Annotated in this window: 106 protein-coding genes, 6 tRNA genes and 1 pseudogene (1 of these 113 only partly in view); 45 read left to right on the top strand and 68 right to left on the bottom strand. The window is 65.5% G+C overall.

The genetic code is table 11. The features are described 5' to 3' along the window. The 3 genes from A7V84_RS16405 to hmpA form a co-directional block, all read right to left on the bottom strand. A protein-coding gene (locus A7V84_RS16405) for a D-amino acid dehydrogenase (protein WP_025514789.1) crosses the window boundary here: on the bottom strand, nt 1-670 show its 5' portion. It extends 584 nt beyond the left edge of the window; 670 of the gene's 1254 nt are visible here — the first part of the coding sequence; it begins with the start codon at nt 668-670; the stop codon falls past the left edge of the window. An 89-nt stretch (nt 671-759) separates the two neighbouring features. Beyond that, nucleotides 760-1224: an RrF2 family transcriptional regulator gene (locus A7V84_RS16400; RefSeq protein WP_025514787.1), complete on the bottom strand. Its 465-nt coding sequence runs from the start codon at nt 1222-1224 to the stop codon at nt 760-762. A gap of 50 nt (nt 1225-1274) precedes the next feature. Then, nucleotides 1275-2501, bottom strand: a complete 1227-nt coding sequence (gene hmpA, locus A7V84_RS16395; RefSeq protein ID WP_033534854.1) for an NO-inducible flavohemoprotein — start codon at nt 2499-2501, stop codon at nt 1275-1277. Between the two features lie 135 nt (nt 2502-2636). Here hmpA and A7V84_RS16390 point away from each other — a divergent pair, with 135 nt between their 5' ends. Then, a complete protein-coding gene (locus tag A7V84_RS16390) occupies nt 2637-3098 on the top strand; it encodes a GatB/YqeY domain-containing protein (protein WP_025514783.1) in 462 nt (153 codons plus the stop codon). 13 nt (nt 3099-3111) lie between these two features. Here the strand turns inward: A7V84_RS16390 and dinB are convergent, their stop codons facing one another. Further along, a complete protein-coding gene (gene dinB / locus A7V84_RS16385; protein ID WP_063492339.1) occupies nt 3112-4200 on the bottom strand; it encodes a DNA polymerase IV in 1089 nt (362 codons plus the stop codon). Nucleotides 4201-4378: 178 nt separating this feature from the next. Between dinB and A7V84_RS16380 the strand changes: the two genes are divergently transcribed. Continuing rightward, nucleotides 4379-4807 (top strand): PaaI family thioesterase, encoded by a 429-nt coding sequence (locus tag A7V84_RS16380; protein ID WP_025514779.1) that lies wholly within the window; start codon nt 4379-4381, stop codon nt 4805-4807. A 3-nt stretch (nt 4808-4810) separates the two neighbouring features. On the opposite strand, the gene A7V84_RS16375 is transcribed toward A7V84_RS16380, so the two are convergent. Then, entirely contained in the window at nt 4811-5257 is a 447-nt protein-coding gene (locus A7V84_RS16375; RefSeq protein ID WP_025514777.1) for a BPTD_2524 family lipoprotein, read from the bottom strand. 158 nt (nt 5258-5415) lie between these two features. Here A7V84_RS16375 and A7V84_RS16370 point away from each other — a divergent pair, with 158 nt between their 5' ends. Both A7V84_RS16370 and A7V84_RS16365 read left to right on the top strand, forming a co-directional pair. Further along, nucleotides 5416-7329 (top strand): S9 family peptidase, encoded by a 1914-nt coding sequence (locus A7V84_RS16370; RefSeq protein ID WP_025514775.1) that lies wholly within the window; start codon nt 5416-5418, stop codon nt 7327-7329. 97 nt (nt 7330-7426) lie between these two features. Next, entirely contained in the window at nt 7427-9949 is a 2523-nt protein-coding gene (locus A7V84_RS16365) for a penicillin-binding protein 1A (RefSeq protein ID WP_025514773.1), read from the top strand. On the opposite strand, the gene A7V84_RS16360 is transcribed toward A7V84_RS16365, so the two are convergent. Beyond that, entirely contained in the window at nt 9946-10770 is an 825-nt protein-coding gene (locus A7V84_RS16360) for an aldo/keto reductase (RefSeq protein ID WP_063492340.1), read from the bottom strand. The two genes, A7V84_RS16365 and A7V84_RS16360, sit on opposite strands and share 4 nt — an antisense overlap. A gap of 105 nt (nt 10771-10875) precedes the next feature. On the opposite strand from A7V84_RS16360, the gene A7V84_RS16355 reads away from it, so the two are divergent. Continuing rightward, nucleotides 10876-11256 carry a Rieske (2Fe-2S) protein gene (locus A7V84_RS16355; protein ID WP_033534857.1) on the top strand — a complete coding sequence of 127 codons (381 nt, stop codon included), beginning with the start codon at nt 10876-10878 and terminating at the stop codon, nt 11254-11256. Here A7V84_RS16355 and A7V84_RS16350 read toward each other — a convergent pair. The 7 genes from A7V84_RS16350 to A7V84_RS16320 form a co-directional block, all read right to left on the bottom strand. Then, nucleotides 11247-11516 carry a hypothetical protein gene (locus tag A7V84_RS16350; RefSeq protein WP_025514765.1) on the bottom strand — a complete coding sequence of 90 codons (270 nt, stop codon included), beginning with the start codon at nt 11514-11516 and terminating at the stop codon, nt 11247-11249. The genes A7V84_RS16355 and A7V84_RS16350 overlap by 10 nt on opposite strands. Nucleotides 11517-11599: 83 nt before the next feature. Next, on the bottom strand, nt 11600-11815 hold the full coding sequence (locus tag A7V84_RS16345) for a hypothetical protein (RefSeq protein WP_025514763.1): 216 nt from the start codon (nt 11813-11815) through the stop codon (nt 11600-11602). 114 nt (nt 11816-11929) lie between these two features. Beyond that, nucleotides 11930-13018, bottom strand: a complete 1089-nt coding sequence (locus A7V84_RS16340) for an AGE family epimerase/isomerase (protein WP_063492341.1) — start codon at nt 13016-13018, stop codon at nt 11930-11932. Nucleotides 13019-13127: 109 nt separating this feature from the next. Then, the gene (locus A7V84_RS16335) at nt 13128-13340 is read right to left on the bottom strand and encodes a hypothetical protein (RefSeq protein WP_025514759.1); all 213 of its coding nucleotides are present in this window, start codon (nt 13338-13340) and stop codon (nt 13128-13130) included. Between the two features lie 151 nt (nt 13341-13491). Beyond that, nucleotides 13492-13704, bottom strand: coding sequence for a hypothetical protein (locus A7V84_RS16330; RefSeq protein WP_051348224.1), 213 nt, complete (start codon nt 13702-13704; stop codon nt 13492-13494). Nucleotides 13705-13774: 70 nt separating this feature from the next. Continuing rightward, complete coding sequence (locus A7V84_RS16325) at nt 13775-14059, bottom strand: CsbD family protein (RefSeq protein WP_025514754.1); 285 nt, start codon at nt 14057-14059, stop codon at nt 13775-13777. Nucleotides 14060-14120: 61 nt separating this feature from the next. Beyond that, nucleotides 14121-14714, bottom strand: a complete 594-nt coding sequence (locus A7V84_RS16320) for a BPSL1445 family SYLF domain-containing lipoprotein (RefSeq protein ID WP_063492342.1) — start codon at nt 14712-14714, stop codon at nt 14121-14123. A gap of 242 nt (nt 14715-14956) precedes the next feature. Between A7V84_RS16320 and A7V84_RS16315 the strand changes: the two genes are divergently transcribed. The 3 genes from A7V84_RS16315 (at nt 14957) to betT (ending at nt 17912) form a co-directional block, all read left to right on the top strand. Then, a complete protein-coding gene (locus A7V84_RS16315) occupies nt 14957-15427 on the top strand; it encodes an Lrp/AsnC family transcriptional regulator (protein WP_025514751.1) in 471 nt (156 codons plus the stop codon). An 87-nt stretch (nt 15428-15514) separates the two neighbouring features. Further along, nucleotides 15515-15793: a hypothetical protein gene (locus A7V84_RS16310; RefSeq protein ID WP_025514750.1), complete on the top strand. Its 279-nt coding sequence runs from the start codon at nt 15515-15517 to the stop codon at nt 15791-15793. 160 nt (nt 15794-15953) lie between these two features. Continuing rightward, nucleotides 15954-17912, top strand: coding sequence for a choline BCCT transporter BetT (betT, locus tag A7V84_RS16305; RefSeq protein ID WP_025514748.1), 1959 nt, complete (start codon nt 15954-15956; stop codon nt 17910-17912). Between the two features lie 70 nt (nt 17913-17982). On the opposite strand, the gene A7V84_RS16300 is transcribed toward betT, so the two are convergent. Beyond that, nucleotides 17983-18936, bottom strand: a complete 954-nt coding sequence (locus A7V84_RS16300; protein WP_033534859.1) for an XdhC family protein — start codon at nt 18934-18936, stop codon at nt 17983-17985. A 105-nt stretch (nt 18937-19041) separates the two neighbouring features. On the opposite strand from A7V84_RS16300, the gene A7V84_RS16295 reads away from it, so the two are divergent. From A7V84_RS16295 to A7V84_RS16280, 4 genes are all read left to right on the top strand, one after another. Next, a complete protein-coding gene (locus tag A7V84_RS16295) occupies nt 19042-19674 on the top strand; it encodes a nucleotidyltransferase family protein (RefSeq protein WP_025514746.1) in 633 nt (210 codons plus the stop codon). 206 nt (nt 19675-19880) lie between these two features. Beyond that, entirely contained in the window at nt 19881-22814 is a 2934-nt protein-coding gene (locus A7V84_RS16290) for a xanthine dehydrogenase family protein molybdopterin-binding subunit (protein WP_025514745.1), read from the top strand. Continuing rightward, nucleotides 22811-23356, top strand: a complete 546-nt coding sequence (locus tag A7V84_RS16285) for a (2Fe-2S)-binding protein (protein ID WP_025514744.1) — start codon at nt 22811-22813, stop codon at nt 23354-23356. The genes A7V84_RS16290 and A7V84_RS16285 overlap by 4 nt, the downstream gene beginning before the upstream one ends. Nucleotides 23357-23367: 11 nt before the next feature. After that, complete coding sequence (locus tag A7V84_RS16280) at nt 23368-24669, top strand: cytochrome c (protein WP_025514743.1); 1302 nt, start codon at nt 23368-23370, stop codon at nt 24667-24669. A gap of 42 nt (nt 24670-24711) precedes the next feature. On the opposite strand, the gene A7V84_RS16275 is transcribed toward A7V84_RS16280, so the two are convergent. Then, nucleotides 24712-25980: an MFS transporter gene (locus tag A7V84_RS16275; RefSeq protein WP_063940018.1), complete on the bottom strand. Its 1269-nt coding sequence runs from the start codon at nt 25978-25980 to the stop codon at nt 24712-24714. A 152-nt stretch (nt 25981-26132) separates the two neighbouring features. On the opposite strand from A7V84_RS16275, the gene A7V84_RS16270 reads away from it, so the two are divergent. From A7V84_RS16270 to A7V84_RS16250, 5 genes are all read left to right on the top strand, one after another. Then, nucleotides 26133-26852, top strand: coding sequence for an ArsR/SmtB family transcription factor (locus A7V84_RS16270; protein WP_033534860.1), 720 nt, complete (start codon nt 26133-26135; stop codon nt 26850-26852). 114 nt (nt 26853-26966) lie between these two features. Continuing rightward, nucleotides 26967-27260 (top strand): hypothetical protein, encoded by a 294-nt coding sequence (locus A7V84_RS16265; RefSeq protein ID WP_025514736.1) that lies wholly within the window; start codon nt 26967-26969, stop codon nt 27258-27260. 117 nt (nt 27261-27377) lie between these two features. Next, nucleotides 27378-27860, top strand: coding sequence for a nucleoside deaminase (locus tag A7V84_RS16260; RefSeq protein WP_025514733.1), 483 nt, complete (start codon nt 27378-27380; stop codon nt 27858-27860). A gap of 151 nt (nt 27861-28011) precedes the next feature. Then, nucleotides 28012-28251: a glycine zipper 2TM domain-containing protein gene (locus tag A7V84_RS16255; RefSeq protein WP_025514732.1), complete on the top strand. Its 240-nt coding sequence runs from the start codon at nt 28012-28014 to the stop codon at nt 28249-28251. A gap of 15 nt (nt 28252-28266) precedes the next feature. After that, nucleotides 28267-28635 (top strand): EF-hand domain-containing protein, encoded by a 369-nt coding sequence (locus A7V84_RS16250; RefSeq protein ID WP_033534862.1) that lies wholly within the window; start codon nt 28267-28269, stop codon nt 28633-28635. An 86-nt stretch (nt 28636-28721) separates the two neighbouring features. On the opposite strand, the gene A7V84_RS16245 is transcribed toward A7V84_RS16250, so the two are convergent. Beyond that, nucleotides 28722-29657: a LysR family transcriptional regulator gene (locus A7V84_RS16245; protein ID WP_082833035.1), complete on the bottom strand. Its 936-nt coding sequence runs from the start codon at nt 29655-29657 to the stop codon at nt 28722-28724. A 151-nt stretch (nt 29658-29808) separates the two neighbouring features. Between A7V84_RS16245 and A7V84_RS16240 the strand changes: the two genes are divergently transcribed. Then, nucleotides 29809-30690: a PhzF family phenazine biosynthesis protein gene (locus A7V84_RS16240; RefSeq protein WP_063492344.1), complete on the top strand. Its 882-nt coding sequence runs from the start codon at nt 29809-29811 to the stop codon at nt 30688-30690. Between the two features lie 19 nt (nt 30691-30709). Here the strand turns inward: A7V84_RS16240 and A7V84_RS16235 are convergent, their stop codons facing one another. The 5 genes from A7V84_RS16235 to A7V84_RS16215 form a co-directional block, all read right to left on the bottom strand. Beyond that, nucleotides 30710-31030 carry a hypothetical protein gene (locus A7V84_RS16235; RefSeq protein WP_063492345.1) on the bottom strand — a complete coding sequence of 107 codons (321 nt, stop codon included), beginning with the start codon at nt 31028-31030 and terminating at the stop codon, nt 30710-30712. Between the two features lie 101 nt (nt 31031-31131). Next, nucleotides 31132-31584, bottom strand: a complete 453-nt coding sequence (locus A7V84_RS16230) for a hypothetical protein (protein ID WP_025514721.1) — start codon at nt 31582-31584, stop codon at nt 31132-31134. A 186-nt stretch (nt 31585-31770) separates the two neighbouring features. Beyond that, a complete protein-coding gene (locus tag A7V84_RS20840) occupies nt 31771-32436 on the bottom strand; it encodes a carboxymuconolactone decarboxylase family protein (RefSeq protein WP_025514719.1) in 666 nt (221 codons plus the stop codon). 61 nt (nt 32437-32497) lie between these two features. Then, the gene (locus tag A7V84_RS16220; protein ID WP_101605279.1) at nt 32498-33466 is read right to left on the bottom strand and encodes a Bug family tripartite tricarboxylate transporter substrate binding protein; all 969 of its coding nucleotides are present in this window, start codon (nt 33464-33466) and stop codon (nt 32498-32500) included. A gap of 251 nt (nt 33467-33717) precedes the next feature. After that, nucleotides 33718-34056: a DUF6693 family protein gene (locus A7V84_RS16215; protein ID WP_025514716.1), complete on the bottom strand. Its 339-nt coding sequence runs from the start codon at nt 34054-34056 to the stop codon at nt 33718-33720. A 296-nt stretch (nt 34057-34352) separates the two neighbouring features. Between A7V84_RS16215 and A7V84_RS16210 the strand changes: the two genes are divergently transcribed. Next, complete coding sequence (locus A7V84_RS16210; RefSeq protein ID WP_063492347.1) at nt 34353-34703, top strand: hypothetical protein; 351 nt, start codon at nt 34353-34355, stop codon at nt 34701-34703. A 248-nt stretch (nt 34704-34951) separates the two neighbouring features. Here the strand turns inward: A7V84_RS16210 and A7V84_RS16205 are convergent. From A7V84_RS16205 to A7V84_RS16160, 10 genes are all read right to left on the bottom strand, one after another. Further along, nucleotides 34952-35028, bottom strand: a tRNA-Pro gene (locus A7V84_RS16205). 352 nt (nt 35029-35380) lie between these two features. Continuing rightward, entirely contained in the window at nt 35381-35779 is a 399-nt protein-coding gene (locus A7V84_RS16200) for a MerR family transcriptional regulator (RefSeq protein ID WP_063492348.1), read from the bottom strand. Nucleotides 35780-35826: 47 nt separating this feature from the next. Beyond that, the gene (locus tag A7V84_RS16195; protein ID WP_033534916.1) at nt 35827-36165 is read right to left on the bottom strand and encodes an integration host factor subunit alpha; all 339 of its coding nucleotides are present in this window, start codon (nt 36163-36165) and stop codon (nt 35827-35829) included. A gap of 13 nt (nt 36166-36178) precedes the next feature. After that, on the bottom strand, nt 36179-38596 hold the full coding sequence (gene pheT, locus A7V84_RS16190) for a phenylalanine--tRNA ligase subunit beta (protein ID WP_025514711.1): 2418 nt from the start codon (nt 38594-38596) through the stop codon (nt 36179-36181). 12 nt (nt 38597-38608) lie between these two features. Beyond that, nucleotides 38609-39631, bottom strand: a complete 1023-nt coding sequence (gene pheS / locus A7V84_RS16185; RefSeq protein ID WP_025514710.1) for a phenylalanine--tRNA ligase subunit alpha — start codon at nt 39629-39631, stop codon at nt 38609-38611. 73 nt (nt 39632-39704) lie between these two features. Continuing rightward, nucleotides 39705-40064: a 50S ribosomal protein L20 gene (gene rplT, locus A7V84_RS16180; RefSeq protein ID WP_025514708.1), complete on the bottom strand. Its 360-nt coding sequence runs from the start codon at nt 40062-40064 to the stop codon at nt 39705-39707. Between the two features lie 15 nt (nt 40065-40079). Then, nucleotides 40080-40277 carry a 50S ribosomal protein L35 gene (gene rpmI, locus A7V84_RS16175; protein ID WP_025514706.1) on the bottom strand — a complete coding sequence of 66 codons (198 nt, stop codon included), beginning with the start codon at nt 40275-40277 and terminating at the stop codon, nt 40080-40082. Between the two features lie 404 nt (nt 40278-40681). Further along, a complete protein-coding gene (locus tag A7V84_RS16170; protein ID WP_033534865.1) occupies nt 40682-42184 on the bottom strand; it encodes a YifB family Mg chelatase-like AAA ATPase in 1503 nt (500 codons plus the stop codon). Nucleotides 42185-42294: 110 nt separating this feature from the next. Next, nucleotides 42295-43881, bottom strand: coding sequence for a sulfatase family protein (locus A7V84_RS16165; protein WP_063492349.1), 1587 nt, complete (start codon nt 43879-43881; stop codon nt 42295-42297). Beyond that, complete coding sequence (locus A7V84_RS16160; RefSeq protein WP_025514700.1) at nt 43878-44837, bottom strand: Bug family tripartite tricarboxylate transporter substrate binding protein; 960 nt, start codon at nt 44835-44837, stop codon at nt 43878-43880. The genes A7V84_RS16165 and A7V84_RS16160 overlap by 4 nt, the downstream gene beginning before the upstream one ends. 111 nt (nt 44838-44948) lie before the next feature. Here A7V84_RS16160 and A7V84_RS16155 point away from each other — a divergent pair, with 111 nt between their 5' ends. Continuing rightward, a complete protein-coding gene (locus tag A7V84_RS16155) occupies nt 44949-45887 on the top strand; it encodes a LysR family transcriptional regulator (protein ID WP_063492635.1) in 939 nt (312 codons plus the stop codon). Nucleotides 45888-46002: 115 nt separating this feature from the next. On the opposite strand, the pseudogene A7V84_RS21780 reads toward A7V84_RS16155, so the two are convergent. Together A7V84_RS21780 and A7V84_RS16145 are read right to left on the bottom strand one after the other, a co-directional pair. Then, nucleotides 46003-46106 (bottom strand): annotated as a pseudogene (locus tag A7V84_RS21780) (CatB-related O-acetyltransferase); the annotation flags it as partial. A gap of 18 nt (nt 46107-46124) precedes the next feature. Continuing rightward, nucleotides 46125-46946, bottom strand: coding sequence for an IclR family transcriptional regulator (locus A7V84_RS16145; RefSeq protein ID WP_033534866.1), 822 nt, complete (start codon nt 46944-46946; stop codon nt 46125-46127). Between the two features lie 184 nt (nt 46947-47130). On the opposite strand from A7V84_RS16145, the gene A7V84_RS16140 reads away from it, so the two are divergent. Continuing rightward, the gene (locus tag A7V84_RS16140) at nt 47131-48120 is read left to right on the top strand and encodes a Bug family tripartite tricarboxylate transporter substrate binding protein (RefSeq protein ID WP_033534867.1); all 990 of its coding nucleotides are present in this window, start codon (nt 47131-47133) and stop codon (nt 48118-48120) included. A 39-nt stretch (nt 48121-48159) separates the two neighbouring features. Further along, entirely contained in the window at nt 48160-50499 is a 2340-nt protein-coding gene (locus A7V84_RS16135; RefSeq protein ID WP_025514690.1) for a cytochrome P450/oxidoreductase, read from the top strand. A gap of 45 nt (nt 50500-50544) precedes the next feature. Here the strand turns inward: A7V84_RS16135 and A7V84_RS16130 are convergent, their stop codons facing one another. Then, nucleotides 50545-50817 (bottom strand): accessory factor UbiK family protein, encoded by a 273-nt coding sequence (locus A7V84_RS16130; protein ID WP_025514688.1) that lies wholly within the window; start codon nt 50815-50817, stop codon nt 50545-50547. 602 nt (nt 50818-51419) lie between these two features. Here A7V84_RS16130 and A7V84_RS16125 point away from each other — a divergent pair. Both A7V84_RS16125 and A7V84_RS16120 read left to right on the top strand, forming a co-directional pair. Beyond that, entirely contained in the window at nt 51420-51758 is a 339-nt protein-coding gene (locus A7V84_RS16125; protein WP_025514686.1) for a P-II family nitrogen regulator, read from the top strand. A 27-nt stretch (nt 51759-51785) separates the two neighbouring features. After that, complete coding sequence (locus tag A7V84_RS16120; protein ID WP_025514683.1) at nt 51786-53024, top strand: ammonium transporter; 1239 nt, start codon at nt 51786-51788, stop codon at nt 53022-53024. Nucleotides 53025-53076: 52 nt separating this feature from the next. On the opposite strand, the gene A7V84_RS16115 is transcribed toward A7V84_RS16120, so the two are convergent. The 7 genes from A7V84_RS16115 to clpS all read right to left on the bottom strand — a co-directional run bounded on the left by A7V84_RS16115 (nt 53077) and on the right by clpS (nt 66839). Next, nucleotides 53077-53721: a PqiC family protein gene (locus A7V84_RS16115; RefSeq protein WP_025514682.1), complete on the bottom strand. Its 645-nt coding sequence runs from the start codon at nt 53719-53721 to the stop codon at nt 53077-53079. Nucleotides 53722-53724: 3 nt separating this feature from the next. Further along, nucleotides 53725-55392 carry a PqiB family protein gene (locus A7V84_RS16110; protein WP_025514681.1) on the bottom strand — a complete coding sequence of 556 codons (1668 nt, stop codon included), beginning with the start codon at nt 55390-55392 and terminating at the stop codon, nt 53725-53727. 13 nt (nt 55393-55405) lie between these two features. Next, on the bottom strand, nt 55406-56725 hold the full coding sequence (locus A7V84_RS16105) for a paraquat-inducible protein A (RefSeq protein WP_025514680.1): 1320 nt from the start codon (nt 56723-56725) through the stop codon (nt 55406-55408). A gap of 13 nt (nt 56726-56738) precedes the next feature. Beyond that, the gene (gene clpA / locus A7V84_RS16100) at nt 56739-59051 is read right to left on the bottom strand and encodes an ATP-dependent Clp protease ATP-binding subunit ClpA (protein WP_025514679.1); all 2313 of its coding nucleotides are present in this window, start codon (nt 59049-59051) and stop codon (nt 56739-56741) included. Nucleotides 59052-59105: 54 nt separating this feature from the next. Beyond that, complete coding sequence (gene pbpC / locus A7V84_RS16095) at nt 59106-61301, bottom strand: penicillin-binding protein 1C (RefSeq protein ID WP_082833036.1); 2196 nt, start codon at nt 61299-61301, stop codon at nt 59106-59108. Then, nucleotides 61259-66421: an alpha-2-macroglobulin family protein gene (locus A7V84_RS16090; protein WP_231940053.1), complete on the bottom strand. Its 5163-nt coding sequence runs from the start codon at nt 66419-66421 to the stop codon at nt 61259-61261. Before A7V84_RS16090 ends, pbpC begins: the two co-directional genes overlap by 43 nt. 103 nt (nt 66422-66524) lie before the next feature. After that, on the bottom strand, nt 66525-66839 hold the full coding sequence (gene clpS / locus A7V84_RS16085; RefSeq protein WP_025514669.1) for an ATP-dependent Clp protease adapter ClpS: 315 nt from the start codon (nt 66837-66839) through the stop codon (nt 66525-66527). A 223-nt stretch (nt 66840-67062) separates the two neighbouring features. Between clpS and A7V84_RS16080 the strand changes: the two genes are divergently transcribed. After that, nucleotides 67063-67308: a cold-shock protein gene (locus tag A7V84_RS16080; RefSeq protein WP_025514667.1), complete on the top strand. Its 246-nt coding sequence runs from the start codon at nt 67063-67065 to the stop codon at nt 67306-67308. A gap of 104 nt (nt 67309-67412) precedes the next feature. Then, complete coding sequence (locus A7V84_RS16075) at nt 67413-67865, top strand: DUF192 domain-containing protein (RefSeq protein WP_063492350.1); 453 nt, start codon at nt 67413-67415, stop codon at nt 67863-67865. Between the two features lie 204 nt (nt 67866-68069). Here the strand turns inward: A7V84_RS16075 and pcaF are convergent, their stop codons facing one another. The 3 genes from pcaF to xseA form a co-directional block, all read right to left on the bottom strand. Next, entirely contained in the window at nt 68070-69275 is a 1206-nt protein-coding gene (pcaF, locus tag A7V84_RS16070) for a 3-oxoadipyl-CoA thiolase (protein ID WP_025514664.1), read from the bottom strand. 221 nt (nt 69276-69496) lie between these two features. Next, nucleotides 69497-70075 carry a superoxide dismutase [Fe] gene (sodB, locus tag A7V84_RS16065; protein ID WP_025514662.1) on the bottom strand — a complete coding sequence of 193 codons (579 nt, stop codon included), beginning with the start codon at nt 70073-70075 and terminating at the stop codon, nt 69497-69499. Nucleotides 70076-70181: 106 nt separating this feature from the next. Next, complete coding sequence (xseA, locus tag A7V84_RS16060; protein WP_025514661.1) at nt 70182-71540, bottom strand: exodeoxyribonuclease VII large subunit; 1359 nt, start codon at nt 71538-71540, stop codon at nt 70182-70184. 342 nt (nt 71541-71882) lie between these two features. Here xseA and A7V84_RS16055 point away from each other — a divergent pair, with 342 nt between their 5' ends. The 10 genes from A7V84_RS16055 to rpsT all read left to right on the top strand — a co-directional run bounded on the left by A7V84_RS16055 (nt 71883) and on the right by rpsT (nt 79964). Further along, on the top strand, nt 71883-72479 hold the full coding sequence (locus tag A7V84_RS16055) for a MotA/TolQ/ExbB proton channel family protein (RefSeq protein ID WP_170283348.1): 597 nt from the start codon (nt 71883-71885) through the stop codon (nt 72477-72479). Beyond that, nucleotides 72476-72889 carry an ExbD/TolR family protein gene (locus A7V84_RS16050; protein ID WP_063492351.1) on the top strand — a complete coding sequence of 138 codons (414 nt, stop codon included), beginning with the start codon at nt 72476-72478 and terminating at the stop codon, nt 72887-72889. The genes A7V84_RS16055 and A7V84_RS16050 overlap by 4 nt, the downstream gene beginning before the upstream one ends. Further along, nucleotides 72886-73923, top strand: a complete 1038-nt coding sequence (gene lpxK, locus A7V84_RS16045) for a tetraacyldisaccharide 4'-kinase (protein ID WP_063492352.1) — start codon at nt 72886-72888, stop codon at nt 73921-73923. The genes A7V84_RS16050 and lpxK overlap by 4 nt, the downstream gene beginning before the upstream one ends. A 36-nt stretch (nt 73924-73959) precedes the next feature. After that, nucleotides 73960-74133, top strand: a complete 174-nt coding sequence (locus tag A7V84_RS20835) for a Trm112 family protein (RefSeq protein ID WP_081976958.1) — start codon at nt 73960-73962, stop codon at nt 74131-74133. Nucleotides 74134-74151: 18 nt separating this feature from the next. Then, complete coding sequence (gene kdsB, locus A7V84_RS16040) at nt 74152-74919, top strand: 3-deoxy-manno-octulosonate cytidylyltransferase (RefSeq protein WP_063492353.1); 768 nt, start codon at nt 74152-74154, stop codon at nt 74917-74919. Nucleotides 74920-75076: 157 nt separating this feature from the next. Continuing rightward, entirely contained in the window at nt 75077-75733 is a 657-nt protein-coding gene (gene adk, locus A7V84_RS16035) for an adenylate kinase (protein WP_025514656.1), read from the top strand. A gap of 96 nt (nt 75734-75829) precedes the next feature. Next, on the top strand, nt 75830-76588 hold the full coding sequence (locus A7V84_RS16030; protein WP_025514655.1) for a 3-hydroxyacyl-CoA dehydrogenase: 759 nt from the start codon (nt 75830-75832) through the stop codon (nt 76586-76588). A gap of 72 nt (nt 76589-76660) precedes the next feature. Continuing rightward, a complete protein-coding gene (murJ, locus tag A7V84_RS16025; protein WP_033534871.1) occupies nt 76661-78217 on the top strand; it encodes a murein biosynthesis integral membrane protein MurJ in 1557 nt (518 codons plus the stop codon). A 218-nt stretch (nt 78218-78435) separates the two neighbouring features. After that, nucleotides 78436-79458 carry a FecR domain-containing protein gene (locus tag A7V84_RS16020; protein WP_051348220.1) on the top strand — a complete coding sequence of 341 codons (1023 nt, stop codon included), beginning with the start codon at nt 78436-78438 and terminating at the stop codon, nt 79456-79458. Nucleotides 79459-79700: 242 nt separating this feature from the next. Then, nucleotides 79701-79964, top strand: coding sequence for a 30S ribosomal protein S20 (gene rpsT / locus A7V84_RS16015; RefSeq protein ID WP_025514647.1), 264 nt, complete (start codon nt 79701-79703; stop codon nt 79962-79964). A 169-nt stretch (nt 79965-80133) separates the two neighbouring features. On the opposite strand, the gene garL is transcribed toward rpsT, so the two are convergent. From garL to A7V84_RS15990, 5 genes are all read right to left on the bottom strand, one after another. Continuing rightward, nucleotides 80134-80910 carry a 2-dehydro-3-deoxyglucarate aldolase gene (gene garL / locus A7V84_RS16010; RefSeq protein ID WP_025514645.1) on the bottom strand — a complete coding sequence of 259 codons (777 nt, stop codon included), beginning with the start codon at nt 80908-80910 and terminating at the stop codon, nt 80134-80136. Nucleotides 80911-80956: 46 nt separating this feature from the next. Continuing rightward, entirely contained in the window at nt 80957-81862 is a 906-nt protein-coding gene (locus A7V84_RS16005) for a Bug family tripartite tricarboxylate transporter substrate binding protein (RefSeq protein WP_231886806.1), read from the bottom strand. 204 nt (nt 81863-82066) lie between these two features. Continuing rightward, nucleotides 82067-83812, bottom strand: coding sequence for an L-arabinonate dehydratase (araD, locus tag A7V84_RS16000; protein WP_025514640.1), 1746 nt, complete (start codon nt 83810-83812; stop codon nt 82067-82069). A gap of 64 nt (nt 83813-83876) precedes the next feature. Then, on the bottom strand, nt 83877-84626 hold the full coding sequence (locus A7V84_RS15995) for a FadR/GntR family transcriptional regulator (RefSeq protein ID WP_025514638.1): 750 nt from the start codon (nt 84624-84626) through the stop codon (nt 83877-83879). Nucleotides 84627-84679: 53 nt separating this feature from the next. Beyond that, on the bottom strand, nt 84680-85609 hold the full coding sequence (locus A7V84_RS15990; RefSeq protein ID WP_025514634.1) for a dihydrodipicolinate synthase family protein: 930 nt from the start codon (nt 85607-85609) through the stop codon (nt 84680-84682). Nucleotides 85610-85770: 161 nt separating this feature from the next. Here A7V84_RS15990 and A7V84_RS15985 point away from each other — a divergent pair, with 161 nt between their 5' ends. Next, nucleotides 85771-86778, top strand: a complete 1008-nt coding sequence (locus A7V84_RS15985; protein WP_025514632.1) for a Bug family tripartite tricarboxylate transporter substrate binding protein — start codon at nt 85771-85773, stop codon at nt 86776-86778. Between the two features lie 86 nt (nt 86779-86864). Next, a complete protein-coding gene (locus tag A7V84_RS15980) occupies nt 86865-87818 on the top strand; it encodes a 2-hydroxyacid dehydrogenase (protein WP_063492354.1) in 954 nt (317 codons plus the stop codon). A gap of 51 nt (nt 87819-87869) precedes the next feature. On the opposite strand, the gene A7V84_RS15975 is transcribed toward A7V84_RS15980, so the two are convergent. Continuing rightward, nucleotides 87870-88160 carry a DUF3579 domain-containing protein gene (locus tag A7V84_RS15975; RefSeq protein WP_025514628.1) on the bottom strand — a complete coding sequence of 97 codons (291 nt, stop codon included), beginning with the start codon at nt 88158-88160 and terminating at the stop codon, nt 87870-87872. Between the two features lie 356 nt (nt 88161-88516). On the opposite strand from A7V84_RS15975, the gene argF reads away from it, so the two are divergent. Together argF and argG are read left to right on the top strand one after the other, a co-directional pair. Then, nucleotides 88517-89458: an ornithine carbamoyltransferase gene (argF, locus tag A7V84_RS15970; RefSeq protein ID WP_025514626.1), complete on the top strand. Its 942-nt coding sequence runs from the start codon at nt 88517-88519 to the stop codon at nt 89456-89458. Nucleotides 89459-89571: 113 nt separating this feature from the next. Further along, nucleotides 89572-90906 carry an argininosuccinate synthase gene (argG, locus tag A7V84_RS15965; RefSeq protein WP_025514625.1) on the top strand — a complete coding sequence of 445 codons (1335 nt, stop codon included), beginning with the start codon at nt 89572-89574 and terminating at the stop codon, nt 90904-90906. A 158-nt stretch (nt 90907-91064) separates the two neighbouring features. Here the strand turns inward: argG and hpaI are convergent, their stop codons facing one another. From hpaI to rnr, 13 genes are all read right to left on the bottom strand, one after another. Continuing rightward, nucleotides 91065-91880: a 4-hydroxy-2-oxoheptanedioate aldolase gene (gene hpaI / locus A7V84_RS15960; RefSeq protein ID WP_025514623.1), complete on the bottom strand. Its 816-nt coding sequence runs from the start codon at nt 91878-91880 to the stop codon at nt 91065-91067. Between the two features lie 11 nt (nt 91881-91891). Beyond that, the gene (gene hpaH / locus A7V84_RS15955) at nt 91892-92698 is read right to left on the bottom strand and encodes a 2-oxo-hept-4-ene-1,7-dioate hydratase (RefSeq protein WP_063492355.1); all 807 of its coding nucleotides are present in this window, start codon (nt 92696-92698) and stop codon (nt 91892-91894) included. 753 nt (nt 92699-93451) lie between these two features. Continuing rightward, a complete protein-coding gene (locus A7V84_RS15950; RefSeq protein WP_025514616.1) occupies nt 93452-95332 on the bottom strand; it encodes a potassium transporter Kup in 1881 nt (626 codons plus the stop codon). After that, nucleotides 95310-96443 carry a sensor histidine kinase gene (locus A7V84_RS15945; protein WP_052125744.1) on the bottom strand — a complete coding sequence of 378 codons (1134 nt, stop codon included), beginning with the start codon at nt 96441-96443 and terminating at the stop codon, nt 95310-95312. The genes A7V84_RS15950 and A7V84_RS15945 overlap by 23 nt, the downstream gene beginning before the upstream one ends. Before the next feature lie 37 nt (nt 96444-96480). Beyond that, nucleotides 96481-97152 (bottom strand): response regulator, encoded by a 672-nt coding sequence (locus tag A7V84_RS15940; RefSeq protein WP_025514613.1) that lies wholly within the window; start codon nt 97150-97152, stop codon nt 96481-96483. A gap of 98 nt (nt 97153-97250) precedes the next feature. Further along, a complete protein-coding gene (locus tag A7V84_RS15935) occupies nt 97251-97700 on the bottom strand; it encodes an ExbD/TolR family protein (RefSeq protein ID WP_025514611.1) in 450 nt (149 codons plus the stop codon). Beyond that, nucleotides 97700-98626, bottom strand: a complete 927-nt coding sequence (locus A7V84_RS15930; RefSeq protein ID WP_025514609.1) for a MotA/TolQ/ExbB proton channel family protein — start codon at nt 98624-98626, stop codon at nt 97700-97702. Before A7V84_RS15930 ends, A7V84_RS15935 begins: the two co-directional genes overlap by 1 nt. 26 nt (nt 98627-98652) lie before the next feature. Continuing rightward, nucleotides 98653-99456, bottom strand: coding sequence for an energy transducer TonB (locus A7V84_RS15925; protein ID WP_025514606.1), 804 nt, complete (start codon nt 99454-99456; stop codon nt 98653-98655). Between the two features lie 346 nt (nt 99457-99802). Continuing rightward, a tRNA-Val gene (locus A7V84_RS15920) sits at nt 99803-99878 on the bottom strand. 111 nt (nt 99879-99989) lie between these two features. Beyond that, nucleotides 99990-100262 carry an HU family DNA-binding protein gene (locus A7V84_RS15915; protein WP_025514604.1) on the bottom strand — a complete coding sequence of 91 codons (273 nt, stop codon included), beginning with the start codon at nt 100260-100262 and terminating at the stop codon, nt 99990-99992. Nucleotides 100263-100541: 279 nt separating this feature from the next. Next, on the bottom strand, nt 100542-101789 hold the full coding sequence (locus A7V84_RS15910; RefSeq protein ID WP_025514602.1) for a cystathionine gamma-synthase family protein: 1248 nt from the start codon (nt 101787-101789) through the stop codon (nt 100542-100544). A gap of 66 nt (nt 101790-101855) precedes the next feature. Continuing rightward, a complete protein-coding gene (gene rlmB / locus A7V84_RS15905; protein ID WP_025514601.1) occupies nt 101856-102593 on the bottom strand; it encodes a 23S rRNA (guanosine(2251)-2'-O)-methyltransferase RlmB in 738 nt (245 codons plus the stop codon). A gap of 108 nt (nt 102594-102701) precedes the next feature. Then, nucleotides 102702-105185, bottom strand: a complete 2484-nt coding sequence (gene rnr, locus A7V84_RS15900; RefSeq protein ID WP_115638875.1) for a ribonuclease R — start codon at nt 105183-105185, stop codon at nt 102702-102704. 129 nt (nt 105186-105314) lie between these two features. On the opposite strand from rnr, the gene A7V84_RS15895 reads away from it, so the two are divergent. Continuing rightward, nucleotides 105315-105399, top strand: a tRNA-Leu gene (locus A7V84_RS15895). A 114-nt stretch (nt 105400-105513) separates the two neighbouring features. Here the strand turns inward: A7V84_RS15895 and A7V84_RS15890 are convergent. Next, the gene (locus A7V84_RS15890; RefSeq protein ID WP_063492640.1) at nt 105514-106119 is read right to left on the bottom strand and encodes a tRNA-uridine aminocarboxypropyltransferase; all 606 of its coding nucleotides are present in this window, start codon (nt 106117-106119) and stop codon (nt 105514-105516) included. 135 nt (nt 106120-106254) lie between these two features. Here A7V84_RS15890 and A7V84_RS15885 point away from each other — a divergent pair. Further along, nucleotides 106255-106339: transfer RNA gene (locus tag A7V84_RS15885), tRNA-Leu, on the top strand. A 163-nt stretch (nt 106340-106502) separates the two neighbouring features. Next, nucleotides 106503-106587, top strand: a tRNA-Leu gene (locus A7V84_RS15880). Nucleotides 106588-106724: 137 nt separating this feature from the next. On the opposite strand, the gene A7V84_RS15875 is transcribed toward A7V84_RS15880, so the two are convergent. Both A7V84_RS15875 and A7V84_RS15870 read right to left on the bottom strand, forming a co-directional pair. After that, nucleotides 106725-108986, bottom strand: a complete 2262-nt coding sequence (locus A7V84_RS15875; protein ID WP_162269650.1) for a TonB-dependent receptor domain-containing protein — start codon at nt 108984-108986, stop codon at nt 106725-106727. Nucleotides 108987-109423: 437 nt separating this feature from the next. After that, a complete protein-coding gene (locus A7V84_RS15870; RefSeq protein WP_231940055.1) occupies nt 109424-109864 on the bottom strand; it encodes a GNAT family N-acetyltransferase in 441 nt (146 codons plus the stop codon). A gap of 155 nt (nt 109865-110019) precedes the next feature. Between A7V84_RS15870 and A7V84_RS15865 the strand changes: the two genes are divergently transcribed. Next, complete coding sequence (locus A7V84_RS15865) at nt 110020-111681, top strand: FMN-binding glutamate synthase family protein (RefSeq protein ID WP_025514595.1); 1662 nt, start codon at nt 110020-110022, stop codon at nt 111679-111681. Nucleotides 111682-111813: 132 nt separating this feature from the next. Next, nucleotides 111814-111890, top strand: a tRNA-Met gene (locus A7V84_RS15860). Nucleotides 111891-111911: 21 nt separating this feature from the next. Here A7V84_RS15860 and A7V84_RS21775 read toward each other — a convergent pair. Then, a complete protein-coding gene (locus tag A7V84_RS21775) occupies nt 111912-112259 on the bottom strand; it encodes a helix-turn-helix transcriptional regulator (RefSeq protein ID WP_082833037.1) in 348 nt (115 codons plus the stop codon). Nucleotides 112260-112359: 100 nt separating this feature from the next. Further along, complete coding sequence (locus tag A7V84_RS15855; protein WP_127070824.1) at nt 112360-112854, bottom strand: hypothetical protein; 495 nt, start codon at nt 112852-112854, stop codon at nt 112360-112362. Nucleotides 112855-113067 lie beyond the last annotated feature (213 nt).

Here is a 113067-nt window from a genome sequence, read left to right as displayed (position 1 = left end):
AGCCCATATGGCATTCGACATTGCCCAGCGACTTCAGGCGTTCGAACAGCGCCACCGTGAACTGGTGGCAATCTCCCGCCTCCTCGCTGGGGGTATAGACGGCGCCGGCCAGCGCGGAACCCATGCCGGCCAGCGCGGGCTCCAGCGCCAGCGTCTCGGCCGCGCCGAGCACGCGTTGCTCGGCCGCGCCCAGGCTGGCCTGATAGGCGGCCAGACGACGCGCCTTGTCCAGCAATTCGGCGCTGCGATAGGCAATCAACTTGCCATTGCGCAGATGGCCGAACTCCAGCGGCGTTTCTTCGAGCAGGGCATTGAGCACGTCCCGGCTCAGGTAGGAAAGGGTTTGCAGTTGCGCCGTGGAGCGGCGCGCCACATCGGCGCGGCAAGCCAGTGCGAACTGCAGGCACCACAGCCACTGATGCGGATCCATCCGGGGCCGGAAGCGCAGGGGCGAATCGGCCCGCAGCAGCCAGCCCGGCACACTGGGCAATACGCCAGGACCGGCCAGAGGGGCCACATAGCTGTAACTCAATTGTCCGCCGTTGGCATAGCTGGACACCTCGCCGGGGCCCGGCTGGCTGTCCACCAGCACCACCTCATGCCCCTCGCGCGCCAGAAAATACGCCGTGGTCGTGCCAATCACGCCGGCGCCGATCACACATACCCGCATAACCTTGCCACCCAGAATAGGAATCGAAACCCTATTGTCCGAGGGCGAAGCTCTCAGGGGCAAATGCCTTTGTGAGGACTATCCATAACCTAAGGTTTGGTTTCTGGCTTGGTTTCTCGCATCGGTCGATGCAGACGGATGATGGCCGCGCCGGTCGGCGAGCCGACCAGTTCCGCCAAGGTATGGCCATCCAGAAAGGCATAGAAGCTGCGCAAGGCCTCCTGCAGCACCCCGGTCAGGCGGCAGGCCCCCTGCAGCGCACAGGGCGGGTCGGCACAATCGACCAGCCCCCCCTGATGCTCCAGGGTGCGCACCAGCTCGCCGAGCCGGTAGTCGGAGGCTGCGCGCGCCAGCGCCAGCCCGCCGCCCTTGCCCCGGGTGGCGGCCACCCAGCCCTGCTGCGACATGAAATGCACCACTTTCACCAGATGATGGCGCGAGATCTCGAAACGCTCGGCGATCTCGGGGATCGTCACGGGTTTTTCGCGGTCGCGGCACTGCGTGAGGTACATCAGCACACGCAGGCCAAAATCGGTAAAGCGGGTCAGTTGCATTCAGGCCTATGAAAAACCGGGGTACGCCTCGGCGAGGCAGGAAAACCGCCTTACCAGCCAGGACCGCCCGTGCCGAAAGCCTCGGCATGGATACGCTCGGCCGGCACCCCGCGCGCGCGCAGGGCATCGTGCTGGTCCCGCATGAAAGGCAGCGGGCCACACAGATAATAATCCGCTTCGGGCAACACCACGTCATCGGCGATGCGCTGCCATTCGATGCGCCCGGCGTAGTCGTAGTCAACGCCCTGGCGGTCGCCTTCGGCCACGTGCTCATAGAACACATGGCGGCGCAGATTGGCGTGCTGGCGGGCTGCCTCGTTGATCTCGTCGCGCATGGCATGCACCGATGCCTGGCGGCAGGCATGCACGAAACGCAGCTCGCGCGCCGCCTCGCCGGCTTGCTGGCGGGCCAGCAAGGTATTGAGCATGGCCATCATGGGCGTGATGCCGACCCCGCCGGAGATCATCACCACCGGCCCCTGCCCATCGCGGCGCAGCACGAAATCGCCACAAGGCGGCGCGACGTCCAGCACATCGCCTTCCTGAACATGGTCGTGCAGGCGATTGGAAACCTGGCCAGCCGGACCTGCGCCGGCTGCCTCGCGCTTGACCGAAATGCGCAGGCTGTCCTTGCCCGGCGCATCCGACAGGCTGTACTGGCGCGGCTGCACCAGGCCATGTTCGGGCAGATACAGACGCACCGACAGATACTGGCCAGGCTGATAGTCGGGCAGCGGACCGCCATCGACCGGGCGCAGATAGAAAGACGTGATCTCGGCGCTCTCGGGCACCTTGCCCACCACCTTGAAGCCGCGCCAGCCGCTCCAGCCGCCCTCCTTGGTGGCCGCTTCGGCATACATGCGCGACTCGATGCCCACCAGCACGTCGACCAACTGGCCATAGGCCGCCGCCCAGGCGTCGATCAGCTCATCGGTGGCCGCATCGCCCAGCACCTCGCGGATCGAGGCCAGCAAATGCTTGCCCACGATGGCGTACTGCTCAGGACGCACGCTAAGGCTGACATGCTTGTGCGCGATGCGCTCCAGCACCGGCCCGAGTACCGACGGATCATCGATATGCTCGGCATAGGCCGCGACGGCCATGGCCAGCGCCTGCTGCTGCTGGCCGCTTTGCTGGTGGCCCTGGTTGAACACCTGCTTGAGTTCCGGATTGTGCTGGAACATGCGCGCGTAGAAATGGCGCGTCAACGCTTCGCCATGGGTCTTCAGAACAGGGGCGGTGGATTTGACCAGCTCACGTACGGTTGCACTCAACATGCATGGCTCCTGAGAGATTGCCGGCAGCCCGGCTTTAAAGATGTATTTATTCTACATGTTTTAAATGCGCGCTTGCTGCATCGGGCCCGCGAGAGTTAAAACACGGGCTTCGACGCAACACTGAAGGATTCATCCATGAGCACCCAGACGCTCAAGACCGCCCTGCTCGACGCTCAGAAGCAGGCCATGCGCGCCAAGGACAGCGCCCGCCTGGCCACCCTGCGCTTCCTGATGGCCGCTATCAAGCAAAAGGAAGTCGATGAGCGCCGCGACGTCAGCGACGCCGAGATCACCGCCATCGTCGAGAAGCAGGTCAAGCAACGACGCGAGTCGATCGCCGCCTTCGAGGCCGCCGGCCGGACCGAGACCGCCGAGCAGGAAAAGGCCGAACTGGCGGTGCTGCAGGAGTTCCTGCCGGCCGCCGCCAGCGCCGAGGAAGTCGAGGCCGCCATCGACGCCGCCTTTGCCGACGTGGCGGCGCAAGGCGTCAGCGGGCCGGCCGCCATGGGCAAGATCATGGCCATCCTCAAGCCGGCGCTGGCCGGCCGGGCCGACATGTCCCAGCTGTCGCAGCAGGTCAAGGCCCGCCTGGCCTGAACGCTCCGGCGGCCTAGAACACGCCGCCGAACAGATCCGGCTGGCGCGGGCCCTCGCCCGTTTCGGGCTCGGCGAAATTGCTCATGCCCACGCCCGCCAGCCGGTAGCGGGTCTGGGCCGGCAGATCCACCCGCCCGCACAACTGGCGCGCCACCTGGGCCAAGGCTTCGGGCGAGGCCGGCGGCTGCGGCAGCGTCAGGCTGCGCGTGAGCAACCGGAAGCGGTCGGTCTTGAGCTTGAGCACCACCGTGCGGCCCAGCCGCCCCTTCTTGCGCGCCTGCTCCCAGACACGCGTGGCCAGTTGCGCCAGGGCCTCGTCCAGTTCGTCCAGACGCCGGTCGCGCTCGAAGGTGTTTTCCGCCGAGATCTGCTGCAAGGGCTGGTCCGGCTGCACCTCGCGATGGTCGATCCCGCGCGCCAACTCGTACAGGCGACGCCCATACCGGCCGAACAGGTGCTCCAGCTCGCCCTGTTCGCGCCCGGCCAGATCCCCCACCGTCTCGACACCCAGCGCCTGCAACCTGCCCTGCATGACCTTGCCCACCCCAGGCACCTTGCGCACCGGCAGGGGCTCCAGAAAAGCCAGCACGCGCGCCGGCGGAATCACGAACAAGCCGTCCGGCTTGTTCCAGTCGGAGGCGATCTTGGCGAGGAATTTGTTGGGCGCCACGCCCGCCGAGGCGGTCAGGCCGGTTTCCTGGCGGATCTGCGCGCGGATGGCCTCGGCCACGGCCGTGGCCGAGGCCATCCCCAGCTTGTTGACGGTCACATCGAGATAGGCTTCGTCCAGCGACAACGGCTCGATGAGGTCGGTGTGACGCGCCATGATGGCGCGCACCTGGCGCGAGACCTCGCGGTAGCGATTGAAATCCGGCGGCACATAGACCGCGTCCGGACACAAGCGCTGGGCGCGCGCCACCGCCATGGCCGAATGCACGCCATAACGGCGCGCCTCATAGGAGGCCGCACAGACCACCGACCGCGCACCGGTCCAGGCCACCACCACGGGCAGGCCACGCAGGTCGGGACGGTCGCGCTGCTCGACGGAGGCATAGAACGCGTCCATGTCGACATGCACGATTTTTCGGATCGGATCAGTCATGCACCTGATGGCCCGACGGCGGCGGGCCGGACTACTGGATATTTATACGGTACCGATATTATGGCCCGTCTGGCCGGCGCCTGCAGCGCCAGGCCGGCCACGGCGCGGCCACGCGCCTGGAGAGGCCGGTTTTTTCGCGCTACAGTGGCCGCTTTTCGCAGAACGTTTTTCTTCCCCGATGACCGATTCCACGCAGCACGAAACGCCCGCCACCGATTACTTCGGCCTGCATATTCCCTTGATGAACCTGATGGGCCTGATCCCCGAAGCCATCGAAGATGGAGCCGCGCGCTGCCGCCTTCCCTGGCGCGAGGCGCTGACCAACAGTCGCGGACACGTGCACGGCGGCACTCTGATGAGCGTGCTGGATTTCACCATGAGCGCGGCCGCGCGCGGCACCCGCAACAATGTCGGCATGGCCACCATCGACATGAACACCAGCTTCCTGGCGCCGGCGTTGGGCGATCTGATCGTCTCCGCGCGCTGTCTGCGCCTGGGCAAGTCGATCGCCTTCTGTGAGGGAGAAATCCACAATGCCAGCGGCGAGCTGGTGGCCAAGTCTTCGGCCACCTTCAAGCTGGTGCCGCAGCGCCCGGGCGGCGACTGAAGCCTAGCGCGGACGCGGCAGCGTCCAGACTTCCTCGGCGGGCCTGGGGTCGCCCGGCATGTAACTGACGCAGGACGGCACGCCGAAGGTGACGGCCTCTTTCATGGCGCGCAGTGCGTCGCGGTTCCAGATGCTGCGGCCCCACATGTTGATGTGCACTGCCGCGCTGTCCGGCCCGCTGGATTTGATTTCCACGCGCGTCATTTCGTTATCGCTCATGGGCGCCAGCACGCGCACCAGCGCAGTGCCCTGCTCCAGCTTGCCGTCCAGGCGATAGCCGCCCTGTCCGAGCAGGCAGCGCTGGGCCTGCGCCATGGCCGCCTCGTAGGCGGCCTGATAGGAAACCTTGGCCTGCATGTCGGCCGACAGGGCGCCGCCATTGGGACCGGTCCCCACGGTGCATCCTGCCAGGGCCAGAACGGCTGCCGCAAGGGGGATGGCTTTGAACATGATTCCTCCATAGACTGCCGCGATTATCCCGCATTTCCAGGCGATTCGACGGCGTGCGAACGGCTATGGCATGATGAAACCCCGCTGGCGCCTGCGCGCGCCATCCCGTTCACGCCGCTGGCCTGCCCGGCCGCCGGCGCCCGAGTCCGGAGACCATTTTGCTGAAACTCATGATGCGCACCCTGCTGACCGCCGGCCTGATCGGCGCGGCCGCAGGCGCGGCTGCCCAGCCCCCGCAAACCTACCCCCTGAAAGATTTCTTCCGCAACCCGGAGCGCGGTTTTTTCCGGCTGGCCGATGACGGCAGGAGCCTGGGCTTCATGCAGCCGGTAAGCGTCGACGGCCAGCCCGCGCGCATGAATATCTACGTGCAGCCCCTGGCCGACGGCAAACCCCAGGGCGAGGCGCAACAGCTGACTCACGAAAGCGCGCGCGACATCAGCAACTTCTTCTGGAAGGGCAACCATACCGTCCTCTACCAGAAAGACTTCGGTGGCGACGAGAACTTCCACGTGGTCGCCGTCGACACCCGTAACGGCAAGGTCACCGACCTGACGCCGTTCGACGGCGTGCGCGCCGGCATCGAAGACGACCTGCCCGACGATCCCGATCACATCCTGCTGTCTCACAACCAGCGCGACCCGCAGGTGTTCGACGTCTATCGCGTCAATGTACATACCGGCCAGGCCACGCGCGTGGCCGAGAACCCGGGCAACGTGGTCGGCTGGCAGACCGACCACCAGGGCCGTGTGCGCGCTGCCATCACCAGCGACGGCCTGAACACCACCCTGCTCTACCGCGACGACGAGCAATCGCCGTTCCGCCCCCTGATCACCACCGACTACCGTACCTCGGTCAGCCCGGCGCTGTTCACCTTCGATGACAAGCGGCTCTATGCGCTGTCCAATCGCGGTCGCGACCGCCTCGCGCTGGTCGAGATCGACCCGGCCCGGCCGGATGACGAAACCCTGATCTTCGAACCCGGGACAGTCGATCTGGACGCCGCCGGCTATTCGCGCAAGCGCAAGGTCCTGACGCTGGCGGCCTACCAGACCGACAAGCCGCAGTACCACTTCTTCGATCCCGAGACCGAAGCCCTGTACGCCAGGCTGGCCCGTCATCTGCCGGGCTACGAGCTCAGCCTGCAAAGCAGCAACCGCGACGAAGACGTCTTCATCGTGGCGGCCTACAACGACCGCACCCCCGGTGCGCGCTACCTCTACGACGCCGCCCGCGACAACCTGCACAAGCTGGCCGACATCAACCCGGCACTGCCCGAGGCCGACATGGCCGAAGTGCGCCCGATCCAGTACACCGCGCGCGACGGCCTGACCATCCACGGCTACCTGACCCTGCCCAAGGGCCGCGACCCGAAGAATCTCGCCTGCATCGTCAACCCGCACGGCGGGCCGTGGGCGCGCGACAGCTGGGGCTACAACCCGGAAGTGCAGTTCCTGGCCAACCGCGGCTTCTGCGTCCTGCAGATGAACTTCCGCGGCTCCACCGGCTATGGCCGCAAGTTCTGGGAGGCCAGCTTCGGCCAATGGGGCCTGGCCATGCAGGACGACATCACTGACGGTGTTCAGTGGCTGATCGACCAGGGCATCGCCGACCCCAAGCGTATCGGCATTTATGGCGGCAGCTACGGCGGTTACGCCACGCTGGCCGGCATCACCTTCACCCCGGAGCTGTACGCGGCGGCGGTGGATTATGTCGGCGTCTCCAACCTCTTCACCTTCATGCAGACCATTCCACCCTACTGGAAACCGCTGCTGGCGAAAATGCAGGATATGGTCGGCGACCCCGAGCGCGATAAGGAGCGCCTGGCGGCCACCTCGCCGGCGCTGCACGTCGATCGCATCAAGACGCCGCTGTTCATTGCGCAAGGCGCCAAGGATCCGCGCGTCAACAAGGCCGAGAGCGACCAGGTGGTCGAAGCCCTGCGCAAGCGCGGCGTAGAGGTCGAATACATGGTGAAAGACAACGAAGGACACGGCTTCCACAACGACGAGAACAAGTTCGAGTTCTACGCCGCCATGGAAAAGTTCCTCACCGAGCACCTGAAGCCCTGATCTCCCGGGCCGCCGGCTCGCCGGCGGCCATGTTTGGTTACGGAAACCTTTAGCTGCTCAAGACGGTCTATCCGGTTCTGCCCTAGAATCGGCTCCGATGACTGACACCCCTTCCTCCAGCGAGCGCCCCGCAGCGGGCCGCCGCAAGCGCCTTATCCTGAAAGCCGGCCTGGTCGCCGGCGGCCTGGCCGCCAGCGGCCTGATCGCGCTGGGCCTGGCCGTGGCCCTGGCCTGGCCCAGCCTGCCCGACCTCAACGCCATGACGGACTATCGTCCGCGCGTACCGCTGCGGGTCTATACCGCCGACAAGGTGCTGATCGGCGAATTCGGCGAAGAACACCGCAACGTCTTGCGCTTTGACGAAATCCCCCTCGTCATGCGCCAGGCCATGCTCGCCGCCGAGGACGACCGTTTCTACGAGCACGGCGGCATCGACTGGAGCGGCGTGGCCCGCGCCATGCTCACCAATCTGGTGAATATGTCCAAGAGCCAGGGGGCCAGCACCATCACCATGCAGGTGGCACGCAACTTCTATCTGTCGTCGGAGAAAAGCTATTCGCGCAAGTTCTACGAGCTGCTGCTGACCTACAAGATCGAATCCGAGCTCACCAAGGACCAGATCCTCGAGCTCTACATGAACCAGATCTATCTGGGGCATCGCGCCTATGGCTTTGCCGCCGCGGCGCGCACCTATTTCGGCAAGAACCTGAGCGACATCACCACCGCCGAGGCCGCCATGCTGGCCGGCATCCCCAAGGCCCCCTCGCGCGCCAACCCGCTGACCAACTTCGCCCGCGCCAAGGCGCGCCAGGGCTATGTGCTGGGGCGCATGCAGACCCTGGGCTTTCTCACCCCCGAACAGGTCGAACAGGCGCGCGCCGAGCCCATCGTGGTGCGCGGCCGCGAAGGCGGGCCCGAGCGCGGCTTTGCCGTGCATGGCGAGTACCCGGCCGAACTGGTGCGCCAGCTGATGTACGGCGTGTTCAGCGAAGAAGCCTATACCCGCGGGCTGGACGTCTACACCACGCTCGACTCCAAGGCCCAGGAAGCGGCCTACCAGGCGGTGCGCGATGGCGTGCTCGACTACACGCGGCGCGCAGTCTACCCCGGCCCCGAAGGCCGGGTGGAGCTGCCCGAGAACATCGAATCCGACAGCCAGGCCTTCGACGAGATCCTCGACGGCGTACAGGACGAGCACCCCGACAGCGACGGCTTGTATGCCGCCGTCGTATTGCAGGCGAGTCCGGAATCGGTTCGTGTGGCCCGCAGCGCCAACGACATCGTCACCATCGACGACAAAAAGGCGCTGGCCGTGGTGGCCCGCGCCCTCAATCCCAAGGCCGACGCCAAGCAGCGCCTGTCGCGCGGCGCGATTGTCTACATCCACCGCAATGGCGACCAATGGGAAATCATCAATATGCCGGCCCTGCAGGCCGCCATGGTGTCGCTGCGCCCCGAAGACGGCGCCATCCTCGCGATGGTGGGTGGCTTTGACTTCTATCGCGGCTCATTCAACCGCGTCACGCAGGCCTGGCGCCAGCCCGGCTCGACCATCAAGCCCTTCCTCTACGCGGCGGCCCTGGAGCGCGGCTTCACGCCCGGCACCCAGGTCTCCGACCAGCCCTTCTCCCTGACGGCCCAGCAGACCGGCTCGCGCGCCTGGCAGCCCAAGAATGACGGCAACCGCTACGAGCCCATGCTGACCTTGCGCGAAGGGCTGTACCGCTCCAAGAACATGGTCTCCATCCGCCTGCTGCAGGCGGTCACGCCCGAGTATGGCCGCCAGTACCTCACGCGCTTCGGCTTCGACGCCGAGCGCTGGCCTGCGGTGCTGCCGATCGCCCTGGGCGCCGGTTCGGCCACGCCCCTGCAGGTCGCCAACGCCTACAGCGTGCTGGCCAACGGCGGCTATCTGGTTACGCCCTACCTCATCGACCGCGTGCTGGACCATTCCGGCAAGGTGCTGATGCGTGCTCAGCCCCAGATCGCCGGCGACGAACGCATGCGCGCCGTCGATCCCCGCACGGTCTGGCTGATCGACGACATCCTGCGCGAGGCCGTGGTCAAGGGCACCGGCGCGCGCGTGCATCGCACCCTCAAGCGCAATGATCTGGCCGGCAAGACCGGCACCACCAACGGCGCGGCCGACGTCTGGTTCTCGGGCTACAACCGCGACATGGTGACCACCGTCTGGATGGGCTTTGACCAGCCACGCAGCCTGGGCACCAACGAGTTCGGCAGCGGGCTTGCCTTGAGCACCTGGCTGGACTACTCCGCGCCCATGCTCAAGGGCAAGCCCGAGGCGTCACGCCGTCCGATGCCGCAAGGACTGATCGCCGACCAGGGCAACTACTACTACACCGAGTTCCCGCCGGGCGAAGCCGTCGCCGCACTGGATCTGGGGGCACGCGACGCCCTGACCGACTTCCTGGATCAGCTGCAGCCCATCGAGGGTGACGGCAATCGCATCCTGGAGCCGGGCGCCTCGGCCGCGCCGCCCATCGCCCTGCCTGTGCCTGTGACGCAACCGCCGGCGGCGGCGCCCGCCCCCGCGCCGGCCGGCAATGGCCATGTGCCGACCCTGAACAACAACATCGAGGGCCTGGGCGTGGTCAACTAGCCACGAAAGACATCCGGGTCGGGGCCCAGCCGCGGGCCCTGCTCCAGCGCGTCGATGGCCTGCATGGCCGCCTCGTCGAGCGTGAAGTCAAACACCGCGAAGTTTTCCCGGATGCGCTGCGGCGTGACCGACTTCGGAATTGCCACCAGGCCGTTCTGCAGATGCCAGCGCAGCACCACCTGCGCGGGCGTACGGCCCAGGGCTTGTGCAATCTGCACAATCACCGGGTGCTGCAACGCCTGCCCCTGGCCCAGCGGGCTCCAGGATTCCGTGGCGATGCCGTAGTCGGCATGGAAGGCACGCAGCTCGCGCTGCGCGAATCCGGGATGCAGTTCGATCTGGTTGACGGCGGGAATCACATCCGAACATTGCATCAGGCGCTTGAGTTGCCCGGCGGTGAAATTGGACACGCCGATGGCGCGCGCCAGCCCGGCCTGGCGCAGGCGGATCATGTCTTCCCAGGCCTGCAGAAAGGTTTCGCCGCCGGCCATCGGCCAATGGATCAGGTACAGATCCACATAATCCAGCCCCAGCCGGCGCAGGCTGTCTTCGAGCGCCTGCGGGGCGCGGGCGTGACTGTCATTCCAGAGTTTGGTGGTCACGAACAGTTCGCTGCGCGGCAGGCCCGAGGCCCGCAGGCCCTCTCCCACACCCGCCTCGTTGCGATAGATGGCAGCGGTATCGACCGAGCGATAACCGGTCTGCAGGGCCGTGGCCACGATCTCGGCGGCCTGTTCATCGCGCACCTGCCAGACACCCAGCCCGAGCTGGGGCATGGCATTGCCGTCATTCAGTGGGACAAGCGTGGCAAACGGGGTCATGGGGCCTCCTGGATGCAGATGGACATGGCCCCATCATAGCGCTCTGTCCGGCAGGCAGGCCCGGCCGTGGCACAATGCCTGCCCGCAAGCAAACCGCCCATTTCCATGACACACGCTGCCAGCCCCATACGCGTCTGCGATGCCCAGGACCTCCGCAACGGCGGGCCGGGCGTCAAACTGCCCGCCACCGACAGCGCCGGACACAGCACGGTGTTCTTCATCCGCTACCAGGACCGGGTCTACGGCTACCTGAATCGTTGCGCCCACGTCGGCGTCGAGCTGGATTGGGAAAACAGTTTCTTCACGCGGGCCGGCGACCGCATCATGTGCGCACGCCACGGTGCGACCTATCTGCCGGACACCGGCGTGTGCGATGGCGGCCCCTGTCGCAATGGCCGCCTGACGCCGCTGAAGGTGCAAGAGCGTGACGGGACGGTCTACTGGCTACCCGAAGGGAAAATCCAGCCAGCCGCGTCTCAAGGCTGATACGGAGCCGCGTCGGGCAGGTCGCAAGGCACGCCCTGCGCATCGACGTCGCGCACCTGGTCCAGCGCATTGCTCGCCGCCGACATGGCCGCGATGGCATTGGGAAAGCGGCGCGAACAGAATACCTCGAACACTTGCGCCGGGCCCGGCGTCTCGCCATCGCGCCGCACGCTCTCGATGAACGCCCGCGCCGGCACCCCGCCCTTGGGCTGGCTGGCATAGGCCAGCAGGGTAAATCCATTGACGATCTTCTGGGCCATCGGTCCTCCGTCGCATGAGCAAGGTCTCGATGGATTGACGGCCGCGCGGCCGCCGGACTTAAGTCCGGCGCCGTCCGCCCGGCTCAGGGAGCGAGGCGAAAACCGATATCCACACCCCAGCGATCGGTTTCCAGCAGCCATTTGGTATCGCAGACCAGACAGCGAAAGTGTTCTTCGGTATGGCCCTCACGACCGCGCTGGGTCGACTCGGTAGTGCCCTGGTGCCCAAGATCGGCATGAGGCGCGACGCCAGCCTGTCCAGGAACGATCCGCTGGCATGCCTCGCACATGACCTCCATGAGCCCCCCTTTACAATAAGGCTCAAAGTGTAAAAGGGCCGTCACACAAAGAGATTGCCCACACGCAGCCGGCGCTTGCTTTTCGTCCGTGTACGAGAATCCGCCAACGGATATTCAGGACGTGGCGACGTAACCCGTCCAGAGATGATACGGCGTGGTGCTCGGCATATCGGCGCGCAGCACCTCGCCCTGCGGGCCCAGCACCTCGTGCCAGCCCTTGTCATGCAGAAATCGGGTTTGCAAAGCCTGCAACTGCCAGGCGCGCCGTTGCGGCGGCGCAGCGCTGACGGCCAGCCCCAGGTAACGCGCATACTCCGTCTGCGCCCAGATGCGCTGGCTGGCATCCTTGATGCTGCCATCGGGATGCAGGGCGGCGCACACCCCGGCGGTATCGGCCGCCACGCCGCGCGCCTCGGCCCAGGCTGCCGCACGTGGCAATACCGCCGCCAGCTCCAGCCCGGCAAACACCTCGGGCGCGCTGTCCAGCAGCGCCACCCACTCGAACTGATGGCCGGGCTCGATATGATTGTCGTGGCGGCCATCGCCGAACTCCAGCACGCAATGGCTGCGCGCGTCCACGTAAAGTTCCAGCACCTGGTTCGCCAACCCCCGCAGACGTTCGGCGAACCAGGCGGGCTCCACCAGGCCGGCCGCCGCCAGATAGGCCTCGGTCAGGTGCATCACGGGATTCTGCTCGGGTCCGCGCAAGGCCCTGCCCTGCGTATCGCAGGCAGCGATATAACGGCCGGCCGCATCGCGAAAACGCGCTTCGATATCGCGCACCGTGGCCAGCAAAAGTTGATGCGCGTCGCGCCGGCGGGTGCGCTCGAACAACGCGGCACATGCCAGCACGATGAACGCGTGCGTATAGAGATCCTGGGTCTCGTCCAGCGCCTTGCCCTGGGCATCGACGCTGTAATACCACCCGCCCTGGGGGTTGCGGAACACGCGAACAAGCGTATCGAACAGCGCGCCCGCATGCGCCTGCCCGCCCGAGGCGCGGCTGAAGACGAAAATCTGGCGTGCGCAGGCCATCGCACGATAACGCTGCACCGGCATCGGTTGCCGGCCCGACGCATCGAGCGCCTCGAAGGGCAGGCCCAGCCCGGCGTTAAAACCCCGGGTGCGCCACATGGGCAGCACCACGTCATTGAAGTGCTGGCGCAGGGAGCTCAGGATATCGGCGGAAGCGGGAAGAGACATAAGGGCAAAGCGGCGCGATAACGACGGGAGGCAGAATACCGTAAGTCTGACACAGCGAGCCCAATGAAAGCGGGCCGATCCCTAGGGATCAGCCCGGACACTGGCGCGGTCAACGATAGATGTTCTCGCTCAACCAGTCTTGTGCAAAGGACTCGGCGCGTACTCTTGCCTCATCCAGCGTGGCGCATGGGCCGAGATAGGAAAAAGCGGCATCGATTTCGGTACCGCCCTCGGCCGTCACCGTCAGCAGGGCTCCATAACCGCCGGTATCCATGGCGGCGGTGGACAGATCAATCAGGACCTCTTGATCACGAAGCTGCATGGCGTCCTCCCAGTCTGCTTCAAGCCGGCCGGATGACCGGCTTGCCTTGCGACGGGCCTGAAAAAGACCCGTGTACTGATAATCGGACTGTTTTAATGCTGGCAAGTTCAATCTCAGACTGTTCCAAAAATGAAACAATGTGTCCTGATGATTACACGCCCTGCTGCTTCGCAGCTTCCATATGCAGGGCCAGCTTGCCTTTCTCGGTGATGCTCAGCGTGCCATCCGCGGCACGGGTCAGGCAGCGCAGCAGTATCAACGCCTCGATGGCGTCGGGCGGCACCTGGGTGGCCGCCTCCTGGCGGGCGATTTTCTCCAGCCACTGCGCCAACTCACCGGGCCGGAAATGATGTCTTGCCATCATGGTGGCGCTCCTGGGTCGAACAAGAGCGCAACCTTACCATGCCAGGCGGCGGCATGCGTTGCGTCGAGACTCAGGAACGCCGACCGATGGCGCCCGCGATCCGGCCCAGCAGATAGGCCAGGCCGCCCGCCACCGCAATCGAGGCCACGGGATGGCGGCGCACCAGCGTCTGCACGGTGTCGGCCACGTCATCGATGCTGTCGGTCAGGCAGCCGATGGCTCCCTGCACCTTGCCTTCGACCTGACGGGCGGCTCCCCGGGCACGCACCCGGCCGTCTTCGAGGGCTTCACCGACGGCCTCCTCACCCTTTCCAACCCATTCCTTGGCCTTGCCCGAAATACGATCCATCGACATTACGACTCTCCTTGGAATGGCCGTGCGCGAGGACCGCGCACGGCGAAATGCGAACAAACGATCAGAGATCCAGCTTGCTGATCTTGGCGCCTTCGAACGACACCCCGGCCGCCAGGCCGGCGTTGGTCAGCACAAAACCGACGACCGGCTTCTGCGCGCTAGCGGTGTCCACCCGGCCGTTGGCCCCCACCGTGGCCACTGCCACGGAGGCGTCCACGCCGGCGGTCCAGCCGTTGCTGTTGCGGAAGTTGTTGAGCGCATCTTCGGTCATGAAAAGCAGCACGATGGCCTGCGATTGCGCGCCGGCCTGAAAGCCGACCGAGCCGCCGGTATTGCTGTAGTACCCCACATCGCGACCGCCCACCTGAAGCACGCCCTTGCCATATTGCGCGCCGACGATGAAGCTGGCGCTGACGACCGACGGGAAAACCAGCACGCCCTTGGCCTGCTGCACCATCTGCTGAGAACCCGGCACCGCCTGATACAGACGCGACAGGGTATTGTCGGCTGCCGCGTTGATCTGCTGGCGCTGGCTCTCGGCCGACCCGCTGTCCTTGTGGGATGTCGCCGTGCAACCCGTAAACACCAGGCTGGCCAAGGCAACCGTTGCGACGGCCATACCGGCTCGACGCGCGCGCGTGAAGGGTTGAAACATGGAGGTTCTCCTTCCAAGTGAATGTCCCACCACAATAGCAAAAGGCCGCCCCGAGCAGAGAAAAAAAAGCGGCTCGCTTCCCTACAGGGTTAACAAAATGCAACCCGACGCCCCCCCGAGAGCACAGCCTGCCGGAAAACAACACTCGCCACACCATCTCCAGGCAAATACGTCCCGGACCGCGGCACTCCGCTACGATGACAGCATATTCACATGGTGTTTTATCGAATCGCAGCCCGGTCATGCCTGAAATCAATCTCGACGCCACCGACATCCGCATCCTGAACGAACTCCAGCGCGACGGACGCCTGTCGAATGTCGAGCTGGCGCAGCGCGTGAACCTCTCGCCTTCGCCCTGCCTGGCCCGGGTGCGCCGCCTGGAGTCCGAAGGCCTGATCGACCGGCGCGTGACCTTGCTCAATGCCCGCAAGCTGGGCCTGAAAGTCAACGTCTTCATCCAGATCTCGCTGGACAAGCAGCGCAAGGCCACCCTCGATGTCTTTGAACGCGAGATTGCGGTGCTGCCGGAAATCATGGAGTGCTACCTGATGTCGGGCGACGCCGATTATCTGGTACGCGCCCTGGTCGAGGATGTCGATGCGCTGGAACGTCTGATTGTCGAACGCATCACCCGGATTCCGGGCGTGGCCAGCATCCGCTCCAGCTTTGCGCTCAAGCAGGTGCTCTACACCACGGCTGTCCCGCTACGCTGAGCCACGGCCGGTCAGGCGTCTGGCCCGGCGGCCACACGCCTGCCACGCCGATCGCCTACACTGCGGTTTTCTCGCTTCGGACAAAACATGGAAAACCAGGAAATCCTCGTCGCGCTGGCCCAGGCGATCCAGGAAATGGCCGCCAAGACCGCCGCTGCCGACGCTGCCCTGCACTGTCTGATCCAGGCGCAGGACCCCGAGACCCAGGCACGCTTCGGTCCGGCCTTCGCCAAGATCGCTGCCGATCTGGTCCAGCCGCGCCCAGAGCGCCCGCTGACCGCGAACGCCCTGGGCCAGCTGACGCTTGCCGTCAACGCCTATCTCGAGGCCGCCGGCCACGCCCCTGTGGCGCAGCCGTCCGCCTGAGTCCCGTGCCGTCGGCTTGCTTGCGACCGGCCCGACCCTCCCCCGCCGCCCACGGCCGTCTGTTCGGCCGACAGCCGCCCTCTCCGGGCGGCTTTCGGCGTTGCCAACGACGCTGCCGCCGCGGTATTAATTGTTTCCCGCCCAACCCCGAGAAGGTCTTATGACGCAAAGTCCCCGCATCAAGATCATTCGCCCGGTCTTTTTCACCTCCGGCGCCGTCATTCTGGCGCTGGCCTTGTTCGCCGTGCTGGCGCCGGCCACCGCGCAAAGCACCTTCACCGCGGTGCAAGACTGGATTTTCACCAACGCCAGCTGGTTCTACATGCTGGCCGTCGGCGCCGTGCTTGTGTCCATGGTGCTGGTCGCGATCAGCCGTTATGGCGACATCAAACTCGGCCCCGACCATAGCCAACCCGACTACCGCGACCCGACGTGGTACGCCATGCTGTTCGCCGCCGGCATGGGCATCGGCCTGATGTTCTTCGGCGTGGCCGAGCCGGTGATGCACTTCCTGGATCCGCCACTGGGTGCCGGAGGCACGCCGGAAGCCGCCCGCGAAGCGATGAGCATCACCTTTTTCCATTGGGGGCTGCACGCCTGGGCCATCTATGCCGTGGTGGCGCTCATCCTGGCCTATTTCGCCTATCGCCACGGGCTGCCGCTCACCCTGCGCTCGGCGCTCTACCCCATCCTGGGCGACCGCATCTTCGGCCCGATCGGCCACGCGGTCGACATCTTCGCCATCATCGGTACGGTGCTGGGTGTCGCCACCTCGCTGGGCCTGGGCGTGACCCAGATCAACGCCGGCCTCAATTTCCTGTTCGACGTGCCGATCAGCATCCCTGTGCAGGTGATCCTGATCGTGGTGGCCTGCGGCCTGGCCACGTTGTCGGCGGCCAGCGGCGTAGACAAGGGCATTCGCATCCTGTCCGAAGCGAACATGGTGCTGGCCGTGCTGCTGGTGCTGTTCGTGCTGTTGCTGGGCCCCACGGTGTTCCTGCTGCAGGCCTTCGTCGAGAACGTGGGCGTCTACCTGTCCGGCATCGTCGGTCGCACCTTCAACCTGTATGCCTATGACCAGACCGACTGGATCGGCGGCTGGACGCTGTTCTATTGGGGCTGGTGGATCGCGTGGTCGCCTTTCGTCGGCGTGTTCATCGCCCGCATCTCGCGCGGGCGCAGCATCCGGCAGTTCATCGGCGGCATGCTGCTGGTGCCCTCGGGCTTCACGTTCTTCTGGATGACCGTCTTCGGCGACACCGCCATCTACCAGATCCTGACCGGCAGCGCGCCGGGCCTGGGTGACGCCGTGCGCAGCGACAGCACACTGGCGCTGTTCGTGTTCCTGGAGAATTTCCCCTGGACCTCGATGCTGTCCGCGTTCTGCGTGCTGATGGTGCTCATCTTCTTCGTCACCTCGGCCGACACAGGCGCGCTGGTGGTCGACATGCTCGCCTCCGGCGTCGACGACGCGCCGGTCTGGCAACGTGTGTTCTGGTCGATCCTGATGGGTGCGCTGGCGATCGCGCTCTTGCTGGCCGACGGCCTGCAGGCCTTGCAGACCGCCACCATCGCCAGCGCCCTGCCGTTCTCGGTGATCATCCTGGTGGCGCTATACGGCTTGCTCAAGGCGCTCAGGCTCGACAGCGCCAAGCGCAGGCTGCGCTATCGCCAGACCAGCCGCGGCGCGGTGCGCGCCCAGCCCGAATCCTGGCAGCGCCGCATCCGCAACATGGTGATGATGCCGCGCCGCGCCCACGTGCAGCGCTTCATTGCCGATGTGGTGCAGCCGGCCATGGCCGACGTAGCCGAGGGCCTGGGCAAGGAAGGCTATGCCTGCCGCGTGGAAGAAGGCGACGACGGCCAGCTCAGCCTGCACGTGGCGCACGGCGAGCACCTGGACTTTGCCTACTCCGTCATTCCGGTCGCAGTGGTGCGCCCCAGCCTCACGCCCGAAGAAGCCGAAAACGAGGAAGAGCGCCGCTACTTCCGCGCCGAGGTGCACCTGGGCGAAGGCGGGCAGGACTACGACATCATGGGCTGGAGCCGTGCCGAAGTGATCGGCGACATCCTCGACCAGTACGAGCGTCACCGCCACTACCTGCACGTCGTCAGCTGAACCGGGCACGCTCCCGAAGCAGGCCGCCGTTTCCCCTCACCGGGCCGGCGGCCTGTCTTTTGCCGGGAGATCAGCGCAACGTGCTGGCCCCGCCATTGCGCACGCTCACCAGTTCCGCGGCAATCGCCACCGCAATCTCGGCCGGCGTGCGGCTGGCTATCGGCAGCCCGACCGGGCCGTGCAGCCGGGCGATCTCATCGACGCTCAGATCAAAGAGGGCCAGGCGCTCCCTGCGCTTGCGCTGATTGGCGCGCGAACCCAGCGCCCCGACATAGAACGCCGGCGATTTCAAAGCCTCCAGCAGCGCCATATCGTCCAGCTTGGGGTCGTGCGTGACGGCAACGATGGCCGTACGCGCGTCGGCGCGGATATCCAGCACGGCATCATCCGGCATCAGCGTCAGGGGCGTGATGGCAGTGGTGTCCCAGCCGGCGAACGCCTGCTCGCGCGGATCACAGACCAGCACATGAAAATCCAGCGAACGCGCAATGGCTGCCAGCACCAGCGCCGTCTGGTTGGCGCCGATGATCAGCAAACGCCAGCGCGGCCCATAGATATTGTTGAAATGCCGCCCCTGCAGACAGGGTTCGTCGCCGGCCAGGGCCGGGCGCAACACGCTGACCCCGCTGTCCAGATCCAGACTGCGCAGCACGAGCTGGTGCTGGCGGATCGTCTGGAGCACCGGCTGCAGCCATTGCGCGCCGTTCAGGGGCTCGCAGACGAGTTCCAGCGTGCCTCCGCAGGGCAGGCCAAAGCGCATGGCTTCATCCTGGGTCACGCCATACGTCAACCGCGACGGGGTGGCGGGCAAATGCCCCTTGCGGGCACGCTGGGCCAGGTCATCTTCGACGCAGCCGCCCGACACGGACCCGGCATGGCGCCCGTCGCCGCGAATGGCCAGCAAGGCGCCGGGCTGGCGCGGTGCCGACCCCCAGGTCTGGACCACCGTCAGCAGGTGCACCACATGGCCCTGCGCCACCCAGTCGCATGCCTGCTGCAGAACATCTTGCTCCAGTGCATTCATGAGTTGCTCTTTTCCGGAACCAAGCACACGCCGCCATCGCCACCCGACCAAGCCGGGCCAACCGCCCGCGGCGCAAAAAGGGGCGGCCAACTATACACTACGCTCATGCCGTCCTATTCCCCCCTGCCCGACCCGGCCGCGTGCGCGCCTGCGGTCGCCATCCTGCTGGCCGCCGGCCAGGGTGCGCGCTATGCCGCGCAGGCCCGCGGCGCCGACAAGCTGATGGCCCGCCTGCCGGATGGCCGCCCGGTGGCCGCCGCCAGCGCCGCGACCTTGCGCACGGCGGTGGGCGAGGTGCTGGCCGTGCTGCGTCCGGGTCGCGACACGCTGGCCGACGTCCTGCGCGAACAGGGATGCGAGATCCTGGTGGCCGAGGCCGCCACGCAAGGCATGGGCGCCAGTCTGGCGGCTGCCGCGCGCCACCTGCTGAGCCGCCATGGCCACGCCGCTGCGCCTGCCGTGCTGGTGGCCTTGGCCGACATGCCCTGGATCCGGCCCGCCACCTGCCAGGCGCTGCTGCGCGCCTGCGCGCCCGGGCAGATCGCTGCCGCCAGCCATCAGGGCAGGCGGGGCCACCCGGTCGCGTTTCCCGCAGCCTGTTTGCCGGAGCTGGCCGCGCTGGGCGGCGACACCGGCGCGCGCGCGCTGCTGCAGCGCCACGGCTGCCTTGAGCTGGAACTCGATGACCCGGGGGTGTTGCGCGACATTGACATTCCTTGTGATATCCCCGCTGCCTGAGCTCCCCTGATCACGTAATTCCGACTTACAATTAGGGCCATTGACCCCGAATTTTGACGTGTCCGTCTTCCGACACGGTGTTCGGCGGTCTTCAGATGATCGTCCCGCTTGCTCGTACCGATCAGGTTGCTTTGCGTGGCCGATAGCTGGCCTGCCTGTGTTGGCGTGCTTTCCGGGGCTGCTTTACGACAGGGAGGGAAACCCACATGGTTGCAGGAGTTTCACGGCGCGACTTCATCAAGCTGGGGACATTCGGCGGGATTACCGTCATGTTCGGCCGCTTGCCCGTCGCCCAGGCCACCGAAGTGCATTCCGGCCAACACCCGACCGACTGGCTCGCTGCCGACGGCAAGGTGCGTTACCGCTGGGACGCCATCCGCAAAGTGACCGGCGACAAGGTCTTCGCGCGCGACTTCCGCGCCAAGGATCTGCCCGGCTGGACCGCCGAGCAGTCGCATGCGTTTTTCATCAAGGCCACCGACGTCGAACGTGCCTTCGACGACATCGATCTCTCGCTGCTGGGCCCGGACCTGCAGCCCGATCGTGTGCTGCGCCACGAGGACCTGGCGCGCGATGGTGTGGCGGTGCCTCAACCTGCCGATCTTGGCTTCGAGTTCTACGGCAAGAACTTCCTGCTGCCCAAGGGCGAGACCGCCCCGCTTTACGGCCATCCCGTGGCCCTGCTGATCTATCACGACTTCGACCGCTTCGAAGCGGCCAAGCGCAAGCTGCGTTTCGCTCCCGAGGCCGTGCGTTACGGCGCGGTCACGGGCCTGCGGCCGCCGCCCAACTACGGCGCGGCGCGCTACGTACGTGTCGCTGGCGCCACGCCCGCCGATCCCCCCGAGTTCTCGCCCATGCAGGACGCAGTGATCTGGGGCAACTTCGATGGCGACACCCCCACCTGGCCCGACGCGGACCCCAAGGGCATGTTCGTGCCCCGCTCGGTGCTGCTGCCGCATCGCGGCGGCGGCGGCGTGCGCGACGCGCGCCAGGTCGCTCACGAGACCTACGAGCCGATGAAGCGCGGCATGGCCGCGGCCGCCGTCATCGCCCAGGACATCGAAGCCGCGCGCCAGAATCCGGAAAAACTGGTGCTGGAGCGCCAGGCCTTTTCGCAATCCATCGACCCCTGTGCGATGGAGCCGGACAACGGCAATGCCTGGTATGACGCCAAGACGCGCACGCTGCACATCCTGATCGCCGCGCAATCGCCCTATGAAGTGGCGCGCGTGGCCGCCTTCATGGTCAAGGACAACAAGCGCTTCCCGGTCGAGAAAATCGAGTTGCTCTCGGGCACCACCGTGGGCTATGGATCCAAGGACCACTCGATCTTCCCGTTCTACACCATTGCAGCCTGTTTCTACGGCGATGGCCGCGCCGTGCGCATCGCCAACGACCGCTACGAGCAATTCCAGCTCGGCATGAAGCGCCACTCCATCGAGATGGATGTCACGCTGGTGGCCGACCGCGCCACCGGCCGCTTCGAGATCATCAAGGGCTTCTACAACTGCAACGGCGGCGGCCGCGCCAACTTCTCGTTCTCGGTCGCCCAGGTCGCGGCGACGGCGGCGCAATCGATCTACTACTTTCCCAAATCGGATATGTCCACAGCGGCGATCGCCTCGGCCGCCGTCGAGGCGGGCTCGATGCGTGGCTACGGCACCATTCAGGGCATGTCCATCACCGAACTGCTGGTTGACGAAGCCGCCGACCTGCTCAAGCTGGACCCGATCGAATTGCGCCTGCGCAATGCCCTGCGCCCGGGCGAACCCAACACCCAGGGCGCAGTGCAGCTGGGTGATCCGCGCAATGTCGAGATGCTCAAGCGCGCCGCGGCGCATCCGCTGTGGGTCGGGCGCGACCGCGCCAAGGCCGCCTATGACGCCGCCAACCCGGGCCGTCGCTATGGCGTGGGCTTCGCCCAGGTGCAGAAAGACTATGGCACCGGCGCCGACACCAGCGCACTGGTGCTGGAATTCGACGCCCAGGGCAAGGTCACCATGCGCCACTGCGTGCAGGAGATCGGCACCGGCGCGACCACCGCGCAGCAGGTCATGGTGCGTCGCATCCTGGGCAAGGCCCCCGATGTGGCCATCTTCGGCGAAACCGACTTCCCGCAGCTGCCGCTGGTCAGCAACTGGGAGCCCTTCACCATCACTCAGGAAAAGCAGGACGAGCTGTCCAAGAACCCGTTCTGGGTGCCCTTCATCCTGCCGGCCATGAGCGCATCCAACAGCGTCTATTTCATTGGTTTCGGCACCCGCCAGGCAGCGCAGTTCCTGTTCGAGAACACCATCTGGCCGGCCGCGCGCGCCATCTGGAGCAGCGGCCCGGCCGGCGGACAGCTGGCCAGCGGCTACATGACGGCGGCAGATCTGCGTGTCACGCCGGAAGGCATCGGCGGCGGTGGCATGTCGCCGCTGAGTTTCGAGCAGGTCGCACGCAAGGCCCACGAAATGGGCCTGGTCACCGGCGTGGCCGTGCACTGCTTCAGCCGCTGGGAGTGGGCCCGCGCCGAGTTCGACATTCCGGGCGTAGGCCGGCGCAAGCTGCCTGTCGACGCCCTGGCGGTGCGCTACGGCGATGGCGCGCCGGCTGAGCTGCGGGCGCGCATGGATACCGGCGGCTATGACTACATCAAGCGCAGCAGCGTGGATTTCCCGCCGGCACAACGCAACAACGCCGGCGTGACGACCTACACGCCGGCGGCCTGTATCGTGGAGCTGAACGTCAACACCTTCACCGGCGAAGTCGAGATCATGCGCCACCACAGCCTGCTGGATCCCGGCAACGTGATCGTGCCCGAGCTCGTGTCTGGCCAGCAGCAAGGCGGTATTGCGATGGGCATCGGCCATGCCCTCATGGAGGAACTGCCGCTGTATGGCGACGGCCCCGGCAACGGTACCTGGAACTTCAACCGCTACACGCTGCCGCGCGCCAAGGACGTGGCCGTCTGGACCCAGACCGCCGAATACCTCGAACCGCTGAGCGAGAGCTCCCCACCCAAGGGACTGGCCGAAGTGGTCATGATCCCCGTGGTGGCCGCCACCGGCAACGCCATCACCCACGCCATCGGCAAGCGCTTCTACCGCCTTCCCGTGACTCCGGACAAGATCAAAAAGGCTTTGACGACATGAGCATCGAAAAACGGCCCCTGACCCTGACGATCAACGGCAAGAAAATCGGCCCCGTGGAGGTGCCGGTCGGCATGCCCATGATCGACTTCCTGCACGAGCATCTCAACCTGACCGGCACGCACTTCGGTTGCGGCCAGGGCATCTGCCACGCCTGTACGATCATGGAGGTGCAGCCCGATGGCAGCACCTCCGAAAGCCGCACCTGCATCTTCGATGCGCACTTCTTCAACGGCAAGACCATCGTCACCATCGAAGGCCAGGCCAAGCGCGACCCGGCCGGCAAGGTCATCTCGATCACGCCGGTCCAGCAGGCTTTCATCGATCATTTCTCCTTCCAGTGCGGCTACTGCACCTCGGGCTTCGTGGCCGCCGCCACCGTGTTCATCGACGGCCTCAAACGCCAGCCCGTGACCCGCGCCGGCCTTGAGCCTGCCATCGAAGCCGCGCTCAACGACCATATCTGCCGCTGCACCGGCTATGTGCGCTACTACGAAGCGGTCAAGGCTGTCGCGCTGTCGACGCCCGGCTGCGTCGTGGGTTGAAGGAGGCATCCATGAAAAAAAGCCACCGTTTCCGCAACACCCTGCTGGTCATCGTGGTCCTGGGCATCGTGCTGGCGATTGCCGTGCTGCTGGGAGCCTTTCGCTCCTCGCGCGTGGCGCCCGGCGTAGACACGCCCCTGTCGTCCGATCAGATGCAGCAGCTGCTGCCACGCGGACGCGAGCTGGCCCTGGCAGGAGACTGCTTCGGCTGCCATTCCAAGCCCCAGGGGCCGCGCGCCGCGGGCGGCGTGCCCATCGCTACCCCTTTCGGCACGCTGCACTCCACCAACATCACGCCCGACACCACCTACGGCATCGGTCAGTACACGCGCGCAGACTTCCACCGCGTGCTGCGTGACGGCATTGCCCCCGGCGGGCGCAATCTCTATCCGGCCATGCCTTTCGTGTTCACGCAGATCACGCGGCCGCAAGACATCGACGCGCTCTATGCCTACATCATGAGTCTGCCGCCGGTCGCCGAGCCCAACGTCGCCAACACGGGGGTCTTCACGCTGCCGGTGCGGCCCTTCATGAACTTCTGGGCCCTGCTCGAGTTCCCCGAGCGCACTGCGCCGCAACAGGCCGGGCGCTCCGAGCAATGGCTGCGCGGCGGCTACCTGGTCGAAGGGCTGGCGCACTGTGCGGCCTGCCATACGCCGCGCAATGCCCTCATGGGCGTGGATTTCTCGCGCCATCTGCAAGGTGGCGACAAGATCGATGGCGTCGTCGTGCCGGACATCACGCCCAACACCCTGGCCCAACGCGGCTTCGATGTCGAATCGCTCACGCGCTACCTGCGTACCGGCTTGTCGGCCCAGGGCACGTCGTTTGCGGGCATGCATACCGTCACGCACTTCTCCACCAGCCAGATGGAGCCGGCCGATGTGCAGTCGATGGCAACCTATCTGCTGACGGCCAAGGATGGCAAGATCCCCGAGCCTTCGCCACCGCCCGCCCCGCTGCCACAGGCTTCGCAGGGCGACCTGCAACCGGGTCGCTGGGCCTATATGTCGGCCTGCGCCGGCTGCCATGGCGCCGAAGGCAAGGGCATTCCCAACGTGGCCCCGGCGATGCTGGGCAACGCCATGCTGGCCATGGACAGCCCGGACAACCTCATCACCGTGGTGCTGCACGGCATCGAGACCCAGACCTTCCCCAACGGCCAACGCATGTACGCCATGCCCGGCTTTGCGGGGCGCCTGAGCAGCGAAGAGATCGCCTCCCTGGCAACGTGGGCCCGCGCCCAGTGGGGTGGCCAGAGTCAGCCGGTCAGCGCCCGGCAGGTCGAGCAGCTGATGCCCGGCGCGAAGTAGGCGCCACCGGGGCGCGCGCCCGGCGTGCGCCCCGTTTCCTCTTCACACTGTGCCAGCCGCGCGCTTGCGACCTGCCAGCATCACGCCGGCAGCCAGCAGCTGGATCCCGATCCCTGCCATGAACAGGGAGGCCGGCAGCCCCGCCGCCCCATCTGCGCCCGGCAGCACGCCAAAGAGCGCCGGCGCAAACGCATAAGTGCCCTGGCCGATCGCCACGATCAATGCCACCACCCGCGCCACATCCCCGGCGGCGAACTCCGCCTGCGCAATCAGGGGAGGAATCGAGGTCGCGTTGCCGATCCCGCCGCCGAGCAGCATCATGCCCAGCACGATCAGGACGGGCTGCTGCCCCGCCGACAGCAGCAACAGCGCCACGCCCACCGCCTGCACCAGATAGCTGCCTGCCCCGGCGGCGCGCCGGCTCGCGCCCCGCTGCATGGCCCAGCTCGATACATAGCGCCCCAGCATCGCGCACAAGGTAGCCAGGCCCATCAAAGCGCCCATGCGCTGCGCGCCGATGCTTGGCGCGAACAGGTGAAAGCTGTGCGCCAGCAGGCCGATCTGCGCAAACAGCCCGATGGCCATGCCGGCGGCCAGCGTCACGAATGCCCGGTCGCGCCACAACGCCCGCCCCGGCAACGGCGCCCGCGCCGACGCGCCGGCCGCCCCGCGCGCCACCGACGCCAGCGCGCCGCCATCACGCTGCTGCCCCAGGCTGGCCGGCGTGTGCACCAGCACGCGGCGCGCCAGGAACAGCACTACCCCGACCATCGTCAGGCCGACCACCGCTGCTGCGCCCGGAAAACCCAGCGCGCCGATCAGGACGACCCACAAGGGAGACAGCACCACGCCGCCCATGCTGGCGCCGTTATAGGCCTTGCTGAGCGCCATGGGGCGCTGCCGGTCATACCAGGTGGCCACGATGGTATTGATGGCCACCGCTCCCATGCCTACCCAGCCGCATCCGGTCGCCAGGGCAGCCACAAAAAGTTGCCAGGGCTGGCCCGCTACCGCCCAGCCCCACACCCCCAGCGCGGCCAGCACGCTGCCCAGGATAGTGACCGTCGGCAGGCCCAGCCGCGCATACAGCCGCGGCAGATTGGCGTTGACCAGCGCGCCGATCAGAAAGTGCACGGTCACCGCCGCCGACACCAGGCCCAGCGCCCAGCCGCTGCGGGCGCTGACCTGAGCCAGATAGATGGGCGGCCCGTAGAAGCCCACGCCCCACCCCAGCAAGGCCAGCACGAAAGCGGAGCGCGTCGCCCAGACGCCAAAAAAAGGGGGCCGCGCAACGGCCTGGACAAACTTCATTGTGAGTATCCCTGGAGCCGGGCCACGCCCGTCGGAAAAAAGGTGGACCCGCGGCATTGTGGCCCCCTCCCCGACCCAATGCTACGCCACAGGCCGTAGCATGGGCGCGTGGCCCTTGCCATAATGACCGTGTCATCGACAGGAGCGCCTTCATGCTGAGCATCGCCGACTTTGCCCACACAGCTTCCCTGCTTGGCGATCTGGCCCGCGCGAGCATGCTCACCGCGCTGATGGACGGACGCGCGCGCAGCGCCGCCGAACTGGCGCGCATCGCAGGCATTGCGCCCCAGACCGCCAGCGCGCACCTGGCCAACCTGGTCGAGGCCGGCCTGTTGCTGCGCGAACATCAGGGCCGCCACCGCTATCACCGGCTGGCCTCGCCCGCGGTCGCTCACCTGATCGAAAGCCTGATGGCCCTGTCCAGCGATCCCGACGCCCCCCGGCGCAAGCTGCCGCAATGTGGCCCGCGCGACCCGGCGCTGCGCTATGCGCGCAGTTGCTATGACCATCTGGCCGGCGAAGTGGCCGTGGCCATCAGCGACCGACTGATCGCACTCGGCCACCTCGAACTCACCCATGACGGCGGCCTGCTCACCGCCAGCGGCGAACAGATGCTGCGCACGCTGGGCGTGGATATCGACGCCGCGCGCCAGGGCAGCCAGCGCCGATCCGGGCGCGCCTTCTGCCGTCCCTGCCTGGACTGGAGCGAGCGCCGTCCCCATCTGGCCGGCGCGCTGGGCGCGTCACTGCTGCGTTGCTGCCTCGAAAAAGACTGGCTGCGCCGCCGCCCCGACAGCCGCGTCATCAGCCTGACGCCCACCGGGCGACAGGCGCTGCAGCAGGCTTTCGGCCTTGCGTTGCTGCGCGACTGAGCCGCCCGGGGCAACGATCGATTTGTTCCCTCCGGGCGATTTCCCTATAGTGTCGCCCTGTCTCCCGGCGTCAGGTCCCCTGACGCCGCCCTCCCCCGAACCCGGAATGCCCTCATGACCTCGACCCCTTCTTCCCAAGCCATCGCCAGCCTGGACAGCGAGCCTAAAGTCGCCCTTTCGCACGCGCTGGGCGACATGGCCCTGAATGCGGCCCACATCGCCCTGTTCGCGATGCGCCAGAAAAACCCCGAAGAAACGCTGGGCGTGATGGACGACGTGGCGGACTCGGTGCTGCAGTACCTCGTCAAGGAACTCGGCTGGCCCGCTGACATGAAAGCCAACGCCAAGGCGCGCATGACACAGACCCTGCAAATGGCCCTGGCCGTTTCCAAGGGCGCCAAGCGCTGACGCCGCGGGCGGATCACCCCTGGCCCGCCAACGCTCTGCAACGAGTATGCTGTTGCGGCGGACACACCGTCCGCAACCTGCGCCCGCCCCCCGCAGAAATACGCAAAGGAGCCTGACGTGATCACCACCCAAGACCGCCACCATCTGGGTCGCTGCCTGGAACTGGCCCGCCTGGCGCTGGACCACGGCGACGAACCCTTCGGTTCCGTATTGGCCGGCCCCGATGGCGAAGTCCTTTTCGAGGACCGCAACCGCATCGCAGGCGGCGACGCCACGCAACATCCCGAGTTCGCCATCGCCCGCTGGGCCGCCGAGCACCTCACGCCCGCGCAGCGCGCGGCCTGTACCGTGTACACCTCCGGCGAACACTGCCCCATGTGTTCGGCCGCCCATGGGTGGGTCGGCCTGGGCCGCATCGTCTACGTCGCCTCGGCCGCCCAATATGCCCGCTGGATGCAGGAATGGGGGCAAGCCCCCGGCCCGGTGAAAGCGCTCTCCATCAACGAAGTCGCCCCCGATATCGCCGTGACGGGACCGGTCTCCGAATTCACCGAGCAGATCAAGAACCTGCACCACCAGAGCTTGCAACGCCGCCGCTGAGGCCCGGCGCAAAAACCTGTCCGGCATCAAGCGATGCCGCAACGGCACTTCCCTCGCGCAGACAGCCGGTTTATCCTGCTGACAGCAAGGTTAATCACCCACAGGCAGCCTGCATAATTGCCGCAACACTTGTTCTACGGAGCACAAAATCATGAAAAGAGCATTGGTGACAGCCGTCATATCCTCCGGACTGCTGGTCCTGGCAGGTTGCCAGGGCATGGGCGGCCCGAAGGCCGAATCCGAATTCGACTGTATTGCCGGCACCGTTGGCGGTGCCGTGGTCGGCGGCCTGCTGGGCAGCATGGTCGGCGGCGGCACCGGCAAGACGATCGCCACCGTGGCGGGCGCTGGCGCCGGCAGCTATGCCGGCAACCGTATCGGCTGCAAATAAGAAGGAATGGCAACCATGAAAAAAACCCGCCTCGCCCTGGCACTGGCCCTGTCCCTGACCTTCAGCGCCGGTATCGCCCAGGCCCAGACAGCCTCCAAGCCCTACTTTGACGAGCAGGTCTACAACCAGATCGACACCAACAAGGACGGCAAGATCAGCCGCGAAGAGTATCGCGTCTTCATGGAAGATGCGTTCAACAAGCTCAACGCCAGCCAGAACGGCAAGCTGACCCGCCCCGAGACCGCCAAGGTGTTCACCGACAGCGAGTTCGATCTGGTCGACACCAACAAGGATGGCGTCATCACGCGCGAAGAATTCATGACCGCCGTCATGAACGACTTCGACCGCCAGGACCGCAACGGCGACGGCTACCTGATCCGCTGAACGCCCTGCGCCACCCGACCGCCTCTGAAGAGGCGGTTTTTTTTCGTCCCCTGGCGGGCCGCACAGACCGCAAGCACCGCGCCCGTTCAAAGCTCGCGCGACCAGGGCGGCCCGGCGGCGAACACCCGCTCCATCCAGACCTTGAAGGCCAGCACCTTCTGCGGCGGAAACTTGAGGCTGGGCCGCAGCAGATAGATGGCAGAAGCCGTATCGAAGGTCCAATCGGCCAGCACGCGACGCAGCCGTCCCTGGTGCAGATCCTGCGCGACCAGCCAGTTGCTGGACCCCAGAATGCCCAGCCCCAGGCGCGCAGCTTGCAGCAGCGCCTCGCCGTCATTGCTGATGAAACAGCCCGGCGCGCGCACCACCTCGGTCTCGCCGGCCCGGGAAAAATGCAGCGCGGGATAGTGCTTCAGGCCGCTGTGGCCCAGCAGCCTGTGCCCGGCCAGCGCCGACGGCCGGTCAGGCTCGCCATAACGCGCCAGATAGGCCGGTGCGGCACAGAGAATGCGCCGGTGATCGCACAGCCGCGTGGCCACCAGGCTGCTGTCGGGCAAGGCCCCGACACGGATGCAGACATCAAAGCCGCCGGCGATCACATCGACATAGGCGTCAGAGTACTCGGCGTTCACCGTGATGGCCGGATGCGCCTGGGCGAACTGCGCCACCGGTCCGGCCAGCCACAAGCGGCCCAGCGATCCCGGCAGAGCCAGGCGCAGTACCCCGCGCGCCTGGCTGGCATGGCGGCTCATTTCCTGTTCGGCATCCTCCAGGATCCGGGCCGCCTCGCGCACACGCTCCAGGTACATCAGGCCCGCCTCGGTGAGCTTGATGCGGCGGGTCGAGCGGGCGATGAGACGAATGCCCAGGCGCCCTTCCAGCGCCGCCATGCGCTTGGACATGATGGAAGGATGACGCCCCAGACGCAAAGCCGCCTCGGCAAAGGAGCCGGTCTCCGCGATGGCGATGAAAGCGGACAGCTCGTCCGAATGCTGATTACCGAATATTGGCGAGATTTGCATACGCCCCCCTGCCGGCAAATATATCAAGCCGGAGCCCGGGAGCATGCATCACAGACCTGCACCGCGTGCAGCAATGCAATGGCGCTTTCTTGCTAGATTGCCGCTCTCGCCGGCAAGACGCCGGCGCATCCGGCCAACCGAGGAAACGCCCATGCAGGTTCCATTCAAACAAGTTGACGTATTCACCGCGGTTCCCTATCAAGGCAATCCGGTCGCCGTGGTCCTGGACGCCAGGAGCCTGACGACCGGACAGATGCAAGCCATCGCAAGCTGGACCAATCTGTCGGAGACCACCTTCGTGTTGCCTCCCACGACGCCCGAGGCGGACTATCAGCTGCGGATTTTCACGCCCCGATCGGAGCTGCCCTTCGGCGGCCACCCGACCCTGGGCTCGGTGCACGCCCTGCTGGAGGCAGACCTGTGCCGTTTGCGCGAAGGCAAACTGGTTCAGGAGTGTGGAGTCGGCCTGGTAACCCTGCACGTGCAGCAAAGCGGCGACCGGCGCACCATCTACTTCGATTTGCCGGCGCCCGCCCATACACGGCTGCCGGCCGATGCGCAGGCTCAGGTCCACGCAGTGCTGGGCCTACCGCAGGACGCGAACCTGTCGGCCGGCATCGTCGACGTCGGCCCGGTGTTCATCGTGGTCCAATTGCCCGACGCGGCGCAGGTCCTGGCCCTGACTCCGGACATGCCGGCGCTCGCGGCGCTCAGCGCGCAGCGCGGCGTGCTCGGCATCGTGGCCTTTGGCGCCTACCTTGGCGATGGTCCGGCCACCATCGAGTCGCGCGCCTTTTTCCCGGCGGCAGGCATTCCGGAAGACCCGGTCTGCGGCAGCGGCAACGGCGCCATCGCCGCGTTCATCCGGCATACCGGTCAGGCGGGCGCCTTCGGCGAGCGCTACACCAGCCGCCAGGGCAGCCGTATCGGGCGCGCCGGCAGACTGTCGCTGGTGTTCCAGGCCGATGGGGGGATTCAGGTCGGAGGGCAGTCGGTCACGTGCCTGGACGGGCACATCCGCTTGCCCGACTGAGCCTTTGCCCGAACGCGCCTCAACGCGGTTCTGCGCAGGCTGGCAGGGCCGACAGCGGCGTCGTGCTGTCGGTCAGGCCGGCGTGGCTGCTGGGCACGCCATTCATGGTGGCGCTGCCGGTCAGATCGACGCGGTGCATGCGGCGCCCGCCATCGGACATGTCACGGCAGGTCCAGCCCTTGGTGCCCTGCAGGTCGGCTTCGTTGTCTTTCTGGATCTGGCGCAGCTTGGCCAGGGCGTCCTGCATCTCCAGCGTGGATGCTGCGGTGCCGCCGCCCGTGGCCGCTACCGACGCTGCGCCGGACAAGACCAACAGCAAACCCAAAACAATGCGTTTCATGGAAATACGGCTTCCGGATTGAACCAACAGTAAGAGATATATTCTGCCGCCTGCGCAAACAGGTCAAGCGCGGGCGGTGCATGCACCACCCCGCATCAGGGTCAACCCTGCTGTGGCGCGGCCATGGCGCGCATCACGCGGGCGAACTCTTCCGCACCGTTGTTGAGCATGCGCAGATAGCGCAGGAACAAGGCGCTGCTCATCTGCGGCTGCCCTGCGGTCAGCAGAAACTCGATCGTCGCAGCCATATTGGTGTTGTCGGGCGTGGCGTGGACCTTGACCCCCTTGCAGTGACTGTTGACAAAGGAAATCGCCTGCAAGGCCCCGGCCAGCTCGGCGTCATTCTCGATGGGCCAGAAATTGGGAAACAACAGGCGCACGAAATCCACATCGTCGGCATCGGCGATCAGGATGTAGTTGCGACCGTCGAACTTGAAGATCAGGTCAGACGTCTGCGCCTGCTCATCCCACTGCACCTGGCCCCGGTTGATCCCCTCCTCATCGAGCAGAGACTGGAAAAACTGGGTCAAACCTTCGGCGACTTCGCGGCTCATGCGGATACTCCATGGAAAATGCGGGCGGAGTGCCGGGACGCGCGCGGCAGAATCGCCTGACCAGGCCCCTGTTGCGCTGCTTCCCGACACGATGGCCGACAAAATACCAGAAAGCCGCTAAGCCCATTTGCGCCGGCGCGCACGTAACCGTCACAAAACATGATTCCGCGCAGGCCGGCGCGTATTTCAGCCCAGCGCCGCCCACTCCAGCACCGTCGCCTCGTAGCGCGCAGCGATGGCGATATGTACCGCATCGGCGATCTGCTGCTCGGTCGCGCCGACCTCCTTGGCCTTGTTGCCGTGCACCTCCAGGCAATAGACGCACTGCGTGACCGTGGCGATCGCGATGGCGATCATTTCGTATTCCAGCGGCGTGATCACACTATGCGTCTGACGCGCCGTGGTCAGCCTTGCCATGGCGTCGAACGCCTTGGGGCTGGCCTTGCGCAGTTTGGTCATGTATTCCCGATCACGGGCGATCTGGGAGCGGGTACCCGCCTCCGCGGCTCCGGGCTGGTCCCCTTCCATCAGCTTGAAAACCAACCGGCCATAGGCGATGGCCGCACCGCTGCGCAAATGGCTGGCCGCGTTGACCGCGCCGGCGATGTCGGCAGCCGTGGCGCGCTCCTCGGCCAGGCGACGGGCCTCGCGCGCCAGCGGCGCACTGGGGATGGCCAGCGCCACCGCCAACCGCACCATCGCGTAGAGACGGGGGCTGAGCGATTCCTCGGCGGATTCGCGCACCGCGTGAGCGTAGTCCTGATAAACGCCGAACAACTCGGGCGCGTGATCCAGCAGGGTTTCGGGAATGGCCACGGCCGCAATGCGGTCCGACAGGGATTCAACAGTCATGCAATGTCACCTGAATGAAAAAGTTGGCGTAATCGGCCCCCGTTGCCGGGGGTGGATGAACTCACTCGGTCTTCAACTGGCTGGTTTTGATGATGTCCTGCATGACCTGGGCGCTGTGCTGCACAAACTCCCGCGTCTCGCCCGGCGAGAGCACATTGGGCATGCCGCCGAAGTTCTCATTGCCCGCCAGCCACTTCGGATTCTTCGCCAGCGTCTGCAGCACCTCGGCCCACTGCTGCACCACAGCCGGCTCCATGCCCGGCGGCCCATAGAGCGCGCTCCAACCCTGCATGGATTCCAGATCGGGATAGCCGGCCTCCCTTGCGGTCACCGCCGACGGAAAGCGATCCAGGCGTTTCTGGGTGGTCACCAGAATCGGCCGCAGGCGGCCGGCATTGATATTGCCCATCAACGAACTGAGATTGCCACAGGAGAAATCCACCTCCCGGCTCAACACCGCCATCGCCGCCTCGCCGCCTCCCTTGTAGGCAACATTGATGGCGGCATCAGGCCCCAGCCCCAGCAAGCCGAAAAGCAGCTGCGGCGTCAGATTCGGTATCGTTGCCACCCCCGGATGGCTGTAGGCCAGGCTCCCGGGCCGGGAGCGCAGGGCTTGCACCAGATCATTGAACTCCTTGTAGTCGCTTTCCGGATGCACCACACAGACGATGGGGTTCGACTCCAGCATGCCGATGAACGTGAAATCATCCCAGCGATACGGCGTGGTCGATGGCTGCAGGGCGGGCAGCAGGATCTGCGGGCCGACACGAGCCAGCAGCAAGGTATGCCCATCCGGCTTGGCGTTCTTCACGAACTGCGAACCGATGACGCCGTTGGCGCCCCCCCGGTTCATGACCACCAGCGGCTTGCTGAAACTTGCCTGGGCGCTGGCAGCGAGATTGCGCGCCGACTGATCCGCATCCCCTCCGGCCGAGAAAGGCACGATGATCTCGACCGGCACGGCCGGGTAGTTGCTGGCCGCCACGCTGCTGCCGTGCGCGGCGCACAGCGTCATCAGGGCGGTGAACATCGGCAAAGCAATCCGGCTTCGAAATGCCTGCTGCATATCGGGTCTCCTTGGTTTTCGATGTTGCTGGGAATGCCGTTTGCAACTGCGCAAGCGGCACAGAGCCGACTGGCAAAAACTACCGAAGACCATTCGGTCCACGCCTCAATCTACGGACACTGCGGCTCACATCCAAATGAATATTTGTTCAAGGCGCGCATGCAAAACGCCGCCCGCAGGCGGCGTCATCGTGCAGCAAGGCATCCGCCCGGAGATCAGCCAGTGAAACGCTCCACCACGGTGTGATCCATGCAGTGGGCATTGATCTTGTAGAGAAAAATGAAATAGCCGATGCCCAAGGTCACGATGGAAATCAACGTCCAGATGACGACATTGCCGATAATGCTGGCGAAATCTATCGTGCATACCAGGCGGCCCGTGCGGCGGCCGCCCTGGTCGATCATCACCGTACGATTGATGATGAACTTCTGCATGTAGTAGGGGAATACAAACACAGCCAGACCGAAGGTCACCAGCGTGAGCAGAATCCAGACAATGCCATTGCCAATGATGTCTCCGACCGTCAATTCCGATTTCAAGCGTTCCTGCACCATGTTTTCGCTCCTGTGATGCCCATCATGCCGCTGGCTGCGCCGCCCCGCCCGCCGGCATGATCCGGGCGGCCGGGCTGGCTGTCCATCGCAGGCCGTCACTGCACCATACTCGCCGCCGCAGCACAAGCGCAGGCCTGGCGGCTTTCGTATTTGTCAGGGTGCTGCGCCGATGCCGCGCTGCCGCGGCCGAGGGGACCAGACACCTGCGATGACAACGCCAGGACCGGGCCTGTAGAATCCAGCAGCCCGCCCTGCTTGGCAGGCCAGGAAAACACCGCCCCCGGACTCCCCACCCAATGCTCAAAAAGCTGCCTTCCATCGCCCTCTTCGGCAGTCTCACCCTGAGCCTGGCGAACCTCATCGCTGCCATCCTGGGCCTGGCCCCGGCGCTGGCCTGGGCCACAGGATGGAATGCGCCAGCCATCGTCGCCATCCCTCTGGCCATCGCCGCTTATGGGTGGCTGATCATTTCATGGGTCAATTCGCTGATGAGCAATCGCGCCGGCACCGTGATTTATGCCCTGAACATTCTCCTGGCGCCCTTTGGCTATGCCCACGCGGGCCTGCCCTATCTGCTCGGTCTGGCGCTCGCGCTGTCCCCCGTGCCGTTCTACGTCGGTCTCAAGAACGCTTCCAACCGGACCTGACGCCTCGGCAGGCGCGCAGCCCGCAAGGCTGCGCCTGGCCTGCGAGAGCCAAACGTGTCGGGCCGCCACACCGCCCGATGCCGACGCCGGATCGCAGACAGGAAACACGGGCCATGGCATGCCGCCATAGCCGGGAAACGAGCGGCAAAAGGAAACCGAACCGGAATAAAAAACGGCGCCCAGAAAAAACGGCACCGCAAAAGGAAACGGAGCCAGTGATTTGCATCACTGGCTCCGTTTGGTCTTTCTGGTCGGGACGGCGGGATTCGAACTCGCGACCCCTTGCACCCCATGCAAGTGCGCTACCAGGCTGCGCTACGCCCCGAAAGAGAAAGAAAGTATAGCAGAACAATTTTCGGGTTGCACGCTGTTTTCCGGTTTTTTTCTTGGAAAACGCATTTATTTTGGCTCTCTGCTCAAAAATCGTGCAACTTTCATCGCCTGGACGGCTATTTTGCGCAAAATTTGCGCAAAATCATGTGAAACGTTTTCCCGCCGCATCAAAAACAGGGGCCCGATCCGCAACCTTGCGCGGCAGCTTATCAACAAAAGAAGGCGCGCGCCCCGCGCAACGGATCCGCCCTCCCCTTTTTTTCGGGCGCCCATCTGAAACCATGTGCCGGAAAAGACAAACCCCGCGACGAGCGCGGGGTTTGTCGGCCGGCAACAGGCGGCGGTCAGGCGCTGGCCGGGCTGCCGATGGCCTGGGCCAGCATGGCCGAGATATCGTCCAGCTCGTTGCGCAGGGACTGCAGCTCGGCCGGCGACAGACGCACGGCGGCTTCTGCGCTGTCCTGCGGGTTGTCGCGGGCATCGCCCAGACGGTTGCGCGCGCCGCTGATGGTGAAGCCCTGCTCATACAGCAGCGAACGAATGCGACGTATCAGCAGCACTTCATGATGCTGATAATAGCGGCGGTTACCGCGCCGCTTGACCGGCTTGAGCTGGGTGAATTCCTGTTCCCAGTAGCGCAACACGTGCGGCTTGACGCCGCACAACTCGCTGACTTCACCGATGGTGAAATAGCGCTTGGCAGGAATGGGCGGAAGCGTAGCAGTGGTTTCAGGTTTCGTCATGGATGGATTCTATGCCGCGTGACGACGGCCGACCGTTAACAAGCGTATCACGCCGCCGGCTCGTCATCGTCAGTGCTGGCGGCGTTGCCGCTGTGCTCGACGATGCTCTTGAGCTTCTGACTGGCATGGAAGGTGACCACACGCCTTGCGGCAATGGGAATGGTCTCGCCGGTTTTGGGATTGCGTCCGGGACGCGGGGGTTTGTCCCGGACCTGGAAGTTGCCAAAGCCCGAGAGCTTGACGGAGTCGCCACGAGCCAGGGCTTCGCGGATTTCTTCGAAGAAGGTATCCACGATGTCCTTGGCTTCGCGCTTGTTCAGCCCCACCCGCTCAAAGAGCAGCTCGGCCAGTTCGGCCTTGGTGAGCGTACGCGGTTCGGCAAGCATAGCGACCCCTTGTTCAAACCCGTTGGCGCGCGCCATGCGCGCTGACCAGGGCTTCCTTGACGCGATTGACGCACTCGGAAACACGCGCCTCGTCGAGCGTGGCGGCAGTGTCCTGCAGCCAGAAACGGAAGGCGAGGCTCTTCTCCGGCCGGGCGGGATCCGCCTGCTGCTTGTCGCGCCAGACGTCAAAGAGACGGACATCCTGCACCACAGACAATTGCGGGTCCTGGCGCACGGTTTGAGCAATGGTATCGAGCATTGCCTGCGCCGTCACGCTCTCGGCCACCCAGAGCGCCAGATCGCGCTGCACCACGGGCTGGCGCGAAATCTCGCGCACGTCTGGCAACTCGCCATCGCACAGGGCGTCGACGTCCAGCTCGAAGACCACAGGCGCGTGCGCCAGATCGGCCTGACGGGCCCATTGCGGATGGAGCTCGCCGATCCAGCCGACCGCGCGGCCCTCCAGTTCGATGCGCGCCGAACGCCCCGGGTGCAGCGCCGGATGGCTGTCGGCCACGAAACGCAATTGCGCGGCACGCTTGCCGAACAAGGCCTCGACGTCCATCTTCACATCGAAAAAGTCGACCTGACGGGTGGGCTGGCCCCATTGCTCTTCAGCGGCAGGCCCCCAGGCGGCAGCGGCGAGTTTGAGCGGCTGGCGCACGCCAGCCACCTGCAAGGGGCCATCGGCACATTGCGCATCGCGCTGGAACACCCGGCCCAGCTCGAACAACCGGACCCGCGACTGCTTGTGGTTGGCGTTATGGCGGATGATGGCCACCAGGCCGGCGATCAGGCTCGAACGCATCACCGACATGTGGCTGGCGATGGGATTGAGCAGGCGCACCGGATCGGTATTGCCCGCATAGTCACGCTCCCAGTCGGCCTCCACGAAGCTGTAGTTGACCACTTCCTGGTAGTCCCTGGCGGCGACTTCGCGGCGCAGGGCGTGCTGGCCGCGACGCACCTCGGGCGTGGCGTGCATGGCTGCGCGAGCCACCGGCGGATGGGTCGGAATGCGCTCGAAGCCGTAGATGCGCGCCACTTCCTCGATGAGGTCTTCCTCGATGACGAGGTCGAAGCGATAGGAAGGCGGCGTGACGATGAAGTCATCGCCCTCCTGCGTGAAGGGCAGGCCCAGGCGGGTGAAGATCTGGGCCACCTCGTCGCGGCTGACCGCCACGCCCAGCACCCGATGGCAACGCGCCAGGCGCATGCGCACCGGTTCGCGCTTGGGCAGGTTGATGATCTGGTCATCGACCGGGCCGGCCTGGCCGCCGCAGATCTCGAGGATCAGGGCGGTGATGATTTCCAGGTGCTCGGGAATGTTGCCGAAATCCACGCCACGCTCAAAACGATGGCTGGCTTCGGAGCTGAACTTGAAGCGACGCGCGCGCCCGGCGATGGCTTCGGGCCACCAGAAGGCGGCTTCGAGATAGATGTTCTGCGTGTCCAGCGTCACCGAGGTAGCCTCGCCACCCATGATGCCGGCCAGGCTTTCGACGATTTCGCCGGCGGCGATCACGCCGACTTTTTCATCCAGCGACACGGTGGTGCCGCTGAGCAATTCGAGCCGCTCACCGGCGCGCGCCCAGCGCACCGTCAGGTCGCCCTGCACCTTGTCCAGGTCGAACACGTGCGTGGGGCGGCCCAGCTCCAGCATGACGTAGTTGGAAATATCCACCAACGCCGACAGCGAGCGCTGCCCGGCACGCTCCAGGCGCGTCTTCATCCACTCGGGCGTGGCTGCGCGCGCGTTCACGCCGCGGATCACGCGCCCGGCGAAACGCCCGCACAGATCCGGCGCCTGCACATGCACGGCCAGGCGGTCGTCGATCTGCACCGGCACGGCCGGCACCTGGGGCGACTTCAGCGCAGCGCCGGTCAGCGCAGCCACCTCGCGCGCCACGCCGTACAGCGACAGGCAGTCGGCACGGTTGGGCGTGAGCTTGAGTTCGATCAGGGTGTCGTTCAGGTCCAGGGCCTGGCGGATATCGGTGCCGGGCACGAAATCGGCCGGCAACTCCAGCAGGCCGCCATGGTCTTCGGACAGACCCAGCTCGCGGGCCGAGCACAACATGCCCGAGGACACCACGCCGCGCATCTTGGCGGTGCCGATCTTCATGCCGCCGGGCAGTTCGGCCCCCACACGCGCCAACGGCACCACCAGGCCGGCGGCCGCGTTCGGTGCGCCACAAACGATCTGCAGCAGTTCGCCGCTGCCGTCATCGACCTTGCACACGCGCAGCTTGTCGGCGTCCGGGTGGGGCGCGATCTCGGCAATGCGGGCGACTACCACGCCGCTGAAAGGCGGTGCGGCGGGCTTGGTTTCTTCGACTTCCAGCCCCGCCATGGTGAGCTGATGCGCAAGTTCATCGGTATCGATGGCCGGATTGACCAGCGAGCGCAGCCAGGATTCGGAAAATTGCATGATCTGCCGTGTTTATTCGTTGAACTGGCGCAGGAAGCGCAAATCGCCTTCGTAGAACTGACGCAGGTCATTGACCCCATAGCGCAGCATGGTCAGGCGTTCCAGGCCCGACCCGAAGGCAAAGCCGATGTAGCGCTCCGGATCCAGGCCGAAATTGCGCACCACCTGCGGGTGCACCTGGCCCGAGCCGGAGATTTCCAGCCAGCGGCCACGGTTGGGGCCGGAGGTGAACATCATGTCGATCTCGGCCGACGGCTCCGTGAACGGGAAGAACGAGGGGCGGAAACGCACCACCAGATCGTCGCTTTCAAAGAAGCAGCGCAGGAAGTCCGTATAGACCCCCTTGAGATCGGCAAACGAAATGTCTTCGGCAATCCACAGGCCTTCGACCTGGTGGAACATCGGAGAGTGGGTCGCGTCGCTGTCGACGCGATAGGTGCGCCCCGGCGCGATCACCTTGATGGGCGGCTTGTGCATGCGGGCGTAACGCACCTGCATGGGGCTGGTGTGCGTGCGCAGCAGCAGCGGCAGGCCTTCGCTGTCTTTCATATCGACATAGAAGGTATCCTGCATGGACCGCGCCGGATGGTCCAGCGGATTGTTCAGCGCGGTGAAATTGGTCCAATCGTTTTCGACTTCGGGGCCGTCGGCCACGTCAAAGCCGATGGAGCGGAAGATGGCTTCCACGCGCTCCCAGGTCCGGATGACCGGATGGATGCCGCCGGCGGCGCGGCCTCGGCCGGGCAGCGTGACATCGATGGTTTCCGAGGCCAGCCGGGCGTTCAGCTCGGCCTGCGCGAGCTCGGCTCGGCGGGCATTGAGCAGTTCCTCGACCTTCTGCTTGGCCTGGTTGATGCGGGCGCCGGCTTCACGCTTGGCGGCCGGATCGAGTTGCGCCAGGCCCTTGAGCAGCACCGTCAGGGCGCCCTCTTTGCCTAGAAATCGTGCCTTGGCATTTTCCAGCGCTGCCGCATCGGTGGCGGCGGCGAATCGTTCTTGCGCCTGGGAAATCAGGTCGTCAACCGGTAGAGTCATGAAAGTCAGCCTTCAAAACGCAAACGGGGCCCAACGAGCCCCGTTTGCAGCGATCCGCGATGCGTAAGCGTGATCAGGCAGCCAACGCAGCCTTGGCTTGTTGCACGATGGCGGCAAAACCCGCCTTGTCGTGCACGGCCAGATCGGCCAGCACCTTGCGGTCGAGTTCGATCGAAGCCTTCTTCAGGCCGGCGATGAACACGCTGTAGCTCATGCCCTGTTCACGCACGGCGGCGTTGATACGGGTGATCCACAGAGCGCGGAAGGTGCGCTTCTTGTTGCGGCGATCGCGGTAGGCATATTGCCCGGCGCGCATGACCGCCTGCTTGGCGATGCGGAATACGTTGCCACGACGGCCACGGTAACCCTTGGCGGCGGCGATGACTTTCTTGTGACGGGCGCGGGCGGTAACACCACGTTTAACGCGAGGCATATTGAATCTCCCTTATCAAGCGAACGGCATCATCGCCTTGACGGAGGCGATGTCGGAGTCGTGAACCGCCGTCGAACCGCGCAGCTGGCGCTTGTTCTTGGTGGTCTTCTTGGTCAGGATGTGACGCTTGAACGCCTGACCACGCTTGATGGAGCCGCTGCCGCGGACCTTAAAGCGCTTGGCAGCGCTTTTCTTGGTCTTCATCTTGGGCATGATGAGTCCTAAAACAGGTTGTTGATATACATGGCAACAGGTGATCTAGCCGCCCAAGAGGATCTGGCATCAATACTTACGGACCCGCGCCAATTCTATTTTCCCTCCGGCACCCGGAAGACCAAGCCGCCTGACCCGGGCCATAAAGCCCCGATGCCGCCGCCTTGATTCCCCGCCAAGTCGCTGTCTATTTTGGTCTTTCCGCCCTCTTTTGCACGCTTTTTTGCGCAACCAGACGGGCAGGGCCTGATCGACCCCGCATGCCTGGCGGCGCAAAAAAGGCCGCAAAGACTGCGTTTTCCAAAGACAGATGCCGGAAAAGCCTTTGATTATATGGCGATTTCCATAATATTGTCGAGCTACTTGTGGCGCCGATTCTGCAAGCACCCGCCCTGGCCCGGCCGCTAACCCTCGCCGCCCGTATCGCGGTACTGCAATGCCTCGGCCAGATGCGCCTGCGCCACCCCGGGCTCGCCCGCCAGGTCGGCAATGCTGCGCGCCACCCGCAAGAGCCGGTGGGCCGCCCGCGCCGAGGCCCCCAGACGCCGCAACGCCTGGGCGAACCAGCGACTGGCGGCCGCATCCGGGCCGGCGTGACGCAGCAGATCGGCCCCCTGCAGACGGGCATTGAGTTGACCCTGGCGCGCCATTTGCCGGGCACGGCAGGCCTGCACCCGTTCGCGCACCACCGCCGAAGGCTCGCCCGGCGCTTCGCCCAGGCGCTCGGGCGCCACCGGCGGCAGCCACAGATGCAGGTCGATGCGGTCGCGCAGGGGCCCACCCAGCCGCGCGACATAGCGCTCGATCTGTTCGGGCCGGCAACGGCAGGGCCGCCCGGGATGGCCGCGCCAGCCGCAAGGGCAGGGGTTCATCGCCGCCACCAGCTGAAACCGCGCCGGGAACCGCACATGCGCCGAGGCCCGCGCCAACGCCACCTCGCCGGCCTCCAGCGGCTCGCGCAGGGCCTGCAGGGCGCGACGCTCGAACTCGGGCAGCTCATCGAGGAACAGGATGCCTTGATGCGCCAGGGAGATCTCGCCGGGCCGGGGCGGCGAGCCGCCGCCGATCAATGCGGCCGGCGTGGCCCCGTGATGAGGCGCGCGAAACGGCGCCTGCCCGAAAGGCGCTGCGGCCACGCCGGCCAACCGGGCGATCGCGGCCACCTCGAGCGCGGCCAGATCCGGCAGCGGCGGCAGCAAGCCCGGCAGACGCTGCGCCAGCATGCTTTTCCCTGCGCCGGGCGGGCCGCACATCAGCAGACTGTGCCCGCCGGCCGCGGCAATCTCCAGCGCCCGCCGCGCGCCCGGCTGGCCGCGCACATCCGCCAGACAAGGCAGCGCCTGGGCCTCAGGCCGGGGCAAAGGGGTTGCCTGCGGCAGGCTTTCGCGCCCGGCCAGATGGGCCGCCACCTGCGCCAGATTGGTGGCGGCATACACCAGCAAGCCCGGCACGCGCGCCGCCTCGGCCGCGCTGGCCGCCGGCAGCAGCAGGCGCGCGCCCGCATCGGCACGCGCCACGCCCAGCGCGATCGCCAGCGGATCGGCCACCGGCACCAGTTCACCCGACAGGGAGAGCTCGCCGGCCAGCACCAGGCAAGCGCCCTCTTCCGACGGCGCGACGATCTGCCCGGATGCCAGCAGGATGCCGGCGGCAATGGGCAGATCGAATCGCGATGAGGCCTTAGGCAAATCGGCCGGCGACAGATTGATGGTGACGCGCCCGGACGGAAATGCGAAGCCGCTATTGACGATGGCAGCGCGCACCCGCTCCCGGCTCTCGCGGACTTCGACGTCGGGCAGGCCCACCACGGTGAATAGCGGCAAGCCCGCCCCCAGGTGCGCCTCGACCCGCACGGCATGGGTCTGCAAACCGGCCAGGGTGCAACTCGACAGCACGGCAAGCGTCATGACGCCCTCTCTTCGCCCAGGCAAAGCCGCCAGTATCGACGACCGTCCCTTTGCCGGCGCCCACGGTGCGACGCTTTGCGCGCTTGGCAGAAGCCGCAGCCGCCCCGCCCTCAGGCCAGCGCCGTAGGGTAAGGGCTGGTGTCGACGTGATGGAGCATGGCATAGGCCAGCGCCTGGGTCAGACGGGCGCGCAAGGCGACGCTGCCCGGGTCGTCCCACAGATTGCGCAATTCGTGCGGATCCTGGCGCAGGTCGTAGAGTTCGCCCCAGGCGGCCCCATCGTAGAGCGTCAGGCGGCAGCCTTCCGAGAGCAGGGTGCGGCAACGGATGCGCCGATCAAAGCCAAGGATGACGCGCTGCCCCTCCTCCTCGATCAGGAGCGCCTCGCGGCGGCCACTGTCGTCGCCTGCCATGAGGCGACCCATGTCCTGGCCCTGGATGCCGTTGTAGGCTTGCACGCCGGCGCGGGCCAGGATGGTGGGCGCGATGTCGATGGTGCTGAGGAGGGCGTCGCTGGCCTGCCCGCCCCGCCTCCCGGCCGGATCGCGCCAGATGAACGGCACGCGCGTCAGGCCCCGGTAATGGATCGGCCCCTTGAGCATGAGTTGATGATCCCCGAGATAGTCACCATGGTCGCTGGTGAAGATCACCACGGTACTGTCGGCCAGGCCGCTGGCCTGCAGCTCGGCCAGCACGCGGCCGATCTGATGGTCGATGTTGCTGATCGACCCGTAATTCAGGGCCAGCGCCTCGCGCGTCTCGCGCGCATCGCAGGCGAAGATGGCCGGCGTATGCTTGACGGCCCGGCCGCCGTCGCGCTGGGCGCGCAGCCATGCCACGTGGGGCGGCGCGGGATGCGGGTTGTCAAAGGAGGCCGGCAGCGCCATGTCCTGCGGGCGATACATATCCCAATAGCGCCCTGGCGGGGTAAAGGGATGGTGCGGGTCGGGAAACGAGCATTGCAGGAAGAACGGCGCGTCGCCCTGGGCGTATTCGCGCAGTTTCTCGATGCTGCGGTCGGCGATGTAGGCCGAAGGGTACAGCGCTTCCGGCACGCGGGTGCGCCAGGCCTGCCCGATCTGTGCAAGCACGTAGTCAGGCGCCGGGATCGCGGCCCCGGGGCCGATCAAGGCCTCGACCTCGGGATGATGGCGGCGCAGCCAATAGCGATAGTGGCCATGCGGCTGGTCGCTATGATCATCGACCACGTCCGCCTGCTCGAAACCATAGTAGGGGTAGCTCAGATCATAGTCGTCGCGCTCCAGCCAGAGACGCCGCTTTTCCTGGTCGTAGCGCCCGCTGGCGTCGGCCTCGAGCGCCTCCAGCGGCAGGCGGTCTTCGGCCCGAACCGGCCACGAAGGAGCGATATCGGTCATGTTCTGCAGATGCAGTTTGCCGACCACGCCGGTGCGCCAGCCTTCCTGGCGCAGGCGATCCACGAAGGTGCGGCTGCGCAGCGACAGGGCAATGCCGTTGTGGCGCGCCCCGTGGGTGGAGGGATAGCGCCCGGTCATGAGGCTGGCGCGGTTGGGCATGCAGATGGGCGTGGCCACGTGCATGTTTTCGGCGCGCCACCCCTGGGCGGCCAGACGGTCCAGTTGCGGCGTGGCCACCACCGGGTTGCCATAGGCGCCCAGGTGGTCGGCGCGATGCTGGTCGGTGATGAACAGCAGAAAATTCACGGCGCGCCGGTTCATTGCGCGGCCCCCGAGGCCTGCACCGCGGCGCGCCACCTGGGCATGTCCTCGCTCAGCATGTTTGCGAAGGCTTGCGGGCTCATGGGACGCGGCGTCATGCCCAGCGGCTGCAGCGTCGCCGCGAAAGCAGGATCCTCGAGTACGGCGCGCAGATCGGCGCTCAGGCGCCCCACCACCGCATCGGGCGTACGGGCCGGCGCAAACAGGCCGATCCAGGACTGCACCCCCACGCCCGGCGCCACGCTGGCAAACAAGGGCGCCTGCGGCAAGGCAGGATAAGCCTCATGATTGGCCACGCCCAGCACACGCACCTGGCCGTCCGCCAGAAACGGCAGGGCCGGCGCGATGCCGCCGATCATCAGCGGCACGTGCCCGGCCACCAGATCGCTCATAGCCGGCCCCGCCCCCTTGTAGGCGGCATGCACGACATCCAGGCCTGCCGCCTGCTTGAGCTGCTCCATCGCCAGATGGTGCACCGTGCCCACGCCAGGCGAGGCATAGGTGTAGCGGCCGGGATGCTCGCGCGCCTGCTGCACGGCCTCGGCCAGGGTGGCCGCCGGGAAATCCCGGTTGGCCAGCAGCACGACCACGTTCTCGGCGACCAGGCCCACCGGCGAAAAATCGCGCAGCGGGTCATACGGCATGGTCGCGTACAGCGCGCTGTTGATGCCATGGGTGTTGGTCGTCCCCATCAGCAGGGTGTAACCATCGGGCGTGGCACGCGCCACCGCGCCGGCGGCGATGTTGCCGCCCGCACCCGGCCGGTTCTCGACCACCAGGGTGTAACCCTTCGCCTGCAGGCGCTGCGCGAGCTGGCGCGCCAGCACATCGACGGCGCCGCCCGGCGCGAACGGCACCACCAGCTGCACCGGCCGCGCCGGATAATCGGCTGCCCAGGCCTGCACCGGCATCAGCGCGCTCATACACAGCGCCGCCCCTATTCTGATTGCTTTCATTGGGTGTCTCCTTCCACGCCGCGCATGACGGCAGGCCCAGTATGGGTGAGGCAGAAGGCGGCGGATAATGAAATAAACTCAGCCCAACATAACCATCCAGGCATGAAGGCCATGTCCGCACGCCCCGGCACGCACCTCAAGCCCCGCCATGCCGAACTGCTGATCGCGCTGGACGACACGCGCCATCTGGGCCGGGCCGCCGACAGGCTGCACATGTCTCAGCCGGCGGCCTCCAAAGCCCTGCTGCAACTCGAAGAGCAAGTGGGCTACACGCTGTTTTCGCGTACGCCGCAAGGCACGCAACCCACGCCTGCCGGCGAGGTGATGATCCTGCATGCCCGCCACACACTGGGCTCGGCGGTGCGCGTGCAGGCCGAACTGCAGGCCGCCCAGTTGCGCGGGCACTGTCTGCTGCGGTTGGGCACGCTGCCCTCGGCTGCGGCCACGGTCGCGCCCCCACTCATCAATGCCCTGTGCGGGCAATTGCCGGCGCTGGAGGTGACACTGCTCGAAGGCGTGCTGGACGACCTGCTGCACAAGCTGGACCATGGCGAACTGGATATCGTGCTGGGCCGGCTGGGCGGACGGGCGCTGCCGGCCGGCTGCGCCTCGCTGCGGCTATACGACGAACCCATCTGCGTGGTAGCCGCGACAGACCACCCGCTGGCCGGGGCGGACGCACTGACCCTGGCTTCGGTGCATGCCCTGCCCTGGGTGCTGCCCCTGCCCGGCACCATGATGAGCGAACGCCTGGCCCAGGCCTTCGAGCCGGCCGGGCTGACCTTGCCGGCGGCCCGCATGCAGTCGAACTCGCTGCTGGCCACGCTGGCGCAGGTGTGTCACAGCGACTGGCTGGCCGCCATGCCGCTGGCGATTGCCCGCTACCACGAACGCCAGGGGTTGATACGCATCCTGCCGCTGCGCATGCAGGCGCATTTCGGTGCGATCGCCGCCGTCTACCGACGCCACGCGGCCCCCATGCCGGCCGTGCAGGCCGCCCTGGACTGGCTGACGCAGACGCTTGTACAGCCGCATCAGACTGCGTCGTAACGCGCCGCCGCCGCGCACAGCGCGTCCAGATCGCTGGCCGGCTTCCAGGCTTCGAATCTGGCGGCCTCCCAGCCATAGATGTCCAGCGCCAGCAGACGCTCGATCACGGCAGGCTCGAAACGCCGGCGCACCTCGCGGGCCGGATTGCCGGCCACGACGGCGTAGTGGCGCGACATCGCGGGTGACGATGGCGCCGGAAGCGATGACGGCCCCTCGCCCGCAGGCAAATATCGCCGCTCAGCGGCTCGCGTCGTGCCCCAGCAGCGCGCTGATGGCCTGGGCCTCGCGACAGACCGCCCGAGCCACCGGGCCATCGGGCGAAGCGTCAAAGCCGCCGGTCGCGCCCAGTGCGGTCAGCACCGCGCAGGGTCGTCCGTTGTAGTCATAGAGCGCGGCGGCCACTGCGCTGATGCCGCGCAGGTTGGTGTCGCGCACCACCGCGCACCCCTGGGCCAGCACACTGCGTTGCAAGGCGGCAATGGGCGCCTCGGCATCCAGCATGGCGCGTTGCTCGGCGGTGGCCGCCGCCAGCTCGGCCTGCGCCTGGGCACGCACGGCAGGCTCGTCCAACGTGGCCAGCAACACCCGGCCGGTGGCCGACCACAGCATCGGCAGCACGGAGCCTGCCCGCACGTTGACGGTCACCGGCAGGCCGGGCTCTTCGAAACGCACGATGGTCGGCCCCTTGTTGCCCATCACGGCCAGAAAGCAGGTCACCTCCAGCTCTTCGCGCAGACGCACCAGGGCCGCTTCGGCCAGCCGGATCGGGTCGGCCTGGCGCATGGCGGCAAGGCCCAGCAGCAGGGTTTCCAGGGCCAGGTAGTACTGCTGGCTGACAGCGTCCTGCGCCACCAGCCCCACCTCCATCAGGCTCACCAGATAGCGATGCACCTTGGCCGGGCTTTCGGTCACGTGCGCGGCCAGATGCGTCAGGCTGGCCCGCCCGCCCAACTGGCCCAGGCCCTTGAGCACGGCCATGCCGGTTTCGGCAGCCTGCACGCGCTGGCGACGATCGCGGGCCCGCAGAGCGGGGTCGGGAAGACTGGGGATGACGGACATGGCACTCCAACACTGGCGTGGGAAAGGCGGCACGGGGCCCCTGAGGCGCCCCGACACAAAAGCCCGTGAGCGTAACCCCTGGCTGCCTGCGGCGAAACCCGGATTGTAAATTTACGCAATGCGTATATTATTTACGCATAAAAACCGCCCGGCGCCCAGCCGGGCTATTCCCACGGAGACAACCATGTCCATTGCTCGTCCTATTGCACGCTTTGCGCGCGTGCTGACCCTGGCCGCCCTGCCGCTGGCCAGTCTGTCGGCCGTGGCCGCCGACACCTATCCCTCCAAGCCTTTGCGCTGGGTCGTGCCCTATGCGGCCGGCGGTGGCTCGGATGTGCTGGCACGTACCGTCAGCCAGGGGCTGTCCTCGCGCATGGGCCAGACCATCGTGGTCGACAACAAGCCGGGCGGCAACACTGCCATCGGCGCCTCGGAAACCGCCCGCGCCGCCCCCGACGGCTACACAATGCTGTCGGCCGACAACGGCACCCTGGTCTTCAACCCCGCGTTGTACCAACAGTTGTCCTATGACCCGGTGAAGGATCTGGCCCCGGTGACCCTCATGGGACGCTTTCCCATGATCCTGGTGGCAGGCCCGGGCCTGAAGGCCACCGACGTCAAGGGCTTCCTGACGGAAGCCAAGTCGCGGCCGCAGGGGCTGGACTATGCCTCGGCAGGCGCGGGCAGCCCCCACCACCTGGCCATGGAACTGCTCAAGGTCAAGACCGGCGTGCCACTGGTGCACGTGCCTTACCGCGGCGCGGCGCCTGCCCTGACCGATGTCGCCAGCGGCCAGGTGCCGGCAATGATGGTTGACCTGGCTGCCGGCGCGGGTTTCATCCAGGGCGGCAAGGTACGTCCGCTGGCCGTGGCCAACCCCACCCGCCTGAAGCAATTGCCCGATGTGCCGACCTTCGCCGAGCTGGGCTACGACGACGTGCAGGCCGCGGCATTGGTGGGCATCGTGGTCCCGGCCGCTACACCCGCGCCGGTGATCGACAAGCTCAACCGCGAACTGGTGGCCGCCATCAATGAACCGACCACCCACCAGAAGCTGGTGGACTTCGGCATCGAGCCGGTGGCCAACACGCCGGCCGAATATCGCGATCTGCTCGAGCAGGAGCGCGGCCGCTGGCACAAGCTGATCAAGGATCTGAACATCAAGCTGGACTGATGGCGCACCTGCCGTCAAGCACTTTTGCGGAGCAATACCATGTCTGACCCCACCACCCTGGCTTCGGGCTGTCCCGTCGATCATGTGGCGCTGGCGCGTGCGCGCGGCTGTCCGGCCCATGTGGCCGAACGTGCCGCCGATTTTGATCCCTTCGGCGACGGTTACCAGCAGGACCCGCCGGAATACCTGCGCTGGGCGCGCGAACAGGCGCCGGTGTTCTACAGCCCGAAGCTGGGTTACTGGGTGGTGAGCCGCTACGAAGACGTCAAGGCGATCTTCCGCGACAACGAAACCTTCAGCCCCTCGATCGCGCTGGAGAAGATCACCCCCACGGGACCGCAGGCCAACGAGGTGCTGGCCTCGTACGGTTACGCCATGAACCGCACCCTGGTCAATGAGGACGAGCCGGCCCACATGCCACGCCGGCGCGTGTTGATGGAGCCGTTCACGCCCCAGGCCCTGGTTCACCACGAGCCCATGGTGCGGCGCCTGACGCGCGAGTACGTCGATCGCTTCATCAATGACGGCCGCGCAGATCTGGTGGACCAGATGCTCTGGGAAGTGCCGCTGACGGTAGCCCTGCACTTTCTCGGCGTGCCCGAGGAAGACATGGACCTGTTGCGCCAGTACTCGATTGCGCACACCGTCAATACCTGGGGCCGGCCCGAGCCGCAGGAACAGGTGGCCGTGGCCCATGCCGTGGGCAACTTCTGGCAGCTCGCCGGCAAGATCCTGGACAAGATGCGCCAGGCGCCGGACGAGCCGGGCTGGATGCAATATGGCATCCGCAAGCAGCGCGAATATCCGGAAGTCGTCACCGACTCCTACCTGCATTCCATGATGATGGCCGGCATCGTGGCAGCCCATGAGACCACGGCCAACGCCTCGGCCAACGCCCTCAAGCTCCTGCTGCAGCACCCCGAAACCTGGCGCGAACTCTGCGAAGACCCGTCGCTGATCCCCAACGCTGTCGAGGAATGCCTGCGCCACAACGGATCGGTGGCGGCCTGGCGCCGCCTGGTCACGCGCGATACGGAAATCGCCGGCGTCGCCGTGCCGGCAGGCGCCAAGCTGTTGATTGTCAGCGCGTCGGCCAACCACGATGAGCGCCATTTCGCCGATGCCGACCTGTTCGACATCCGGCGCGAAAACGCCAGCGACCAGCTGACCTTCGGCTATGGTTCGCATCAATGCATGGGCAAGAACCTGGCGCGCATGGAAATCCAGATCTTCCTGGAGGAGTTCACGCGCCGCCTGCCGCACATGCGGCTGGCCGAGCAGCGCTTCACTTATGTGGCCAACACCTCATTCCGCGGACCCGAACATCTGTGGGTCGAATGGGACCCGGCCCAGAACCCCGAGCGTCTGCGCCCGGAGATCCTCACGCAACAGCAACCGGTGCGCATCGGCGAGCCCTCGGCGCAAACCATCAGCCGCACCCTGATGGTCGAGGCGCTCGAACATCCTGCCGAAGACATCGCCCTGCTGACCCTGGCGTCGCTGGACGGCCGTGCGCTGCCGCGCTGGGCGCCCGGCGCGCATATCGATATCGAATGCGGCGACACGGGCATCTCGCGCCAGTATTCACTTTGCGGAGATCCCGCCGACCCGAGCCGCCTGCGGGTGGCCGTGCTGCGCGAAGCCGAGAGCCGCGGCGGCTCGGCCTGGGTGCACGAGCATGTGAAACCGGGCATGCGCCTGCGCGTGCGCGGCCCGCGCAACCACTTCCGCCTGGATGAAACGGCCCGCCGCCTGATCCTCATCGCCGGCGGCATCGGCATCACGCCGATCAGCGCCATGGCGCGCCGCGCCCGTGAACTGGGCATCGACTACACCCTGCACTACAGCGGACGCTCGCGCGCCAGCATGGCGCTGCTGGACGAACTCGCCGCCTTGCACGGCGAGCGCCTCAGGCTCTATATCGGCGCGCAAGGCCAGCGCAACGATTTCGCCGCCCTGCTGGCGCAACCGCAGGCCGACACGCAGATCTATGCCTGCGGCCCCGAACGCATGCTGCAGGGGCTGGCGCAAGCCTGTGCGCATTGGCCCGAAGACAGCCTGAAGGTCGAGCATTTCCAGTCGACCCTGGGCAAGCTGGATCCAAGCCAGGAGCACGCCTTCGAGGCCGAACTGAAAGACTCCGGCCTGGTGATCCCGGTGCGGGCCGACCAGACGCTGCTCGATGCCTTGCGGGCGGCCAACATCGACGTCCAGAGCGATTGCGAGGAAGGGCTCTGCGGCTCCTGCGAAGTGCGGGTCCTGCAGGGCGAGATCGACCATCGCGACGTTGTGCTGACGCGGGCCGAACGCGAAGCCGGCAATCGCATGATGAGCTGCTGCTCGCGCGCCTGCGGCCAGCGCATCGTGCTCGAACTGTAAAAAAAGGGCGCCTGACGGCGCCCTGCTGTACCAGGTGCGCGCCTGTCAGCTTTCGCTGGCGGGCGCGTTGCCATTCTGCAGCGCATCCAGGCGCGCCTGCAGCTGTTCGACCTGCACGGCGAGTTGATCCACGCGCGTGCGCGCGCGCGCCAGCAGCTCGGCCTGCACATCGAACTCTTCGCGCGTGACCAGATCCAGACGCGCGAAACCCTGCGTCAACATCGAGCGCACATTGCGTTCGACATCGGCGGCCGGACTGCGCGCGATGAGATCCGAAATGTTCTTCTGCAGGTCTTCCATCCATTGGGTGCGATTCATGATGCCCTCGCTGAAATTGTCATGCCTCCAGTGTAGACGCCTGGCAAAAAAAAAGCGGCCCACTGAAGGCGCCGCTATACAAAGCACAGGAGAAAAACAGAATCGCTCGCTAGCGACCCTGGCCGGCCGCCCTAGACCGGCCTGGCAAGGCGACGATGGCGCGGGCCTGTCGTTGCCTGCCGGACAGATCGTGGCCTGATCTGTCCTGACCCATTCTTCCCCGCCCTCCCCTGTGGGACAAGCCATCACCTGTAATGCAAGGTTTCAGCCCGCAGCGCGGCCCGCCTGCCGCTCGTACCGCGCCGGAACGCCACGAGCCCATGAAAACAGGGTCAGGACGAACCACGGCCTCGCCGGGGCGCGGATTTCAAGCAAATAAGACGCAGCAATTGGCAACACTTTTACCGGGGCTGCGCGAGATTGTTGCGCACCGCAGGCCCCAAGGTGGCGCGCGCCATGCACCAACTTGACGCCTGAGCACGGCCTTATGCGCCGTCTTGGCGCATAAGGGGCTGCAGACCCGGTCCGGCCCGCCCGGAACATCGCCTGGCACGAAGTTTGCATAGGGATTCATGCCCCTGTGCCAACCCAAAGGAATCCGCATGAAACTCGTCATAGCCATCATCAAGCCATTCAAACTGGATGACGTCCGCGCTGCCCTGTCCGACATCGGCGTTCAGGGCATGACGGTGACCGAAGTCAAAGGCTTCGGCCGCCAGAAGGGCCATACCGAGCTGTATCGCGGCGCCGAATACACCGTTGATTTCCTGCCCAAGCTGCGCGTCGAGGCGGCCATCCCCGATGCCTTGCTGGATCAGGCCATCGACGCCATCGAACAGGCCGCACACACCGGCAAGATCGGCGACGGCAAGATCTTCACCTGCCCGCTGGATCAGGCCGTGCGCATCCGCACCGGCGAATGCGGCGATGCCGCGCTTTGAACCCGCAACCCCCAAGGAATCCCGCAAATGGACAAAGCTGACATCTCCTGGGTGCTGGTCTCCACCCTGCTCGTACTGATGATGGCCGTACCCGGCCTGGCGCTCTTCTATGGCGGCCTGGTGCGCGCCAAGAACGTGCTTTCGGTGCTGATGCAGGTGTTGTGCGCCTTCGCCCTTGCCCTGGTGCTGTGGTTCGCCTACGGTTACTCGCTGGCCTTCACCGAAGGCAACGCCTTCATCGGCGGCGCTTCGCGTCTCTTCATGAATGGTCTGTTCGACCCCGCGACCGGGGGCTTTGCCCCCAGCGGCAGCCTGACCGAATTGCTGTTCGCGTCTTTCCAGGCCACATTCGCCGGCATCACCTGCGCCCTGGTGGTAGGCAGTTTCGCTGAACGCGCGCGCTTCAGCGCTGTGATGGTGTTCGTGGCAATCTGGTTCACCTTCGCCTACCTGCCCATCGCCCACATGGTCTGGTTCGCCTCCGACACGGCCCCCGGCCTGCTCAATGCACGCGGCGCGCTGGACTTCGCCGGCGGCACCGTGGTGCATATCAACGCCGGCGTGGCCGGCCTCGTGGGCGCCTATGTCGTAGGCAAGCGCCTGGGTTATGGCCGCGAGGCCATGCAACCGCACAACCTTCCACTGACCTATATCGGCGCCATGCTGCTGTGGGTGGGCTGGTTCGGCTTCAATGCCGGTTCGGCGCTGGCCGCCGACGGCAACGCGACGCTGGCTTTCTTCAACACCCTGATCGCAACCGCCGCCGCCGTACTCGGCTGGGTTGCTGCCGAGTGGACCATCAAGGGCAAGCCCTCGGTGCTGGGCGCTGCCTCCGGCGCCGTCGCGGGCCTGGTAGGCATCACGCCGGCCGCCGGCCTGGTGGGCCCGGTTGGCGCCTTCGTGATCGGCATCGTGGCGGGCGTCATCTGCGTGTGGGGCGTCAATGGCCTGAAACGCCTGCTGCGCGCCGATGACTCGCTGGACGTGTTCGGCGTCCATGGCGTGGGCGGCATCGTGGGTGCGCTGCTCACCGGCGTTTTCAATGCGCAGGTCCTGGGTGGACCCGGCCTGGACAGCCCCGGTCTCATCCTCGGGCAGGTCTGGGTACAGCTCGAAGGCGTGCTGATCACGATGGTCTGGTCGGGCGCGGTGGCCTGGGTGGCGTTCAAGATCGCCGACCGCTTGTGCGGCCTGCGGGTCTCCCCCGACGAAGAGCGCCAGGGGCTGGACATCAGCAGCCACGGCGAGTCCGCCTACCACCTCTAGCCGGCCAGGGGCTCGCCTGCCGGCCGACCTGAGGCCTGCCGCCTGGCAGGCCTCAGTCTTTGAGCGCCGCGCAACCGCTCAGGCTGACGGCGCTGGAGGCCGCCTGGGCATTGGCGCCCTGCTGCCGGATGCCGGAGGCGATGGTTTGCGCCAGCAGACCAATGGCCTGCTGCTGCGCCACCACCAATCCGGGGATCAGCGCTTGCCCCTCGGCAGGCGGCACGGTAACGACGCTGCGACAGATCAGCGCCGCGCCGGACGTGTTGATCGGCCGCGCCCGCCAGGTGACATCCAGAACGGCCGGCCCCTGATCGCTCATGTCGAAACGCTGCACATCCGCCTGCACCCGCCACACCGGCGTGCCCGGGGCCGGCCGCACCACCTGCACGTCCAGCGCCCCGAGGTTGCGGGTCAGGCCTTCGGACAACGCGCTGCGCATCTCATCGGCCAGCGGTGCGCTCCAGCGCTCGGAGTACAACGGAGCGATGCTGCCCGTGCCGGTACGCAACATGATCTGCGGTTGATCGGACTGCGCCGGCACACTCACCGGCACGACTTCGATCATGAAGCCGGCCTGGCTGGCGTCGGCCGCCTGGGGCGGCGCCTGCAAAGTATAGAAGTTGGCCGGAGGCGAGGTGCCGCAGGCGCCCAGCAGGGGCAGCAGCAGGCAGGGCAAAACACGGCGTAACGGCATCATGGCTTAATTCCTTACCGGACCGGCGCCGGGGATGGGGTCTTCTCCCCGCCCGCGCAGCAGGGCCTGCGGATTGCTTTGGAGAAACTCCGCCAGATTGCGCAGGGCCCGCGCGGCCTGCGACAACTGCTTGAAGGAGTGCTCGGCGCTCAGTGGCAGCGGCGAATCCGACGCCAGCAACTCGTTGAGCTGCGACAGCGAGCGCCGCACTTCCTTGAGTGTGGACGCCACATCCGGCGTGAGCTGCTTGTCCAGGCTGGCCGTCAGGCGTGCCGTATTGGCCAGGGTGGCAGCCAGGTCCTGGCCGATCTTGTCGAACGGCACCTTCTCGACCTTGGCCACAATGGTGCTGATCTGCTCCTGCAACTGGTCGAACTGACCCGGAATGGTCGGGATGGTGGCCGGCTCGGTGGAGACATACTTGATCGGCTTGACACCGGGGAAATGCTCAAGCACCACGAACATCTGGCCGGTCAGCAGGTTGGCGGTGCGCAGTTGCGCGCGCAGGCCATTTTCCACCAGCACGCGCAGCATATGGTCGGAGGCCATTTCACGATTGCCGGTGGCCTTCTCGATGGCCGCGACGATCTGCTCGAACAGCCCGCCCAGCCGCTCCGGATAGATGGTGGCGTCGACCACGCCATAGAAGCGCTTGTTGGCGGCATCGAAATCGATCGCCACATCGGTGACCTCGCCCAGCACAATGCCCTGGAAGTCGACCGGCGCCCCCTTGGACAGGCCGCGCACCGACTGATCGAAGCGCATGCGGATGTGGAACGGCGTGCCATCGGTATTGGCCTTGGCGGCATCCTCGCCGTCATAGAGCAGGAAGCGGCTGTTGCTGTCGGCCGGCTCGGTATTGCGTTCGACCACATTCGCAAAGGCGATGCCGCCCAGCATCACGGCCACCATGGATTGCGTCTGCACCTGCAGGCCTTCGGCGTTGATCGAAAGATCCACGCCGCTGGCGTTCCAGAATCGCGCCCCCTTGGTGACGAAACGGTCATTCGGGGCATCGATGAAAATCTCGATGTTGACGGCCTCGCCATCATCGCTCAGGGCGTAACCCACCACCTGCCCGACATTGATGCGCCGGTAGTAGACCGGCGAGCCGATATCCAGCGAGCCCAGGTCGTCGGCCTGCAACAGCAGGCGCTTGCCGGGCCGGTCGTATTCGACCAGCGGCGGATTCTCCAGCCCCTCGAAGTGGAACTTGCTGGGCTTGCGGTTGAGGTCGTCCGGCTTGACCGGCGCATCCACGCCGATATAGGCGCCCGACAGCAGGGTGCCCAGCCCCGACACCCCGCTCAAGCCCAGACGCGGGCGCACCACCCAGAAATGGGTGCCCTCGGCAGCCATGCTGGCCACATCCTTGGAGAGCTCGGCCTGCACCACGACCTTGCTGCGATCGTCGTTGAAGTGAATGCCGCTGACGGTGCCTATCGTCACATCCTTGTAGCGCAACTGGGTCTTGCCGACTTCCAGGCCTTCGGCCGTGTTGAACTCGATGGTGATCTGCGGGCCGGCATCCAGCCAGGTCCGTACCACCATGGACAAGCCCGCCAGCGCCGCCACCAGCGGCACCAGCCAGATCCAGGAGATGCGGGAACGCTCCTTGCGGGTCACCTTGACCTTACCCAACGGGTTGTCCGGCGTTTGAGTCGGCTCAGCCATGTCGTGGGGGTTCCTAATGATGGTTCAAAGAAGGTTGGCCTGCAGATGACGGCATGACCTGCTGCGCCGGGGTGAGCTCTCCGCCCGGCTGCTGCTCGACATCCCAGCACTGGCGCAGGTCGAAAGTCATGGCGGCCAGCATGGTCAGTACCACCACCAGGCCGAACGATGCCGCGCCCGCCCCGGCGCTGATTTCCATCAGCCCCTGGAAGTCGGCCAGCGCGGCCAGAATGATGACCACGAAGACATCCAGCATGGACCATTGCCCGATGAACTCTACCATCTGGTAGAGACGGGTGCGCTGGCGCAGGTTGGTGGTGCTGCGCCATTGCAGGCTGAGCGTCAGGAAGGCCAGCGACAGCAACTTGGTCAGCGGCACCACGATGCTGGCGATGAAAACAATCAGCGCGATGTCCCAGGAGCCCATCTGCCAGAGTTCGATCACGCCACCCAGGATGGTATGGCCGCTGCCGCCGGTGATCGAAACGATCTGCATGACGGGCAGCACATTGGCCGGGATGTAAAGCAAGGCGGCTGCCAGCAGCAGCGCCCAGGTGCGCGAGACGGAGTTGGGCTTGCGGTAATGCAGCACCGCATGGCAGCGCTCGCAGTGATGATGGGTTTCGGGGTCTTCCCTGGAGGGCAGCGCCTGCACCTGCCCGCATACATGGCAGCCCGCCAGCACGGTGTCGGCCGTCATGGGCGGCAGCGTCACGGGAACGACCCGGGCACGTTCGGCCATGCGCCACAACGTTGCCGGTTGCAGGCGGCTGAGCATGGTCAACAGCACCGTCAGGACGGCAAAGCCCAGCAGGCCGGCCCGCAGCTCCACCGAGGCCATGCCAGCCAGCTTGATCACCGACACCAGCACCCCGAGCAGGAACACCGGCACCATGCTCCAGGGATGCAGCATCCCCAGCAGCCGCACGATCGGCTCGAAGCCCCAGGGCAGCACCCCGCGCGATAACGGCCCCAGCACCCACAGCAGTACCAGGATCTGCAGCATCGGGATCACGAAGCCGACCGTCCCGGTCATCAGCGCCACCGCATAGTGGCCCTGTCGCCAGGTGATGTGCACCGCATCCAGCAGGGTGGCATTGCTCACCATGCCCTGGACCGACAGCGAGGCCACCGGAAAGGCGTTGGCCAGGGCAAAGATGAACAGCGCCGCCAGCGTCAGCGCCAGCCAGCTGGACGGCCCCAGCCCGCTGTAACGCCAGAGGGTCGAACCGCAACGCTCGCAGGCTGCCGTCTCGCCATGCTCGAGCGTGTGCCAGCGATAAACGCTGGCACAGTGCTCGCAGGCGATCAGAGAATGCGGTTGCGCGTCCAAACCGGGCGAACCGTCACAGCGCCTCGTCGGCCAACTCGACCTCCGGGTTGCGCTTGGCCTTGGGCGGTTCGGCGTTCTCAAAGGACAGCACCACCTTGTCGTCCTCGCCCAGATCCACCGTGACGGAACCGCCATCGACCAGGCGCCCGAACAGCAGTTCATCGGCCAGCGCACGGCGGATCGTATCCTGGATGAGGCGCTGCATCGGCCGCGCGCCCATCAGTGGATCGAAGCCATGCTTGGCGAGGTAATCGCGCAGGCGCTGCGTGAAGACCGCCTCCACGCGGCGCTCGTGCAACTGGTCTTCGAGCTGCATGAGGAACTTGTCCACCACGCGCAGGATGATCTCGCGATCGAGGGGCGCAAACGGGATGATGGCATCCAGGCGGTTGCGGAACTCCGGCGTGAACATGCGGCGGATCTCGGCCATCTCATCGCCCGTGCTGCGGCTGTTCACGAAACCGATGGCCGCCCGGTTGAGGGTCTCGGCGCCGGCGTTGGTGGTCATGATGAGGATCACGTTGCGGAAGTCCGCCTTGCGCCCGTTGTTGTCGGTCAGGGTGCCGTGGTCCATCACCTGCAGCAGGATGTTGAAGACATCCGGGTGGGCCTTCTCGATTTCGTCCAGCAGCAGCACGCAGTGCGGCTGCTTGGTGACGGCTTCGGTCAGCAGGCCGCCCTGGTCAAAGCCCACATAACCCGGCGGCGCGCCGATCAGGCGCGACACCGCATGACGCTCCATGTACTCGGACATGTCAAAGCGCAGCAGTTCCACGCCCAGCGTGAAGGCCAGCTGGCGCGCGACCTCGGTCTTGCCGACGCCGGTCGGGCCCGAAAACAGGAAAGCCCCGATGGGCTTGTCCGGCTTGCCCAGCCCCGAGCGCGCCATCTTGATGGCCGAGGACAGCGCATCGATGGCCTGATCCTGACCGAAGACCACCGTTTTGAGATCCCGGTCCAGGGTGGCGAGCTTGCTGCGATCATCGTTGGACACCGACTGCGGCGGGATACGCGCAATCTTGGAGACAATGGCCTCGATCTCGGCCTTGCCGATGACTTTCTTCTGGCGCGAGCGCGGCAGCAGGCGCTGGGCGGCGCCGGCCTCGTCGATGACGTCGATGGCCTTGTCCGGCAGATGGCGGTCATTGATGTGGCGCGCCGAGAGCTCGGCCGCCGCCGTAAGCGCCGCCGCCGAGTAGCGCACGCTGTGGTGCTCTTCGAAACGGCTCTTCAGGCCGCGCAGGATCTGCACGGTCTGCTCGACGCTGGGCTCGGGCACATCGATCTTCTGGAAACGCCGCGACAGGGCGTGATCCTTCTCGAAGACCCCGCGGTATTCGGTGTAGGTGGTGGCGCCGATGCACTTGAGCTGGCCGGACGACAGGGCCGGCTTGAGCAGATTGGAGGCGTCCAGGGTGCCGCCCGAGGCCGAACCGGCCCCGATCAGGGTATGGATCTCGTCGATGAACAGGATGGCATCGGGATTGCCCCGGATCTGCTTGAGCACGCCCTTCAGGCGCTGCTCGAAGTCGCCGCGATACTTGGTGCCGGCAAGCAATGCCCCCATATCCAGGGCATAGACCTGGGCCGACTGCAGGATTTCGGGCACTTCGCCGCGCGTGATGCGCCAGGCCAGGCCTTCGGCGATGGCGGTCTTGCCGACCCCGGCCTCGCCCACCAGCAGCGGATTGTTCTTGCGACGGCGGCACAGCACCTGGATGACGCGCTCGACCTCGTGCTCGCGACCGATCAGCGGATCGATGCGCCCGGCCAGGGCCGCCGCGTTGAGATCGGTGGCGTACTGGTCCAGCGGCGACTGACGCGAGTCGGCGCCCTCCTCGGCCGAGGCGGGCGGCTCTTTCTGGGCCGCGGCCGGTTCATCCTGGCCCTGCTTGGTGATGCCATGCGACAGGAAATTGACCACGTCCAGACGCGTGACGCCCTGCTGTTGCAGGTAGTAGACCGCGTGCGAGTCCTTTTCGCCATAGATGGCCACCAGCACATTGGCGCCGGTGACGGGTTTCTTGGCACTGCCCCCGGCCGACACGTGCATGATGGCGCGCTGGATCACCCGCTGGAAACCCAGCGTCGGCTGGGTATCGACCTCGGCGCCACTGGGAATGACGGGGGTGTTCTCGGACACGAACTGGCGCAGATGGCCGCGCAGCTCGTCCAGATTGGCGCCGCAGGCGCGCAGCACCTCGACGGCCGAAGCATTGTCCAGCAGCGACAGCAACAAGTGCTCGACGGTAATAAATTCATGCCGGGCCGATCGGGCCTCGACAAAAGCCATATGCAGGCTGACTTCAAGCTCTTGGGAAATCACGCTTCCTCCGTAACGCACGAAGCGGTCAAGGACACGCTTCCTATTCTATGCTGATCAGGGCGTAACACCAGCGATTTCGAATTCCAGCCCCGTGTATCTGCCCGCTTCGTCCATGACGGTCAGCTGATGACGACCATTGTGCGCCAGAGACAGCGCCTGCGTATGACTGGCGTCTGCCTGGGCGAACACTTTTCCATCCAGCAGCCACCATACACGGCCCTGTCCGCCGCGCAAGCCAACCTGGAGCGTCACGTCGTGCGCGCCCGGCACGGGACGCAGTACGGTTCCCTGCGCCACTCCCTCGATACGCAGGGAGCCCAGCGTGCCATCGGCATAGCCAGCAAATGAGGGCGGAACCGTTTCATTCAAGACCCAGGCCGCACGCGGCTCGGTGCAGGCGCCCTGCGCGACGCTCTCGCGCCGCCAGCCATATGGCCAGCAGGTCACCGCCGTCTGCACCGTGGGCGGGCGCAGGCGGGCGCGCGGCGCGCCACCCGGCAGGGCCGCCACCACATCCTGCAACAACGGCGCGGCCACGTTCGCACCGAAGAACCCGGGGTTGGGCGTGCCATCGGGCCGCCCGACCCAGACGCCCAACGTCCATTGGTCGGTCACGCCGATGGCCCAGGCATCGCGAAATCCGAAGCTGGTGCCGGTTTTCCAGGCCAGCGCCCCCGGCCCGCCGGCCTGCTGGTAAAGCGGTCGGTCCGGATGGCCGCCCGCCTCCAGGATATCGCGCACGATCCAGGCCGCCCCGGCGCTCATGGCGCGGGTTTCGATGAACGGCGCCTGGGGCGACAGCCGGGGCTGCCCTGCCAGCCCGCCACGCGCCAGCGCACGATAGGCGCCCACCAGCTCTTCCAGCGTAGTGCCGCCGCCGCCGAGAATCAGGCTCAGGTTGGGCGTCGCGCCGGCCGGCAGACGCAAACGTACGCCGGCATTCTGCATCTGCGCCGCGAAGCGGGCCGGGCCGACGCGGTCCAGCAGATCGACGGCAGGCACATTCAGGGAGCGCTGCAAGGCCTGCGCCACGCTCACCGGCCCGGAAAACGCAGCCTGGAAATTCCCGGGTGCATAGCCGCCGAAAGACAGCGGCACATCCATCAGCAGGCTTTCGGAATGTACCAGACCGTCATCCAGCGCCATGGCATAAAGAAAGGGCTTGAGCGTGGAGCCCGGCGACCGCACGGCGCGCACCATGTCCACATGCGCAGAACGGCTGTCATCGCCGAAATCGGCCGAGCCGGCATAGGCCCTCACTTCCAGCGTATCGTTGTCCATCACCAGCACGGCCATGGAGACCTTGGGCGGAAGGCTGTCGACCCGATCCAGCAGCATGCGCTCGACAGTGGCCTGCATGTCGGCATCCAGCGTGCTGGCGAGCACCGCCTGCCCGGCACGGCCATCGGCCAGCAGGCGCTGCGCGGCCAACGGCGCAAGCCAACGCGCCCGCAGGGGCGGCGCGACCACATTCTCGATGCGCGCATCGGCCACCCGCTCGGCCGGCCAGCGGCCCAGCTCCTGCATGCGCGCCAGCACCTTGTCGCGGGCCGCGGCAGCCGCCTCGGGATGGCGATCCGGCCGCAGGCGCGAAGGCGCTTGCGGCAAGGCCGTCAACAGCGCCGCCTCGGCATCGCTCAGGTGGCTGGCGGATTTCCCCAGCCACATCCGCGCGCCCATCTCCACGCCCTCGACGATGCCGCCCATGGGGGCATGAGCCAGGTACATCGCCAGGATCTCATCCTTGCTGTAGTGCCATTCCAGCTGCAAGGCGCGCCACACCTGGCGCGCCTTGGCCGCCAGACTGCGCGACGGCTGACCGGCCAGCGCCGGGTCCTGCAGCCGCGCCACCTGCATGGTCAGGGTCGACCCGCCGGACACGATGCGTCCATGGGCCGCCCATTGCCAGCCGGCCCGCAGCATGGCCCAGGGATTGACGCCGGGGTGCCAGTAAAACCACCGGTCTTCGTAGGCCAGCAAGGTTTCCAGGTAGCGCGGCGATACCTGCTGCGGCGATACCGGGTAGCGCCAGACTCCATCGCGGCTGGGATAAGTGCGCAAGGGCGTGCCGTCGCTGGCAACCACCACGCGCGCGCCCGCCGCCCCAAGGGGCGGCAGCGGATACAACGCATCCAGGATAAGGAAAGCGGCAGGCGGGAGCAGGAGCACGGCGGCGGCCAGCCAGGCCAGCCGCCGCCGCCAGCGCCTTAACGGCGCGGCTGGCGGTCGCGGATCTCGATGTTGCTCCATGTATCCCCTACACCGCGTATCGCCGGGCGGTACATGTCCTCGGCGACCAGCGGCGGAACGCTGTAACGGCCCGGAGAGACCACGCGCGCCAGATAGAAAATGTCCACTCTGCCACGACCCAGGCTGGCCGCCGCCACATAACGGTCATCGCGGAATTCGCGATGCTTGATATTGCGATCGGCCAGGGCATCGGCGACGCGGCGGCCGCCGATTTCCCAGTCTTGCATTTCCGGGCTTTGCGACAGGTTCAGGTTCTCGACCTCGAACCCGGCCGGCACGCGGTCCACGATCAGGGCGTCCGGCACATATTGATTCGCCTCGGCCTGGATCCACACCACCAGCATGTCGCCGGTCTGCAGCGTGCCGCCATCCCAGGCGCGGCCGTCCGGACGGTACCAGCCGCGACGCAACTGGATAACGTCATTGCGGGCCACCGGCGCGGTCAGCGGCGTGCCCTGGGTGTCCAGCTCGACGAACAGCGACTGGTTGCCAACGTTGCGCAGTTGCAGTTGCGCAGCCGAATCGGCGTTGAACTGCAGCGTTTCGTCCATCTTGCCGGTCAGGCTGCGGCTGCTACCGTCGGCCTGCTGCAGCATGGCCTGCCACGGCGTGCCCCGGTCACCGCCTGCCGCATTGGCGGCCGACAACAGCACCATCTGCTCCTGGGTGGACAGATAGGAGCGGTTGCCCAGGCGGGCGACCGCCTGCTCGAGCAGTGTCTCGCTGCGATCATCGCGCAGGCCGTACTGCTGCATCAGGGCGTAGGCCTGGGCATAGTCGCGCACGCTGCTGCCGTAATCGCCCAGCCACTCCTCGTAGCCCCCGACGTTGCGGCGCGTGATGCCGTAGGGCCGCGTCATGCCTGCCTCGAGCGCCCGCTTCATGCGGCCCTCGTCACCCAGCAGCTTGAACGTGACCGCCAGCTGGATCAACGGCAGCGGCGAACGGGCACGTTCGCCATAGTCGTCGAACAGCTGGCGCACCGTGGACAAGGGCGCCTTGCCATCGCGGGCGAGCATCAGCGCAGCCGTCGTCAGCCCGGCAAAGCGGCGATGATCATTGCGCAGCACGTCGGCGCTGCCCGAATCGATGCGGCCGCTCTCCAGCCCCTGACGCAGGTTGGCCGACCAGCTGCCGAAACTGTTGGGCGTCTGCTGCAGTTGCTCGAGCAACCACTGGCGGGTGCGCTCAAAGTTGGCCTCGGGCACGTTGAAGCCCCGGTCCCGCGCATCCTGCATGAAGCCCAGCGCATAGGCGCTCAGCCACACATCGCGCGAGCCGGCATCACTCCAGAGCGAATAGCCGCCCGTGGCGTTGCGCATGCCCGACAGGCGCGCCAGCGCGCCATCCACCTTGGCCTGCCGCTCGGCCAGGGTGCGCACCGGCAGGTTGAAGCGCTTGGCGCCCGCCTCGTCGATCAGGACCCACGGCATGGTGGCGCTGATGGTCTGCTCGGTGCATCCATAGGGATAGTTGAGCAGGTCTTCGACCAGGCGGTTGACGTTCAGGGGCGGACGATTCGAGAGCGTCAAGGCCGCCGTCACCGAGTCGGCGTGCCAGCCGGCCAGCATGCTGGCCGGCGGTGTCCACTCCTCGCCCGGGTTCAGGCGTACGCGACGCACACGACGCTCCGGCGCATAGGCCGGCTGCACCTGCAGCACCGATTCGCGTGCAATGCGCAGGCCATCGCCCTCGACCACCAGACGCATCAATCCCAGGCCGTACGAGCCGGTCGTGGACGCCACAAAACGCAGCGTCGTGCGCTCCTTGTCCTTGAGCGTCACGGTGCGCACGCTGTCGTTGATTGCCAGCGGATCGAGCGCCTGCAGACGCACGGTGAGTTTGCGGGTCGCGCCGCTCAGGTTGGTCAGGTCCAGCGCGATGGCGGCCTGGTCGCCCGGGGTGATGAAACGCGGCGTATTCAACTCGGCCACCACCGGGGCGGCAACCACCATCTCGGCATCGGCGTTGCCATAGCGTTCGTCAGTGAAGGCAACCGCCATCAGCCGCAGCGTGCCGTTGAAATCGGGCACGTTCAGCTCGATCTCGGCCTCTCCCTTGGCATCCAGCCCCACCGCTCCCGAGAACAGATCCACCAGCTTGACCTTCTTGGGCAGGCTGCGACTGTCGCCGCGCATGGCCGCGTCACCACCCCACTTCAGGCGCCCCTGGGTACCTTCCATTTTCTCGATCAGCTTGCCGTACATGTCCAGCAGCTCCGGCGCATAACGATGCTTGCCGAAGAAAAAGTCCATGGGATCTGGGGTGGCGTACTGATTGATGTTGAGAATGCCAACATCGACGGCCGACAGGGTCACGTAAGCCTTGCCAGACTTGGCGCCATCGACTTTCACTCGTACCTTGACCGGCTTTTCGGGCTCGACCTTGGCCGGCGCCTCCAGACTCACCGCCAGCTTGCGATCGGCGCTGGCCAACGGCAAGTAGGCCAGACCCAGCGCACGCGCCGGCGTCACGCGATCGCCCTCGCTGCCGGGACGGAATACCGTTGCCGACACATACAGGTCGTGGCGCTTCCAGGCGGCATCGATCGGAATGGCGACTTCGGTGCCGCTCGCCTTGACCGCCACCCACTTGGACCACAGCATGCCGTCGCCCTCGACCGTGATCAGTGCCTGGCCGTCATGTGGCGGCGTGACGGCCAGGCGGACCGTCTCGCCCGGCCTGGCGGGCACGTCCTGCAGTTTCAGCTGCACACGATCCGGCCGGTTGCCGACCGCGTCGGCATCCTGGGCATTCCAGCCCGCATAGAAACGATAGCGCATCACCTCGCCGGTCTGCGGATCGGCAATTTCCAGGCGGTAGCGACCCCAGTCGACCCCAAGGGACAAAGGCGTGCGCCCCTGAATGTCGAGCACGCGCGAATCGGTGAGCTCGTCGGTTTCGATAAAGCCGCTGTTCCAGCCGCGCTGGTCATCGAACCGCCAGTAATACTGGCGGTTCTCGCGGAACAGGCGCATCTGCGCACCGCTCACCGGCTGCATCTCGCCCTGGGCGTCCACACGGATGACTTCAAAGCCCGCCGGCGCGCCTTCACGGGTCACGTCACGATCGAACAAGGGGCGCACCCCGATCAGGGTGCTGGCCGGCCAGACACTGCGCTCAATGGAACGCACTACCGGACGCCCGCCGGACTCCAGCAGGCTGACCGACAGACGCACCTTCATGGGCGAATGCGTACCACCGGCCTGCGGATCGACCAGCAGCTCGCCACCGCCCTGGCGATCCAGCTCGGTATCGGGCAATTCTTCATAACGTCGCGTGCTGTCATCGGCCACGTCACCAAAGATGAAGCCCGGCCACTGCTGCGGCAGCGCGACGCGGTCGCGCTTGAGTTGAAAACTGGCCAGCACGCGGTTGCCTGCCGCCGGCGCGCCATAGAGATAGTCGCCCTGCAGATCGACCCGCCAGTTTTCCTCGGGCTCCAGCACAGCCTGCTCCGAGGTCAGCGCCAGCTTCATGCGTTCGGGCAGGAACTCCTCGACCTGATACTTCCAGGCCGCGTCAGGCAGTCTGGAGGCCGGATCGACGCGCAACTCCAGCAGCCACGTGCCGGTCTGGGCGTCTTGCGGAATGTCGATGGCCTGTTCAAGGTAGTTGGGCAGCTCTGGCTGGGCGCGCCAGAGGGTGGTCCGCGTGACGCGGCCGTCCGGACGCTTGAGGGTGGCCGTCAGCGGGCTGGCCGGCAGGGGACGCCCGTCCGGGTCGCGCGCCAGCACCGACACATGGAACTGCTCACCCGGGCGATACAGATTGCGCCCGGCATAGACAAACAGATTGTTGTTGCGCGAAGGATGGCCGCCGATGTCGTACTCCGACAGGTCGAGCGCCGGCTCACCCAGGGCCAGCACGGTCATTTCCTTGCCCCGGACCGCACGCATCAGGCGCGCGTTGCCATGGGCGCCATCGAAGCGCACGTGGCCCTGCCCGTCGGCCTCGGTCTGGGCCAGCACCTTGCCTGCCGCATCGACCAGCTCGACCCGCACGCCGCTGACTGGCTGGCCGCTCTTGAGCGACACCACATAAGCTTCGCTGCGGTCCGGATAGCGGCGAGCATGCAAGCCCAGATCGCTGACATAGAAATATGTAGTCTGATACTCATAGCGGAAGCGGCCGGGCTGGCTCATCACCGCGATGTAGATGCCGGGCTCCTGCAATTCCTTGATATGTTCAACCGGCAAGAAGGTGACGTGCCGGCGGTTGGGCTTGTCATCGGTGACGAAGCGGCCCTGGTAGACGCTGGTGGTCAGGCTGTTGAGCCGGTCCAGGTCCCAGTTGCTGACCGAGCCCTTCAGGCTGCGGTTATCGGCATAGCGCCAATCATTTTCGGCATCGTCATCATCATTGCCGACGTCCTGGCGTCCCACACCCAGCACCGTCTCGAACAGTTCCGGGACGCGCTGCGGGTCGACCCGCAGAAACTGTACGTCCACTTCCGGCATATTGACGGTCGCCACCGGCAATCCGCCGTTCTGCCCGGCCGGCAGCACCACGCCACGGCTGGCGAAATAAAAGGACGGCGGCATGGCCTGGGTCGCCACGTCGCAACGCGCCGCCTGGGGCAAGGCGCCCGCAGGCGCGGCGCCCGGCAGGCCTTCGCGCACGGTGATGGCGTAGCGCTTGAGCGGCTGCACGTAGGGGAAATAGACCACGCGCGGGTTGTCGCCCGTCACCCAGCCGCCCTGCACCGCGCGTCCCTGCGGCGCGGGCTGGCCGGTCTGCGCGGCCTGCGGGCCGGCGGCTCCTTCGCCCTGGTCTTCGGCCACGCCCAGCTCGGTGACCTGCAGATAGCGATCCAGGTCAGCCTTGCGCTCGACCGGCTGGGTAAAGGTGAGCGCCAGCGCCAGGCTGTCGTTGTACTGGCGCGGCTGACAATTGAGCGCGGCAAAATCGTCGGGCGCGCCAACCGTCGCCTGGCCCGTCGGCGCCATCGCCGCCGGCCCGGCGGCCGGCCCGTCCGTGCTCGCCGGCGCGCTCACGGGTGCTGGCGCTTGCGCCACCGGCGCGGCCGGACCCCGTCCGGCCCACCATCCCAATCCGACGGCAGCGGCCAATACCGCCACCGCTCCCGCTCCCAGCCAGACATTCTTTTTATTCGCCAAGATGCACCTCAAGCCACTACGACTCAACCCCGCCGTCTCTCAGCCGAGATGCGGCGGGGTCATTCCGGAAAATGGATACCAGGCCAAACCAGGCCCTGGCTGATCACACCGGTTCCATGACACATTGCAAGGGGTGCTGTCGCGCGCGCGCATATTGAGCTACCTGGGCAATCCGGGTAGCCGCCACGTCGCGCGGGTACACCCCGCACACGCCGCGGCCTTCATGATGCACTTGCAGCATGATGCGCGTGGCGTCTTCCTGATTCTTGCCAAAGAACTTCTGCAGGACTTTCACCACGAACTCCATCGGGGTGTAGTCGTCATTGAGCAACAGGACCTGATACATGGGCGGCGGCGCCGTGCGTGCCGGCGCTTTCTCGACCACCAGATCGTGCTGCGAATCCAAGGTAGAACTCATAGGGCGGGTATTCTATTTAATCGGCCAGATAATCGCTTCGCAATTACTCAAAATTACACGCGGACATGCGTAGTTTCCATACTTGACGCAGCCAAGAAAAGCAGCGCATTATCCTTGCATTCGGGAGCCTTTCAACCCGTTGTTAGCGCGACCGTTCCCGGGTGGGCTCAAGGCCAAGCCATGGCCCGTTGTCCAACATATGATTCAAAAAGAGGCAGTCCGCATGTCTGACACGACCGCAACCGCCGTCCAAGGGGACACTCCAAAATCAACCGGAACCGTCAAATGGTTTAACGACGCAAAAGGCTTTGGCTTCATCACGCCGGATGACGGCGGAGAAGATCTGTTCGCCCATTTTTCGTCCATCCAGATGAATGGTTTCAAAACCCTCAAGGAAGGCCAGAAGGTCTCTTTCGAGATCATTCAGGGTCCCAAGGGCAAGCAGGCCCTCAATATTACTGCGGCTTAGGGCGGCGCGCCCAGACCGCACAACCGGTATTATGCAGGCGGAGCCTCAGGCTCCGCCTTTTTCATGGGCCGGCGCTGCGCCGGCCATCCTGGATTTCGCCGTACATGCCCAAGCTTTCCGCCCTGTTCCTGCCCCTTGCCTGGACACTGAGCCTGTCGCTCGGCCCCCTGCCTGCCCATGCCCAGCCCGCCCAGGATCCGCTGCCCGTGACCCAGTTGTCTGCCGGCATCCACGTTATTCAGGCTGAAATGGCGGACACCGACGAACGGCGCCGCATCGGCCTGATGGGGCGCCGCGAGCTGCCGGGCAACAACGGCATGCTGTTCATTTTCGAGCAACCCGACCGGCAGTGCTTCTGGATGCGCAACACCCTGCTGCCGCTGTCCATCGCCTTTATTGCCGATGATGGCAGCATCACCAACATCGAAGACATGGCGCCGCAGACCGAAGACCCGCACTGCTCGCGCAAGCCCGTGCGCTACGCGCTGGAAATGTACCAGGGCTGGTTTGCCGAGCGTGGCATCACCGCCGGCGCCAAGGTCGACGGGCTGCCCTGAAGCGCTCGCGACGCCGCATCGCCCGCCAAGACCGGCCCGGGTGCACAGGCATCGAGACCCCGCCGAGCCCATGCTCCGGAATCGACCGGCCGGCAACCGGCGATGCCCCAGTCTTGTCCGCCGGGACGAACACGAAAAAACAAAGACCCTCCGTTTTACGGGAGGGTCTTTGTGCACTGGCCGCCGCAGCTGCCAGCGTGTCGCTTAGACGCGCTCGATGATCAGAGCAATACCCTGGCCCACGCCGATGCACATCGTGCACAGCGCATAGCGGCCACCGGTGCGGTGCAGCTGATTGATGGCGGTGGTAGCCAGACGTGCGCCGCTGGCGCCCAACGGGTGGCCCAGAGCGATCGCGCCGCCGTTGGGGTTCACGCGCGCGTCGTCGTCAGCGATGCCCAGATCGCGCAGCACGGCCAGGCCCTGCGCCGCGAAGGCTTCGTTCAGTTCGATGACATCCATCTGGGCCAGCGTCAGGCCGGTCTGGGCCAGCACCTTCCGGGTGGCCGGCGCCGGGCCCATGCCCATGATGCGCGGGGCCACGCCTGCCGTGGCCATGCCGACCACGCGCGCACGCGGAGTCAGGCCGTGGCGGGCAGCGCCCTTCTCGTCGGCCAGCAGCAGGGCCGCGGCGCCATCGTTGACGCCCGACGCATTGCCGGCCGTGACACTGCCGCCTTCGCGCACGACGCCCTTCAGGCGGCCCAGCGCTTCCAGGCTGGTCTCGCGCGGGTGCTCGTCGCGATCGACGATCAGCGGATCGCCCTTGCGCTGCGCGATCGACACCGGCGTGATTTCGGTATCGAAATAGCCTTCCTTCTGGGCACGGGCGGTTTTCTGTTGGCTGGCCAGCGCGAATTTGTCCTGATCAGCGCGGCTGATGCCGAAATCATCGGCCACGTTTTCAGCGGTCTCGGGCATGGAATCCACGCCGTACTGCGCCTTCATCAGCTTGTTGACGAAGCGCCAGCCGATGGTGGTGTCGTAGATCGCGGCATTGCGCGAAAAAGCGCTGTCGGCCTTGCCCATGACGAACGGGGCGCGGCTCATGCTTTCCACGCCACCTGCCAGCATCAGGCCGGCCTCGCCGGCACGGATGGCGCGCGCGGCAGTGCCGATCGCATCCAGACCCGAACCGCACAGGCGGTTGACGGTGGCGCCCGGCACTTCGATCGGCAGGCCGGCCAGCAGGGTGGCCATGCGGGCCACGTTGCGGTTGTCTTCGCCTGCCTGGTTGGCGCAGCCGAAGATCGTGTCGTCCAGCTCTTCCCAGCGCACGTTCGGGTTGCGCGCCATCAGGGCCTTGATGGGAATCGCGGCCAGGTCATCGGCACGCACCGAAGACAGCGCACCGCCATAGCGGCCAAAAGGAGTACGAATCGCGTCGCAGATAAAGGCTTCCAGGGTCATGGCTCGTCAGGAAAAGTGGATGAGAAAAGGAATCTGCCCTGGATGTTACCGCAGCGTTCCCCCCCCTTGCCCCCCTGCCCCGAGGGTGTCCAAAGAACGGACGCTCTGTCTAGTCCTTGGACATTTCCGCTCTCTGTACGACACATCTGGCGCACAAGAAAAAGGCCCGGCAGAGCCGGGCCCGGATCGCGCCAGGGCGCTTACAGCGCCTGGCCGGCCGATCAGGCGAAGTTCTTCGCAGCAAATTCCCAGTTCACCAGGGCCCAGAAGTTCTCCAGGTACTTGGGACGGGCATTGCGGTAGTCGATGTAGTAGGCATGCTCCCACACGTCACAGGTCAGCAGCGCCTTGTCGGCGGTGGTCAGCGGCGTGGCGGCATTGCTGGTATTGACGATGTCCAGGCTGCCATCGGCCTTCTTCACCAGCCAGGTCCAGCCCGAACCGAAGTTGCCGGCGGCCGACTTGTTGAAGGCTTCCTTGAAGGCCTCAACGCTGCCCCACTTGGCCTTGATGGCGTCAGCCAGCGCGCCCGTGGGCTCGCCGCCGCCATTGGGCGACAGGCTGTTCCAGTAGAAGGTGTGGTTCCACACCTGCGCGGCGTTGTTGAAAATGCCGCCCGACGACTTCTTGACGATGTCTTCCAGCGAGGCGTTTTCGAACTCGGTGCCCGGAACCAGGTTGTTCAGGTTGGTGACGTACGTCTGGTGATGCTTGCCGTAGTGGTACTCCAGCGTTTCCTTGGAAATGCGCGGAGCCAGCGCGTCCATCGCGTACGGCAGGGGGGGAAGAGTATGTGCCATGGTCGATTCCTTCTTGGTTGAATGCACGATCAAGCCGTTTCATTGTATCGGCTCTTGCTTGCGGCCTCGCGTTAACCCGGGTTTGGCGCGGGGTTAAGAGAATATTTCAGTCGCGCGGCCCGGTTTCGGTGACGCGCGCGCCCGCCCTGCCTCGGGCCAGATCGATACTGACGGGCTGCCCCACGGCGAGCTGCGCGGCATCGCTGACCACCCGCCCCTGCTCATCGCGCAGGACGGCATAGCCACGTGCCAGCGTATGCTCGGGATCCAGGGCGCGCAAATGCCCCGACCAGGCCTGCACGCGCGCCTGGGCCTGGGCCAGGCTGGCCTTCTGCGCGCGGGCCAGGCGCTGCGCCAGGTCCAGCAGACGGTCCTGCGCGCGCGCCGTCTGAGGCGCGCGGCGCGCCAGCCGTTGCGCCAGAGCCCCCAAGCGCAGGCCCTGGGCGCTGACGGGCCGCTGAGCGGCCGCGGCCAGCCGGTGGCGCAAGGTATTCAGGCGTTCGCGCTGATGCGCCAGGCGCTGCAACGGCGACGCCAGTTGGGCGCTGGCCCGGTCCAGCCGCTGGGCGGCCTGTTCCAGGCGGCGCTGCTGCGCACGCGCCAGACGCGTGACGGCATGCCCAAGCTGGCCCAGCAGCTCGCCGCGCGGCACGCAGGCCAGCTCGGCCGCCGCAGTCGGCGTGGGAGCGCGCACATCGGCTACGAAATCGACAATCGTGAAGTCGGTTTCATGCCCCACCCCGCTGATCACCGGCATGGCGCATTCGGCCACGGCATATGCCAGTTCTTCGTCGTTGAAGCTCCACAGATCCTCGATGCTGCCGCCTCCACGCACCAGCAGCAAGGTATCCACCTCGGCGCGCTGACTGGCGGCGCGCACCTGGGCGGCCAGCGCACGCGCTGCCTCGGCGCCCTGCACCGCCGCCGGATAGATCACCACCGGCACCTGGGGCGCGCGCCGCGCCAACGCCGACAGCACATCGCGCAAGGCAGCCGCGTGCAGGGAGGTCACCACGCCGATGGCGCGCGGCAGACGCGGCGGGGTGCGCTTGCGGGCGGGATCGAACAGGCCCTGTGCGGCCAGGCGCTCTTTGAGCAGGAGAAAGGCCTCGTAGAGATTGCCCACGCCGGCACGGCGCATGGCCTCGGCCTGCAACTGGTAATCGCCACGCGGCTCATAGAGACTGACACGGGCGCGGATCTCGACCTCATCGCCCGGGCGCGGCACGAAACCGACCGCCGCCGCGCGGCCGCGGAACATCACCGCTCGCACAGCCGCACGGGCGTCCTTGAGCGTGAAGTACCAATGGCCCGACGCGGCCTGGGTGAAATTGGACACTTCACCACGCACCCACAGCGCGGGAATATTGCGTTCCAGCAGTTGGCCGACTGCCTGGTTCAATTGCGCGACCGAGAGGACATCCCGCGCGAATGCGTCATCTTTGACAGCGAATCCTGTTGTCATGGGGCTCAAACAGCGAAATATGTCCACAGGGCTTGAGAATACGGGCTCGCATGATAGCGCAATCGGCAATTGCCCGCCGGCCCGTTCAAAACCCGCGAAAATACATGCAAGCCATTGATTCATAACGGTTTAACATGATTTTCATACTGAGCAGAAGTGAAGCAAACTACTGTAAACCCCTGTCCCGAGGGGGTTTCCCGGAAGTTTTGCACAGAATTATCCACAGATTCTGTGGATAGTTTTGACGGATTGGCGACTTGCCACTGACGCCGGCCCGCCGTTACATTGCCGCCTGACGCCCCGCCCGAATCTGCGGGCCGCCCTTCCTTGGAGTCTCCCGTCTTGCTGACCCTTTTGCGCGATGCCGGCTGGCCGATCTGGCCCCTGCTGGCAACCTCCGTCCTCGGCCTGGCGCTGATCCTCGAACGCCTGCTCTCGCTGCGCCGCGCGCTGATCATGCCGCGCGGGCTGAGCGAACAGGTGCAGGAAATGCTGCGCACCCGCCAGGACAGTCCCGAGGCCCTGAACCGTCTGGAACGCAGCTCGCCCTATGGCCGCGTGCTGGCCGAGGTATTGCGCATGCGGCAGGCGCCACGCGATGCGCTGCGCGACGCTGTCGAGACGGCCGGCCAGGGCGTCGCCCAGGACCTCAACCGCTATCTGCCCGCACTGGGCACAGTCGCCGTGGTGGCCCCCCTGATGGGGCTGTTCGGCACGGTCATCGGCATGATCGAGATCTTCGGCGCCTACACGCCCGGCGGCACCGACCCCGCGCAGCTGGCCCACGGCATCTCGGTCGCCCTCTACAACACCGGGTTCGGCATCCTGATCGCCATTCCCGCCCTGATCGCGCACCGCTACTTCCGCAGTCGCGTCGACCACTACCTGAACGCCATGGAGCAGGGCGCGGCCCGCCTGGCGCGCGAGGTACGCCCATGAACTTCCGGCGCCGGCGCGGGCATGACGACGAGCTGGACATCAACGTCATTCCGCTCATCGACGTGCTGCTGGTGATGCTGATCTTCCTGGCGGCCACCACCACTTTCGCACGCTACAGCCAGCTGGAGATCACCCTGCCCCAGGCACAGGCCGACGCCGCCGGCCAGGTCACCCTCGAAGTCGCCGTGAGCCAGGACGGCCACTACGCCCTGAACGGCGTGCTGCTGGACAACGGCGAACCCGGCGCGATGGCCGACGCCCTGCGGCGCGCGGCGGCCGGCCAGCCACAGCCCGTGGTGGTGATCAATGCCGACGCGCAAGCCGCCCATCAGGCAGTGGTCAACGTCATGCAAGCCGCGCGCGACGCCGGCATCGGCCGCGTCAACTTCGCCGCTCAGGCCGCCCATTGAAGCCCGACGGTTTTCTTGCGCGCACGCTCCAGCACCAGTGGCAACACGGCGGCTGGCTGTCCACGCTGCTGCGCCCCCTGGGCGCGCTGGCCGCCCGTTTCGTGCGCCGCAAGCGCCAGGCCTACCGCAGCGGCGCGCGCAGCGCCTGGCAAGCGCCGGTACCGGTCATCGTGGTGGGCAACATTTACGTGGGCGGGACCGGCAAAACCCCGGTCGTGATCGCCATCCTGGAAGGCTTGCGGGCGCGCGGCTACACGCCGGGCATGATCAGTCGCGGCTATGGCGCGAAGATCGAAGGCAGGCCACGCGTCGGCCAGGGCCGGCTCGCAGCGCGCGAGTTCGGCGATGAACCTGCCCTGATCGCCGCCGTGACCGGCTCGCCGGTGGCCGTGCATCCTCGCCGTGCCGACGCGGCCCGCGCCCTGCTGGCAGCCCACCCCGACGTCGACGTGATCGTGGCCGACGACGGCCTGCAGCACCTGGCGCTGGCGCGCGACATCGAAATCGTGGTGCAGGATGAACGCGGCGTGGGCAACGGCCGCCTGCTGCCGGCCGGCCCGCTGCGCGAGCCGGCCAGCCGCCTGCGCGATGTCGACGCCATCATCACCAACAGCAACACCCCGGCGGCGGCGCCCGCCCCGGACGGGCCGGCAGCGCGCTGGACCATGTGGCTGGAGCCGCAGGCGGCGCGCCGCTTGAGCGACGGCGCGGAGCAAAGCCTGGCCGGGTTTGCCGGCCGGCCGGTAGCCGCTGCCGCCGGCATCGGCAATCCGGAGCGGTTCTTCCGCACCCTGGAGGCTGCCGGCATCCATCCCGAGCCTCGCCTGGCCCTGCCCGACCACTACGATTACGCACGCTCGCCCTTCACCGGCATCCCCGCCGGCACGATTCTGATCACCGCCAAGGACGCCATCAAATGCGCCGCCCTGCAAGACCCCCGGCTATGGTCGGTACAGGTCCGGGCGCGTTTCGAGCCCGACGGTTTCCTTGACTGGCTTCATGCGCGGCTATGCGCGTTACCGCCACGCGGGTGACCCCGCAGCGCGCGGTTCTGTTTTAGAATCGCTGCCATGGAATCCCGCCTTCTCGACATCCTCGTCTGCCCCCTGTGCAAGGGCCGCCTCGAGTTCGCCCGCACGCAGCAAGAACTGATCTGCCAGGCCGACCGGCTGGCCTTCCCGGTTCGCGACGGCGTGCCCGTCATGCTTGAAAACGAAGCCCGCCCGCTTGACCCGGCGGCCTGACCGCACGCCCTTTCCCCCATGACCTTCATCGCCCTGATCCCGGCGCGTATGGCGTCGACCCGGCTGCCGGACAAACCGCTGGCCGATATCGCCGGCAAGCCCATGGTTGTGCGCGTGGCCGAGCGCGCCGCGCGCAGCGGCGCAAGCCAGATCTACGTTGCCACCGATGACGCGCGTGTGGAGCGCGCCGTGCTCGAGCATGGCTACCGCGCCCTCATGACGCGCGCCGATCACCCGACCGGCACGGATCGTCTGGCCGAGGCCGTACGCCAGCTGGGCCTGCCCGATGATGCGGTGGTGGTCAACATCCAGGGCGATGAGCCGCTCATCGAACCCGAACTCATCGACCGGGTGGCGCGCAGCCTGGCCGAGACGCCGTGGGCCGACATCGCCACCTGCGCCTGCCCCGTGGCCGATGGCGCATCGCTGTTCAACCCCAATGTGGTCAAGGTGGTGTGCGCCAGCGACGGCCGGGCCCTGTATTTTTCACGCGCCCCCATCCCGTGGGCGCGCGATGCCCTGGCCAGCGGCGAACGCGTGCTGGCCGGCGGGCTGCCGGCCTGGCACCACATCGGCATATACGCCTATCGCGTGGGCTTTCTCAACCGTTTTCCCGCCCTGCCCCAGGGCGCGCTGGAACGCTTCGAATCGCTCGAGCAGTTGCGCGCCCTGGAGCATGGGCACAATATCGTGGTGGTGCAGGTCGCCTCCGCGCCAGCCGCCGGCGTCGATACGCCGGATGATCTGGCCCGGGTGCGCGCGGTGTTTGCCCAAGGCCTGCCTTGACAGCCGGCATGCGGCCCCGTTGGCCGTGCGTTCCTGTTTTATCGCAACAAATCTGCCCGATTTAAGGGTTTTTTCCGATGGTGTTGCCCCACATCGGCTGTTGCATTGCGGCATAATCGCCTCCGACCACAAAAAAAACCTCTCTTCTGGAGCACGTATGCGTCTCATCCTGCTCGGCCCCCCGGGTGCTGGCAAAGGCACCCAGGCCACATTCATCACCCAGGCCTGCGGCATCCCGCAGATTTCCACCGGCGACATGCTGCGCGCCGCCGTCAAGGCGGGCACTCCGCTGGGCGTGGAAGCCAAGAAAGTCATGGATGCGGGTGGCCTGATGCCGGATGACATCATCATCGGTCTGGTCAAAGACCGGCTGACCCAGCCCGACTGTGCCAACGGTTATTTGTTCGATGGGTTCCCGCGCACCATCCCGCAAGCCGACGCCCTCAAGGACGCCGGCGTGGCCCTGGACTACGTGATCGAAATCGCCGTGCCCGACGAAGACATCGTCAAGCGCATGAGCGGGCGCTGGGTCCATCTGGCCAGCGGCCGCAGCTACAACGTGGAATCCAATCCGCCCAAGGTCGCCGGCCGCGACGACGTCACCGGCGAGCCGCTGGTGCAGCGCGACGATGACCGCGAGGAAACCGTTCGCAACCGTCTGGCCACGTACCACGAACAGACCAGCCCGCTGGTGCAGTACTACAGCAGCTGGGCTGAACAGGATCCGGCGCGTGCGCCCAAGTACCGGAAAGTCGCCGGTGTGGGCTCGGTCGAAGAAATCAAGGCCCGCGTGGCCGCCGCCCTGAAAAGCTGATGGAATCGCACCGGCCTCGCCCCTCAAAAAGGCGAGGCCGGTTTTCTTTGCCCGCCGCCTGAGCCAGGCCCGGGCTTCGGACTACGAGAGATCGACATGGAAATCGCCAACAAGGTATTCATCGTCACCGGCGGCGCCTCCGGGCTGGGCGCCGGCACGGCCCGCATGCTGGTCGCCAATGGCGGCAAGGTCGTCATCGCCGACCTGCAGGATGAGGCGGGCGAAGCCCTGGCCAAGGAGCTGGGGCAGCGTTACGTGCACTGCGACGTTACCCAGGAAGCCGACGGCAAGGCCGCCGTGGCCGCCGCCCTCGAACTGGGCCCGCTGTTCGGCCTGGTGAACTGCGCCGGCGTCGCGCCAGCCGCCAAGATCGTCGGCAAGCAGGGTGCCCACGCGCTGGACCTGTTCCAGAAGGTGGTCAACATCAACCTGATCGGCAGCTTCAACATGATGCGCCTGGCCGCCGAGGCCATGAGCAACAACACGCCCGAGTCCACTGGCGAACGCGGCGTCATGATCAACACCGCCTCGGTGGCGGCCTACGACGGCCAGATCGGCCAGGCCGCCTATGCCGCCTCCAAGGCCGGCGTGGTCGGCATGACGCTGCCGATCGCACGCGATCTGGCCCGCAGCGGCATCCGTTGCATGACCATCGCCCCGGGCATCTTCGGCACGCCCATGATCTTCGGCATGCCCCAGGAAGTGCAGGATTCGCTGGCAGCCAGCATCCCCTTCCCCGCCCGCCTGGGTCGTCCCGAAGACTACGCCAAGCTGGTCCACAGCATCATCACCAACGACATGCTCAATGGTGAGACGATCCGCCTCGATGGCGCGATCCGCATGCCGCCGAAGTAAACTCCTCAGCTGTTCCCGCGCGCCGGCCCCGATCGGGTCGGCGCGCGCCCGTCTCTCCCTGCTTCCCCTGCCATGGCCTTGTTCCGCTCGGCGGCCACCGTCAGCAGCTTCACGCTGCTGTCGCGCATCACTGGCCTGATCCGCGACATCCTGATTGCGCGCGCCTTCGGCGCCGGCGCACTGACCGATGCCTTCTGGGTCGCCTTTCGCATTCCCAACCTGCTGCGTCGCCTGTTTGCCGAGGGCGCGTTCGCACAGGCCTTCGTGCCGATTCTCGGCGCCACGCGCAACCAGCACGGCGAAGCCGAAGTGCGCGTGCTGCTCGATCGCGTCGCACTGTTGCTGACCGCCGTTCTCATGACCGTCACCGTGATCGGCATCGTCGCCGCCCCCTGGGTGGTCAGCGCCATGGCCAGCGGCCTGCGCGACAGCGGGCGCGGCACCGAGTTCGGCGCAGCTGTCTGGATGACCCGGGTCATGTTCCCGTACATCCTGTGCATGTCGCTCATCGCGTTCGCTTCGGGCGTCCTGAATACCTGGCGCAAGTTCGCCGTGCCGGCCTTCACGCCTGTGCTGTTGAACCTGGCGATGATCTGCGCGGCGATCTGGCTGGCGCCGCGCATGGATGTCCCCATCTACGCTCTGTCCATCGGGGTGATGGCCGGCGGCGTCGCCCAGCTGGCGGTGCAATGGATCGCCCTGGGACGCCTGGGCCTGACTCCGCGCCTGTCCTTCAAGCTGGGGCAGGCCTGGCGCGACGCCACCGTCCAGCACATCCTGCGTCAGATGGTCCCGGCCATCCTGGGCGTTTCGGTGGCGCAGATCTCCTTGCTGATCAACACCAACATCGCCACCTGGCTGGCGCCGGGCAGCGTGACCTGGCTGTCCTTCGCCGATCGGCTGATGGAATTCCCGACCGCCCTGCTGGGCGTGGCCCTGGGCACCGTGCTGCTGCCCAGCCTGTCGGCCGCCCACGCCCGCCAGGACCACGATACCTATAACGGGCTGCTGGACTGGGGCCTGCGCCTGATTCTGCTGCTTGGCCTGCCCGCTGCCCTGGGCATGATGATGCTGGCCGACGGGCTGGTCGCCACGCTGTTCCATTACGGCGAGTTCGGGGCGGCCGACGTGGCCCAGACGCGGGTGGCCGTCATGGCCTACTCGGTGGGCCTGATCGGCCTGCTCGCCGTGAAGATCCTCGCGCCCGGCTTCTATGCCCAGCAAAACATCCGCACGCCCGTGAAGATCGCCGTGCTGGTGCTGGTGCTGACCCAGGTGCTCAATGCCATCCTGGTCCCCACCCTGGCCCATGCCGGGCTCGCCCTGGCCATCGGCCTGGGCGCCTGCCTGAATGCCCTGCTGCTGCTGCTCGGCCTGCGCCGCCGCGGCGTCTATCGCCCCGGGCAGCACTGGGGCCGCTTCCTGCTGCGCCTGATCCCCTCCCTGGCGGCCCTGGGCGCGGTGCTCTGGGTGGCCGACAGCCGCCTGGACTGGATCGCCCTGGGCCAGACCCCCGGCTTGCGGGCGGCCTGGCTTGGCGCCGTCCTGGCTGCCTGCGCCGCGGCCTATTTCGGGGTGCTGTTCCTCTTGGGAATCCGCCCGCGCGACTTCACCCGCCGCCCTCGCTGAAACCGCCCGGGGGAGCGGGAAATCCCCCGGCAAGGGAAGAAGTTATAAAACGCAACCCAATTGAGTGCTATATTTCCCTTTGTTTCAGCAAAAAACAAATGGCCTCGACAAATAACGAACTAGTCTCTGTCGACACGAAAGATAGTGCTACGCTAAAGTAAATGTTCGTAAGAAACTTCGTTATTTACTAACTGCTGTAATGCGGCCACGAAGCCAGCATGGAATACGAATTGACATCCACTCCCATGCCCGCGCTCTCGGATCAAGTGATCAAATGGTTGCTCTTGCTTCGCTCTGGCCAGGCTACCCGGCGTGATTACGCCGATTTCATGGCCTGGCGCGATGCCAACCCGACACACGAAAGCGCCTGGCAACAATTGACGCACGCACTCGGCCACTCCATGGCCGGGCGGCTGGGCGACACCTATCCGCTGGGCTATCAGGGCTCCCCTGACGCGCGCCCGGCGCGTCAGGCCGTGCCCGCGCGTCATGGCGAAGACAGCCCCCGGCCGACCCGCCGCCGTTTCCTGGCCGGAGCCCTGGCGCTGACTGGCGCCGCAGGCGCCGGCGCGCTGCTGGCCGTGCGGGATTTCTATCCCCTGGGCAGCATCACGGCCGACGCCGCGACCGCCACCGGCGAAAGGCGGCTCTACCAGCTGACTGATGGGACTGAACTGCTGCTCGATGCCCGCAGTCGCGTCAACCTGGAGTTCACCCCCACCTATCGCCGGCTGATGCTGCTGGAAGGCGCCGTGGCGGTCAGTTCGCCGGCCGACCCGAACCGCCCCTTCCTGGTGCAGACGGCCGAGGGAGTCGTACGCTCCTGCGGCCAGCGTTACATGGTGCGCCAGCTGGCCCACCGCAGCCTGGTCGTGGCCCATGAAGGCGATCTCGACATAGAAACCAGCGGCGGCACGCGCGCCACCATTCCGCAAGGCGCCGGCGCCCGCTTCGATGCCGCGCGGCTGGGCCAGGTGCGCGACGACCTGGCTGCCGAGGCAGCGTGGGAAAACGGCTGGATCCATGCCAACGGCCGCCCCCTGGCCGAAGTGATCTCGGCCCTGCGGCCTTACCGGCACGGCACCCTGCGCATCTCGATGGCGGCAGGCGGCCTGCCGGTCACCGGCATGTATCCGCTGGACAACCCCGACGCTACCCTTGAGGCGCTGGAGCGCGACATGCCGATCTCCATCCGCCGCCTGACGCCGTGGTTCGTTTCCATCAACGTCCTGTCCACCTGAGTCCCGATTGTTGTTTTTTCTACGTTTTCTTGCATGAAGACGGCTTGGTCCGAGCGCAAAACGGCTTACCCGCGGTAAACTGTCGGCCACATCGCAAACGTCGGCGCCGTCGTCCTCATCGCCGTTTTCTTCCGCCGTTTGCAAGCCCGTCCCCAAGCATTTGAGACGCCAGCCTTGCAATTTCGGGCAAGCGTGATAAAATGTTTGACTTTGCCGAATTCACTAATTTTTAAAGCAACTAAATGGCCAATACCGCCCAAGCCCGCAAGCGCGCCCGCCAATCGGTTGAGCGCAACAAGCACAACTCCAGCCTGCGTTCGATGCTGCGCACCGCGATCAAGCGCGTCCGCCAGGCCATCGCCGCCGGTGATAAGGCTGCGGCAGGCGAAACGCTGCGCAAAGCAAGCAGCGTGATCGACCGCGTGGCCGATAAGAACATCATTCACAAGAACAAGGCTGCTCGTCACAAGAGCCGCCTGGCCGCTGCCGTCAAGGCGATCGCCTGATTTACTGCGGTATCCGGAAGCCACGGCTTTCGATACCACGGTGAATGCGACATTGAACGCGGCAACAAAAAGGACGCTTCGGCGTCCTTTTTTGTTGAATGCCAGACGTTGAATGCGAGCCCTGCCCGCCGCCTCGTCAAGGAGAGCCGCGGCCAGGGCTTTTCTGTGCTCAGGTAGGGAACGCCTCACGCAGATTGAAAACGGCCTGCTTGAAGACGCCCAGGTCGGTGCCCACTGCCACGAAGTGCATGCCCATGTCGAGATAGCGGCGCGCATCGGCCTGCACCGGCGCCAGGATGCCTACGGCCTTGCCTGCCGCGCTCACGCGCTGATAAAGATGACGGATGGCCTCCTGGACCTCGGGATGACCCGGGTTGCCGATATGCCCCAGCGCCGCCGCCAGATCGGACGGGCCGATAAAGACGCCATCCACACCCTCGACTGCCGCAATGTCGTCGACCGCCTCGATGCCCGGACGGCTTTCGATCTGCACCAGCACGCAGATGTTGTCATTGATGGTGCGCAGATAGTCCGGCACCGTCCCATAGCGGTTGCTGCGGTGCTGGCCAGCCACGCCACGGATGCCTTGCGGCGGATAACGGGTCGCCGCCACCGCGCGGCGCGCGTCGTCCTCGGATTCGATAAAAGGAATCAACAGGTTGTAGAAGCCGATATCCAGCATGCGCTTGATCTCGACCGGGTCATTCCACGACGGCCGGCCCACGGCGGCGCTCTGGCTGCCCTGCAAGGCCTGCAATTGCTGCAGGAACATCGGCAGGTCATTCGGCGAATGCTCGCCGTCGAGCACCAGCCAGTCGAAATCGGCCAGGCCCGCCACCTCGACGGTCAGGTGGCTGGCCATGCAGGTCCACAGGCCGATGACGCGCTCACGCGCCAGGATGCGCTGACGGAATCGGTTGGGCAAAGGAGAGTCCATAGTATCCACTGAGGGTTGAAAGCCGGCCGTCTTGGCGGCGGCCGGCCGTTGACGGTTAATCCATGCGTGCGCCAGAGGCTTGCGCCGCCTGACGCCATTTGGCGATTTCATCGTTCACGAAACCGGAGAAACTGGCCGGATCGCTGCCGACCACCACAAAGCCGACCGCCTCCAGCTTCTGGCGCAGCTCGGGCTGCGACATGGCCTTGCGGGTGGCCTCGCTCAGCTTCGCGATGACGGGCTCGGGCGTATTGGCCGGGGCCGACAGGCCAAACCACGATTCGGCCGCAAACCCCGGATAGCCCGCCTCGGCCACCGTCGGCGTGTCCGGATAGGCCGGGTTGCGCTGCGCGCTGGCCACCGCCAAGGCGCGCAATTTGCCGGCCTGGACTTGCGGCAGAAGATTGTCCTGATTCAGAAACAGCACCGATACCCGGCCACCAATGGTATCGGTGATTGCTGCGGCGCCGCCTTTGTAGGGCACATGCACCATCTGAATGCCGGCGGCCTGCTTGAGCATTTCCATGGCCAGGTGGCCGGATGAGCCGCTGCCCGAGCTGGCGTGTGTGTATTGATCGGGCTGCTCTTTCGCCAGGCGCACCAGATCCGGCAGGGTCTGAGCCGGGAACTCCGGATTGGCGACCAGGACGTTGGGGCCGGTAGCCAGCAAGGAGACGTGCGCGAAGTCACGGTTCTGGTAAGGCATGGACGAGTAGAGCGCATAGTTGATCGCGTTGGACCCCACGCCCGAGAGCAGCAGCGTATAGCCGTCAGGCGCCGCCTTGGCCACGCTATCGGAGCCGATATTGCCATTGGCGCCTCCCTTGTTCTCGACGATCACCGTCTGCCCCAGCTCCTTGCCCAGCTCAGCCGCCAGCAAACGCCCGATCGAGTCGGTGCTGCCGCCGGGCGGGAAAGGCACGACCAGGCGCAGGGGCTTGGCCGGCCACGGCTCGCTCATTGCGGGCGCGGCCGCCAGGCAGGCAAGCGCCGCCGCCAGACCAAGGACGGCACGCCGACCCCGGCGCATCGCGCCAGGGCGCGGTGACACATTCAAAGAAAGATCGCGGCACACCATGCTGTTGTCTCCTCGCGCCGGATCGGCCGGCGTCTTCTGTTGGTCAAGCAAGCGTGAAAGCAAAGCGGGCCAAGAGCCCGCATCTGGTCAATGAATCTCCGGCTCACCCTTTTGCGGCTCGGCCTTGCGAGTCTGCAGAAAATCGAAGTCGCAGCCGCTGTCGGCCTGCCCGACATGCTTCAGGTAGAGCACGCCGAACCCGCGCTCAAAGCGCGCAGCAGGCGGCTGCCAGGCCGCCCGGCGCGCTGCCATCTCTTCATCCGTGATCAACACGTCGATGCGCCGCGCCGGCACATCCAGGGCGATCAGATCGCCCGTGCGCACCAGCGCCAGCGGCCCGCCCACATAAGCCTCGGGCGCAACGTGGAGCACACAGGCCCCATAGCTGGTGCCGCTCATGCGGGCATCAGAGATGCGCAGCATGTCGCGCACGCCCTGTTTGAGCAACTTCTGGGGGATCGGCAATTGCCCCCATTCGGGCATGCCCGGCGCGCCTTGCGGCCCCGCGTTCTGCAACACGATGACGCTGTCGGCGCTGATATCCAGATCCGGGTCATCGATCCGCTCGGCCATGTCGTTGTAGTCCTTGAAGACCACCGCCGGCCCCGTGTGCACCTGCAATTGCGGCTCCATGGCCGGCGGCTTGATCACGGCACCGTCGGGCGCCAGGTTGCCACGCAGCACCGCCAGACCGTCGCGCTCGACCAGCGCCTTGTCGCGCGCACGGATGACGTCGTCATTGAAAACGCGCGCACCAGCGATGTTCTCGCCCAGGCTGCGCCCATCGACCGTCTGTTGCGACAGATCCAGCAGATCCCCCAGTTGCACCAGCAGCGCGCGCAGGCCGCCGGCGTAGTAGAAGTCTTCCATCAGGTACTGACCGGCAGGACGCAGGTTGGCGAGCACCGGCGTGGTGCGTGCCAGGGCGTCAAAGCGATCGAGGTCCAGATCGAAGCCGGCGCGACGCGCCAGCGCGATCAGGTGCACCACGGCATTGGTCGAGCCCGACAACGCCAGCACGGCGCGCACGGCATTGTCGAAAGAAGCGGCGCTCAGCAGGTCACTGGGCTTGAGGTCCTGCCATACCATCTCGACGATGCGCTTGCCGGTCAGGCTGGCCATCTGGGCATGGCGCGAATCCGGGGCCGGGATCGATGAGTACCCCGACAGGCACAGGCCCAGCGTCTCGACCGCCGCCGTCATGGTCGACGCCGTGCCCATGGTCATGCAATGCCCCGGAGAACGCGCAATACCGTCCTCGACGCCCTGCCAGTCCTCCTCGGTGATGTTGCCCGCCCGCAGCTCGGCCCAGTACTTCCAGGTATCGGAGCCCGAACCCAGCGTCACGCCATTCCAGTTGCCGCGCAGCATGGGGCCGGCCGGCACGAAAACCGTCGGCAGGTCCATGGAGATCGCCCCCATCAGCAGGGCCGGCGTCGTCTTGTCGCAACCGCCCATCAGCACACAGCCGTCGGCCGGATAGGAACGCAGCAGCTCCTCGGTCTCCATGGCCAGCAGATTGCGATACAGCATCGTGGTGGGCTTCTGGAACGGCTCTGACAGGCTCATGGCCGGCATCTCCACCGGAAAGCCGCCAGCCTGCCAGATGCCACGCTTGACCTCTTCGACCCGCTGCTTGAAGTGGCTGTGACAGGGGTTGATATCGCTCCAGGTGTTGATGATCGCGATCACGGGCTTGCCGGCGTAATCGGAACGGTGATAGCCCATCTGGGCCGTGCGCGACCGGTGCCCGAAGGAGCGCAGATCCTTCACGCCGTACCAGCGGTGGCTGCGCAGTTCTTCCGGACGTTTACGCTTGGGGGATTGGCTCATGCTTGTCTGCTCTTCCTAATGGCGAGGCCGTCTCTGGCGGCCCCTGACTTGATATGTTGAAGGATCAATCGCGCTCGCGATCCACCAGGCGGTAGCGCGCCTGCCCGAGGTGGAACTGCATCGCAACCCGGGCGCGTTCGCCATCCTGCTCGCGGATGGCAGCCAGAATGGCGGCGTGCTCGTCGGCCACACGCTGGGCCCGCTGACGCGAACCCGTGCGCGTCAGGCTCAAGGTCAGCCGCATGAAGCCGCTGATCGCCTCGTGAATGCTCTCCAGCACGCCCAGGTAGAAATCATTGCCGCTGGCTTCGGCGATACTGGCATGAAAGACCAGGTCGGCCTCTGGCGAGACCTGACCGGCGGCCAGGGCCGCCACGAAGGCTTCATGCGCCTGCCCGATCTTGTGCAGCTGCTCATCGCTGCGCCGCATGGCGGCCAGGCGGGCCGCATCGCCCTCCAGCGCCACCCTCACCTCCTGGGCGCGCAGATAGGCCCCCACGTTCTGCACATCGGGAAAGGTCTTCAAGCGCGGCGCGGGCTGATGGCTGACGAAGGTGCCCAGGCCCTGGTGGGCGGTCACCAGGCCATCGGCGCGCAGACGCAGCAAGGCCTCGCGCACCACCGGACGCGATACGCCGAAGCGGTCGCAGATCTCGTGTTCCGAGGGCAGCTTGTCGCCCACATTGAGACGACCCGAGACGATCTGCTCGAAGATCTGCCCATACAACTGGTCTGCCAGGCGCACGCGCTGCCCGCGCTCCAGGGGTATCGCCTCGACGGGCGCGGTTTCGCCAACAGCGGGTTTGCGCGTCACACACTCTCCTGTGGGTTCGGAAACATGGCGGTATGGTACCCCTGCCGCCAGCCTCAGGCGGCGTGCGCCTCGCGGTCACGTGCCAGCAACGCTTGGGCCACCGGCGCCACGCGCTCGCGCTCTGCCGGCGCCAGCCCGCTCAGCAAGGGCAGCATGGGGCCCATGTCGGCCACGCCTGCCAGCGTCACGGCGTCATGCAGCACGCGGATGGGGCTGATCTCGTCACGGCAGTCTTCCAGCGGCAGATAGGCTTGCCGCAGGGCTTCGGCCTGCCCGAAATCGCCAGCCTGCAGGCAACGCAGCATCTGCATGGAGCCGCGCGGGGCCACGCACACCGAACCTGAAGTGAAGCTGCTCAGACCGAACTGGCGAAAATGCGTCACAGCCGGCCGCTCGCCGATCCCGCTGACCACATATCGCTTGTCGACGGCCGCCAGCAGGTCGCTCAGATAGGGATCCTGCCCCGGGTCCTGCCTGACCACGGCGTACTTGATCGCGGCAATGCGCTCTTCCGCAACCAGCCGGGCCAAGGTTTCGGGCGCCAGATAGTGTTCCGACTTGATATAAACCACGACCGGGCGCCCCAGGGCATCGCTGAAGCGACGCACGCCGTCGGCCAGCCCGGCATCGGTATACGGAAAGCTCATGGGCAGCAGCATGGCCGTCGGAAAAGCGCGCTCGCGCAGCAAACGCGCCTGATCCATCAGCTTGCCGTAGTCCGGCCCGGCCGAAGGCAGCACCCAGGTATCGTCGCCGGCGGCTTGCGCCAGGAAGTCCAGCACACGGGCATACTCGCTCACGGCGATATGGTAGAAATTGGCATTGCCGCCGTACATGACGCTGCGCACGCCGCCCGCCTCCAGATGGCGCAACACGACGCGATTGGCATCATGGTTCAAGGACAGGTCGGCGTTGCGCGCCAGGGGCGGCACGGCGATGACGGAACGCTGCAGATCGGCGACGGTGACCGGGCTGGTTTTCATGAGGAACAGGCTCCAGGACAGACTCAAAATGACGCCGGCCCAGGGCGGAACCCCCGCGGCCAACTTGATTGACAAGCATATTACTCATACCTATATTTGTCTTACAAGTGCATTCCCGACAGGTACATCAAAAAAGGCGCCAGACGCCTGGAGACAACCTCATGTCCACCTTCGCACTGCGGCGCCGCGCCGCGCTCGTGGCCGCCGCCTTCCTGGCCGCGCCACTGTCCTTTGCCCAGGCGCAATCCGCGCCGGCGGCCTATCCCGAACGCGATGTCCGCCTGATCGTGCCCTTTCCGGCCGGGGGCACCACCGATATCGCGGCTCGCACCGTGGCCGCAGAACTGGGCCGTGACTGGGGCCGGGCCGTGGTGGTGGACAACAAGGCCGGCGCCGGCGGCAACGTGGGCACCGCCGAAGCCGCGCGCGCCAAGAATGACGGCTACACCCTGATCATGGGCACGGTCAGCACCCATGCCATCAATCCCTATATCTATCCCCAGCTGCCCTACGATCCGGTCAAGGATTTTGCGCCAGTCAGCCTGGTGATCCCGGTGCCCAATGTGCTGGAAATCAACCCGGCCTTTGCCGAACGCCACGGCATTCGCAACGTGAGCGACCTGATCGCCTACCTGAAGGCCCATCCGGGCAAGGTCAACATGGCCTCCTCCGGCAACGGCACTTCCACGCACCTGTCGGGCGAACTGTTCCAGGCCATGACCGGCACCCGCATGACCCATGTGCCCTACAAAGGCAGCAGCCCGGCGCTCACCGACGTGATGGCCGGCTCGGCGGACCTGATTTTCGACAATCTGCCCTCCTCCATGGGTTTCATCAAAAGCGGCAAGCTGCAGCCCCTGGCGGTCACGACCGCGACCCGCTCGCCCGCTCTGCCTGACGTACCGACGATGGCAGAGGCCGGGGTCAAGGACTATGAAGCCGCCAGCTGGTTCGGCCTGTTTGCCCCTGCCGGCACGCCGCAGCCGGTGATAGACCGGATCCAGGCGGATGTAGCGCGTGCGCTGGCGCGCGAGAACGTGCGGACTCAGTTGCTGGCCCAGGGAGCCGTGCCGAAAAGCACTACGCCACAGGAATTCGCCCGCCTGCAGGCCGACGAAATGCGCAAATGGGAGCGCGTCGTCCAGCAGTCCGGCGCCAAGATAGACTGAACGGCCGGGCGGCAGGGTCGCGCACAGCCGGCCGCCTCGGCGGATCAAGTAGCATTTCTCTTTTTATCCACCATGCAGCACAGGTCATGACATCCAAGCAACGCATCATCCAGGTCGGCTCGCTGGCCGGCTCCCCTTCGGCCAACCAGCGCCTGGCCGACACCTACGAGGTCATCGAGCTCTGGAAACACCCGGGCGGCGCCGCCGCCCTGGGCGAACAGGCCCGCGGCGTGACCGCTCTGGTCACCTCGGCCAACGCCGGTGCGCCGGCCAGCCTGATCGAGGCCCTGCCGGATCTGCGTGCCATCTGCAGCTGGGGCGTCGGCTACGAAACCATCGACGTCGAGGCTGCCCGCCAGCGCGGCGTGCAGGTCAGCAACACGCCGGATGTGCTGACCGACTGCGTGGCCGACCTGGCCTGGGGTTTGCTGATCTCGGCAGCCCGCCGCATGGGCCAGGGCGAACGTTTCGTACGCGCAGGCCAATGGGGCCAGGTGCACGGCAGCATTCCGCTGGGCATGCGTGTCAGCGGCAAGAAGCTGGGCATTGTCGGCCTGGGCCGCATCGGTGAAGCCATCGCACGGCGCGGCGCCGGCTTCGACATGGAAGTCCGCTACCACAATCGCCGCCAACGCAATGACATGCCCTACGGCTACGCGGCCAACCTCACCGAGCTGGCCGAGTGGGCAGACTTCCTGGTGATCGCCACCGTCGGCGGCCCCGAGACCCGTCACCTGGTGGGCCGCGAAGCCCTCCAGGCCCTGGGGCCCAAGGGCATCGTGGTCAACATTGCGCGCGGGCCCGTCATCGACGAGGCCGCCATGACGGACCTGCTGGCCACGGGCGGCCTCGGCTTTGCCGCGCTCGATGTCTTCGAGCACGAGCCCAAGGTGCCTGAATTCCTGCGCCAGAGCGAGCAGACCGTCGTGCTGCCGCATATCGGCAGCGCCACCTACGAAACGCGCCTGGCCATGGAGAACCTGATGCTGGACAACCTGGCGGCCTACTTCGCCACCGGCAAGGTCATCACGCCCGTCTGAGCCCGCAGAGGCAGGCACGCCCCGGCCCAGCCAGGTCGGGGCGGTGACGTCCTAAACCTCTCTCTCCTCGGTCTTCAGCCCATTGTCGCGGGCAAAATCGACCACGAACTTGTAAGCCAACGGCTCAAGCTCACGCAAACGCTGATCGACCACGATCCCGCGCACGCCGTCGATCACGACGGGCAGGACATACGGCGAGTAGGTCAGGTGGTTCCCGACACTGCCAGGCGGACGGAACTGGGCCATCACGCCGGCCAGGCGTTCGGCCCAGTCACTGGGCCGGAAACGGGCACCGCTCTCGGTGACACCGTGAATAACGAATTGTTTGACGCGAGTTGTCATGAGATCTTCACAACGGGGTGCGCGCGCGGACGCCGGATCGGCCGCGTCTCAAACATGCGCCCCGCGCCGCGAATTGTATATGATTGATCCTTTGGCCTGTCTCATTGCCCCAAATGAGGGGCCGCAACACCGGTTTTGCGTGGAGGACACCGCAATGCGTTCGCCTTTGGCTTTCCTGGAAACGCCCGTGCCGCCCCTGGCGGCAGGCGTACGATCAGGGCGGCTGCGCGCGACCGTTCCCGGGCGAGGCCGCCACCAGGCGAACCTGCCCCGCCCGCTCCTGGCCGAACAAGCATAATCAAAAGCGTGACGCCGCCACGAGCGACGCCACCAATCAAACGACCTGCGACATCACCATGACCACTTCTACGACGCCCAACGCCCCCTTGCGGCACTTCCTGCAGTTCAAAGACCTGTCTGCCGCCGAGATCGGCTACGTGCTGGATCGCGCCCGCATCATCAAGGACAAGTTCAAGCGCTATGAGCCCCATATGCCGCTGCACGACCGCACGCTGGCAATGGTGTTCGAGAAGGCCAGCACGCGCACCCGCGTCTCCTTCGAGGCCGGCATGTACCAGATGGGCGGCTCGGTCATCAACCTGACGTCCACCGATTCGCAGCTGGGCCGCTCCGAACCCATCGAGGACACTGCGCGCGTGATCTCGCGCATGGTCGACATCGTCATGATCCGCACCTTCGAGCAAACCCGCATCGAGCGCTTTGCGGCGCACTCGCGCGTGCCGGTCATCAACGGCCTGACCAACGAATACCATCCCTGCCAGATCCTGGCCGACCTGTTCACCTATATCGAGCATCGGGGCCCCATCGCGGGCAAGATCGTTGCCTGGGTGGGCGACGCCAACAATATGTCGTACACCTGGCTGCAGGCCGCCGAAATGCTGGGCTTCACGCTGCACGTTTCCACGCCGGCCGGCTACGAGCTGGATCCGGCCCGTATCGGCAACCCGCCGCAATCGGTGCTCAAGCAGTTCAGCGATCCCATGCAAGCCTGCCAGGGCGCGCACCTGGTCACCACCGACGTCTGGACCAGCATGGGCTACGAGGACGAGAACGAAGCCCGCCGCGCAGCCTTCGCCGACTGGTGCGTGGACGCCGAGATGATGGCTGCCGCCGACCCGCAGGCTGTCTTCATGCATTGCCTGCCGGCCCACCGCGGTGAAGAAGTCACCGGCGAAGTCATCGACGGCCCGCAGAGCGTGGTCTGGGATGAAGCCGAGAACCGCATGCACGTGCAGAAGGCCCTGATGGAGTTCCTGCTGCTGGGTCAGCTGCGCTAAGCCCTGCCCCGCCCGGGCCTCGGCCCGGGCGCTTCCTGCCTGTAGGCCCAAACGCGCTAAAATGGCGGGCTTGGGCTTACGCCGCCAGTCTCCTTGACGCTTTCGAATACACAATGACTACCATTCTTCCGCACCTTCCTACCGGCCAGAAGGTCGGCATTGCCTTCTCCGGCGGCCTGGACACCAGCGCGGCCCTGCTGTGGATGCGCGAAAAAGGCGCCATCCCCTACGCCTACACCGCCAATCTGGGCCAGCCCGATGAGCCCGACTACGACGCCATCCCGCGCCGCGCCAAGGAATATGGCGCAGAAAACGCCCGCCTGATCGACTGCCGCGCGCAACTCGTGGCCGAAGGCATCGCCGCGCTGCAAAGCGGCGCCTTCCACATTTCCACGGCCGGCGTGACCTACTTCAACACCACGCCCATCGGCCGCGCCGTCACCGGCACGATGCTGGTGGCCGCCATGAAGGAAGACGGCGTCAACATCTGGGGCGACGGCAGCACCTTCAAGGGCAACGACATCGAGCGTTTCTACCGTTACGGCCTGCTCACCAACCCGGATCTGAAGATCTACAAACCCTGGCTGGACCAGGCGTTCATCGACGAGCTCGGCGGCCGTGCCGAAATGTCCGAGTACATGCAGCGCGCCGGCTTCGACTACAAGATGTCGGCCGAAAAAGCTTACTCCACCGACTCCAACATGCTGGGCGCCACCCACGAAGCCAAGGATCTGGAGCACCTGAACAGCGGCATCAAGATCGTGCAGCCCATCATGGGCGTGGCCTTCTGGCGCGAAGACGTCCAGATCAAGCCCGAAACGGTGTCGGTGCGCTTTGAGGAAGGCCGCCCGGTCGCCCTCAATGGCGTCGAGTACACCGACATGGTCGAACTGCTGATGGAAGCCAACCGCATCGGCGGGCGCCACGGCCTGGGCATGAGCGACCAGATCGAAAACCGCATCATCGAGGCCAAGAGCCGCGGCATCTACGAGGCCCCGGGCCTGGCGCTGCTGTTCATCGCCTACGAGCGCCTGGTCACCGGCATCCACAACGAAGACACCATCGAGCAGTATCGCGAAAACGGCCGCAAGCTGGGCCGCCTGCTCTATCAAGGCCGTTGGTTCGACCCGCAAGCCATCATGCTGCGCGAAACCGCCCAACGCTGGGTGGCGCGCGCCATCACGGGCGAGGTGACCATCGAGCTGCGTCGCGGCAACGATTACTCGCTGCTGGACACGGTTTCGCAAAACCTGACCTACCAGCCCGAGCGCCTGACCATGGAAAAGGGTGAGTCGACCTTCTCGCCGCAGGATCGCATCGGCCAACTGACGATGCGCAACCTGGACATCATCGACACGCGCGACAAGCTCATCACCTACGTCAAGGCCGGTCTGCTGGCGCCGTCTTCGGGCGCTGCGCTGCCCCAGCTCAAAGACGAGAAAAAATAATAAAGCGCCGTTTCCGGCGCCTCACGACCCCTCATCCGCCCAAGCGGATGAGGGGTTTTTTTATCTGGATGCCGGATCCGTCTGCGGTCTGGCCGCGCCGGCAAGCATCAGGGATGCGCGAGGGCCACGCTGCAGCCCCCGCCGGGGATCCTATTTACTTAATAGACCCCGCCCTTGCCCGCGCCTTCGGCAAGCTTGGACGCTGCTTCGGGCGCTGCCCGATGACGCGCCGCCAGGGCCTCAGCCGCACGCGCAAGCAACGTTGCATCCACCCCGACAGCGGTGAACAGGCTGCCGCAGCTACGGTAGTGATCCGCCATCGCGGCGTCGCCCATCAGGATGCCTGCAGCCTTGCCATGCGAACGGATGCGCGCCAGGGCCTGCTCGATGATTTCGCGCACAGCGCCCGGATTGCCCAGGTGACCATAGTCCGCAGCCAGATCCGCCGGGCCGATGAAAACCCCTTCCACGCCATCAACGGCGCAGATCTCGTCCAGCGCCTCGATGCCGCGACGGGTCTCGACCTGCACCAGCACGCACATGCTGTCATTGGCCTCATGCAGGTAGTCCGGCAGACGGTTCCAGCGCGAGGCGCGCGCCAGAGCGCTGCCCACGCCGCGGATGCCGGCAGGCGGATAACGCGTGGCGGCCACGGCGGCGGCGGCTTCTTCGCCGCTCTGGATCATAGGCACCAGCAACGTGCGCGCACCGATATCCAGCAGACGCTTGATCTCGACCGGATCGTTCCAGCCCGGGCGCACCACCGGCTCGACCGGATAGGCGGCCAGCACCTGCAGTTGCGCCAGGATCGTATCCAGCGTGTTGGGTGCGTGTTCGCTGTCGATCAGCAGCCAGTCGAAACCGGCGCCGGCCACGACTTCGGCGCTGTAGGGGCTGGCCAGCCCGAGCCACAGGCCGAGCTGATGTTCGCCGCGAGCCAGCGCGGCCTTGAAGGTATTGACCGGAGTCTTCATGATCGCTCTCCTCAGGCGAAGCGGCAGGCCACGGCGCCCAGGGGGCCGTAATCGACATGGAAGGTATCGCCGCGCTCGGCGAACACCGGACGCGTGAACGAACCGCTCAGTATGATCTGGCCCGCCTCCAGTTCGACGCCATAGGCGGCCAGACGGTTGGCCAGCCAGACCACACCATTGGCCGGATGATTCAGGACGCCGGCGGCCAGCCCCGTCTCCTCGATCACGGCATTGCGCGACAGGATGGCGCCGACCCAGCGCAGGTCCACGTCGTGAACCCGCACGGGACGCCCTCCCATCACCACGCCGGCATTGGCCGCATTGTCGGAAATGGTGTCGAACACTTTGCGCGGGCGACGCGACTCGGGGTCTATCTGATGCGAACGGGCATCGATGATTTCCAACGCGGGCGTGACATAACGCACCGCATCCAGCACGTCGAACAGCGTCACGCCCGGACCGCGCAGCGGCTTGTCCAGGATGAAGGCCAGCTCGACCTCCAGGCGCGGCACGATGAAGCGATCGCTCGGGATGGTCGAGCCATCCTCGAACAGCATGTCATCAAGCAAAGCGCCGAAATCCGGCTCATCGATCTGCGACGACAGCTGCATGGCGCGCGAAGTCAGGCCGATCTTGTGGCCAACCAAACGGCGCCCTTCGGCGATTTTCAACTCCACCCAGCGACGCTGCACCGCATAGGCATCGGCGATATCCATCTCGGGGTGATCCAGCGACGGCTGGCGGATCTGCTGGCGGCTGCGTTCTGCTTCGTGCAGACGCCGGGCAATGGCATCGATAGTCGTGACGTCGAGCGTCATAAAAAGCCTCCTTGCTTTTCTGATGAAAAATGGGATCCGTGTTCGGGAGGCAGATGCCGGCGGTTGCCGTTGCGCAGGATGCGCCAGCACGCAGGGGTAAAGCGGCCTGTCTTCACAGACACGGATAGCGGCCAGGCGCAGGGTCTGCGCCCCGGATTCGACGTCCCGCCGGCTGTCATCGGCCAACGGAAAGGAGCCCACCCGCCTGCGGGCTGCCAGCAGCCCGCTCACACGCAGCGCGATCACGACAGCGACGGTGCCCCGCGGGGATCACCCGCGGCCAAGACCGCCTTTGCCTGATGACTCACCCGCGCCTTGCACTGACTGTGTGCTGCATTCTCTTGCCGGTCATCGGCACAGCCACCTCCTCGTGGCGTAATGCCTCCAACGCAGCAAGGCAAGCACGCAGTGCATTGCCCTGGTGTGTCGCGTACTCCCTGTGCGGTCGCGCAGCAAAGCCTGCAAGGCCTTGCACCGCTTCCTCACTGTCCACCCACTTCCGTGCCCGGCAAAGTCCCGCCCGGCAACGATACCCGCTGCGGCCATGACGCAGCCGACAGCACTGACTCCCAAATACAGATGTCCGCCACCCGCCACGGCATACGCCTGTGCGCGCTACGCCGCGGCCGATGAACCAACGAACCGGATCATATGGGTGTATTGGTCTGACCGCACCTGAGACAAAGGCCGATAGTCCACTGGGTGATCCAACCGCGCCCGGCGCGGCGAATAGGCAACCATCACCCGAACCGCCTAGAGCTCGACCTGCATGCCCATCTCGACCACACGATTGGGCGGAATCTTGAAATACATCGTGGAACGGGTCGAGTTGCGCGCCAGGAAAGCGAACAGCGCCCGGCGCCAGCGCGGCAACGCCGCCCGGTGGGCCGCCACCACCGTCTGGCGCGACAGGAAGTACGAGGTGCGCATCGGCTCGAGATCCAGCTCCGGATAGGCCTCGGCCACCAGCCGCATCACGCCCGGCACATCCGGATCCTCCTTGAAACCGTACTGAACCACGACCTGCCAGGCCGAGGCGCTCACCCGGGTCACCTGGAAGCGCTCTTCCGCGGCGATATAAGGCACATCCGCCACCCGGATGGCCAGAAACACCACGTGCTCGTGCAGCACCTTGTTGTGCTTCAGATTGTGCAGCAACGCCGGCGGAACGTTCTCCACGTTCAGCGTCATGAACACCGCCGTGCCGGGCACGCGCGCAGGAGGATAGGCCTCCAGCTGCTCCATGAACTCCGCCAGCGGCTGGCGATCGCGCGCCTGCTGTTCGGTGAGGATCTGGCGGCCACGCCGCCAGGTCATCATGAGCGTGAATACCACCACGCCCACCAGCAAGGGCATCCAGCCCCCCTCGTGGATCTTGAACAGATTGGCGCCGAACAGCAGCACATCCACCGCCAGCAGCAGGCTCAGCACCAACAGCCACAAGAGGCGCCGTCCGCCCGCCGTGCCGCGCGGCAGCACGGCGAAGGCCAGCACCGAGGTGGTGAGCATGGTGCCGGTGACGGCGAAACCGTAGGCGGCTGCCAGACTCTCGGAGTTCTGGAACAACAGCACCAGCGCCAGCACGGCGCACAGCAACAGGGCATTGACCTGCGGCAGATAGATCTGCCCCTGCTCGGTCGCCGATGTATGCAGCACCCGCATGCGCGGCCAAAAGCCCAGCTGCACGGCTTGGCGCGTCACGGAAAACGCCCCGGAAATCACAGCCTGCGAGGCCACCACCGTCGCCACCGTGGCCAGGCCGACCAAGGCGGCCGTGCCCCACTGCGGAGCCATCAGAAAAAAGGGATTGCGGATGGCGGTGGGGTCGCGCAGCAGCAGCGCGCCCTGGCCCAGGTAGCACAGCGTCAGTGCCGGAAGCACCAGCGCGAACCAGGCGCGTCGGATGGCCGGGCGGCCGAAGTGCCCCATATCGGCGTACAGGGCTTCGGCGCCGGTCAGCGCCAGCACGACGGCGCCCAGCAGCAGGAAGCTCATCAGCGGGTGGCTGGCCACCAGACGCAGCCCCCATACCGGATTCAAGGCCTGCAACACCTGCGGCGCCAGGCTGATCTGCCAAAGGCCCAGCAAGGCCAGCGTCACGAACCAGAGCGCCATCACCGGGCCGAACAGGCGCCCCACCAGGGCCGTGCCACGCGACTGGATGGAAAATAGGCCGATCAGCACCAGCAGCGCCAACGGCACCACCCAGTGATCCAGCGTGTGCGATACCACGCCGATCCCTTCGATAGCCGACAGCACGGAGATCGCCGGCGTAATCATGCTGTCGCCATAGAACAGCGCCGCGCCGAAGATGCCCAACATGATGAGCCCGCTGCGACCCCGGCCCTGGCGGCCGCGCACTGCCAGCTCAAGCAGCGCCAGCGTGCCGCCCTCGCCGCGGTTGTCGGCCCGCAGCACCAGCGTCACGTACTTGAACGACACCACCACCATCAGCAGCCAGAACAGAATGGACAGCACCCCCAGGATATGGTCGGGCTGCAGGCTGTCGAACATCGCCAGGCAGGCACGCAGGGTGTACAGGGGGCTGGTGCCGATATCGCCATAGACCACCCCCAAGGCGCCCAGCATCAGACCAAAAGAACGGCTGCGGTCAGTCGTTGGAGACAGAGACATTGAAAGGATCCTGGCGCGAAAGCTGGGCCCCCTTGCGGGGCCCGGGGAACACCACCGTGATGCGCGTACCGGCGAAAGCCGGACGGCTGCTCAAGCGCCACCATGCACCGTGCGCATGCGCGATTTCGCGCACGATCGCCAGCCCCAGGCCCGAGCCTTCGCTGCGCGTCAGCGGCGAGCGGTAGAACGCCTCGAACACCCGCTCCTGGTCACCCGGCGCGATGCCCGGACCATCATCCTCGATGGCCAGCGTGGGCGGATTCTCGCTTACAGTCAAACGGATACGCGCTTGCGGCCCGCCATAGCGCAGGGCATTGTCGATCAGATTGCCCAACAGTTCGTCCAATAGCAGCGGATCGCCGTCGACCCATACCGGATCCTCCGGCGCGAACAGGTCCATCTCCATCTGCGCGGCGTGCACGCGAGGAATCCATTCGGCGCCGCTGGCCCGCACCCACTCGCACAGATCCAGCCTGACGAAGCCATCCTGCGGCCTTGCATTCGGATCGGCGCGCGCCAGCACCAGCAACTGCTGCCCCAGCCGGATCATGCGATCGCTGACCGCCTTGATACGTTCGGCACGGGCCCGCACATCCTCCGGCAAAGGCCGCGCCAGCATCAGCTCGGACTCCAGACGCAGGCCGCTCAAGGGGGTGCGCAACTGGTGCGCCGCGTGGCCGATGAAACGTCGCTGCGCCGCCAGCGAGGCGTCCAGCCGCAGCAGCAGATCATTGATGTGCGTGACCAGCGTCGCAATCTCGGCGGGCAGCCCCTGCACCGCCATCGGCTGCATATCGTCGATGGAGCGCTGGCGTATTTCCTGTGACAGATCCTGCACCGACCGCAGGCCCGACCGCACCCCCTTCACGATCACCACCGCGCACAGAACCATCAACAGGAGCTGTCCAACCACCATCAGCCAGAAGAAATCCTCCAGCATCCAGACAGCCATGTCGATCTTGTGGGTGATGACCCAGGTTCCAGCCAGGTCCAGCAGCACCAGGAACATGATGGGCGGCATCAGGCGCAGCACCAGACGGCGCGCCAGCGAGCCGGCTGGCAGATGCCAGCCCGAGGACTCGCCGGAAGGATCAGGCCGGGGCGCTGTCATGAAGGTGTCTCAGCAGCACGGCAAAGGCGCGCAAGGCCTAGGCGGCCTCGACATCCAGCATATAGCCGAAGCCGCGCACCGTCTGGATGCTGGCGCCCGTCCCTTCGAGGCGCTTGCGCAGACGATATACGTAGACTTCGACCGCATTTTCGCTGAAATCGGCATCCCAGGCAGACAGGGAATTGACGATCTGGCGCTTGGTGACCACCCGACCCACGCGTGCCATCAGCATCTCCAGCACCGACAGCTCGCGTACCGACAGGGCCAGCCGGTGACCATTGGCGCGAACCTCGCGCCCGACCGTATCGAACACCAGAGGGCCGGCCTCGATCTGCGGCTGAGCCTGGCCGGCACGCCTGCGTCCCAGGGCGCGCACACGCGCAGCCAGCTCGGGCAGATCGAAGGGTTTGGTCACGTAGTCATCGGCGCCGGCATCGAGACCGGCAACGCGGTCATCCAGGCCATCGCGCGCAGTGAGAATCAGCACCGGCACCTGATTGCCTTCCTGACGCAGCTGGCGCAATACCTCCAGCCCGCTGAGCCCGGGCAGATTCAGATCCAGCAACAGCAGGTCATAGGAAAGCCCCGCCAGCGCTCCGCGAACCTTATCGCCCTCGGTGAGCCAGTCGACGGCATACCCCTGGTCGGACAGGAACTCCTGCAGCGCGTGGCCCAGGGTCGTGTCGTCTTCGATTACAAGTACTCGCATGCGGCAATTTTAACGCGATCCGTGCCGCTGCTGCGGCCAGGACGAAAAAAAGCCGCCCCTTTACAGGGCGGCCGGGTACGGGCTGCCTGGCCCCAGACTCAGGGCGTGGTCGCAGCCGGCGCCCCTTCGGCCGGCGCCGGGGTGGTCACGAAACCGATGCGGGCCATGCCCGAGCGGCGCGCCGAAGCCATCACGCGCGCCAGGGTTTCGTAGCGCGTATTCTGGTCTGCGCGGATACGGATCTCGGCCTGCGGCTTATCGCCGGCGATAGCCTGGAATCGCTGCGGCAGGTCTTCCAGCGTGACCGGCATCTCATCCCAGAAGATCGCGCCATTGGCATCGATGGCCAGATCGACCGTTTTCGGATCTTCCTGAACCTGCTCGGCCGACACCTGCGGCATATTGATCTTGATGGAATGCGCCAGCAGCGGCGCCGTGATGATGAAGATCACCAGCAGCACCAGCATCACGTCGATGAGCGGCACCATGTTGATCTCGGACACGGTGTGGCCGCCCGACCCTTTATTGTCGAAGCTGCCGAAGGCCATTATTCACCCCCTCGGGCGTGGCGCTGACGCCCCAGGGCGCGCACCTTGCCATCGGACACCTCGACCTGCTGGCCGGTCGTCAGGAAGGCGAACAGGTCATGCGCGAAGGCATCCAGACGCGACAGGTAGACGCGGTTGTTGCGCACAAACATGTTGTAGGCCAGCACGGCGGGAATCGCCACTGCCAGGCCCAGACCGGTCATGATGAGGGCTTCGCCCACCGGACCGGCAATGCGATTGATGGTCACGCCATCCGACAGGCCGATCCCGACCAGCGCGTGATACACGCCCCACACGGTGCCGAACAGACCCACGAACGGGGCGGTCGACCCCACCGAAGCCAGCACCGTCAGGCCGTTCTCGAGCTTGGCGGTTTCCTCGTCGATCACCTTGCGCATGGTGCGGGTGACGAACTCGCTGTTGCTGCCCGCCTCTTCCAGCTTGGTGGCGCCGAACTTGGCGTGATGACTCTGCGCGTGGATGGCATGGCTGGTCAGGTGCGAGAAGGGATCCTGCGCGCCGTGCGTGACGATTTCGTTTTCAACCTGCTGCAGCGAGCTGGCATTCCAGAAATGGTTCAGGAAGACGCCGGAACGCTTGCGCATGCGCAGATTGCTGACCACCTTGACGACGATCAGGTACCAGGTCACCAGGGACATCAGGATCAGGATGATGAACAGCGTCTTGCCGACGAAGTCGGTCTGGGCCACAAAGTGCAGAAAGCCCATATCGGGCGGCGCATTCTGCGCGGCTGCGTTGAGCGTATCGGCGCTTTGCTGCAGCGGCGCCAGCGCCGGCGGCGGGGCGGCCAGCGCCGGATCCGGCGCAACGGCGGGGGCCGCGGCGGGTGCGCTGCCCGGAGCGGACTCGGCCGCGGGCGCCGCCTGGGCGACGGCCATCATGGCATTCTGAAGTACGTTGAACATCGTGTTCCCTTTACCTGTAGCTGGACTTACTTGACTTCAAAGTCGTACGGAATTCTGGCCTGGCCCGTCACTGCCTTGCCATTGCGCATGGCCGGCTTGAAGCGCGCCTTGCGCGCCGTTTCCAATGCGGCGTTATCCAGACGACGGTACCCGGACGAGGTGTCGATCCAGGCTTTCTCTACATTGCCTTGCGGGCTGATCTGCACCATCACCAGCACCCTGCCCTGCTCGCGTCGCCGCAGGGAGTCACTGGGATATTTCGGTGCGGGCGGCTTGCCCAGATATTCCACGCTGGTCATGAAGACCGGCTCGTCAGGCGCCGGCCCCGCCGTCGGCGCCTGAGTGACCTGCTCACCCTCGGTGGCGCCGCTGGGCGCGGCCTCGACCTTGGGCTGCTCGACCGGTTGCGGCTTGGGTTGCGGCTTGGGCTGGGGCTTGGGTTTTGGCTTAGGTTTGGGCTTGGGCTTGGGCGCCGGCTCGGGGGCCTTCTCGACCACCGGCTCGGGCTCAGGTTCGGGTTCGATTTCAGGCTCGACTTCCGGTTCGATTTCCGGCTCGGGCTCGGGCGGCGGCGGCTCGACCTCAGGCTCGGGCTCCGGCGGAGGCGTTTCCTCGACCAGTTGCTCGGCCTTCGCCACCTGCACCATCGGCGCCTCGATGATGCTCACCATGACGGGCTCGGGCTCCACCATTTCGGGAGGCTCCGAGTCCATGAAGAAAACTGCACCGATGACCGCCGCATGCACGGCAAGCACAGCGACGCCGGCGCCCACACGCAGCCCGAGAGAGGCTTGCGAAGCAGACATCCAACCGTTATGTGGGTGAGGCATGAATCAGCCAGAAACATTGACGACTACCGCCGGCCGCACGGTCAAAAACCGACCTGCCCCAGGCGTTTGCAAGTCCATCACGATATATCAAATGCGAATGATTCGCAAGCTTAATATCAAAGATGATCCTGGGTGCCGGCAGGTATCGCGCAAGACATCGCTTCAGAGCCGGGAATAGGCAAGACAGCCGCCGTAGAGGACGCACAATCCGTCTGACCCCGATAGAGAGCGTCGACGGCTTCGTGCGCCTGCGGGTATCCGGGAGGCGTTTCATCGCCCGCCAGATACGACAGGCAACAAAAAAGGCACCCGGATCTCTCCAAGTGCCTCATTGACGCAGCTTTGATGGTGGGTGCTACAGGGGTCGAACCTGTGACCTACGCCTTGTAAGGGCGCCGCTCTACCAGCTGAGCTAAGCACCCTTCGCGGGGCCACTCAAAGTCATGCGAGGGCTGAAGTATAGCGAACTGCAAAACGATCGGCAAATCAGCCCGCCTGCCCGGCCCATTTCGGCCCGGCTGGCATGCGTCGCGTCAGTTCACGGCATCCTTGAGGGCTTTGCCCGGGCGGAATTTCGGCACCTTGGCCTTCTTGATCTTGATGGCTTCGCCGGTGCGCGGATTGCGGCCGGTACGGGCAGCGCGCGAGGACACGGCAAACGTGCCAAAACCGACCAGCGTAACCGTACCGCCCTTTTTCAACGTCGTTTTGACGGCACCGATCAATGCATCAAGCGAACGACCTGCCGCTGCCTTGGAGATGTCGGCTTTGCTGGCAATGTGATCGATGAGTTCGGATTTGTTCATTCAGTGTTACCCCTCACAAAGTAGGATTTTTCACGACCCGGGACCACAAGGCCAGGGAATCGCGTCAGAACAGGCGAATGACGACTTGATGTTTCTTGCGCCGCGACAACGCGGCGTAATGACTGCTGCGCCACAGGATTGCGCCCTGTTTTCCGGGGCGTTCAAGCACCGCGGCACAGTGGCATATTAGGCACTCCGCACCTGGGCCTGTCAAGCATGACAGGCCCGCAGGCCGCGCCACTACTAGCTTTTAGCGATTTCCGCAATCAACAGAAACGCCTAGCGAGAAGCTGCAGCGACTAGTGCTTGATCGAAATCGTGCAACAAATCGGTTTCATCTTCGATCCCGACCGAAACCCGGATCAGGCTGTCGGCGATGCCCATTTCCGCGCGGCGCTGGGGGCCCATTTCGTAATAGATGGTGTGTGCCGCCGGCAGCGCCAGGCTGCGCGTATCGCCCAGATGCGTTGCATTGAGCACGATTCGCAAATGATTGAGAAAATCGAAACAATCTATGCCGGCAGCCAGCTCCACGCCCAGCAGGCCGCCGAACCGGCCCGGACGCAGCAAGGCGGCGGCACGCGCATGCTGAGGGTGGCAGGGCAACCCCGGATAATGCACCTTCGCCACACCGGCATGGCCCTGCAGAAAACGCGCCAGCGCCAAGGCATTGCTGCAATGCCTGTCCATGCGCAAAGCCAGCGTCTCGGCGCCCACCGCAATGCGATGGGCAGGCTCGGCGGCCAGGGTCGCTCCCATATCGCGCAAGCCCTTTTTCTTGATCTGGGTCAGCCCCCAGCCGGCCGGAGCGCCCTTGCGATAAGCCTCGGCGATATTGGCGTAGCCCGACCAGTCGAACAGGCCGGTATCCGTCACGGCTCCGCCTAGCGCATGGCCGTGTCCGCCGATGTACTTGGACAAGGAATTCATGACCAGCGAGGCCCCCACATCGCGCGGCCGCAGCAGCCAAGGCGAGGTCAGCGTGTTGTCCACCACGTAGACCAGACCGTGCTCACGGCAGATCTCGCCCAGGCCGACCAGATCCGCGATCTGGGTGCCTGGGTTGGCAATGGTTTCGGTGAATACCAGACGCGTGTTGGGTCGCAGGGCCGCACGCACCTGCCCGGCATCGGTCGCATCGACGGTGGTCACTTCCACGCCCAGGTCGGCCAGCGTACCCAGCAGGCTATTGGTATTGCCGAAAATGAAATGGCTGGACACCAGGTGATCGCCGCGGCGCAGCAGTGTCGTGAAAATGGCCGCCAGCGCTGCCATCCCGGTGGCAAAACTGACCGTGCCCGTGCCGCCTTCCATCTTGGTGATCCGGGCCTCGAGTGCCGTCGTGGTGGGCGTACCCTGGCGGGCATAGGTAAAGCCGGACCGGCCCTGGAACACGGCCGCCAGTTCATGGGCATCTTCGTAGACATACTCCGAAGAGGGATGCATGGGCTTGTGCACCGCTCCGTGCTCGACGGACTGGCTGCGGTCGGAGTGAAGAATGGTGGTGGTAAAGCCGTTCTGGTGCATGATGATCAAGGCTGGCGAAAAACTGCGGAAAACGGCGCAAGGCGCGCCGCAAAGGGGCGCCCGGGCTCAGGCCCGGCGCTGACGAACGGTCTCGTAGAGGCAGACGGCGCTGGCGACACTGACGTTCAGGCTTTCCACTGAACCCAGCATGGGGATATTGACCAGCTCATCGCAGGTCTCGCGCGTCAGGCGGCGCATGCCCTCGCCTTCCGCCCCCATGACCCACGCCATGGCGCGGCGCGCATCGACGGCGTGCATGTCATGGCTGGCCTGATCATCGGTGCCCACGAGCCAGATATCGCGCTCTTTCAGCTCGCGCATCGTGCGCGCCAGATTGGTCACCATGATGTAGGGCACGGTGTCGGCTGCGCCACAGGCCACCCGCTGAACGGTGCTGTTCAAGCCGACTGCGCGATCGCGCGGGGCGATCACCGCATGCACGCCCGCCGCATCGGCAGTACGCAGACAGGCCCCCAGGTTGTGCGGATCGGTCACGCCATCGAGGATCAGCAGAAAGGCCGGCCCCTCGATCACATCGAGCACCTCGTCGACACTCACGGCGAGCTGACGTTCGTCGGCCAGCGCGACCACGCCCTGGTGGCGGGTGCCGCGCGCCAGGCCGTCGAGCCTATCCATCGACACCGGATGCACCCGGCAGCCGGCATGCGTGGCCTGCTCGATAAAAGTCTGCATGCGCTTGTCGCGGCGCGACGCCTCGACGTAGATATCCTTGATGGAATCCGGCGCGTGGCGCAAACGCGCCACGACCGCATGAAAACCTGCCAGAACTTGGGCCGACGCCATGATGTGACTACCTCAGAAAAACGCAATAACCCGTCAGTCCGGACCGACGGGACGGGGCCGCACGACGGCGGCCCCTGAACAATGCTGCAATGTTACCGCGACCGCCGACTAGCGCAGCCGGGGCGCCTTCTTGGACGGCGCCGCAGCACGCTTGACCACCTTGGCCGGCGTCGCACCAAGCGGCTTGGCGGCCTTCTTGGCTTCGGCGCGGCGTTGCTTGGCGGTCTGGCCCTTGAGGGCGGCCGGCTTGGGCGCGGCGGCTTTCTTGATGCGGCGCGGCTCCTCGGGATTGCGCTGGCTTTGCTTGCGCAAAGACTCGTAGCTGGTTCCCTTGACCAGGCGGAACTCGATGCGGCGCGCCTCCAGATCGACGCGCGACACCTGCACCTGGACCTTGTCGGTCAGGCGGTAGCGCATGCCGGTACGCTCGCCGCGCAGCTCGTGCATGGCATCGTTGAACTGGAAGTAGTCGCTGCCCAGTTCGGAGACGTGCACCATGCCCTCGACGTGCAGAGTATCGAGCGTGACGAAGATCCCGAAGCTGGCTACGCCGGTGACCGTGCCGCTGAAATCTTCGCCCACGCGCTCGCGCACGAACCAGCACTTGAGCCAGGCCTCGACATCGCGCGAAGCTTCGTCTGCACGGCGCTCGCTGGCCGACAGGATCAGGCCCATCTTTTCCCAGATCGCATGCTCATGCTCGCGCTTTGTGGTCCCGATCACGACTGGCTGAGACTCCAGCTCGGGCACGTAGCGCTTGCCCGCCAGCAGGGCCTTGATGACCCGGTGGGTGAGCAGATCGGGATAGCGGCGAATCGGCGAGGTGAAGTGCGAATAGGCCGGATACGACAGGCCGAAGTGACCCATGTTGTCCGGACTGTAGACGGCCTGCTGCATGGAGCGCAGGCTCATGGTTTGCAGCAGCGGGAAGTCGGGGCGACTGCGCACCGAATCGAGGAACTCGCCATAGTCCTTGGCCGACGGCGTTTCGCCGCCGCCCAGCGACAGGCCCACGGTGCGCAGAAACTCGCGCAACGCCTGCAGGCGCTCGGGCGTCGGGCCCTCGTGGATACGGAACAGGCCCGGATGCTTGTTGCGCAGCATGAAATCGGCCGCGCAGGTATTGGCCGCCAGCATGCTCTCTTCGATCAGCTTGTGGGCGTCGTTGCGCACCATCGGCACGATCTGTTCGATGCGACCCAGTTCGTTGCAGACGATGCGGGTCTCGACCGTTTCGAAGTCGATGGCACCTCGCTTTTTACGCTGCTGGGACAGCAACTGGTACAGATCATGCAGATGCTGGACATCCGCCAGGCGCGGGCCTAGCGCCTGCGCGGCCGGCCCGGTAGGCTGCTGCAGCGCCTCCCAGATGGAGGTGTAGGTGGTGCGCGCATGCGAATGCATGACGGCGTTGTAGAACTGATAGGCCGTGACCGTGCCCGCCTTGGCGCCAGTGGCCGGAATGACCATGTCGCACACCAGCACCAGCCGGTCGACGTCGGGATTCAGCGAACACAGGCCGTTGGACAGGGACTCCGGAAACATCGGAATCACGCGGCGCGGGAAATACACACTGGTGCCCCGCTCGAAGGCATCTTCGTCCAGCGCGTCATCGGGCCGGACATAATGGCTGACATCGGCGATGGCCACCAGCAGGCGCCAGCCGGGGCGTTTGCGCGTGCCGGTGCCCAGATCGACCGGCGTGCAATAGACCGCATCGTCGAAGTCGCGCGCGTCTTCGCCATCAATGGTGATGAGCGGCACATCGCGCAGATCGACGCGGTCCTTCAGGTCGCTCTTGCGGACCACCTCGGGCAGTTTGGCGGCCTGTTTGAGCGCGGCCTCGGAAAAAGCGACCGGCACGTCGAACTTACGGACCGCGATCTCGATTTCCATGCCGGGGTCGTCGATCTCGCCAAGCACCTCCGAAACCCGCCCCAGCGGCTGGGTATGGCGGGTCGGCTGCTCGATGATCTGCACCGCCACCACCTGGCCGTGCTGCGCGCCGTTGGTGTCGTCCGGCGGAATCAGGATGTCGTGCTTGATGCGCTGATCTTCGGGCACCACGATGGACAGGCCATGTTCGTGCAGGAAGCGGCCAACCAGCTTGTTGGTGCGCCGCTCGATCACCTCGACGATGGTGCCATCGGGCTTGCCGCGGTATTCGCCATTGGGCTTGACCAGCACACGATCGCCGTGCAGCACCTTGAGCATCTCGCGCGGCGACAGAAAGATATCGGGACCGCCGTCATCGCGCACCAGAAAGCCGAAGCCGTCACGGTGGCCTTGCACCCGTCCGGCCACAAAATCCAGCTTGGTCGCCAGCAGCAGCACGCCCTTGCGGTTGGGCAACAGTTGCCCATCGCGCTCCATGGCAGCCAGCCTGCGCTCGAACCCCACCAGGGTGGCATCGCGCTCCACCCCCATGCGTTCGGCCAGCTCGGCGGGCGACAAAGGGCCCGGCGCCGAGCGCAAAGCCTTGAGTATCTCTTCGCGCGACGGGACGTCCGGATCGAAATCCGGGGGAGCAGCGGCCAGGACCGGGGTGGATTTATTATTGTTGTTCGCTTCTTTGTTCGATCGTTTTGCCAAAACTGAAAATCCCGTATATAATGCGCAGCTTCTGTGGTCAGCCCAGTGCGACACTGAAAGCCAGACGCAGCGTTTTGCGAAGTAGCTAGTCTACGTGAATTTCAAAGCAAAATCGTTGACAGGCACAGTGCCCAGGTGGCGGAATTGGTAGACGCGCATGGTTCAGGTCCATGTGCCGCAAGGTGTGGAGGTTCGAGTCCTCTCCTGGGCACCACAGTTTCAGCAGGCAGTGCATGCACTGCCCGCAAGCAAGATAAAACCCCCGGTGGCCCTGCCATCGGGGGTTTTGCTTTTCCATCTCGCTTTTCCAGCGGCCCCGCAAAGGCCTTTAGCGTCGCGACCCCTCCCGCCGCACATGGTGCGCTTCGTAGCGCGCCTGCCCCATGGCTTCGATCTGGCCCTGCACCAGGCGCTCGAGCGGCTCAAGCAATGCGTCATAGCGAGAGCTGGCCTCCAGCCCATTAAGCGCTGCCGCCACGGCCTCCACCGTCGACAGGGCGCCGGGCAGATCGGCGTGGCGCACCCGATAGCGCCCTTGCGGCACACCCGGCAGGGACAGACGCGGCAACGCCGCCAGCTCCGGGTGGCGCGCCACCATCGCGCGCGCCCGCCGCCACGTGGCATCCGGTACCACCAGGAGACGCCCCGGCGCGCCCGCCACCGCCGGGCCGACCACCTGCGCCTGCTCTCCGGGAAACAGGAGATAGGCGGCCCAACCTGGCTGCTGCCACAAAACCGGATCGAACTGATCGGCCACGACCCGCTGCGCGCGCGCCAGGCCCAGCCAGGCCAGCCGCGCCGTATTCAGCGCATGACCCGCCTCGCGCGGATCCTGCAGAATCAGCACACGAGTGTCCGAATAGAGCTTGGGCACTAGGGCGCAAAGACAATGCGACAGAGGACGCTCGCAACGCCCACAGACAGGACGGGACATGACAACCCAGAAAAAGAAACGACACACAGCATAGCCGCCCCGATGCAATTATTTTTGCCTCGACTTGCACGCATTCCAAAAAGTGTGCATAATTCGCGTCCTGCTGATCGACGCGGTGACGCAACGAACGACAGAGCCCAGGTGGCGGAATTGGTAGACGCGCATGGTTCAGGTCCATGTGCCGCAAGGTGTGGAGGTTCGAGTCCTCTCCTGGGCACCAATCAACATCGTGACATGATCCATCACGGTGCGCCGGAAACCGGAATCACTAATTCAGGTTTTCATTCGGTACCTTCCGAACAAGGATCCCCGATCATGGCCGGGTAATATCCATGGTCGTTCGCATGACTGTGCGCGAAACGATGCAGGAAATCACAGTCTAAGCCCAGGTGGCGGAATTGGTAGACGCGCATGGTTCAGGTCCATGTGCCGCAAGGTGTGGAGGTTCGAGTCCTCTCCTGGGCACCAATTTGACATCACGCAACTTGCGCGATGTGCCAAAAAGCCCGGATGCTCACGCATCCGGGCTTTTTTTTATTGCCGCCCCACTTTCCAGCCACCCTGCCCTCCCTGCCTTCTTTTGAATTGGCCGGCACAGCCCTGCCCTAGAAACGTACCGACAATGCCAGGCTGACCGTGCGGCCCGGCAGCGGCATGGCAATCACCGTGCCCGGGTCATAGGCATATTGATTGGTCAGATTATCAATATTGAAATCCAGCTCAACCCCCTTGCTGATGCGATAGCTCGCAAATACATCTACGGTTCTGTTCTGCGGGATCCGCTTCACCGCCGGCGCGGCAGTACCCGCGAGCCAGCCCACCGGGCTCTGCTTGCCGGAGTGATAGCGCAAGCGCGCGCCCAGCGTAACCGCCCCGTCCAGAAAATACAGCCCGGCCGTAATGGCGTACGAATGACGCGGCGGCACGCGGCTGGAGATCAGGCTCCGGCTGAAGCCCGTTGAATTGCATACCCCATCCAGACATATCCAAGGCTCGTCGTAGCGCATGGCGGAGGCAGTGATGAAAAAGCGCGGATGCTCGTAGCGCAGGCCGAGATCAAACCCGCCCAAACGGAATACGTCATAGTTCTGAAATGACAGATTTGCCTTCCAGACCGGCACTCCCGGAGCCTGTGGCAGTTTCGCTGCAGAAATATAGTGACGCGCCCAATTTTCGAAGCGTGCCAGCCGTAACACCAAGCTGTCTTGCAGCTGCCAGACCCCTTCCCATTCCGCTTTCAGCCCGAGTTCCAGACTGTCCAGGCGCTCCGCACGCAGGGGATGGCGCCAGTCATAATTGAAGAGTTGCCCTGACGCCGAGCCCTCAAACAGACTCGGGTTGCGATAACTGCGCCCCGCCTTGGCAAAGACACTGAGCCCGGATTGCAAGGGCAGCTCCAATTGGGCCCGCAGATCCAGCCGCGGGGCATAGCGCGTGTGCCGGCCCTTGCTGGCAAAGTCTGTGATTTGCGCACCATGCCATTGCACTCCTGCACGCATCTGCCCACGCCACAACCGCCAGGCGCTATCGACATACACCCCATATTGACGGCGTCGTGCATCACGCGAAGCCCGGCTGTCTCGCGGCCTTGTACGTTGCTCGTCCAACACCACACCGTAATGCCATGACACCCCACCAAGCTCGCTGCGATTTGCCCAGGCAAACCCGTCACGCGTATCGGCATAACTGTGCCGATACTGATCGCCGTAATCGGCCGACGTGCTAAAGAGCCCGTTGTGCTGGGTCAGGCGCGCGCGGGTCTGCCAGATACTGACATCCATATCGATGTACGGCGCCACACGCCACCCATACCGCAACCGATAAGCATCGACACGCGCAGTCCCCAAGGCCCACTGCGGCATCGACTCCACACCCGGCGGCCAGGGGTTGAAATTGATATCGTTTTCCTGCTTGTACCAGTACGCCGCCATCACCTCGCCAGCGCGCTGCTCATGATGGCGATAGTTCAATTCCAGGCGCTGCCCGGAGGCGATATTCCAACCCAATTTGGCAAGTGTGGACACGCTGGCAAAACTGGTATTGACCACCTCCTGCCCGGGCTTGACGACCAAGTCATCGCCAGGCTCTTCCGTGGCCAGACCAGTCACGTCATCGGCATAGCGCTCAACATTGCGGCTGCCGGCAAAATAATTGCCAGTGCGACGCCTGCTGACCGCCACGACCGCATCCAGCAATGACGTGCGCCACGCCCAGGCCAGCGTCAACGCACCATTGGCGAACCGACCGGGGCGAATACGATTGTGCAGCACGTAATATTCCTGCAGAGCCTCATCTGCCGGAATCTGCGGCCAGCGATTATTGTTATAGACGCGCGCCTTCATCCACACACCGACATCCTTGCCGGGCAGCAACACATCCTCAGGTGTCAGCGTGCGCAGTTGCACCACACCGCCGACCGCGCCAGCGCCATATGGGCCGATGGAAGACCCCTTATCGACCCTGGCCTGACCGATGAAATCCAGATCAATATAGCTGCGGTCACTTTCACCTTGATAGCCGCGCCAGGTATGGGTGGATTGCAAGCTGCCATCCACATAGACGGGCACCCGGCCCTCGCCTTGAATCCCGCGTATGCCGACATCGAGCGCGCCGGCTTCGTTGCGAATGTTATTCAATTGCAGGCCGGATACCTGGGTCAATGCTTCCGCATTTCCTGTGCCGCGAAAACGATCCAGCGCCTCGCGTCCGAGCTCATCAGCGAGTGGATCCTCCAGATGGCCCACCACCCACACGCGCTCCAGCAACACTGGCCCTTGATCCGCACGATCAAGCTGCGCCACCGCCTGCGCGGCACCCAACCCACCCCCTGCCACCAGCGCCAGAGAGCCCAACAGGAATTTTTGCATCGCGATCCATCCCACATTCATACATCAACAACTGATAATGAGAATCACTATCATTCATAAATGACGTAACTATGGGATGCCGCCTCTATGCCCCCCGGCTGCCGCCCATCAAACAGGACGAGTCACCGTAAAAAGAACTACGCCACAGGGTGAGGACTTCGGTCGAGCGCCGCACTGCTGAGCCGCGCCGCCCACGAACCGATGGCTTCACCCAGACAATCCGGGCCATCGGCTCGACCAGCGTCTGGGTGAGGATGACCACCGGCACACGGGCTGGCTGGCACGGCCCAGCCCAAGGCAAGCGCAATGCCGCTCAAGCGCACAGCAATCTGTCGCGCATAGAGAAAAGCGCGGATACCGCCAGCTGACATGGCGGCGAACAAGGCGTGTAGAAAAAACCCTGCAATGGCGTCGCCTGCGGCGCCGCAGCGGCATGATCACAAAGGCTTCACCATGACCCGGTGCTCGATCCCGGCATCAAGAAATATTTCACCTTCCGCCGCAAAACCAAACGCTTCATAGAAGCCCATCGCCTGTATCTGCGCATTAAGGATCAAACGCTTGTGACCCGCCTGCCGACCGCACGCTATCAAGGCCGTCAGGACTTGCGCCCCCACGCCCGAACCTCGGGCCGAACGACGCACCGCCATGCGGCCGATATGACCATCCGGCAACAGCCGCCCGGTCGCCAGAGGCTGCCCCGCCAGGTCATAAGCCACCGCATGTTGCGATAGTGGATCGTACTCATCCAGCTCCAGCTCTGGCGGCACGAACTGCTCCTGGACAAAAACCTCCAGACGAATCGGCCAGGCGTCTGGACGCAGACGATCCCATGAACCTATCACCACATGCACGGAAGAAGAACCCGCTGCCCTCACGATCTGCCGCTCCAAAATGCCAGGCGCCCATTATCCCAGAGCCTCCGGCACCAGCCTGCGCCCTAGAAGACGCCCCAAAACGACGGCAGTCACACGGGAAGATCGTCCGACGAATCTGGTAACGTGAGCAACACACGTGTTTCTCGGAGAGGTATATGCAATGGTTTGCCGGCCGCTATACGGCCTTTGCACTCATACTCATCGGTGCAGCCCTGACCCTGACGTTGAGCGTTGTCTCCGGCTGGGGTTGGCTCTGGGCAGCCGCCCCACTTTGCGCCCTCGCCCTGCTTGGCATCTACGACCTGCTGCAGCAGCGTCACGCCATCCGGCGCAACTATCCCGTTCTCGGCAATCTGCGCTTTCTGTTCGAGTTCATCCGCCCGGAGATCCGTCAGTACTTCCTGGAAGACGACACCAAGGCGCAGCCCTTCTCCCGAGCGCAGCGCTCCATCGTCTACCAGCGCGCCAAACAGGAAATCGACAAGCGCCCCTTCGGCACCCAGGAAGATGTCTACGGCGACCGCTATGAATGGATCAATCATTCCATGGCGCCCTCCCATATCGCCGACGCCGATTTCCGCATCCAGGTCGGCGGCCCGGACTGCACCCAGCCCTACTCGCTGTCGGTCTTCAATATCTCCGCCATGAGCTTCGGCGCCCTGTCGGCCAACGCCGTGCTGGCCCTGAACGAAGGCGCGCGCACCGGCAACTTCGCGCATGACACCGGCGAAGGCGGCATCAGCCGCTACCACCGCGAACCGGGCGGCTCGCTCATCTGGAACATCGGTTCGGGCTACTTCGGTTGCCGCGACGAGCACGGCGCCTTCTCGGAAGAGGCCTTTGTGCGCAACGCCTGTACGCCACAGGTGAAAATGATCGAGATCAAACTCTCGCAAGGCGCCAAGCCGGGCCATGGCGGCATCCTGCCGGCCAACAAGGTCACCCCCGAAATCGCCGAAGCGCGCGGCGTGCCTCCCTGGCAGGACTGCAACTCACCCGCCAGCCACAGCGCCTTCGATTCGCCGGTGGGGCTGATGCACTTCGTGGCCCGTCTGCGCAAGCTGTCCGGCGGCAAACCGGTCGGATTCAAACTCTGCGTGGGCCACCCCTGGGAATGGTTCGCCATCGTCAAAGCCATGCTCAAGACCGGCATCACGCCCGACTTCATCGTGGTCGACGGCGCCGAAGGCGGCACGGGCGCCGCCCCCGTGGAGTTCGTCGATCATGTCGGCACGCCGCTGCGCGAGGCGCTGCGCCTGGTGCACAACACCCTGGTCGGCGTGAACCTGCGCGACCGGATACGGATCGGCGCCTCCGGCAAGATCATCACCGCCTTCGACCTGGTACGCACCATGGCCATGGGCGCGGACTGGTGCAACGCGGCGCGCGGCTTCATGTTTGCGATCGGCTGCCTGCAGGCGCAAGCCTGCCACACCGGCAAATGCCCCACGGGCGTGGCCACCCAGGACCCGCTGCGCCAGCGCGCGCTGGTGGTGCCCGACAAAGCCCAGCGGGTAGCTCATTTCCACGGCAACACGCTGCGCGCCCTGGCCGAACTGCTCGAGGCAGCCGGGCTGACCCACCCCAAGCAATTGCGCCCCCAGCATATCGCGCGCCGCATTTCCTCCAGCGAGATCCGCCTGCTCTCGGCGCTCTTTCCCGAGCTGTCCCAGGGCGAGCTGTTGCGCGGCGAATTCCGCCATCACATCTTCCGCGTGGGCTGGAACATGGCCACCGCCGACTCCTTCCACCCCGTGACCGACCTGCCTACCGCCCTGGCCGAACTGCACCGCCCGCCCCAAGCGGCGCCCGCATGAAAAATTATTAAAAAAACCATCACTTGGCTTGCAAACCAAAAAAACACTGTGCTATAGTTACGTTCTTCGCTAGTCAAACAGCTTCACGCAGCAACCCGCAAGTCGCTGCCAAGCCACAGGCCAGCCAAGGATGGCGCATTAGCTCAGCCGGTTAGAGCGACGGAATCATAATCCGCAGGTCCCCTGTTCGAATCAGGGATGCGCCACCAAGAATATCAAGAGCTTAGCGGTCATCCGCTAAGCTCTTTTCTACTTCTGGCGCCTTCGTGTCCGAACTGTGTCCGAAATTTCCTGCGCGAAAAGCGAGATAGTTTGAGACGATCGGTGTTGCGGCGACGCCGCAATGGTTTGGCCGCCGCCGGCAGTGCTGCCTTGTACTCCTGGGGATTGTCAATCCATGCCTGCAAGGCGGCTGTGGTCCAGCCGCACGCGCGGCCACCTAAATGGACGGGTCGAGGGAAACGTCCCTCTGCGATGCGCCGATAGATCGTGGCGCGGCTGAGCGCCGTAATGCGTACTACGTCTGCCAAGCGATAAAAAGCCGGCGCAGGCTTGCCAACATCGTGTTCGTTGAGCATGGCCATCTCCTATAAGCGGACATGGCATCAGGATGCGTCAGATCGTCTCAACCACAAACCAATCAAGGCGTAGCACAGCGTAGGTACTTTTTGCAGAGCCCTATTTCTCCTCTTGGTAGAGGCTAGTTATATAGTGCTTGCTCAAGTTGTCAGCGGCGGGGTTCTTCTTGATCAGTGAAATGCGAACTTCATCCCAATCAAGGAACACTGGGATTCTTTCTTCAACGATGCCATTGCTTTTCGCTATCGCAGATAGGCCAGGGATGCGTTGCCCGGCCTGCGCTTCATGTTCCTCGATTTTTTGCTGAAATAGCTCTCGCGCAGCAGAAATCACCGATCCAGTTTTCGCTCTGATTTCTCGATGAATCGCTGACAACGCTTCCACGTATTTGCGTGCGGCCGGAATGATGGAAATTTTTTCCGTACATTCATCCAATAGCTTACCCTTGAGTTTCGCCTTGAATTGCTTGTCTTCTGCAAGAGCTGACTTCATCGCATAAGGTATGACTCGTGCCTCAAGGCGTTCACGCTTGCCTTCTGGAAGCCATTTTGACCCCATCGTCACCCCATGTACGGCAAAACCGACATGTTGCACGTGATTTCTCAGCGCCTCCATGAACCTGTACTCGAATAGCGAGTCATAAAAATGACGCTTACGTTCTCGAATGGGGGCTGGGTCAGCACCCATCTCACTCACCCATTGAGGAGCCTGGTCCAAGTAAAGACGTGCTGCGCTAAGTAGGTTCAACGGTAATGCCCCCTAAAAAACGGGGGAATCAGAAGTAGAATTTTCTCATTAAGGAGTTCT

The organism is Bordetella trematum, from assembly GCF_900078335.1.
GTDB classification, from domain to species: Bacteria; Pseudomonadota; Gammaproteobacteria; order Burkholderiales; family Burkholderiaceae_B; genus Bordetella; species Bordetella trematum.
Note: the sequence above shows the minus strand (reverse complement) of the source record. Positions and strands in the feature narration are given on the sequence as shown.

Bases quoted from the DNA above. Each gene is read 5' to 3' on its own strand.
- A7V84_RS16400 (WP_025514787.1), bottom strand. From the start codon at position 1,224: ATGCAACTGACCCGCTTTACCGATTTTGGCCTGCGTGTGCTGATGTAC.
- hmpA (WP_033534854.1), bottom strand. From the start codon at position 2,501: ATGTTGAGTGCAACCGTACGTGAGCTGGTCAAATCCACCGCCCCTGTT.
- A7V84_RS16390 (WP_025514783.1), top strand. From the start codon at position 2,637: ATGAGCACCCAGACGCTCAAGACCGCCCTGCTCGACGCTCAGAAGCAG.
- dinB (WP_063492339.1), bottom strand. From the start codon at position 4,200: ATGACTGATCCGATCCGAAAAATCGTGCATGTCGACATGGACGCGTTC.
- A7V84_RS16380 (WP_025514779.1), top strand. From the start codon at position 4,379: ATGACCGATTCCACGCAGCACGAAACGCCCGCCACCGATTACTTCGGC.
- A7V84_RS16375 (WP_025514777.1), bottom strand. From the start codon at position 5,257: ATGTTCAAAGCCATCCCCCTTGCGGCAGCCGTTCTGGCCCTGGCAGGA.
- A7V84_RS16365 (WP_025514773.1), top strand. From the start codon at position 7,427: ATGACTGACACCCCTTCCTCCAGCGAGCGCCCCGCAGCGGGCCGCCGC.
- A7V84_RS16360 (WP_063492340.1), bottom strand. From the start codon at position 10,770: ATGACCCCGTTTGCCACGCTTGTCCCACTGAATGACGGCAATGCCATG.
- A7V84_RS16355 (WP_033534857.1), top strand. From the start codon at position 10,876: ATGACACACGCTGCCAGCCCCATACGCGTCTGCGATGCCCAGGACCTC.
- A7V84_RS16350 (WP_025514765.1), bottom strand. From the start codon at position 11,516: ATGGCCCAGAAGATCGTCAATGGATTTACCCTGCTGGCCTATGCCAGC.
- A7V84_RS16345 (WP_025514763.1), bottom strand. From the start codon at position 11,815: ATGGAGGTCATGTGCGAGGCATGCCAGCGGATCGTTCCTGGACAGGCT.
- A7V84_RS16340 (WP_063492341.1), bottom strand. From the start codon at position 13,018: ATGTCTCTTCCCGCTTCCGCCGATATCCTGAGCTCCCTGCGCCAGCAC.
- A7V84_RS16335 (WP_025514759.1), bottom strand. From the start codon at position 13,340: ATGCAGCTTCGTGATCAAGAGGTCCTGATTGATCTGTCCACCGCCGCC.
- A7V84_RS16330 (WP_051348224.1), bottom strand. From the start codon at position 13,704: ATGATGGCAAGACATCATTTCCGGCCCGGTGAGTTGGCGCAGTGGCTG.
- A7V84_RS16325 (WP_025514754.1), bottom strand. From the start codon at position 14,059: ATGTCGATGGATCGTATTTCGGGCAAGGCCAAGGAATGGGTTGGAAAG.
- A7V84_RS16320 (WP_063492342.1), bottom strand. From the start codon at position 14,714: ATGTTTCAACCCTTCACGCGCGCGCGTCGAGCCGGTATGGCCGTCGCA.
- A7V84_RS16315 (WP_025514751.1), top strand. From the start codon at position 14,957: ATGCCTGAAATCAATCTCGACGCCACCGACATCCGCATCCTGAACGAA.
- A7V84_RS16310 (WP_025514750.1), top strand. From the start codon at position 15,515: ATGGAAAACCAGGAAATCCTCGTCGCGCTGGCCCAGGCGATCCAGGAA.
- betT (WP_025514748.1), top strand. From the start codon at position 15,954: ATGACGCAAAGTCCCCGCATCAAGATCATTCGCCCGGTCTTTTTCACC.
- A7V84_RS16300 (WP_033534859.1), bottom strand. From the start codon at position 18,936: ATGAATGCACTGGAGCAAGATGTTCTGCAGCAGGCATGCGACTGGGTG.
- A7V84_RS16295 (WP_025514746.1), top strand. From the start codon at position 19,042: ATGCCGTCCTATTCCCCCCTGCCCGACCCGGCCGCGTGCGCGCCTGCG.
- A7V84_RS16290 (WP_025514745.1), top strand. From the start codon at position 19,881: ATGGTTGCAGGAGTTTCACGGCGCGACTTCATCAAGCTGGGGACATTC.
- A7V84_RS16285 (WP_025514744.1), top strand. From the start codon at position 22,811: ATGAGCATCGAAAAACGGCCCCTGACCCTGACGATCAACGGCAAGAAA.
- A7V84_RS16280 (WP_025514743.1), top strand. From the start codon at position 23,368: ATGAAAAAAAGCCACCGTTTCCGCAACACCCTGCTGGTCATCGTGGTC.
- A7V84_RS16275 (WP_063940018.1), bottom strand. From the start codon at position 25,980: ATGAAGTTTGTCCAGGCCGTTGCGCGGCCCCCTTTTTTTGGCGTCTGG.
- A7V84_RS16270 (WP_033534860.1), top strand. From the start codon at position 26,133: ATGCTGAGCATCGCCGACTTTGCCCACACAGCTTCCCTGCTTGGCGAT.
- A7V84_RS16265 (WP_025514736.1), top strand. From the start codon at position 26,967: ATGACCTCGACCCCTTCTTCCCAAGCCATCGCCAGCCTGGACAGCGAG.
- A7V84_RS16255 (WP_025514732.1), top strand. From the start codon at position 28,012: ATGAAAAGAGCATTGGTGACAGCCGTCATATCCTCCGGACTGCTGGTC.
- A7V84_RS16250 (WP_033534862.1), top strand. From the start codon at position 28,267: ATGAAAAAAACCCGCCTCGCCCTGGCACTGGCCCTGTCCCTGACCTTC.
- A7V84_RS16245 (WP_082833035.1), bottom strand. From the start codon at position 29,657: ATGCAAATCTCGCCAATATTCGGTAATCAGCATTCGGACGAGCTGTCC.
- A7V84_RS16240 (WP_063492344.1), top strand. From the start codon at position 29,809: ATGCAGGTTCCATTCAAACAAGTTGACGTATTCACCGCGGTTCCCTAT.
- A7V84_RS16235 (WP_063492345.1), bottom strand. From the start codon at position 31,030: ATGAAACGCATTGTTTTGGGTTTGCTGTTGGTCTTGTCCGGCGCAGCG.
- A7V84_RS16230 (WP_025514721.1), bottom strand. From the start codon at position 31,584: ATGAGCCGCGAAGTCGCCGAAGGTTTGACCCAGTTTTTCCAGTCTCTG.
- A7V84_RS20840 (WP_025514719.1), bottom strand. From the start codon at position 32,436: ATGACTGTTGAATCCCTGTCGGACCGCATTGCGGCCGTGGCCATTCCC.
- A7V84_RS16220 (WP_101605279.1), bottom strand. From the start codon at position 33,466: ATGTTCACCGCCCTGATGACGCTGTGCGCCGCGCACGGCAGCAGCGTG.
- A7V84_RS16215 (WP_025514716.1), bottom strand. From the start codon at position 34,056: ATGGTGCAGGAACGCTTGAAATCGGAATTGACGGTCGGAGACATCATT.
- A7V84_RS16210 (WP_063492347.1), top strand. From the start codon at position 34,353: ATGCTCAAAAAGCTGCCTTCCATCGCCCTCTTCGGCAGTCTCACCCTG.
- A7V84_RS16200 (WP_063492348.1), bottom strand. From the start codon at position 35,779: ATGACGAAACCTGAAACCACTGCTACGCTTCCGCCCATTCCTGCCAAG.
- A7V84_RS16195 (WP_033534916.1), bottom strand. From the start codon at position 36,165: ATGCTTGCCGAACCGCGTACGCTCACCAAGGCCGAACTGGCCGAGCTG.
- pheT (WP_025514711.1), bottom strand. From the start codon at position 38,596: ATGCAATTTTCCGAATCCTGGCTGCGCTCGCTGGTCAATCCGGCCATC.
- pheS (WP_025514710.1), bottom strand. From the start codon at position 39,631: ATGACTCTACCGGTTGACGACCTGATTTCCCAGGCGCAAGAACGATTC.
- rplT (WP_025514708.1), bottom strand. From the start codon at position 40,064: ATGCCTCGCGTTAAACGTGGTGTTACCGCCCGCGCCCGTCACAAGAAA.
- rpmI (WP_025514706.1), bottom strand. From the start codon at position 40,277: ATGCCCAAGATGAAGACCAAGAAAAGCGCTGCCAAGCGCTTTAAGGTC.
- A7V84_RS16170 (WP_033534865.1), bottom strand. From the start codon at position 42,184: ATGACGCTTGCCGTGCTGTCGAGTTGCACCCTGGCCGGTTTGCAGACC.
- A7V84_RS16165 (WP_063492349.1), bottom strand. From the start codon at position 43,881: ATGAACCGGCGCGCCGTGAATTTTCTGCTGTTCATCACCGACCAGCAT.
- A7V84_RS16160 (WP_025514700.1), bottom strand. From the start codon at position 44,837: ATGAAAGCAATCAGAATAGGGGCGGCGCTGTGTATGAGCGCGCTGATG.
- A7V84_RS16155 (WP_063492635.1), top strand. From the start codon at position 44,949: ATGTCCGCACGCCCCGGCACGCACCTCAAGCCCCGCCATGCCGAACTG.
- A7V84_RS16145 (WP_033534866.1), bottom strand. From the start codon at position 46,946: ATGTCCGTCATCCCCAGTCTTCCCGACCCCGCTCTGCGGGCCCGCGAT.
- A7V84_RS16140 (WP_033534867.1), top strand. From the start codon at position 47,131: ATGTCCATTGCTCGTCCTATTGCACGCTTTGCGCGCGTGCTGACCCTG.
- A7V84_RS16135 (WP_025514690.1), top strand. From the start codon at position 48,160: ATGTCTGACCCCACCACCCTGGCTTCGGGCTGTCCCGTCGATCATGTG.
- A7V84_RS16130 (WP_025514688.1), bottom strand. From the start codon at position 50,817: ATGAATCGCACCCAATGGATGGAAGACCTGCAGAAGAACATTTCGGAT.
- A7V84_RS16125 (WP_025514686.1), top strand. From the start codon at position 51,420: ATGAAACTCGTCATAGCCATCATCAAGCCATTCAAACTGGATGACGTC.
- A7V84_RS16120 (WP_025514683.1), top strand. From the start codon at position 51,786: ATGGACAAAGCTGACATCTCCTGGGTGCTGGTCTCCACCCTGCTCGTA.
- A7V84_RS16115 (WP_025514682.1), bottom strand. From the start codon at position 53,721: ATGATGCCGTTACGCCGTGTTTTGCCCTGCCTGCTGCTGCCCCTGCTG.
- A7V84_RS16110 (WP_025514681.1), bottom strand. From the start codon at position 55,392: ATGGCTGAGCCGACTCAAACGCCGGACAACCCGTTGGGTAAGGTCAAG.
- pbpC (WP_082833036.1), bottom strand. From the start codon at position 61,301: ATGGAGCAACATCGAGATCCGCGACCGCCAGCCGCGCCGTTAAGGCGC.
- clpS (WP_025514669.1), bottom strand. From the start codon at position 66,839: ATGAGTTCTACCTTGGATTCGCAGCACGATCTGGTGGTCGAGAAAGCG.
- A7V84_RS16080 (WP_025514667.1), top strand. From the start codon at position 67,063: ATGTCTGACACGACCGCAACCGCCGTCCAAGGGGACACTCCAAAATCA.
- A7V84_RS16075 (WP_063492350.1), top strand. From the start codon at position 67,413: ATGCCCAAGCTTTCCGCCCTGTTCCTGCCCCTTGCCTGGACACTGAGC.
- pcaF (WP_025514664.1), bottom strand. From the start codon at position 69,275: ATGACCCTGGAAGCCTTTATCTGCGACGCGATTCGTACTCCTTTTGGC.
- sodB (WP_025514662.1), bottom strand. From the start codon at position 70,075: ATGGCACATACTCTTCCCCCCCTGCCGTACGCGATGGACGCGCTGGCT.
- xseA (WP_025514661.1), bottom strand. From the start codon at position 71,540: ATGACAACAGGATTCGCTGTCAAAGATGACGCATTCGCGCGGGATGTC.
- A7V84_RS16050 (WP_063492351.1), top strand. From the start codon at position 72,476: ATGAACTTCCGGCGCCGGCGCGGGCATGACGACGAGCTGGACATCAAC.
- A7V84_RS20835 (WP_081976958.1), top strand. From the start codon at position 73,960: ATGGAATCCCGCCTTCTCGACATCCTCGTCTGCCCCCTGTGCAAGGGC.
- kdsB (WP_063492353.1), top strand. From the start codon at position 74,152: ATGACCTTCATCGCCCTGATCCCGGCGCGTATGGCGTCGACCCGGCTG.
- adk (WP_025514656.1), top strand. From the start codon at position 75,077: ATGCGTCTCATCCTGCTCGGCCCCCCGGGTGCTGGCAAAGGCACCCAG.
- A7V84_RS16030 (WP_025514655.1), top strand. From the start codon at position 75,830: ATGGAAATCGCCAACAAGGTATTCATCGTCACCGGCGGCGCCTCCGGG.
- murJ (WP_033534871.1), top strand. From the start codon at position 76,661: ATGGCCTTGTTCCGCTCGGCGGCCACCGTCAGCAGCTTCACGCTGCTG.
- A7V84_RS16020 (WP_051348220.1), top strand. From the start codon at position 78,436: ATGGAATACGAATTGACATCCACTCCCATGCCCGCGCTCTCGGATCAA.
- rpsT (WP_025514647.1), top strand. From the start codon at position 79,701: ATGGCCAATACCGCCCAAGCCCGCAAGCGCGCCCGCCAATCGGTTGAG.
- A7V84_RS16005 (WP_231886806.1), bottom strand. From the start codon at position 81,862: ATGAGCGAGCCGTGGCCGGCCAAGCCCCTGCGCCTGGTCGTGCCTTTC.
- araD (WP_025514640.1), bottom strand. From the start codon at position 83,812: ATGAGCCAATCCCCCAAGCGTAAACGTCCGGAAGAACTGCGCAGCCAC.
- A7V84_RS15990 (WP_025514634.1), bottom strand. From the start codon at position 85,609: ATGAAAACCAGCCCGGTCACCGTCGCCGATCTGCAGCGTTCCGTCATC.
- A7V84_RS15985 (WP_025514632.1), top strand. From the start codon at position 85,771: ATGTCCACCTTCGCACTGCGGCGCCGCGCCGCGCTCGTGGCCGCCGCC.
- A7V84_RS15980 (WP_063492354.1), top strand. From the start codon at position 86,865: ATGACATCCAAGCAACGCATCATCCAGGTCGGCTCGCTGGCCGGCTCC.
- A7V84_RS15975 (WP_025514628.1), bottom strand. From the start codon at position 88,160: ATGACAACTCGCGTCAAACAATTCGTTATTCACGGTGTCACCGAGAGC.
- argF (WP_025514626.1), top strand. From the start codon at position 88,517: ATGACCACTTCTACGACGCCCAACGCCCCCTTGCGGCACTTCCTGCAG.
- argG (WP_025514625.1), top strand. From the start codon at position 89,572: ATGACTACCATTCTTCCGCACCTTCCTACCGGCCAGAAGGTCGGCATT.
- hpaI (WP_025514623.1), bottom strand. From the start codon at position 91,880: ATGAAGACTCCGGTCAATACCTTCAAGGCCGCGCTGGCTCGCGGCGAA.
- hpaH (WP_063492355.1), bottom strand. From the start codon at position 92,698: ATGACGCTCGACGTCACGACTATCGATGCCATTGCCCGGCGTCTGCAC.
- A7V84_RS15950 (WP_025514616.1), bottom strand. From the start codon at position 95,332: ATGTCTCTGTCTCCAACGACTGACCGCAGCCGTTCTTTTGGTCTGATG.
- A7V84_RS15945 (WP_052125744.1), bottom strand. From the start codon at position 96,443: ATGACAGCGCCCCGGCCTGATCCTTCCGGCGAGTCCTCGGGCTGGCAT.
- A7V84_RS15940 (WP_025514613.1), bottom strand. From the start codon at position 97,152: ATGCGAGTACTTGTAATCGAAGACGACACGACCCTGGGCCACGCGCTG.
- A7V84_RS15935 (WP_025514611.1), bottom strand. From the start codon at position 97,700: ATGGCCTTCGGCAGCTTCGACAATAAAGGGTCGGGCGGCCACACCGTG.
- A7V84_RS15930 (WP_025514609.1), bottom strand. From the start codon at position 98,626: ATGTTCAACGTACTTCAGAATGCCATGATGGCCGTCGCCCAGGCGGCG.
- A7V84_RS15925 (WP_025514606.1), bottom strand. From the start codon at position 99,456: ATGCCTCACCCACATAACGGTTGGATGTCTGCTTCGCAAGCCTCTCTC.
- A7V84_RS15915 (WP_025514604.1), bottom strand. From the start codon at position 100,262: ATGAACAAATCCGAACTCATCGATCACATTGCCAGCAAAGCCGACATC.
- A7V84_RS15910 (WP_025514602.1), bottom strand. From the start codon at position 101,789: ATGCACCAGAACGGCTTTACCACCACCATTCTTCACTCCGACCGCAGC.
- rlmB (WP_025514601.1), bottom strand. From the start codon at position 102,593: ATGGCGTCGGCCCAAGTTCTGGCAGGTTTTCATGCGGTCGTGGCGCGT.
- A7V84_RS15890 (WP_063492640.1), bottom strand. From the start codon at position 106,119: ATGTCCCGTCCTGTCTGTGGGCGTTGCGAGCGTCCTCTGTCGCATTGT.
- A7V84_RS15875 (WP_162269650.1), bottom strand. From the start codon at position 108,986: ATGCAAAAATTCCTGTTGGGCTCTCTGGCGCTGGTGGCAGGGGGTGGG.
- A7V84_RS15865 (WP_025514595.1), top strand. From the start codon at position 110,020: ATGCAATGGTTTGCCGGCCGCTATACGGCCTTTGCACTCATACTCATC.
- A7V84_RS21775 (WP_082833037.1), bottom strand. From the start codon at position 112,259: ATGCTCAACGAACACGATGTTGGCAAGCCTGCGCCGGCTTTTTATCGC.